The sequence below is a fragment of the Streptomyces sp. NPDC042201 genome (assembly GCF_055582185.1).
Map to the genome: position 1 here is coordinate 1 of NZ_JBVJDS010000019.1, position 110,688 is coordinate 110,688.

General features: G+C 70.6%; 106 protein-coding genes and 2 tRNA genes. 28 read left to right on the forward strand and 80 right to left on the reverse strand.

Translation table 11 applies throughout. The annotated features are described in order from the left end of the window. Nucleotides 1–91: 91 nt before the first annotated feature. From ACZ6MZ_RS32045 to ACZ6MZ_RS32075, 7 genes are all read right to left on the reverse strand, one after another. Complete coding sequence (locus ACZ6MZ_RS32045) at nt 92–436, reverse strand: hypothetical protein (RefSeq protein WP_384189286.1); 345 nt, start codon at nt 434–436, stop codon at nt 92–94. 137 nt (nt 437–573) lie between these two features. Further along, nucleotides 574–1,719, reverse strand: coding sequence for a methyltransferase domain-containing protein (locus ACZ6MZ_RS32050; RefSeq protein ID WP_469355990.1), 1,146 nt, complete (start codon nt 1,717–1,719; stop codon nt 574–576). Between the two features lie 54 nt (nt 1,720–1,773). Beyond that, on the reverse strand, nt 1,774–2,064 hold the full coding sequence (locus ACZ6MZ_RS32055) for a radical SAM protein (protein WP_469355992.1): 291 nt from the start codon (nt 2,062–2,064) through the stop codon (nt 1,774–1,776). Nucleotides 2,065–2,109: 45 nt separating this feature from the next. Then, nucleotides 2,110–2,472, reverse strand: coding sequence for an NUDIX domain-containing protein (locus ACZ6MZ_RS32060; RefSeq protein WP_469356101.1), 363 nt, complete (start codon nt 2,470–2,472; stop codon nt 2,110–2,112). Further along, the gene (locus ACZ6MZ_RS32065; RefSeq protein ID WP_469355994.1) at nt 2,370–2,834 is read right to left on the reverse strand and encodes a hypothetical protein; all 465 of its coding nucleotides are present in this window, start codon (nt 2,832–2,834) and stop codon (nt 2,370–2,372) included. Before ACZ6MZ_RS32065 ends, ACZ6MZ_RS32060 begins: the two co-directional genes overlap by 103 nt. Beyond that, complete coding sequence (locus tag ACZ6MZ_RS32070) at nt 2,831–3,055, reverse strand: hypothetical protein (protein WP_469355996.1); 225 nt, start codon at nt 3,053–3,055, stop codon at nt 2,831–2,833. Before ACZ6MZ_RS32070 ends, ACZ6MZ_RS32065 begins: the two co-directional genes overlap by 4 nt. Then, on the reverse strand, nt 3,052–3,312 hold the full coding sequence (locus ACZ6MZ_RS32075) for a hypothetical protein (RefSeq protein ID WP_383914531.1): 261 nt from the start codon (nt 3,310–3,312) through the stop codon (nt 3,052–3,054). The genes ACZ6MZ_RS32070 and ACZ6MZ_RS32075 overlap by 4 nt, the downstream gene beginning before the upstream one ends. 106 nt (nt 3,313–3,418) lie before the next feature. On the opposite strand from ACZ6MZ_RS32075, the gene ACZ6MZ_RS32080 reads away from it, so the two are divergent. The 3 genes from ACZ6MZ_RS32080 to ACZ6MZ_RS32090 are packed head-to-tail and all read left to right on the forward strand — an operon-like array spanning nt 3,419 to nt 4,647. Then, nucleotides 3,419–4,246, forward strand: a complete 828-nt coding sequence (locus ACZ6MZ_RS32080; RefSeq protein WP_469355998.1) for a helix-turn-helix domain-containing protein — start codon at nt 3,419–3,421, stop codon at nt 4,244–4,246. Further along, complete coding sequence (locus ACZ6MZ_RS32085) at nt 4,243–4,452, forward strand: DUF397 domain-containing protein (protein WP_469356000.1); 210 nt, start codon at nt 4,243–4,245, stop codon at nt 4,450–4,452. Before ACZ6MZ_RS32080 ends, ACZ6MZ_RS32085 begins: the two co-directional genes overlap by 4 nt. Nucleotides 4,453–4,500: 48 nt before the next feature. Next, nucleotides 4,501–4,647: a hypothetical protein gene (locus tag ACZ6MZ_RS32090; RefSeq protein WP_386877736.1), complete on the forward strand. Its 147-nt coding sequence runs from the start codon at nt 4,501–4,503 to the stop codon at nt 4,645–4,647. Between the two features lie 58 nt (nt 4,648–4,705). On the opposite strand, the gene ACZ6MZ_RS32095 is transcribed toward ACZ6MZ_RS32090, so the two are convergent. The 3 genes from ACZ6MZ_RS32095 to ACZ6MZ_RS32105 all read right to left on the reverse strand — a co-directional run bounded on the left by ACZ6MZ_RS32095 (nt 4,706) and on the right by ACZ6MZ_RS32105 (nt 6,279). Next, nucleotides 4,706–5,185, reverse strand: a complete 480-nt coding sequence (locus tag ACZ6MZ_RS32095) for a gamma-glutamylcyclotransferase family protein (RefSeq protein WP_469356002.1) — start codon at nt 5,183–5,185, stop codon at nt 4,706–4,708. Beyond that, nucleotides 5,182–5,511, reverse strand: coding sequence for a divalent-cation tolerance protein CutA (cutA, locus tag ACZ6MZ_RS32100; protein ID WP_384189299.1), 330 nt, complete (start codon nt 5,509–5,511; stop codon nt 5,182–5,184). Before cutA ends, ACZ6MZ_RS32095 begins: the two co-directional genes overlap by 4 nt. Before the next feature lie 114 nt (nt 5,512–5,625). Beyond that, nucleotides 5,626–6,279, reverse strand: coding sequence for an NADPH-dependent FMN reductase (locus ACZ6MZ_RS32105; RefSeq protein ID WP_469356004.1), 654 nt, complete (start codon nt 6,277–6,279; stop codon nt 5,626–5,628). A gap of 115 nt (nt 6,280–6,394) precedes the next feature. Here ACZ6MZ_RS32105 and ACZ6MZ_RS32110 point away from each other — a divergent pair, with 115 nt between their 5' ends. The 3 genes from ACZ6MZ_RS32110 to ACZ6MZ_RS32120 all read left to right on the forward strand — a co-directional run bounded on the left by ACZ6MZ_RS32110 (nt 6,395) and on the right by ACZ6MZ_RS32120 (nt 8,768). After that, complete coding sequence (locus ACZ6MZ_RS32110) at nt 6,395–7,183, forward strand: aminotransferase class IV (RefSeq protein WP_389791033.1); 789 nt, start codon at nt 6,395–6,397, stop codon at nt 7,181–7,183. A 253-nt stretch (nt 7,184–7,436) separates the two neighbouring features. Further along, the gene (locus tag ACZ6MZ_RS32115) at nt 7,437–7,988 is read left to right on the forward strand and encodes a hypothetical protein (RefSeq protein ID WP_469356007.1); all 552 of its coding nucleotides are present in this window, start codon (nt 7,437–7,439) and stop codon (nt 7,986–7,988) included. A gap of 162 nt (nt 7,989–8,150) precedes the next feature. Then, nucleotides 8,151–8,768 carry a class F sortase gene (locus ACZ6MZ_RS32120; protein ID WP_384189306.1) on the forward strand — a complete coding sequence of 206 codons (618 nt, stop codon included), beginning with the start codon at nt 8,151–8,153 and terminating at the stop codon, nt 8,766–8,768. A 52-nt stretch (nt 8,769–8,820) separates the two neighbouring features. Here the strand turns inward: ACZ6MZ_RS32120 and ACZ6MZ_RS32125 are convergent, their stop codons facing one another. After that, nucleotides 8,821–9,600: a sulfite exporter TauE/SafE family protein gene (locus ACZ6MZ_RS32125; protein ID WP_469356009.1), complete on the reverse strand. Its 780-nt coding sequence runs from the start codon at nt 9,598–9,600 to the stop codon at nt 8,821–8,823. Between the two features lie 201 nt (nt 9,601–9,801). Here ACZ6MZ_RS32125 and ACZ6MZ_RS32130 point away from each other — a divergent pair, with 201 nt between their 5' ends. Further along, a complete protein-coding gene (locus tag ACZ6MZ_RS32130) occupies nt 9,802–10,758 on the forward strand; it encodes an oxidoreductase (RefSeq protein WP_469356103.1) in 957 nt (318 codons plus the stop codon). Here the strand turns inward: ACZ6MZ_RS32130 and ACZ6MZ_RS32135 are convergent. Further along, the gene (locus ACZ6MZ_RS32135) at nt 10,718–11,131 is read right to left on the reverse strand and encodes a VOC family protein (protein WP_389673594.1); all 414 of its coding nucleotides are present in this window, start codon (nt 11,129–11,131) and stop codon (nt 10,718–10,720) included. The genes ACZ6MZ_RS32130 and ACZ6MZ_RS32135 overlap by 41 nt on opposite strands. Before the next feature lie 281 nt (nt 11,132–11,412). Between ACZ6MZ_RS32135 and ACZ6MZ_RS32140 the strand changes: the two genes are divergently transcribed. Beyond that, nucleotides 11,413–12,567, forward strand: coding sequence for an alkaline phosphatase PhoX (locus tag ACZ6MZ_RS32140; protein ID WP_469356012.1), 1,155 nt, complete (start codon nt 11,413–11,415; stop codon nt 12,565–12,567). A gap of 174 nt (nt 12,568–12,741) precedes the next feature. Here ACZ6MZ_RS32140 and ppdK read toward each other — a convergent pair whose 3' ends face one another. The 6 genes from ppdK to ACZ6MZ_RS32170 form a co-directional block, all read right to left on the reverse strand. Continuing rightward, nucleotides 12,742–15,480: a pyruvate, phosphate dikinase gene (gene ppdK, locus ACZ6MZ_RS32145; protein ID WP_469356014.1), complete on the reverse strand. Its 2,739-nt coding sequence runs from the start codon at nt 15,478–15,480 to the stop codon at nt 12,742–12,744. 341 nt (nt 15,481–15,821) lie between these two features. Then, complete coding sequence (locus tag ACZ6MZ_RS32150) at nt 15,822–16,532, reverse strand: HAD family hydrolase (protein WP_469356015.1); 711 nt, start codon at nt 16,530–16,532, stop codon at nt 15,822–15,824. Between the two features lie 2 nt (nt 16,533–16,534). Then, the gene (locus ACZ6MZ_RS32155) at nt 16,535–17,650 is read right to left on the reverse strand and encodes an ABC transporter ATP-binding protein (protein WP_469356017.1); all 1,116 of its coding nucleotides are present in this window, start codon (nt 17,648–17,650) and stop codon (nt 16,535–16,537) included. A gap of 7 nt (nt 17,651–17,657) precedes the next feature. Further along, a complete protein-coding gene (locus ACZ6MZ_RS32160; RefSeq protein ID WP_469356019.1) occupies nt 17,658–18,596 on the reverse strand; it encodes an ABC transporter permease in 939 nt (312 codons plus the stop codon). Further along, entirely contained in the window at nt 18,584–19,513 is a 930-nt protein-coding gene (locus ACZ6MZ_RS32165; RefSeq protein ID WP_469356021.1) for an ABC transporter permease, read from the reverse strand. Before ACZ6MZ_RS32165 ends, ACZ6MZ_RS32160 begins: the two co-directional genes overlap by 13 nt. Next, nucleotides 19,513–20,670: an ABC transporter substrate-binding protein gene (locus ACZ6MZ_RS32170; protein WP_384337639.1), complete on the reverse strand. Its 1,158-nt coding sequence runs from the start codon at nt 20,668–20,670 to the stop codon at nt 19,513–19,515. Before ACZ6MZ_RS32170 ends, ACZ6MZ_RS32165 begins: the two co-directional genes overlap by 1 nt. A 345-nt stretch (nt 20,671–21,015) precedes the next feature. Between ACZ6MZ_RS32170 and ACZ6MZ_RS32175 the strand changes: the two genes are divergently transcribed. Beyond that, nucleotides 21,016–21,789 (forward strand): GntR family transcriptional regulator, encoded by a 774-nt coding sequence (locus ACZ6MZ_RS32175; protein WP_389793148.1) that lies wholly within the window; start codon nt 21,016–21,018, stop codon nt 21,787–21,789. 37 nt (nt 21,790–21,826) lie between these two features. Here ACZ6MZ_RS32175 and dusB read toward each other — a convergent pair whose 3' ends face one another. Further along, nucleotides 21,827–23,065, reverse strand: coding sequence for a tRNA dihydrouridine synthase DusB (dusB, locus tag ACZ6MZ_RS32180; RefSeq protein ID WP_469356023.1), 1,239 nt, complete (start codon nt 23,063–23,065; stop codon nt 21,827–21,829). A 40-nt stretch (nt 23,066–23,105) separates the two neighbouring features. Next, the gene (locus tag ACZ6MZ_RS32185; RefSeq protein WP_469356105.1) at nt 23,106–24,014 is read right to left on the reverse strand and encodes a helix-turn-helix transcriptional regulator; all 909 of its coding nucleotides are present in this window, start codon (nt 24,012–24,014) and stop codon (nt 23,106–23,108) included. Nucleotides 24,015–24,265: 251 nt separating this feature from the next. Here ACZ6MZ_RS32185 and ACZ6MZ_RS32190 point away from each other — a divergent pair, with 251 nt between their 5' ends. Continuing rightward, the gene (locus ACZ6MZ_RS32190) at nt 24,266–25,663 is read left to right on the forward strand and encodes an MFS transporter (protein WP_389793153.1); all 1,398 of its coding nucleotides are present in this window, start codon (nt 24,266–24,268) and stop codon (nt 25,661–25,663) included. 74 nt (nt 25,664–25,737) lie between these two features. On the opposite strand, the gene ACZ6MZ_RS32195 is transcribed toward ACZ6MZ_RS32190, so the two are convergent. Next, nucleotides 25,738–25,977: a DUF6243 family protein gene (locus tag ACZ6MZ_RS32195; protein WP_384192976.1), complete on the reverse strand. Its 240-nt coding sequence runs from the start codon at nt 25,975–25,977 to the stop codon at nt 25,738–25,740. Between the two features lie 252 nt (nt 25,978–26,229). On the opposite strand from ACZ6MZ_RS32195, the gene ACZ6MZ_RS32200 reads away from it, so the two are divergent. Together ACZ6MZ_RS32200 and ACZ6MZ_RS32205 are read left to right on the forward strand one after the other, a co-directional pair. Then, nucleotides 26,230–27,243 carry an aldo/keto reductase gene (locus ACZ6MZ_RS32200; RefSeq protein ID WP_389793102.1) on the forward strand — a complete coding sequence of 338 codons (1,014 nt, stop codon included), beginning with the start codon at nt 26,230–26,232 and terminating at the stop codon, nt 27,241–27,243. Between the two features lie 111 nt (nt 27,244–27,354). Beyond that, nucleotides 27,355–27,939, forward strand: a complete 585-nt coding sequence (locus ACZ6MZ_RS32205; protein WP_384192970.1) for a TetR/AcrR family transcriptional regulator — start codon at nt 27,355–27,357, stop codon at nt 27,937–27,939. Between the two features lies 1 nt (nt 27,940). Here ACZ6MZ_RS32205 and ACZ6MZ_RS32210 read toward each other — a convergent pair whose 3' ends face one another. Together ACZ6MZ_RS32210 and ACZ6MZ_RS32215 are read right to left on the reverse strand one after the other, a co-directional pair. Further along, nucleotides 27,941–28,147, reverse strand: coding sequence for a hypothetical protein (locus ACZ6MZ_RS32210; RefSeq protein ID WP_384192968.1), 207 nt, complete (start codon nt 28,145–28,147; stop codon nt 27,941–27,943). A gap of 125 nt (nt 28,148–28,272) precedes the next feature. Continuing rightward, nucleotides 28,273–29,655 (reverse strand): glycine--tRNA ligase, encoded by a 1,383-nt coding sequence (locus ACZ6MZ_RS32215; protein ID WP_384192965.1) that lies wholly within the window; start codon nt 29,653–29,655, stop codon nt 28,273–28,275. 141 nt (nt 29,656–29,796) lie between these two features. On the opposite strand from ACZ6MZ_RS32215, the gene ACZ6MZ_RS32220 reads away from it, so the two are divergent. From ACZ6MZ_RS32220 to ACZ6MZ_RS32235, 4 genes are all read left to right on the forward strand, one after another. Then, nucleotides 29,797–30,795 carry a metal ABC transporter substrate-binding protein gene (locus tag ACZ6MZ_RS32220; RefSeq protein ID WP_469356027.1) on the forward strand — a complete coding sequence of 333 codons (999 nt, stop codon included), beginning with the start codon at nt 29,797–29,799 and terminating at the stop codon, nt 30,793–30,795. 74 nt (nt 30,796–30,869) lie between these two features. Further along, a complete protein-coding gene (locus ACZ6MZ_RS32225) occupies nt 30,870–31,754 on the forward strand; it encodes a metal ABC transporter ATP-binding protein (RefSeq protein WP_469356107.1) in 885 nt (294 codons plus the stop codon). Nucleotides 31,755–31,756: 2 nt separating this feature from the next. After that, entirely contained in the window at nt 31,757–32,635 is an 879-nt protein-coding gene (locus tag ACZ6MZ_RS32230) for a metal ABC transporter permease (protein ID WP_389793096.1), read from the forward strand. A gap of 77 nt (nt 32,636–32,712) precedes the next feature. Beyond that, nucleotides 32,713–33,153 carry a Fur family transcriptional regulator gene (locus tag ACZ6MZ_RS32235; protein ID WP_384192956.1) on the forward strand — a complete coding sequence of 147 codons (441 nt, stop codon included), beginning with the start codon at nt 32,713–32,715 and terminating at the stop codon, nt 33,151–33,153. 59 nt (nt 33,154–33,212) lie between these two features. Here ACZ6MZ_RS32235 and ACZ6MZ_RS32240 read toward each other — a convergent pair whose 3' ends face one another. The 4 genes from ACZ6MZ_RS32240 to leuA form a co-directional block, all read right to left on the reverse strand. Beyond that, nucleotides 33,213–34,064 (reverse strand): isoprenyl transferase, encoded by an 852-nt coding sequence (locus ACZ6MZ_RS32240; protein ID WP_384191423.1) that lies wholly within the window; start codon nt 34,062–34,064, stop codon nt 33,213–33,215. A gap of 14 nt (nt 34,065–34,078) precedes the next feature. Next, entirely contained in the window at nt 34,079–34,828 is a 750-nt protein-coding gene (gene recO / locus ACZ6MZ_RS32245) for a DNA repair protein RecO (protein ID WP_384191426.1), read from the reverse strand. A gap of 162 nt (nt 34,829–34,990) precedes the next feature. Further along, a complete protein-coding gene (locus ACZ6MZ_RS32250; RefSeq protein ID WP_384191429.1) occupies nt 34,991–35,686 on the reverse strand; it encodes a TerB family tellurite resistance protein in 696 nt (231 codons plus the stop codon). A gap of 154 nt (nt 35,687–35,840) precedes the next feature. Then, nucleotides 35,841–37,601 (reverse strand): 2-isopropylmalate synthase, encoded by a 1,761-nt coding sequence (leuA, locus tag ACZ6MZ_RS32255; protein WP_469356031.1) that lies wholly within the window; start codon nt 37,599–37,601, stop codon nt 35,841–35,843. Nucleotides 37,602–37,895: 294 nt separating this feature from the next. Between leuA and ACZ6MZ_RS32260 the strand changes: the two genes are divergently transcribed. Together ACZ6MZ_RS32260 and ACZ6MZ_RS32265 are read left to right on the forward strand one after the other, a co-directional pair. Beyond that, nucleotides 37,896–38,960 (forward strand): M4 family metallopeptidase, encoded by a 1,065-nt coding sequence (locus tag ACZ6MZ_RS32260; protein ID WP_469356033.1) that lies wholly within the window; start codon nt 37,896–37,898, stop codon nt 38,958–38,960. Between the two features lie 60 nt (nt 38,961–39,020). Beyond that, complete coding sequence (locus tag ACZ6MZ_RS32265) at nt 39,021–39,287, forward strand: protealysin inhibitor emfourin (RefSeq protein ID WP_384191435.1); 267 nt, start codon at nt 39,021–39,023, stop codon at nt 39,285–39,287. Between the two features lie 74 nt (nt 39,288–39,361). Here the strand turns inward: ACZ6MZ_RS32265 and era are convergent, their stop codons facing one another. The 13 genes from era to hrcA form a co-directional block, all read right to left on the reverse strand. Then, entirely contained in the window at nt 39,362–40,321 is a 960-nt protein-coding gene (gene era / locus ACZ6MZ_RS32270) for a GTPase Era (protein ID WP_389791381.1), read from the reverse strand. Between the two features lie 50 nt (nt 40,322–40,371). After that, the gene (locus tag ACZ6MZ_RS32275; RefSeq protein ID WP_469356035.1) at nt 40,372–40,725 is read right to left on the reverse strand and encodes a cytidine deaminase; all 354 of its coding nucleotides are present in this window, start codon (nt 40,723–40,725) and stop codon (nt 40,372–40,374) included. Nucleotides 40,726–40,793: 68 nt separating this feature from the next. Further along, nucleotides 40,794–41,153, reverse strand: coding sequence for an MmcQ/YjbR family DNA-binding protein (locus ACZ6MZ_RS32280; protein ID WP_389791376.1), 360 nt, complete (start codon nt 41,151–41,153; stop codon nt 40,794–40,796). Then, the gene (locus ACZ6MZ_RS32285; RefSeq protein ID WP_384191446.1) at nt 41,153–42,439 is read right to left on the reverse strand and encodes a hemolysin family protein; all 1,287 of its coding nucleotides are present in this window, start codon (nt 42,437–42,439) and stop codon (nt 41,153–41,155) included. Before ACZ6MZ_RS32285 ends, ACZ6MZ_RS32280 begins: the two co-directional genes overlap by 1 nt. Further along, complete coding sequence (ybeY, locus tag ACZ6MZ_RS32290; RefSeq protein WP_389791374.1) at nt 42,436–42,933, reverse strand: rRNA maturation RNase YbeY; 498 nt, start codon at nt 42,931–42,933, stop codon at nt 42,436–42,438. Before ybeY ends, ACZ6MZ_RS32285 begins: the two co-directional genes overlap by 4 nt. Before the next feature lie 25 nt (nt 42,934–42,958). After that, the gene (locus ACZ6MZ_RS32295) at nt 42,959–43,978 is read right to left on the reverse strand and encodes a PhoH family protein (RefSeq protein WP_389791372.1); all 1,020 of its coding nucleotides are present in this window, start codon (nt 43,976–43,978) and stop codon (nt 42,959–42,961) included. A gap of 153 nt (nt 43,979–44,131) precedes the next feature. After that, nucleotides 44,132–45,244, reverse strand: coding sequence for a carbohydrate kinase family protein (locus ACZ6MZ_RS32300; protein ID WP_384191455.1), 1,113 nt, complete (start codon nt 45,242–45,244; stop codon nt 44,132–44,134). Nucleotides 45,245–45,402: 158 nt separating this feature from the next. Then, nucleotides 45,403–46,311, reverse strand: a complete 909-nt coding sequence (locus ACZ6MZ_RS32305; RefSeq protein WP_469356038.1) for a ribonuclease Z — start codon at nt 46,309–46,311, stop codon at nt 45,403–45,405. Between the two features lie 5 nt (nt 46,312–46,316). Further along, nucleotides 46,317–46,676, reverse strand: a complete 360-nt coding sequence (locus ACZ6MZ_RS32310) for a histidine triad nucleotide-binding protein (protein WP_384191460.1) — start codon at nt 46,674–46,676, stop codon at nt 46,317–46,319. Between the two features lie 138 nt (nt 46,677–46,814). Further along, complete coding sequence (locus ACZ6MZ_RS32315) at nt 46,815–47,552, reverse strand: 16S rRNA (uracil(1498)-N(3))-methyltransferase (protein WP_469356040.1); 738 nt, start codon at nt 47,550–47,552, stop codon at nt 46,815–46,817. Further along, nucleotides 47,549–48,622, reverse strand: coding sequence for a nitronate monooxygenase (locus tag ACZ6MZ_RS32320; RefSeq protein WP_389791368.1), 1,074 nt, complete (start codon nt 48,620–48,622; stop codon nt 47,549–47,551). Before ACZ6MZ_RS32320 ends, ACZ6MZ_RS32315 begins: the two co-directional genes overlap by 4 nt. Before the next feature lie 259 nt (nt 48,623–48,881). Continuing rightward, nucleotides 48,882–50,018 carry a molecular chaperone DnaJ gene (gene dnaJ, locus ACZ6MZ_RS32325; RefSeq protein ID WP_389791367.1) on the reverse strand — a complete coding sequence of 379 codons (1,137 nt, stop codon included), beginning with the start codon at nt 50,016–50,018 and terminating at the stop codon, nt 48,882–48,884. Further along, nucleotides 50,019–51,035, reverse strand: coding sequence for a heat-inducible transcriptional repressor HrcA (gene hrcA, locus ACZ6MZ_RS32330; protein ID WP_384329494.1), 1,017 nt, complete (start codon nt 51,033–51,035; stop codon nt 50,019–50,021). Nucleotides 51,036–51,192: 157 nt separating this feature from the next. Here hrcA and ACZ6MZ_RS32335 point away from each other — a divergent pair, with 157 nt between their 5' ends. Then, nucleotides 51,193–51,915 carry an MBL fold metallo-hydrolase gene (locus tag ACZ6MZ_RS32335; protein WP_469356044.1) on the forward strand — a complete coding sequence of 241 codons (723 nt, stop codon included), beginning with the start codon at nt 51,193–51,195 and terminating at the stop codon, nt 51,913–51,915. 33 nt (nt 51,916–51,948) lie between these two features. Continuing rightward, the gene (locus ACZ6MZ_RS32340) at nt 51,949–52,773 is read left to right on the forward strand and encodes a DUF3097 domain-containing protein (protein WP_469356046.1); all 825 of its coding nucleotides are present in this window, start codon (nt 51,949–51,951) and stop codon (nt 52,771–52,773) included. A 62-nt stretch (nt 52,774–52,835) separates the two neighbouring features. Here the strand turns inward: ACZ6MZ_RS32340 and hemW are convergent, their stop codons facing one another. Together hemW and ACZ6MZ_RS32350 are read right to left on the reverse strand one after the other, a co-directional pair. Continuing rightward, entirely contained in the window at nt 52,836–54,068 is a 1,233-nt protein-coding gene (gene hemW, locus ACZ6MZ_RS32345) for a radical SAM family heme chaperone HemW (RefSeq protein WP_469356048.1), read from the reverse strand. A gap of 42 nt (nt 54,069–54,110) precedes the next feature. After that, nucleotides 54,111–56,090, reverse strand: a complete 1,980-nt coding sequence (locus tag ACZ6MZ_RS32350; protein ID WP_389791358.1) for a SpoIIE family protein phosphatase — start codon at nt 56,088–56,090, stop codon at nt 54,111–54,113. Nucleotides 56,091–56,327: 237 nt separating this feature from the next. Here ACZ6MZ_RS32350 and ACZ6MZ_RS32355 point away from each other — a divergent pair, with 237 nt between their 5' ends. Beyond that, nucleotides 56,328–56,912 (forward strand): response regulator, encoded by a 585-nt coding sequence (locus tag ACZ6MZ_RS32355; protein ID WP_389791356.1) that lies wholly within the window; start codon nt 56,328–56,330, stop codon nt 56,910–56,912. 56 nt (nt 56,913–56,968) lie between these two features. On the opposite strand, the gene ACZ6MZ_RS32360 is transcribed toward ACZ6MZ_RS32355, so the two are convergent. Continuing rightward, entirely contained in the window at nt 56,969–58,858 is a 1,890-nt protein-coding gene (locus ACZ6MZ_RS32360) for an AMP-dependent synthetase/ligase (RefSeq protein WP_469356051.1), read from the reverse strand. A gap of 226 nt (nt 58,859–59,084) precedes the next feature. Beyond that, nucleotides 59,085–60,956 (reverse strand): translation elongation factor 4, encoded by a 1,872-nt coding sequence (gene lepA, locus ACZ6MZ_RS32365; RefSeq protein ID WP_384191488.1) that lies wholly within the window; start codon nt 60,954–60,956, stop codon nt 59,085–59,087. A 204-nt stretch (nt 60,957–61,160) separates the two neighbouring features. Between lepA and rpsT the strand changes: the two genes are divergently transcribed. Next, nucleotides 61,161–61,427 (forward strand): 30S ribosomal protein S20, encoded by a 267-nt coding sequence (rpsT, locus tag ACZ6MZ_RS32370; RefSeq protein WP_384191491.1) that lies wholly within the window; start codon nt 61,161–61,163, stop codon nt 61,425–61,427. A 217-nt stretch (nt 61,428–61,644) separates the two neighbouring features. Here rpsT and holA read toward each other — a convergent pair whose 3' ends face one another. From holA to leuS, 7 genes are all read right to left on the reverse strand, one after another. After that, nucleotides 61,645–62,631, reverse strand: a complete 987-nt coding sequence (gene holA, locus ACZ6MZ_RS32375; protein ID WP_469356054.1) for a DNA polymerase III subunit delta — start codon at nt 62,629–62,631, stop codon at nt 61,645–61,647. 52 nt (nt 62,632–62,683) lie between these two features. Beyond that, nucleotides 62,684–62,929, reverse strand: coding sequence for a hypothetical protein (locus tag ACZ6MZ_RS32380; RefSeq protein ID WP_389791349.1), 246 nt, complete (start codon nt 62,927–62,929; stop codon nt 62,684–62,686). Between the two features lie 44 nt (nt 62,930–62,973). Then, nucleotides 62,974–65,451 (reverse strand): ComEC/Rec2 family competence protein, encoded by a 2,478-nt coding sequence (locus ACZ6MZ_RS32385; protein WP_469356056.1) that lies wholly within the window; start codon nt 65,449–65,451, stop codon nt 62,974–62,976. Further along, complete coding sequence (locus ACZ6MZ_RS32390; RefSeq protein ID WP_469356058.1) at nt 65,448–66,422, reverse strand: ComEA family DNA-binding protein; 975 nt, start codon at nt 66,420–66,422, stop codon at nt 65,448–65,450. Before ACZ6MZ_RS32390 ends, ACZ6MZ_RS32385 begins: the two co-directional genes overlap by 4 nt. Before the next feature lie 120 nt (nt 66,423–66,542). Next, entirely contained in the window at nt 66,543–67,388 is an 846-nt protein-coding gene (locus ACZ6MZ_RS32395; RefSeq protein ID WP_384191506.1) for a DegV family protein, read from the reverse strand. A 204-nt stretch (nt 67,389–67,592) separates the two neighbouring features. Continuing rightward, complete coding sequence (locus ACZ6MZ_RS32400; protein ID WP_469356061.1) at nt 67,593–68,354, reverse strand: hypothetical protein; 762 nt, start codon at nt 68,352–68,354, stop codon at nt 67,593–67,595. A 209-nt stretch (nt 68,355–68,563) separates the two neighbouring features. Beyond that, nucleotides 68,564–71,440, reverse strand: coding sequence for a leucine--tRNA ligase (leuS, locus tag ACZ6MZ_RS32405; protein ID WP_469356063.1), 2,877 nt, complete (start codon nt 71,438–71,440; stop codon nt 68,564–68,566). A 488-nt stretch (nt 71,441–71,928) separates the two neighbouring features. Between leuS and ACZ6MZ_RS32410 the strand changes: the two genes are divergently transcribed. Together ACZ6MZ_RS32410 and ACZ6MZ_RS32415 are read left to right on the forward strand one after the other, a co-directional pair. Then, nucleotides 71,929–73,491, forward strand: a complete 1,563-nt coding sequence (locus ACZ6MZ_RS32410) for a hypothetical protein (RefSeq protein WP_469356065.1) — start codon at nt 71,929–71,931, stop codon at nt 73,489–73,491. After that, a complete protein-coding gene (locus ACZ6MZ_RS32415; protein WP_469356067.1) occupies nt 73,488–75,068 on the forward strand; it encodes a ferredoxin in 1,581 nt (526 codons plus the stop codon). The genes ACZ6MZ_RS32410 and ACZ6MZ_RS32415 overlap by 4 nt, the downstream gene beginning before the upstream one ends. A gap of 70 nt (nt 75,069–75,138) precedes the next feature. Here the strand turns inward: ACZ6MZ_RS32415 and ACZ6MZ_RS32420 are convergent. Then, a tRNA-Ala gene (locus ACZ6MZ_RS32420) sits at nt 75,139–75,211 on the reverse strand. 120 nt (nt 75,212–75,331) lie between these two features. On the opposite strand from ACZ6MZ_RS32420, the gene ACZ6MZ_RS32425 reads away from it, so the two are divergent. Next, nucleotides 75,332–76,621: a glycosyltransferase 87 family protein gene (locus ACZ6MZ_RS32425; RefSeq protein WP_469356068.1), complete on the forward strand. Its 1,290-nt coding sequence runs from the start codon at nt 75,332–75,334 to the stop codon at nt 76,619–76,621. Here ACZ6MZ_RS32425 and ACZ6MZ_RS32430 read toward each other — a convergent pair. The 8 genes from ACZ6MZ_RS32430 to ACZ6MZ_RS32465 form a co-directional block, all read right to left on the reverse strand. Continuing rightward, nucleotides 76,600–76,833, reverse strand: a complete 234-nt coding sequence (locus ACZ6MZ_RS32430; RefSeq protein WP_384192386.1) for a hypothetical protein — start codon at nt 76,831–76,833, stop codon at nt 76,600–76,602. The two genes, ACZ6MZ_RS32425 and ACZ6MZ_RS32430, sit on opposite strands and share 22 nt — an antisense overlap. A gap of 323 nt (nt 76,834–77,156) precedes the next feature. Further along, nucleotides 77,157–77,229 (reverse strand) — tRNA-Ala (locus ACZ6MZ_RS32435). 94 nt (nt 77,230–77,323) lie between these two features. Continuing rightward, nucleotides 77,324–77,977: a histidine phosphatase family protein gene (locus ACZ6MZ_RS32440; RefSeq protein ID WP_384337602.1), complete on the reverse strand. Its 654-nt coding sequence runs from the start codon at nt 77,975–77,977 to the stop codon at nt 77,324–77,326. After that, entirely contained in the window at nt 77,974–78,405 is a 432-nt protein-coding gene (gene rsfS, locus ACZ6MZ_RS32445) for a ribosome silencing factor (RefSeq protein WP_384192395.1), read from the reverse strand. The genes ACZ6MZ_RS32440 and rsfS overlap by 4 nt, the downstream gene beginning before the upstream one ends. A 139-nt stretch (nt 78,406–78,544) precedes the next feature. Beyond that, complete coding sequence (locus ACZ6MZ_RS32450; protein ID WP_469356071.1) at nt 78,545–80,311, reverse strand: LCP family protein; 1,767 nt, start codon at nt 80,309–80,311, stop codon at nt 78,545–78,547. Between the two features lie 19 nt (nt 80,312–80,330). Continuing rightward, entirely contained in the window at nt 80,331–80,960 is a 630-nt protein-coding gene (gene nadD / locus ACZ6MZ_RS32455) for a nicotinate-nucleotide adenylyltransferase (protein ID WP_384192381.1), read from the reverse strand. A 38-nt stretch (nt 80,961–80,998) separates the two neighbouring features. Continuing rightward, the gene (locus tag ACZ6MZ_RS32460; RefSeq protein ID WP_384192379.1) at nt 80,999–81,157 is read right to left on the reverse strand and encodes a hypothetical protein; all 159 of its coding nucleotides are present in this window, start codon (nt 81,155–81,157) and stop codon (nt 80,999–81,001) included. 96 nt (nt 81,158–81,253) lie between these two features. Further along, nucleotides 81,254–81,406: a hypothetical protein gene (locus tag ACZ6MZ_RS32465; RefSeq protein WP_384192376.1), complete on the reverse strand. Its 153-nt coding sequence runs from the start codon at nt 81,404–81,406 to the stop codon at nt 81,254–81,256. Between the two features lie 151 nt (nt 81,407–81,557). Here ACZ6MZ_RS32465 and ACZ6MZ_RS32470 point away from each other — a divergent pair, with 151 nt between their 5' ends. After that, nucleotides 81,558–82,667, forward strand: a complete 1,110-nt coding sequence (locus ACZ6MZ_RS32470; RefSeq protein WP_469356074.1) for a M48 family metallopeptidase — start codon at nt 81,558–81,560, stop codon at nt 82,665–82,667. Nucleotides 82,668–82,727: 60 nt separating this feature from the next. Here ACZ6MZ_RS32470 and ACZ6MZ_RS32475 read toward each other — a convergent pair whose 3' ends face one another. The 5 genes from ACZ6MZ_RS32475 to proB all read right to left on the reverse strand — a co-directional run bounded on the left by ACZ6MZ_RS32475 (nt 82,728) and on the right by proB (nt 87,844). Then, nucleotides 82,728–83,828, reverse strand: a complete 1,101-nt coding sequence (locus ACZ6MZ_RS32475; RefSeq protein ID WP_469356076.1) for an SCO2583 family membrane protein — start codon at nt 83,826–83,828, stop codon at nt 82,728–82,730. 108 nt (nt 83,829–83,936) lie between these two features. Continuing rightward, nucleotides 83,937–84,524: an SCO2584 family spore wall biosynthesis protein gene (locus ACZ6MZ_RS32480; protein WP_384192367.1), complete on the reverse strand. Its 588-nt coding sequence runs from the start codon at nt 84,522–84,524 to the stop codon at nt 83,937–83,939. Nucleotides 84,525–84,635: 111 nt separating this feature from the next. Continuing rightward, nucleotides 84,636–85,919: a glutamate-5-semialdehyde dehydrogenase gene (locus ACZ6MZ_RS32485; protein ID WP_469356078.1), complete on the reverse strand. Its 1,284-nt coding sequence runs from the start codon at nt 85,917–85,919 to the stop codon at nt 84,636–84,638. Nucleotides 85,920–86,057: 138 nt separating this feature from the next. Beyond that, the gene (locus ACZ6MZ_RS32490; protein ID WP_384192363.1) at nt 86,058–86,576 is read right to left on the reverse strand and encodes a hypothetical protein; all 519 of its coding nucleotides are present in this window, start codon (nt 86,574–86,576) and stop codon (nt 86,058–86,060) included. A gap of 143 nt (nt 86,577–86,719) precedes the next feature. Then, nucleotides 86,720–87,844 (reverse strand): glutamate 5-kinase, encoded by a 1,125-nt coding sequence (gene proB / locus ACZ6MZ_RS32495; RefSeq protein ID WP_389792963.1) that lies wholly within the window; start codon nt 87,842–87,844, stop codon nt 86,720–86,722. 361 nt (nt 87,845–88,205) lie between these two features. Here proB and ACZ6MZ_RS32500 point away from each other — a divergent pair, with 361 nt between their 5' ends. Next, entirely contained in the window at nt 88,206–90,221 is a 2,016-nt protein-coding gene (locus ACZ6MZ_RS32500) for a glycosyltransferase family 2 protein (protein WP_389792953.1), read from the forward strand. Nucleotides 90,222–90,325: 104 nt separating this feature from the next. Further along, the gene (locus tag ACZ6MZ_RS32505; RefSeq protein ID WP_384192359.1) at nt 90,326–90,925 is read left to right on the forward strand and encodes a dTDP-4-dehydrorhamnose 3,5-epimerase family protein; all 600 of its coding nucleotides are present in this window, start codon (nt 90,326–90,328) and stop codon (nt 90,923–90,925) included. A gap of 86 nt (nt 90,926–91,011) precedes the next feature. On the opposite strand, the gene ACZ6MZ_RS32510 is transcribed toward ACZ6MZ_RS32505, so the two are convergent. The 15 genes from ACZ6MZ_RS32510 to ACZ6MZ_RS32580 form a co-directional block, all read right to left on the reverse strand. Further along, a complete protein-coding gene (locus tag ACZ6MZ_RS32510; RefSeq protein ID WP_469356082.1) occupies nt 91,012–91,806 on the reverse strand; it encodes an O-methyltransferase in 795 nt (264 codons plus the stop codon). Nucleotides 91,807–91,889: 83 nt separating this feature from the next. Beyond that, the gene (rfbD, locus tag ACZ6MZ_RS32515) at nt 91,890–92,789 is read right to left on the reverse strand and encodes a dTDP-4-dehydrorhamnose reductase (RefSeq protein WP_469356084.1); all 900 of its coding nucleotides are present in this window, start codon (nt 92,787–92,789) and stop codon (nt 91,890–91,892) included. Then, nucleotides 92,786–93,796 carry a dTDP-glucose 4,6-dehydratase gene (gene rfbB / locus ACZ6MZ_RS32520; RefSeq protein WP_389673652.1) on the reverse strand — a complete coding sequence of 337 codons (1,011 nt, stop codon included), beginning with the start codon at nt 93,794–93,796 and terminating at the stop codon, nt 92,786–92,788. The genes rfbD and rfbB overlap by 4 nt, the downstream gene beginning before the upstream one ends. Beyond that, complete coding sequence (locus ACZ6MZ_RS32525) at nt 93,793–94,860, reverse strand: glucose-1-phosphate thymidylyltransferase (protein WP_384192350.1); 1,068 nt, start codon at nt 94,858–94,860, stop codon at nt 93,793–93,795. Before ACZ6MZ_RS32525 ends, rfbB begins: the two co-directional genes overlap by 4 nt. Nucleotides 94,861–95,001: 141 nt before the next feature. Then, complete coding sequence (locus ACZ6MZ_RS32530) at nt 95,002–96,237, reverse strand: glycosyltransferase family 2 protein (RefSeq protein WP_469356087.1); 1,236 nt, start codon at nt 96,235–96,237, stop codon at nt 95,002–95,004. Between the two features lie 160 nt (nt 96,238–96,397). Further along, entirely contained in the window at nt 96,398–98,467 is a 2,070-nt protein-coding gene (locus ACZ6MZ_RS32535) for a hypothetical protein (RefSeq protein ID WP_469356089.1), read from the reverse strand. Between the two features lie 223 nt (nt 98,468–98,690). Further along, complete coding sequence (locus ACZ6MZ_RS32540) at nt 98,691–100,196, reverse strand: SDR family NAD(P)-dependent oxidoreductase (RefSeq protein WP_384192343.1); 1,506 nt, start codon at nt 100,194–100,196, stop codon at nt 98,691–98,693. Nucleotides 100,197–100,510: 314 nt separating this feature from the next. Continuing rightward, on the reverse strand, nt 100,511–101,947 hold the full coding sequence (gene obgE / locus ACZ6MZ_RS32545) for a GTPase ObgE (RefSeq protein ID WP_389792966.1): 1,437 nt from the start codon (nt 101,945–101,947) through the stop codon (nt 100,511–100,513). Nucleotides 101,948–102,068: 121 nt separating this feature from the next. After that, nucleotides 102,069–102,323, reverse strand: coding sequence for a 50S ribosomal protein L27 (gene rpmA / locus ACZ6MZ_RS32550; protein WP_384192338.1), 255 nt, complete (start codon nt 102,321–102,323; stop codon nt 102,069–102,071). 14 nt (nt 102,324–102,337) lie between these two features. Next, nucleotides 102,338–102,658 (reverse strand): 50S ribosomal protein L21, encoded by a 321-nt coding sequence (gene rplU / locus ACZ6MZ_RS32555; protein WP_384192335.1) that lies wholly within the window; start codon nt 102,656–102,658, stop codon nt 102,338–102,340. A gap of 300 nt (nt 102,659–102,958) precedes the next feature. Next, on the reverse strand, nt 102,959–106,912 hold the full coding sequence (locus tag ACZ6MZ_RS32560; RefSeq protein ID WP_469356093.1) for an Rne/Rng family ribonuclease: 3,954 nt from the start codon (nt 106,910–106,912) through the stop codon (nt 102,959–102,961). Between the two features lie 232 nt (nt 106,913–107,144). Then, the gene (locus ACZ6MZ_RS32565) at nt 107,145–107,927 is read right to left on the reverse strand and encodes a TIGR03936 family radical SAM-associated protein (protein WP_389792480.1); all 783 of its coding nucleotides are present in this window, start codon (nt 107,925–107,927) and stop codon (nt 107,145–107,147) included. A 118-nt stretch (nt 107,928–108,045) separates the two neighbouring features. Next, nucleotides 108,046–109,167, reverse strand: coding sequence for a hypothetical protein (locus ACZ6MZ_RS32570; RefSeq protein ID WP_469356096.1), 1,122 nt, complete (start codon nt 109,165–109,167; stop codon nt 108,046–108,048). Nucleotides 109,168–109,182: 15 nt separating this feature from the next. Then, nucleotides 109,183–109,716, reverse strand: coding sequence for a GNAT family N-acetyltransferase (locus ACZ6MZ_RS32575; RefSeq protein ID WP_386877538.1), 534 nt, complete (start codon nt 109,714–109,716; stop codon nt 109,183–109,185). 203 nt (nt 109,717–109,919) lie between these two features. Continuing rightward, nucleotides 109,920–110,258: a hypothetical protein gene (locus ACZ6MZ_RS32580; protein ID WP_469356099.1), complete on the reverse strand. Its 339-nt coding sequence runs from the start codon at nt 110,256–110,258 to the stop codon at nt 109,920–109,922. Nucleotides 110,259–110,688 lie beyond the last annotated feature (430 nt).

Below are 110,688 nucleotides of genomic sequence, written 5' to 3' on the forward strand. Positions count from 1 at the left end.
CGAATACATCCAGTATGCGGACGTCCCTCCGCCTTGCGATGCACCGCATCTGACGCCGTGCGCTGATCCACCACGGATTACGGGACAGCCCTTAGCCCCCGCCGAATTCCCATCGTTCCGGGTGGCGTTCCACGTCTGCCCAGAGTGCTTCGCGGACCGGATCAACAACAGCCCATGAGTGCGCAGACGGGTGCTCCGCGAACACCGTGCACGCCTCGTCAGGGTCGGCAGCAAGGGTCTCGCACCACCGCAGAACCGCGAACCGGTGCGCCGAGTCGGTCCATAGGAACCACATCGCTCCACCCCGCTCGTCCTCGTCCCAAACGTGGTCGGCGTGTTCCCCGCCATGCCCCTCGCCGAGTTCGCATACGGCGTGTGTGGCTACGGCCTCCATCAGCTCCGCGGGCGGGTTGCCGGACATGAGCAGTTCCAGCATGGTTTCGAAAGGTGGCAACGCTGCCACGGCGGTGCATTGGAGCATGGTTCTGGCTTCCTTGGGAGTCGTGACAGTAGGAAGCCCCGCCCGAACAGGCCGGCATCCGGACGTGGCTTCGTTCCCTCACCGCGCGGGGTCTATCGGTCGCCGATGGCAGCGCGCCACTTCCCGCGGGACAGATGGCACACCCCGTCGGGCGTGATGCGCACCTGTGCGCCGAGCAGCGGCAACGACCCTTCCGCGTTGAGCCGGTTACGGATGCGCTCCAGGGCGGTCCAGAGCCGTTGCGGTCCGGCCTGGTGGACGGTTGGTGGGGCAATGAACTCGGCGGACGCTCGGGCCCATGAACCGTCCGGGTGGACCAGGTAGGCGGTCCGGGTCCGGCCGTGAGTCTCGTATCCGAGTTCCACGCCCGGTGTCGTGATCTCCAGCATGGATCGGAGTTCCCACGCTTCGGCCACGTCCACCACGGGATAGCGGCCCGTACTGCGCTCGTCCCCTTCCGTGCTCCGGGCGAGGGCGAACAGCTCAGCGAGGGCAGGCGGGTAGTCGTCGCCGGACCGAGTGAGCATGAAGCCCGCCGTGTCCCTCTCTACTTGCCCGATCACGTCGCCATTCCCGTGCTTCCACCCGGTGATGATCAGACAGGTTCGCCCGAGCGTGGTTGCGACGCGTCCGCCGGGTTCCAGTGAGGCGAGGACCGGACGGAGCCCCGGACCGGCGGGAATCCCCACCGTGGACACGATGCGGTCATACGATCCGGGAACGTGCTCGGTCGCATCCGCGGTGACGAACTCGGGGTGATAGCCCATGGACGCGAGCCGTTCACCCGCCGCGCTGGTCACGTACGCGTCCACGTCCAAGCTCGTCACGTTCTTGGCTCCGAACCGACTGGACGCGTACGCGGTGAGCCCGCCGGCTCCGGTGCCCAGGTCCAGAAACGACAGCCCCGGCCCGAGCCGCCCATGCCGAAGCATGCGCACGACCAGGCTCGGCAGCGTGGCGGACGATGTAGGCAGACCGTGGGGCTGGTCACCCGGCTTCGCATGGTCGGCGTGCAACGCGCCAACCCTGGTGACCAACGACCGATCCGCGTACGCGGCTTCCATCCACTCCACCGGGTCGGCAGCACCGTCGCGCAGTACCCACGAGCCATGCCCGTCCGGCTCCCACCACCGGGGCACCAGATCATGCCGGGAGGTTCCCGCAACGGGAGCGCGCCAGCGTGAATCGGGGTCGGTCACTCGGGCGGCAAGCCCGCCCGCGTATGTCTTCCACTCCATGTGCGGCCCTTCTAGTAGGCGGGGTCGCATGCTTCGGTGCTCGCAGGATCGCAGTCACTCGAATCGTCCGGGGAGACCGAGCGACAGAGCGAGGTCGGTGAGCTGGATCCAATGCGGATACATCGTGGGCTCACCGCCGATGAGCTGGATTTGCGGGATGCCGAGGGCCGCCGCGTCCGTGACGACAGCGTGCCAGTCCGCGGGAGTCATCGTGCCGTGTGTCCCCTGAGGGCTGGACTCGGACAGGCAGTGCGTGCACTTGAGCTGACAGCCCGCAGTGACCTCCAGTTCAAGGGAGTTGAGCGGGACAGTCTTTCGTGTGGGCGGCTCAATGAGTGTTGTCATGATCGATGTCCTCTCGGGTGGGGTGGGGTGTCCGCGCGGACGGAGTCAGAGGTTTTCGAGGTACTCGACCCCGCCACCGCCGCGCTGTAGGGCATCCAGGGCGCTGCGGATTCGCCGCTCCGTGTGTGGTGTGGTGTGGCTAGGGAGGTCCGCGGCGGATACCCAAGACCAGTTGCTCAGCTCGGGCTCGACGCCGGGGGCCGGCGTGGGCAACGTGATTTCCACGTCAACGGGCCACATGCCACAGTCGTAAAGGAAGTTGTAGCCCTCAGCCGACCCGGCCTCTGCGGTCATCCAGTGGACGGTCAAGACCTGGTGAGGCGAGACCGACAGACCGGTCTCCTCCAGGACCTCCCGCGTACACGCTTCCCGAGCCGACTCGTTCGGGCGTGCGCATCCGCCGGGCAGGGGGCCGGGACGACCACGGGGCGAGCGGTGAGCCCGTACCAACCGGTCTCGTCGCAGGCAACGAACTGGAAGGTGAGACCCGCTGCGAGCTGCCGCGCCGCCTCGTCCTGGTGCTCGTTGCCGTCGGCCCAGGACCGAAGCTCGGCAGGTGCGTCCCGCTCGGCGTGCGTCACCGGTCGAAGCACAGGGGGCGGAACCCACTCAGCGTACGGGTCGGGGTCCAGCCCTCCCGCGAATCGGAGAGCTTGCCCGCGGAGCCACCGGAGCGCGAGCCGGCGGGACGGAGCGACGAACCCGCCGAGATAGACGGTCGTCAAAGCGTCACCCGCGTACACCTCGGCGATGTACTCAACATCGGTCATGCGGCACGCTCACCGTTGTCGGGGCGGACCAGGTTCCGAAGCTGGTCGGCGGCCGCGTCCATACCGTCCAAGAACGCGTGCGGCTCGACGAACGGCTGGTCATGCGCGGGCGGGTGCGGGGTGAGTGCCCACATGATCCGGGGGAAGCGCTGCCGTAAGTGGACTTCCACGGCCCCCGCGGCAAGGACGAGCCGGACGAGTAGGCGGACTGGTGCTCTCACAGCCACTCCCCCCGGCTCCGAGCGTTGCAACGCGCGTTTTCGGCTTGCAGCCGCTCTATGGGGTCAGCGAGGCGGACGTGCCGGGGCTCCGCTTCCCATTCAGTTCCGCCGTTCATCGGGCGGAGCGACCAGTACGGGCCGGCGACTCCGCGGAACTCTCCAACACGGTCTTCACGGCTGGTATCCACCATGAGCGTGCCGGGGTTCGGAACGTGGGCGGGTTCCTGCCCGTCTGTGGGAATGTTCTGCGCAGACACCGCCGCTCCTCTCCGTAGTGACTCCACTACCAGGGCGGCGCAGCGTGTCCTAGAGTTCAGAAGTCTTCAACTTGCACCATATGAACGGAGAGTTGGGTGAACGCCCTTGAACCGCAAAGAGTTGGACCCCGAAAGTTCGCCGGTCGCAGCCTTCGGCGAGCGTTTGCGCACGTTGCGGGACGAGCGCGGGTGGACGCAGGATGAACTAGCCGAACGCATGGGCTACTCGGGGACGCATATTTCAGCCGTCGAAACTGGCCGTCGGTCCCCAACTCCCCGTTTCGCGAACAGTGCTGACAAGGTGTTCGGGACGGGCGACCGGCTCGAACGTCAGGGCCGGGCCGTGCGCACAAACGCGCTGTTGGAGGGGTTCCCGGAGTACGTCGCACATGAGGCGCAAGCGGCAGAGATCCGACTGTATGAGGTAGGTGTTATCCCTGGACTTCTTCAGACACCGGAGTACGCAGCAGCGCTCACCGCAGGAACCGTCAAGCGGGGAGCGATCAGCTCTGAGCAAGGGGGCGAACGAATCACGCTCGTTGCGGAGCGCCAAGCATCGTTGATCCGGCAGCCGCTCCCACTGGTCTTTGTAGTGCTTGACGAAAGCTGCCTTAGACGACCAATCGGGGGCAGCGCGGTCATGGCGGATCAGTTTGCACGTCTGGTCGAGTTCGCCGAGCTACCGAACACGGTGATCCAGATCGCCCCGTTCGACATGGGGGTTCGCCGTCCTCTCAGCCTGCCCGTGACCGTTCTTACGATGCCGGATCGGTCGCTCATGTCGTACGCGGAGTCCGCCCAACGGGGGCACCTCGAACGAGAAAGCATGTTCGTGCTGCCCATGCTGACGGCCTACCATCAGCTACAGGCTGAAGCCGCTTCGCAGGCGGAGTCTGTGGCCATGATCGAACGGTTACGAAAGGGCACCCCGTGACGACCGAATCCCCCCGCTGGTTCAAGTCTTCGTACAGTGAGAACGGTGGTCAGTGCATCGAGGTTGCGGATAACTTCGTCGTCTCGCGCGGCGTGGTTCCCGTCCGTGACTCCAAGAACACGACCGGCCCGGTTCTCACCTGCCCCGCTGGTGCGTTCTCGTCCTTCGTGGCGGGCGTAAAAGCTGGAGAGTTCGGCACTGCCTGACCGCCAACCGACCCACCAAGTCGCAGAGTTGACCCGTCATGCAACGGCATGATGGGACTTCGCTGTGTCCGCACCAGGGAGATGTTCGCCGCCGGGAAGGGGACGCTCGACGCCGTGCTGCGCCCCGATCCCAGATTTCTGGGTCCGGTGGAGACGGGGGTGACCGAGGCACTGGCGACGCGCGGGACCGGCTGACGGCGGACGCGCCGGGGTCCATGGTGTGCGCGGTGCGGGTCGGGCGGCGGTCGGGCGGCTACGCACGCCCCGGGTCGGGGCCGACCGCGTCGCCTCGTACGGGTGCGGTCCAGGCGATCCAGTCGCCGCCGGCGATCAGGCGCCCCCGCGCGCGCAGTTCATGGGCCACGCGTGGCGCCGCGAAGTACACCCAGGCGCTGGCCGTGGTGCCGTCCGCCCGCAGGACATCGCGGGCGGCCCGTTCGTACACATTGCCGGGGTCGCCGGGCGCTCCGTACTCCTCCAGCTCGTCGAGTACGCGGAGCAGTTCGCCGTACGCCCCCGGCGCCGCCGTCACCAGCTCGCCGACGACCGTGCCGGGAGCCTCGATCGCGTACGGATAGCCGGGTCCGTCATACAGGAGCGCTCCCTCCAGCCGGGCCGCTTCCTCCCCGGCCGTGCGGCCGCGCAGGAACAGATCGTGGTTGTGCTCGCCCGGCCGCAACGTGCCGTAGACGAAGAACGGCAGCGCCCGCTCCCCCTCACGCCCGGTCCTCATGGTGCGACGGTCTCCTCCGTGAGCCACGCCAGATACGCCGTGCTGCCCCGCACCACGGGCGTGGCGATGATCTCCGGCGTGTCGTAGTCGTGGGCGGCCTTCAGATGGGCCTCCAGCGCTTCGTAGCAGGCAGCGGTGGTCTTGAAGAGGATCTGCCACTCCTCGGCGGTCTCGATCGCGCCCTGCCAACGGTAGACCGAGGTGACCGGGGCGGAGATCTGCGCGCAGGCGGCGAGGCGGGCCTCGATCACGCCCCGGGCGAGTTCCTCGGCCTTGTCGGCGCTGTCGGTCGTGGTCAGCACGGTCAGGCACGCGGCAAGGGGCACGGGCGGGCTCCTTCGGGGTCGTAGGGCCGGGACCTGCGTCCCGGACCTGGCGGTAGTACAGCACCGTACGCACGGCGGTCGCACCACCGCCCCGGGGAGCCGCGTGGCGGGGCGTCAGCCGGCGTACGGGCGGGCGGACTTGGCGTCCCGCAGGGCCAGCCCCCACCAGGCGAGCTGGTCGAGCATCGCCGTGGCGGCCGCGTCGCAGTCGGCCGGGTCCTTGTGCCGGCCGTCGTCGTCGAAACGCGCGCCCGCGTGGTGGAAGGAGACCGTGTCCCGGACGGTGACGGCGTGCAGCTCGGCGAAGACCTGGCGCAGCTGCTCGACGGCGCGCAGTCCTCCGGAGATCCCGCCGTAGGAGACGAAGCCGACGGGCTTCGCCTGCCATTCGCCGAAGTGCCAGTCGATCAGCGACTTGAGGGAGGCGGGGAACGAGTGGTTGTACTCGGGGGTGAGCACGACGAAGGCGTCGGCGCCGGCCAGCCGCGGGGTGACCTTGGCGAGTTCGGCGCGGACGGCGGGGCCGGGCTTGAAGGAGAGGCCGGTCGGCAGATCCGCCTCGGCCAGATCGATCAGTTCGGTGGTGAAGTCCTGGCGATCGGCGACGCGGGAGAGAAACCAGTCGGACACGACCGGGCCGAAGCGTCCTTCCCGGTTGCTGCCCAGGATGACGGCGAGTTTCAGGGGTTCGGGGAGGGACGCGGCGGCGGATTGAGCCGCAGGCGTGACGGCGGTCGTGCGGGGCGCGAGGTCTGTTGTGATGTCCATGGGGAGAGCGTCATACGTCAACCTTGGTTCAGGTCAAGCGGGCGTGGCCCGCATGTCGTCTCTCGCCTCGAACGCCGAGGAAGCCACCGGCTGAGCGCGTCATACGGTGAGGGGCATGACAACCACTGCTCCGCATCTGCTGATCGAGGTCGACGGCCGGCCCGCCACCGAGGCGGACCTGCGGCTCCGTGCGCTCGACACCTACGGGCACTTCACCGCGATGCAGGTCAGGGGCGGCCGGGTACGCGGCCTGGCCCTCCATCTCGCCCGGCTGGACGCGGCGACCGAGGAACTGTTCGGCGCCGGTCTGGACGGCGAGCGGGTACGGGCCCTGCTCCGGCACGCGCTCGGTGACGTACGGGACGCCTCGGTCCGGGTGTACGTCCACTGGCCGGAGGGGACGGCGGACGCGACCCTGATGGTGACGGTACGGCCGCCCGCCGCCCCGGACGACCGGGCGCAGAGCCTGATGTCCGTCCCGTACCAGCGTCCCGTCCCGCACATCAAGCATCTGGGCGGCTTCGCCCAGATCCACTACGGCCGGGTCGCCGAACGCGCGGGCTTCGACGACGCGCTGCTCACCGGTCCCGGCGGCGTGGTGGCGGAGAGTTCGATCGCCAATATCGGCTTCTGGGACGGTGGTTCGGTGGTCTGGCCGGACGCGCCGGTGCTGACGGGCATCGCGATGGCCCTGCTGGAGCCCCGCCTCCCGGCCGCCGGTCTCCCGTCGGTCCGCCGCGAGGTCACCCTGGCGGACCTCTCCCGGTACCGGACCGCCTTCGTCACCAACTCGCACGGCGTCGCCCCGGTCGCCCGGATCGACGACACGGTCTTCCCCGGCGACGCGGCGGTGCTGAAGACGGTGACCGAGGTGTACGACGGGGTGGAGTGGGACCGCCTCTGAGCCGGCGGCCGGACAGGGCCGAGGCCCTGTCCGCCGAACGGCTGCCATCCGCCGGCCACCTGTCACCCGTTCAGCGCGGGACGCGCAGCGATCGGGCTGATGCGGCGTCATCCCCCATGACCTGCGGCGACGCCCCCTGACAGGCGCGCGGCCCGGACCACGAACCGCGAATCTGACCGGTCATCAGCAGGCGTGCGCGGCGAAGGGCGCCTTATCTCTGAGGTAACGACTACCGCTGCCCAGGAGGATCACCATGCGCCCCACTGACCGCCTGCTCACCGCAACCGCGCTGGCGGCCGCATCGATAGCACTGACCGCCGCGAGCGCCACCACTGCGTTCGCCGGCGGTTTTGATCAGCGGGAACTGTCCGGGTCGACCGCGGGCGCCGCCACCTCCGTGTCCGTCAGCGCCCCTGACTGCGACCGGGACGGCGGCGGCAAGGAAGCCGCGAAGGCCGTCGGAGAGAAGTGTCAGACCGGCAAGGAGTCGGCCGGCGACCGCGACAAGGAAGCCAGTGGTGACCGCGCCAAAGAGGCCGGCGACCGCGACAAGGAAACCAGTGGTGACCGTGCCAAAGAGGCCGGTGACCGTGGCAAGGAGGTCGCTGGTGACCGCGGCAAGGAAGCCTCCGGTGACCGTGCCCGGGAGCGCGACGAGCCGACCGGTCATGTAAGGACAGGTGTCGGCGGCAGCGTCTCCCCCGACACCCACCAGATCGCGGCGGGTGTGGCCGTACTGGCCGCGGCCGCCGTAGGCGGGACATGGCTCCTGCACCGCCGGGCGAGCGGCGCGCAGGTCAGCTGACGGGGCCGGTCTCCACCGCCCCGTACCCGCCCCTCGTCCCCGCCCCCGTCACGCTCATCGCTGACGGGGGCGGGGATCCCGCATTCCTGGAGACCCCGCCCCGGGGATCCCGCATTCCTGGAATCTCGTCCGGAGGACTGGACTCATGACCGCGATGGACTCATGACCGCGAAGGGCAAGGGCTGGCTGATAGCCGTGGCCGTCTGCACCGGTGTCTGGCTCGTCCAGAACGGCTCCCGCCCGGTGACCCCGCCCATGCCGTCCGCCGCCGAGGCCTTCGCCGCCGGCCCCCGGCAGCACACGGAGGCGGCCGCGGCCCCCCTGTCGCCCTCCGCCCCCATACGGCTGCGCATCCCCGAGATCACGGTGGACGCGCCCCTCATACGGCTGGGACTGGCGGCCGACGGCAGCCTCGACGTACCGCCGCCCGAGGACAGCGATGTCGCCGGCTGGTACAAGGACGGCACCGCCCCGGGCGCCAAGGGCACCGCGATCGTCGCCGGTCATGTCGACAACGCACAGGGGCCCGCCGTCTTCTACGACCTGGGCTCGCTCAAAAAGGGCCACCGCGTCGAGGTGACCCGCCGGGACGGCCGCACCGCCGTCTTCACGGTCGACGCCGTCGAGGTGTACGAGAACACCGCCTTCCCCGACCGCAAGGTCTACGGGGCCGCCGACCGGGCGGAGCTGCGGGTGATCACCTGCGGCGGCGGCTTCTCCAAGAAGGGCGGCTACCAGGGCAACGTGGTGGCGTTCGCCCATCTCATCGGTGTGAGATAGCGCCCGCTCATCGTGAGACAGGTCCCGCTCATCGGTGCGAGACAGGGCCCGCTCAAGCCGTCCACTGGTCGAACGCCAACTTCGCGACCAGCGAGAACACGACCACCAGCAGCACCCCACGCACGAACTCGCTGCCCTTCCTGAGCGCCATCCGCGCGCCGAACATCCCGCCCGCCAGATTGAACACCGCCATCAGCGCGGCCAGCTGCCACATCACCGTGCCCTGGTAGGCGAACATCGCGAGCGCCCCGCCGTTGGTGCAGACGTTCACGATCTTCGCGGTGGCGGAGGCCGTCACCAGATCGAGGTGGAGTACGGCGGTGAGCGCCAGCACCAGAAACGTTCCTGTGCCGGGTCCGAACAGCCCGTCGTAAAAGCCGATCCCGCCGCCGACCAGGACTATCGCGGTGGCCATACGACGGCGGGTGACCGGGCCGCCCGCCTGCGCACCGCCGAAGGACGGCCGCAGCATGACAAAGGCCGCCACCCCCAGCAGCACGACCATGATCACGGGGCGCAGCACCTCGCTGCTGATCCCGGCCGCGAAGAAGGCGCCGCCCATCGAACCGGCGAGCGCCGCGAGTCCGATCCGTACGGCCGTCCTGACGTCGACGGGAGCGCTGCGCAGATACGTCACCGCGGCGCCCGAGGTCCCGACGATGGCCACCGCCTTGTTGGTGCCGAGGATCTGCGCGGTGGGGACATGCGGCAGCCCGAGCAGCAGCGCGGGCAGGAGCAGCAGCCCGCCACCGCCCACCACGGCGTCGATCCAGCCGGCCGCGGCGGCGGCGAGACAGAGCACAACAAGCATGGTCAGAGAGATATCGGGCATGCTCGCGACCTTATGGACGGGATGGGTGGCCCGTCCATCGATCCCGGCAGAGTTGAGCTACGTCAGAGGTTCGCGCCGGGCGCGGGGGCCGAGGTCGGACGTGTGGCGCCCGGCAGGTCGTAGGCTGAAACGGCGGAGCGACGGCTCTTCGCCTCCGGGACATGCACGATGCGTGAGACGTACGAGGAGCAGCGCATGCCGATGACCGACTGGAACGCAAGCGACATCCCCGACCAGCGTGGCCGCACCGCCGTGGTCACGGGGGCCAACAGCGGGATCGGGCTGGCGACCGCACGCGAACTGGCCCGGCGCGGCGCACGCGTCGTCCTCGGCTGCCGCAACGAGACCCGCGGCGCGGCGGCCGCCGCCCTCATCACCGCGGAAGTACCCGGCGCCGAGGTGGAGTTCCGGCAGCTGGATCTGGCGGACCTGTCCTCCGTACGGGAGTTCGCGGCCTCCTTCCCCTACGAGCGGCTCAATCTGCTCATCAACAACGCGGGCGTGATGGCCCTGCCGTACGGAACGACGGCCGACGGGTTCGAGACCCAGTTCGGCGTCAATCACCTCGGGCACTTCGCCCTCACCGGGCGGCTTCTCCCCCGGCTGCTGAACGCCACGCGGGCGCGGGTGGTGACCGTCTCCAGCACCATGCACGCGGCGGCCAATATCGACATCCGCGATCTCAACAGCGAGCGCCGGTACCGTCGCTGGGTTGCCTACGGCCGCTCCAAGTCGGCGAATCTGCTCTTCGTCCACGAGCTGGCGAGGAGGCTGGCCGCCGCCGGCTCCGATGTCGTCGCCAACGCGGCGCAGCCCGGCTACGCGTCCACCAATCTGCAGACCGCGGCCGTCCGGATGGAGGGCCGCAGGACCGCCGAGCGGATCGTCACCCTCGTCAACAGGATCATCGCCCAGTCGCCCGAGGCCGGGGCGCTGCCGACGCTGTACGCGGCGACGGCGCCCGGCGTACGGTCCGACACCTTCACCGGCCCCAGGTTCCAGGGCTGGCGGGGCGCCCCCGTCCCGTCCTGGCGTGCGCCCTGGACCCTGAACGACGCCGTCGGCGAGCGGCTGTGGACGGAGTCGGAGCGGCTCACCGGGGTGTGCTTCGAGGGGCTCAGCCCTGCGGCTCGACGGCCGCGGGGTCCATCCACATGACCTCCCAGATGTGCTGGTCCGGGTCCTGGAAGGAGCGGCCGTACATGAAGCCGTGATCGATCGGCTCATTGGCCGGGGAGCCGCCGGACGCGAGGGCGGTGTCGGCCAGCTCGTCGACCTTCTCTCTGCTCTCGACACCGAGGGCGAGGATGACTTCGGTGGTCTTCGAGGCGTCCGCCACGTCCTTCCGGGTGAACTCCTTGAAGCGCGACTCCTCCAGGAGCATCGCGTAGATGGTGTCACTGATGACGAGGCAGGCCGTGGACTCGTCGCTGAACTGCGCGTTGAACGTGTAGCCGAGCTTGCTGAAGAACGCCCTGGAGGTCTCCAGGTCCTTCACGGGGAGGTTCACGAAGATCAGGGTGGGGGACATGAGCCGTCTCTCTTCCGTCCGGGCCCGACCGGCCGCTGTGCCGGCAGCTGTGCGCTTTCGGGGTGCGTGCTTTCGGAGGGGTAGACCCTGAGTCCGCGGCGAACTCATCGCCGTACGGAGAGAATCTTCGCGGCGCCGTCAGCACATCGCCACATCGCCCCCGTTCTGCTCACCGTCCGTTCAGGCAACGGCCATACGGGGCTTCTAGGCTCCGTCGGCGCGCGACCCCGCATCGCCGGCCGGCGCGGCGGGGCGGTCACGACACCCCCATGGAGCGACCAGTGGAACGTCGCAGTTTCCTGCGTGGAGCGGTCATCGGCACCTCGGCCGCGGCCTTCGGCGGCACCCTGTGGCGCGGCGCCGCCTTCGCCGCGCCCGCCCAGCCGGGCGCGGGCCCCTACGGAGCACTCGGCGCGGCGGACGCCAACAACATCCGGCTGCCCGCCGGGTTCACCAGCCGTATCGTCGCCAGGTCCGGGCAGCGAGTCTCCGGTACGTCGTACACCTGGCACAACGCGCCCGACGGCGGCGCCTGTTACGCGGACGGCACCGGCTGGATCTATGTCTCCAACTCGGAGATCGACCCGTCGGGCGGCGCGAGCGCGGTCCGTTTCTCCTCGGCCGGCGCCATCACCGGCGCGTACCGCATCCTGTCCGGCACCCACCAGAACTGCGCGGGCGGCAAGACCCCGTGGAACACCTGGCTCTCCTGTGAGGAGGTCGACCGCGGCTATGTCTACGAGACCGACCCGTGGGGCGTGAACGCGGCGGGACGGCGGGACGCGATGGGCCGCTTCAAGCACGAGGCCGCGGCCGCCGACCCCGTACGGAAGACGATCTATCTGACCGAGGACACCACCGACGGCTGCTTCTACCGCTTCACGCCCGCCACCTGGGGTGATCTGTCCGCGGGGCGGCTGGAGGTGCTGGTCGCCGGTACGGGCACGAGCGGCCCGGTGAGCTGGGCGACCGTACCCGACCCCAGCGGCGCCACGGCCACCCGCAACCAGGTGCCGGGCGCCAAGCGCTTCAACGGCGGGGAGGGCTGCTACTACGCGGACAACACCTGCTGGTTCACCACCAAGGGCGACAACCGGGTCTGGCAGTACAACGCGGCCGCGTCCACCATCGAGCTGGCCTACGACGACTCGCTGGTGTCCGGTACGGCGCCGCTGACCGGTGTCGACAATGTCACCGGTACCGCCTCCGGCGATCTCTTCGTCGCGGAGGACGGCGGGAACCTGGAGATCTGTGTGATCACTCCGGACGATGTCGTCGCGCCGTTCCTGCGGGTCGGCGGCCAGTCCGGCTCGGAGATCACCGGACCGGCGTTCTCCCCCGACGGCAAGCGGCTGTACTTCTCCAGCCAGCGCGGTACGACCGGAAGCTCGTCGGGCGGTATCACCTACGAGGTGACGGGCCCGTTCCGGTCGTAACACCCGGCCACGGCGGCCCCGCATGACGAAGGGGCGGGCGCCTTCGCACGAGGCGCCCGCCCCTTCGCTGTATCCGCAGCCGCCCGCCGGATCGGTGAGGGTCGGGGTGTCCCGGCGGGCGGCTGCGGTGTCTGTGGGGAATCGTGACTGGCCCGATTCCCTAGGCCCTAGGCCCTAGCGGGAGTCGTTGTCGCTCGACCGGGCCGCCGCGCGGCCCGCCTCCAGCCGCGCCACCGGGATCCGGAACGGCGAGCAGGAGACGTAGTCCAGGCCCACGTCGTGGAAGAAGTGCACCGACTCCGGGTCGCCGCCGTGCTCACCGCAGATGCCCAGCTTGAGGCCGGGCCTGGTGGCGCGGCCCGCCTCGACCGCGCTCCGTACGAGCGCGCCGACACCGTCCCGGTCGATCGTCTCGAACGGCGAGACCCCGAAGATGCCCTTCTCCAGGTACGCCGTGAAGAAGCTCGCCTCCACGTCGTCGCGGGAGAAGCCCCAGACGGTCTGGGTCAGGTCGTTCGTACCGAACGAGAAGAACTCCGCGGCCTCCGCGATCTGTCCCGCGGTCAGCGCGGCGCGTGGCAGCTCGATCATCGTGCCCAGCGCGAGCTTGATCTCGACGCCCGTGGCCCGCTCGACCTCGGCGATGACCAGCTCGGCCTCGTCCCGGACGATCTCCAGCTCCTGGACCGTACCGACGAGCGGGATCATGATCTCGGCGCGCGGGTCGCCCTTGGCGTTCTTGCGCGCGGCGACGGCCTCCGCGATGGCCCGTACCTGCATGGTGAACAGACCGGGGATGACCAGGCCGAGCCGGACCCCGCGCAGGCCCAGCATCGGGTTCTGCTCGTGCAGCCGGTGGACGGCCTGGAGGAGGCGCAGATCGTTCTCGTTGTGGTCCTTGCGCGCCTCGGCGAGGGCGACCCGGACCGACAGTTCGGTGATGTCGGGAAGGAACTCGTGCAGGGGCGGGTCGAGGAGACGCACCGTCACGGGAAGGCCGTCCATCGCCTCGAAAAGCTCGATGAAGTCCTTCCGCTGGAGCGGCAGCAGGGCCGTCAGCGCCTCGGAGCGCTCGTCGTCCGTGTCGGCGAGGATCAGCTTCTCGACCATCCCGCGCCGCTCACCGAGGAACATGTGTTCGGTCCGGCACAGTCCGATGCCCTGGGCGCCGAAGCGGCGGGCGCGCAGGGCGTCCTCCGCGTTGTCGGCGTTGGCGCGCACGCGCAGCCTGCGGCGGCGGTCGGCGTACGCCATCATCCGGTGCACGGCCTCGACGAGCTCGTCGGCGTCGTCGGCGCCCGCGTGCATCCGCCCTTCGAAGTACTCGACGACCGGCGAGGGGACGACGGGGACCTCACCGAGGTAGACCTTGCCGGTGGAGCCGTCGACGGAGACGACGTCGCCCTCCTCGATGACGGTCCCGTTCACCGTCATCCGGCGGGCCTTGGTGTCGACCTCCAGCTCCTCGGCGCCGCAGACGCATGTCTTGCCCATGCCGCGGGCGACGACGGCGGCATGCGAGGTCTTGCCGCCGCGGGAGGTCAGGATGCCCTCGGCGGCGATCATGCCGTCCAGGTCGTCGGGGTTGGTCTCGCGGCGGATGAGGATGACCTTCTCGCCGGACCGGGACCATTTGATGGCGGTGTACGAGTCGAAGACCGCCTTGCCCACGGCCGCGCCCGGCGAGGCGGCAATGCCGCGCCCGAGCAGCTCGCGCTTCGCGTCCTCGTCGAAGCGCGGGAACATCAGCTGGGCGAGCTGGGCGCCGTTGACACGCTGGAGCGCCTCGGCCTCGTCGATCAGGCCCTGGTCGACCAGCTGGGTGGCGATCCGGAAGGCGGCCCCGGCGGTGCGCTTGCCGATGCGGGTCTGGAGCATCCACAGCTGGCCGCGCTCGATGGTGAACTCGATGTCGCAGAGATCCCGGTAGTGCGTCTCCAGGGTCTCCATGATCTGCATCAGCTGGTCGTACGACGCCTTGTCGATGGTCTCCAGGTCGGCGAGCGCCACGGTGTTGCGGATGCCCGCGACGACATCCTCGCCCTGCGCGTTCTGGAGGTAGTCGCCGTACACGCCCTGGTGGCCGCTGGCGGGGTCGCGGGTGAAGGCGACGCCGGTGCCCGAGTCGGGGCCGAGGTTGCCGAAGACCATCGAACAGATGGTGACCGCGGTGCCCAGGTCGCCGGGGATGCGCTCCTGGCGGCGGTAGAGCTTGGCGCGGTCGGTGTTCCACGAGGCGAAGACCGAGCGGATCGCGAGGTCCATCTGCTCGCGCGGGTCCTGCGGGAAGTCGCGGCCCGCCTCCCGGGAGACGATCTTCTTGAACTGCTTGACCAGCTTCTTGAGGTCCCCGGCCTCCAGATCCACGTCGGTGGCGGCCTTCTTGGCCCGCTTGGCCTCTTCGAGCGCCGCTTCGAACAGGTCGCCGTCGACGCCGAGCACGGTCTTGCCGAACATCTGGATCAGCCGGCGGTACGAGTCCCACGCGAAGCGCTCGTCGCCGGCCTGCGTGGCGAGCCCGGCGACGGAGGCGTCGGAGAGTCCGACGTTGAGCACGGTCTCCATCATGCCGGGCATGGAGAACTTGGCCCCGGAGCGTACGGAGACGAGCAGCGGATCGTCCGCCTGGCCGAGCTTCTTGCCCATCTTCTTCTCGAGGGCGTCGAGGTGCACACTCACCTCTTCGCGCAGGGCAGCCGGTTCCGTGCCGCTGTCGAGGTAGATGTTGCATGCCTCGGTGGTGATGGTGAAGCCCGGGGGGACGGGCAGCCCGAGATTGGTCATCTCGGCGAGATTGGCACCCTTACCGCCGAGGAGGTGCTTCAGATCCTTGTTGCCCTCGGTGAAGTCGTAGACGAACTTCTCGCCCTGGGGCTCGTGGGTGGCTACGAGGGGATCTTTGTTTTCCGACACGGGTCTCGACTCCTCGAGGACGCGGTGGCTGCCCTGACGGCGAGGAACATACCCAGATCGAAGGTGCACCGGTACGGCCACTTGCCTGTCATACGGCCTTAACCACTCGTCCGCCAGCAGATCGAAAGTGACCCGGGGGCAGTCGGCCGGCTCCGGGTCCTTCATTCCTCGAAGCGGGCATGACCCGCACATGACTTCATTCGCTCATACGAGCGTAGACATCGACGTCTGAGTTCACGACTTGAACACCGAAGGGGTGGCACCGGGTGCCACCCCTTCCGGAGATACAGTCGCTCACAAATCGCTCATCTGAGCGGAGTCTCTATCAACAGTGGCGAGAATCACGCCCCTGATGGCCCCCGGAGTCCAGAATCCGGACCGGTCCCGGGCGTGTCCTGGACCTGGGGCCCCGGGGCGCAGCCGCGCAGCAGCGTCAGGTCCACGTCTTCCAGGCTGTCGGCGAAGTACCGGCCGGCCGCCGGGTCCACCGGCAGCAGCGACGGAACCACCAGCACCGCGCACCCCGCCGCCTGGGCCGACGCGCTGCCGTCCGGCGAGTCCTCGATCGCGACGCACGCCCCGGGGCCGACCCCGAGGCGCTCGGCCGCCACCCGGTAGGGATCGGGGTGCGGTTTGGTCCGTACGGTGTCGTCGGCGGAGAGCGTGAAGGCGAACCGGACATCGGCCAGCGAGCCCGCGACCACCGAGTCGACCACGGCCCGTGGTGACGCGCTCACCAATGCGAAGGGCACCTCGGCGCGCTCCAGTTCGGCCAGCAGCCGCCGGGCGCCCGGCCGCAGCGGCGCCCCCGCCTCGACCCGCCGGAAGAACGATCCGGCCAGCTCGGTGGCGACCGTCTCGGCGCAGGCCGCGCCCGTGACCCGTACGAGATGGGCGGCGGTGTCGGCGACCGCGCGGCCGACGACCTCCGGCGCGTCCACGGCGGTGAGCCGGTGGCCGAGGCCCGCCGCGATCTCGTCCGCCGTCTCCCACCACAGCACCTCGGTGTCCACGAGGGTGCCGTCCATGTCGAAGAGCACGGCCGCGGGCATCCTCACGCGTCCGCCGGGGCCGCGGCCGGGACGACCAGGACGGGGCGCTGGGCCGGCGTGACGCTCGCCCGTACGCCCGGCGTCAGCTCCCCGGCGTCCCGCGACGGCACATCGGCCTTGACCGAGCCGCCGCCGGGCAGATCGAGCAGCACCCGGGTGACCGAGCCGAAGAAGGACGCGGAGACGACCGTGGCCGTGCCCTCGGGGTCGGCGGTGGCGGTGACGTTCTCCGGCCGGATCAGCACCTCCACCGCGCGGCCCGCCGGGATCTCGCCGTCGACGGGCAGCGTGCTGCCCGCGACCTCGACCCGGCCGCCGTCCGTGAGCCGGCCGGGAAGCCGGTTCATCGTGCCGACGAACTCGGCGACGAAGGGCGTGGCGGGCCGCTCGTACAGCTCGGCCGGCGGCGCGCACTGCTCCAGCCGGCCCGCGTTGAGCACGGCCACCCGGTCGGCCATGGAGAGTGCCTCCTCCTGGTCGTGGGTGACGAAGATCGTGGTGATGCCCAGCGACAGCTGGAGCCGCCGGATCTCCTCCCGCAGGGACAGCCTGACCTTGGCATCGAGTGCCGAGAGGGGTTCGTCGAGCAGCAGGACGCGCGGGCGCAGCGCCAGCGCGCGGGCCAGCGCGACGCGCTGCTGCTGGCCGCCGGACATCTGGTGCGGGAAGCGGTCGCCGTGCTCGGGCAGGCCGACCAGGTCGAGCAGCTCGGCGGCGCGGGCGTGCCGCTCGGCGGCGGACACCTTGCGCACCCGCAGTCCGAAGGCCACGTTGTCGCGGGCGTTGAGGTGCGGGAAGAGGCTGTACGACTGGAAGACCATGCCCGCGTCGCGCCGGTTGGCCGGCACCCGGGTGATGTCCTCACCGTCCACCAGCACCTCGCCCGCGTCCGGCTGTTCGAAGCCGGCGAGGACGCGCAGCGCCGTGGTCTTGCCGCAGCCCGAGGGGCCCAGCAGGGCGAGCAGTTCACCGGGCCTGGCCGTCAGGTCGAGGCCGTTGAGGGCGACGGTGGAGCCGAAGGCCCGGCGCAGACCGCGGAATTCGACCAGGGCGCCGGCGGCGGACGCCGGCTCCGGCCGCTCGGCGGTCGCTGTGGAGCTGGATGGCGTGGATGTCATGGCGGAGCTACTCCTTGCCGGAGACGGGAGTGGGGGCGGCGGCGGGGGCGGCCGAGGCGCTGGCCCCGGCCCGGGCCCCGGCGCGGGAGAGGACCATCAGCAGCGCCCAGGCGATCAGCAGGCTGAGCAGGGACACGGCGACGGACACCTGCGCCTCCGCGCCCGAGATGGAGACGATCCACACGGCGAACGGCCGGAAGCCGAGAAGCGCGGCGATGGTGTATTCGCCCAGCACCAGCGCGAGGGTGAGGAAGGACGCTCCCGCCAGCGACGAGCGCAGATTGGGCAGGACGACCCGCACGATCACGTACGGCATGCTCGCGCCGCAGTTGCGCGCGGCCTCCACGAGGGTGGGGACGTCGACGGCGCGCAGCCCGGCGTCCAGCGAGCGGTAGACGAACGGCAGCGCGAGGACGGTGTAGGCGAACACCAGCACGAGCGGGAACGATTCGTTCTGCACCGCGATGAACGTCTGGTAGAGCGGGGTCGTGGAGAGATGCTCGGGCCCCCAGCGCAGCACGGTCGTGATCCCGCTGACCAGGGCGATCGGCGGCACCACCAGCGGCAGCATGCAGACCACCTCGACGACCGGCCGCAGCCGCGGCGCGCCGAGCCGCACGGCGACCAGCGCCGGCACGGCCAGCAGCAGGGTGAGCGCGATGGTGGCGGCGGCGAGTCCCAGCGAGAGCAGCAGGCTCTCGGAGAACCCCTCGGCGGACAGGATTCCGCTGTACGCGTCGAAGGAGACGCCCTGTCCGGGGATGTGCACCGTGAAGACGAACGACGCCACCAGCGGTACGACGAAGTAGATCCCGGCCAGGCCCAGGACGGCGCCGCGCCAGACCCGGGGGCGGCGGCGCGGGCGCCCGGCCCCGCCGCGCCCCGACGACGGCGCGTCCTTTTGCGGCGCGGGCGCGGTGGAGGCGGTGGGGGTCAGTGCAGCCATCGGGTGCTCCGTCGCTGGAGGGGCAGATAGACCGCCATGACCAGTCCGGCGATCACGATCATGTCGAGGCTCAGCGCGAGCGCCACATTCTCCTGACCGACCTGTACGTTGCCGGACAGCGCGTCCGCGATCTTCAGGGTGACCAGCGGGACCGAGCCTCCGACCAGCGCGGCGGCGGTGGCGTACGCGGCGAAGGCGCTGCCGAAGAGCAGCACGAACCCGCCGAGCAGGGTGGGCGCGAGGACGGGCACTCCGACATGACGCCAGAACTGCCAGGAGGTGGCCCCGGCGTTCTGTGCGGCCTCCCGCCACTGCGGGCGCAGACCGTCCAGCGCCGGGACGCTGACCAGCACCATCAGCGGCACCAGGAAGTACAGATAGATCACGCAGAGCCCGGTGAAGGAGTACAGGTTCCAGCCGGCCGCGTCGAGATGGGCGAGCTGGGTGACCACACCGGAGATGCCGAGGGTGGCGACGAAGGCAAAGGCGAGCGGCACCCCGCCGAAGTTGGCGAGGACGCCGGAGGCGGTGAGGACGGATTCGCGCAGCGCGCCCCGCCGCGAGGTGACGACGGCCTGGGCGATCAGCATGCCGAGGACGGTGCCGATCAGGGCGGTCAGGGCGGACAGTTCGACGCTGCCCGCCAGGGAGGTGAGATACGGCCCCTGGAGCGAGGTCCGGAGGTTCACCGTGGTCGCGGTGGTGGCGCCGGTGGCCGAATCGGTGCTGGTGACCGCCCCGTACAGCACGGCGGCGACCGGCAGGCCGAAGCAGAGTCCGGCGAAGACGAGCAGCGGGAGGGCGCCGAGCCAGGCGCGCGGCGCCCGCCGCCGACGGCGTGTGCCGTCGGCGACGCCCGGTGCGGGCACGGCCGGTGGAACGGCCGGGCTCGGGGCCTGCGGGGTGGGGGCGGGCATCAGGAGACGGCCTTGTCCCAGTTCTCGGCGAGGGTGGCCTTGACCTTCTCCAGGTCCGCGGACTCGGGGAAGGTCGGGGTGCCCTCGACCGCGGGGAGCTTGGAGACGAACGTCTTGTCGACCGTACCGTCCGCCGTCATCGCGGGCAGCAGGACGGGCCTGGCGTATCCCTTGAGGAAGAGGTTCTGGCCCTCGGCGCCGTACAGGAACTCCATCCACAGCCGGGCGGCCGCCGGGTGGGGCGCGTCCTTGTTGATGGCCTGCGAGTAGTACTGGGCGTACACGCCGTCGGCCGGTACGGCGACCTTCCAGTCGACACCCTTGCCCTTGAACTGGTCGGCGAGGCTGGCGTTGAGGTAGTCCCAGTCGATCGAGATGGGCGTCTCGCCCTTCTGGACCGTGGCCGTGGTGGTCTCGACGGGGATGAAGTTGCCGTTCTTCTTCAGCTTGCCGAAGAAGTCGATGCCGGGCTGGATGTCGGTGAAGCTGCCCTTGTTGGCGAGGGCGGCCGCGTACACCCCGCCGAAGGCGGAGCCGGACTTGTTGGGGTTGCCGTTGAGCGCGACCTTGCCCTTGTACTCGGGCTTGAGGAGATCGGCGAAGGTCGTCGGGCAGACCTTGATGCGCGAGGCGTCGCAGCCGATGGAGATGTAGCCGCCGTAGTCGTTGTACCAGCGGGCCTGCTCGTCCTTCTGGGCGGCCGGGATCTTGTCGTAGGACGCGACCTTGTACGGGGCGAAGAGGCCCTCGGCGGCGCCGCTGCGGTCGAACGGAATGCCCAGGTCGACGACGTCGGGGGCGCGGTCCTGGCCCTTGCGGGACTTGATGGCGTTGATCTCGTCGGCGCTGGCCGCGTCCGGCGTCTCGACCTTGACCTTGACCTTGTACGTGGCCTCGAAGGCCTTGATGATCTCGCCGTAGTTCGCCCAGTCCGGCGGCAGGGCGATGGCGTTGAGCGTGCCCTCCTTCTCGGCGGCGGCGACGAGGTCCTTCAGGGAACCGAAGTCGGCCACGGAGGTGGCGGTCGCGGCCTTGACGCCGCCGGCGGAGTCGGCGGGCGCTTCGGACTTGGCACCACAGGCGGTGAGCGTGGTGAGCGCGGCGGTACTGAGCGCCAGCGCGGCTACCAGCCGGCCGTTGGCGTGGAATCGGGTCACGCGGTGTCTCCCAGGAGCGAAGAAGAGGCGAAAGAGGAGGTCACTTGTTCATACAAGCTGGCATCAGTTCGCCCGACGCGGGTGTCCGGGGAGTTAACGCCCAATGACCTTGTCCGCACGACCGAAGGAAGACAAAGCGTCCTCAAACCCCCTGATCAGCACGGCCCTTCGGAGCGTATCGGCGATCGGCAAGGCGTACAAGGGCAGGAAAAGGGGTCCGTCGAGCCGGTTCCGTGTGTGGTTAAAGTGAAGAGACGGACGGCGACCGGTGAGCGCATCTGTGCACAGGTCAGGAATTCCGTACGGATGGGCCGACGGATGGGCCGAGGAAACGAGGGGGCAGGCGTGGGCGGTTCGCGCTATCTGGAGATCGCGGAGGCGCTGCGGCGGTCGATCGCGCGCGACGAGTATCCGGTCGGCGCGCGGCTGCCCTCGGAGAGCGATCTGGCGGCCCGCTGGTCCGTCTCGCGCGGCACCGTGCGCCAGGCGGTGGGGCTGCTCGCCTCGGAGGGCCTGATCGGCTCCCGGCAGGGCGCCCGGCGCGTCGTACTGCGCCAGGAGCGCCGCCACAGCTTCCAGCAGCTCAACAGCTTCGCGCAGTGGGCGCAGGCCATGGGCTGCGAGGCCGCCGGCCGTATCCTCAGCCGTACGGCACGCCCCGCCACGGCCGAGGAGGCGTCCCGGCTGGGCGTCGCCCCCGGCAGCGAGGTGCTGTACGTCCTGCGGCTGCGATGGCTCGACGGGGAGCCGGTGATGGTCGAGCGCACCGCCTACACGGACTGGGTCGCGCCCGCCGTACAGGCCCTGCCGGAAGACTGCGTGTCGATCATGAACAGCATCGCGGAGAACGCCGGCATCGTCGCCCACTACGGCGAGCACCTCATCGACGCCGTCGCGGCGGGCAGCGAGGACGCCCGGCTGCTCCGGGTCCGCCGGGGCAGCCCGCTGCTCAGACAGCGCCATCTGACGTACACCGCCGCGGGCCGCCCGATCGAGTGGACGGACGACCGCTACCGCGCGGGCAGCGTCGCCTTCAGCGTCACCAACTCCGCCGCCGCGGCGCCGCTGGAGCGGCACGCGGGCCCGGACGTGGGGACGCAGAACGGCCGTCCGGCGTAGCCGCTCTCCGTGTAGACGCCCGGCCGGCCCGGGGGGCTCAGCCGCCCGAGGTGTCCAGTTCGGCGTCCGCGCCGATGCCCGCGCAGTCGTACGGGTCCTTCAGCCAGCCGTCCGGCAGGACCACCCGGTTGTTCCCCGACGTACGCCCGCGCGGCCCGTCCGCGCCGTCCGGCCACGGCTGGTCCAGATCGAGCCCGGCCAGCAGCTCGTCCAGTTCGGCGAGCGAGGAGGTGATCGCCAGCTGCTTGCGCAGCTGCGAGCCGACGGAGAAGCCCTTCAGATACCAGGCGACATGCTTACGGAAGTCGATCACGCCGCGGGTCTCGTCACCGATCCACTCCCCCAGCAGCTCCGCGTGGCGCCGCATGACGCCCGCGACCTCGCGCAGCGTCGGGGAGGCCGCGGCGCCGTGGCCTCCGGCCCCTCCGGCCGACGGGTCCGTACCCTCGAAGGCCGCGACCAGGTCCGCGAAGAGCCAGGGCCGCCCCAGGCAGCCGCGCCCCACGACCACGCCGTCACAGCCCGTCTCGCGCACCATCCGCAGCGCGTCGTCCGCCGACCAGATGTCGCCGTTGCCGAGGACCGGGATCTCCGGGACATGCTCCTTGAGCCGCGCGATGGCGTCCCAGTCCGCCGTACCGCCGTAGTGCTGTGCGGCGGTCCTGCCGTGCAGCGCGATGGCCGTCACGCCTTCCTCGACCGCGATCCGCCCGGCGTCGAGATAGGTGAGGTGGTCGTCGTCGATGCCCTTGCGCATCTTCATCGTGACGGGCAGGGCGCCGGCGTTGGAGACCGCCTCGTGCAGGATCGCGCGCAGCAGCGGCCGCTTGTACGGAAGGGCCGAACCCCCGCCCCTGCGGGTCACCTTGGGCACCGGGCAGCCGAAGTTCAGATCGATGTGGTCGGCGAGATCCTCGTCCACGATCATCCGCACCGCCTTGCCGACGGTGACCGGGTCCACTCCGTACAGCTGGATCGAGCGCGGGGTCTCGGTCGCGTCGAAACGGATCAGCTGCATGGTCTTCTCGTTGCGCTCGACCAGCGCCCGCGTGGTGATCATCTCGCTGACGAACAGCCCCTTGCCGCCGCTCACGGTAGCCGCTGCGGGGCGGCCCCCGAACGCGCGCACGCCTTCGGCGAATTCCCTGCACAGCGTCCGGAACGGCGCGTTGGTGATCCCGGCCATGGGGGCGAGCACCACCGGGGGGCGCACGAGGTGCGGGCCGATGGCGAGCGGTGCGGCGGCGGGCGTGAGCGTGGCGAGCGGAGCGGTCATCCGCCCATTGTCGCGCACCCGGGCCGGAGCCCGTGGCGGCTCATACGTCGGCGGAGACCAGGGCCGGTGCCGACGTCGATACCGATGTCGAAACCGACGCCTTCGCCGACGCCGACGCCTGGAGCTGTTCGAGGCGGAGCCTGGACTCGTCGTCCACGGGGACATAGCTGACCAGCCGGGGGCCCGAGGACGGGCCGAGCCAGAGGTTGGTGTGCTCCAGGTTGAGCTGCCCGACGCGGGCGTTGAGGAATCGCTTGGTCCGGTCGCCGGTACCGATCACTTCGTGGCGCTCCCAGATCTCGCGGAACTCGGGCGAGGCCGACCGCAGCCGTCCGAGCAGCGTCTTCCAGGCGGGCTCCGCGAGATGCTCCGCCATGGCGGCGCGGAACTTCGCCGCCATCATCCGGATCGTCTCCTCGCGGTTGCCGAGTGAGGAGCGCCACTCCTCGTTGGTGAAGGCGAGCCACATGCAGTTGCGGTCCTCGGGCGGCAGCGCGTCCAGGTCGCACATCAGCCTCCCGTAGGTGCGGTTGTACGCGAGGATGTCGTACCGGCTGTTCTGCACACAGGACGGGAAAGGCTCCAGCCGCTCCAGCATCTGCCGCACGGCGGGGGTGATGTGGGGGCAGGGCGTCCCGGGCGCGGGGTCGACGGCGCCCGCCAGGGCGAAGAGATGGGCGCGCTCACTGCGGTCGAGCAGCAGCGCGCGGGCGAGGGCGTCGAGCACCTGCGCGGACACCTGGATGGGGCGGGCCTGCTCCAGCCAGGTGTACCAGGTGACGCCCACGGCGGAGAGCTGGGCGACCTCCTCCCGGCGCAGCCCGGGGGTACGCCGGCGGCTGCCCCGCACCAGCCCGACCTGCTCGGGCATGATGCGCTCACGCCGGCTGCGCAGAAACCCCGCCAGCTCGTGCCGCCGGATGTCGGGTTCCTGCACGGTCGTGGTCATGGTCGCCGTCATGATTCCAGCGTGCCGCATGTCCCAGCCCATTGCCAGGTAGTCCTGGTACCAGGATAAACACACTCTGGTACCAGGCTTCGACCAGAGTAACGGTGGACGACGTGAGTACAGCATCCCGCCCTCAGTCCGGCGCTCCGACCCCGAGCGCAGCCACGAGCGCAGCCACGAGCGCAGCCACGAGCGCAGCCACGGGCGCGAGCGCGCAGCCGGCCGGCGCCGGCGCCTCCGGCGACGCTCCGGTGATCCAGGATCATGGCTCCGTACTCGGCGGTCTCGGCCTGTTCACCGTGCTCCTCGGTGCGGCGCTCCCCCTGATCGACTTCTTCATCGTCAATGTCGCCCTGCCGACCATCGACCACGATCTGGCCGCGGGCCCCGCCCTGCTGGAGCTGGTCGTCGCCGGCTACGGACTCTCGTACGCCGTGCTGCTCGTACTCGGCGGGCGGCTCGGGGACATGTTCGGCCGACGACGGCTCTTCCTGGCGGGCATGGCGCTCTTCGGGCTCACCTCGCTCGCCTGCGGTCTCGCGCCCGACGCCTGGACCCTCGTCGGGGCGCGGGTGGCGCAGGGCGCCGCGGCGGCGCTGATGCTGCCGCAGGTGCTGGCGACCATCCAGTCGGCGACGGCCGGGCAGCGCCGCGCGAAGGCGCTGAGCCTGTACGGCGCCACCGCCGGTCTCGCCATGGTGGCGGGGCAGATCCTGGGCGGTGTCCTGGTCGCGGCCGACATCGCGGGCAGCGGCTGGCGGGCGATCTTCCTGGTGAATGTGCCGGTCGCGCTGGCCGGGCTGGTCCTGGCGGTCCGTTCGGTGCCCGAGACCCGCTCCCAGCGGCCCGCGCCCGTCGACGTACCGGGAACTCTGCTGCTGGCCGTCGCGCTGGTGACGCTGCTGGCGCCGCTCACCGAGGGCCGGGCGGCCGGCTGGCCGGTGTGGACCTGGATCTCGCTCGCCGCCTTCCCGGTCGCGGCGTTCGCCTTCCACCGCGTCGAGCGGCGGGCCGACCGGCAGGGCAGGACTCCGCTGGTGCCGCCGAGCCTGCTCGCCCTGGTCTCGCTGCGGCGGGGGCTGGCGCTGGTGCTGCCGTTCTCGATCGGCTTCGGCGGCTTCATGTTCGTGATCGCCATCGCACTCCAGCAGGGCCTGGGTATGGACGCGATCGGGGCCGGACTCGCGCTGGTGCCGATGGCGGTGGCGTTCTTCGCCGCGTCGCTGGCCGGACCACGGCTGGTGCGGCGGTACGGCAGCCTGGTGGTGACGGCCGGCGCGGTGCTCCAGGCGGTCGGTGTCGCCCTGCTGGCGCTCGCCGTATGGGGCGGCTGGCCCTCGGTCGGCACGCTGGATCTGCTGCCGGGGGTCGCGCTGGCCGGCCTCGGCCAGGGCCTCCAGCTGCCCGTCATCTTCCGGATCGTGCTCTCCGAGATACCGGCCGAGCGGGCCGGGGTCGGCAGCGGGGTGATGGTCACGACCCAGCAGTCCGCGCTGGCGCTGGGGGTGGCGACGCTGGGCTCGCTCTTCCTGACCCTGGCCGCCACCGCGGGGATGCGGGACGCGCTGGTGGTCACGCTGCTGGTGCAGCTGGGCGTGGTCGTCCTGACGGCGCTGCTCAGTCTGCGATTGCCGCGCTCGGTCACCTGACGGGGGCTTTCATGGGCGTGGGCCCGGATCACCGAGGTGATCCGGGCCCACGTCGTCTGCGGTGCGGAGGTACGTCAGGCCTGGTCGGCGGCCTCGTCGGTCGCCTGGGCCGCGCCGGTGGTCCCGGTCGCGTCGTCGCCCGGCTCACCCTGGTCGGCGGCGCGCTCGCGCATCTTGCGCAGCAGTTCCTGCTTCTGGTCGGCGGCGACCTTGCGGTCGGCGTTACGGGCGGGGCCGTTGCCCTGCTGGTCAGCGCGGGACAGCTTCTTGCGCTGTCCGCCCACGCCGAGAAGGTTGTTGCGGCTCTTTGCCACGGGGTTCTCCCGAAGTGATGAGAAGTGATCTGCGGATTCGTCGGTGGGGGGCGGGCCGTGACCGCCGCGCTCTCACTCGTAGATCTGGAAGAACATGCCAGAGACGCTACCACCGGGCGGGACCGGGTCGTACCGGATTTTTGGCCGACGTCAGCCACGCACCGTCTGACATAAATTGAAATCTGTCATCCGTCATGCCATAGTTGTCGGTGTCACTCCCGATCGCCCGCGATCCGCATGGAGGAACCCGTCATGACCACCCTCCCCACCCGCCCTCTCGGCGCCACCGGCCCCCGGGTCTCCGCCCTCGGCCTCGGCTGCATGGGCATGTCCGCGCTGTACGGGGGCAGCGACCGCACCGAGTCCATCGCCACCCTCCACGCCGCTCTCGACGCGGGCGTCACGCTGCTCGACACCGGCGACTTCTACGGGATGGGGCACAACGAGCTGCTGATCAACGAGGCGCTGCGCACGGCTCCCACCGCCGCCCGCGCGCGGGCTCTCACCAGCGTCAAGTTCGGCGCCCTGCGCGACCCCGACAACGGCTGGGGCGGCTACGACGGCCGTCCGGCCGCCGTGAAGAACTTCGCCGCCTACTCCCTGCGGCGCCTCGGCACGGACCACATCGACATCTACCGCATCGCCCGGGTCGACCCCGCCGTCCCGATCGAGGAGACGGTCGGCGCCATCGCCGAGCTGGTCGAGGCCGGTCACGTACGCCATATCGGGCTCTCCGAGGCCGGCGCCGAGACCGTCCGCCGGGCGGCCTCCGTCGCCCCGGTCGCCGACCTCCAGATCGAGTACTCCCTGATCTCGCGCGGGATCGAGGACGAGATCCTGCCGACCGTCCGTGAGCTGGGCATCGGCGTCACGGCGTACGGGGTGCTCTCGCGCGGTCTGATCAGCGGCCACTTCACCCGGGGCACCGAGCTGTCCGCCGGTGACTTCCGCGCCGGCAGCCCCCGCTTCCAGGGTGAGAACCTCCACCACAACCTGGGCCTGGTCGACTCCCTGCGCAAGATCGCCGAACAGAAGGGCGTCACGGTCGCGCAGATCGCCATCGCCTGGGTGCTGTCGCGCGGCGAGGACATCGTGCCGCTGGTCGGCGCCCGCCGCCGCGACCGGCTGGCCGAGGCCCTCGGCGCCCTCGACGTCACGCTCGACGCCGACGACCTCGCCGCCATCGAGCGCGCCGTCCCGGCCGGCGCCGCGGCCGGAGACCGCTACCCGGCCGCCCAGATGTCCCAACTGGACAGCGAGCGCTGACGCGTCACCGTCTCCGCAGGCGCCGACGGCTCGCCCATCGGATGGTCGGACCTGACAGGTAATGTCATCTGTCACGTCCCGCCGCACGAGCCATGAAAGGTCGGACATCCCATGGCCGCCGAGACCCTGACCGCCGAGCGCATCCTCGAAGCCACCGAGGAGGTGCTGCGCCGCTACGGCCCGGCCAAGGCCACGGTCGTCGATGTGGCGCGGGTGCTCGGCGTCAGCCATGGCAGCGTCTACCGCCACTTCCGTACGAAGGCGGCGCTGCGCGAGGCCGTCACCTCACGCTGGCTGCGGCGTACGGAGGCCGCGCTGGAGCAGATCACCGACGCGTCGCCCGAGCCGGGCCCGGAGAAGCTGCGCGACTGGCTGCTGGCGCTGTTCGACTCCAAGCGCCACAAGGCCGGGGAGGACCCCGAGCTGTTCGCCACGTTCTCCGTGCTCATCGGGGAGAGCAGCGGAGTGGTCGACGCGCATCTGACCGAACTGACCAGTCAGCTCACCCGGATCGTCGAAGAGGGCGTGCGCGCGGGCGAGTTCACGGCGGCGGACCCGGCGAGCACCGCCGGGGCGGTCTTCGCCGCCACGGCCCGCTTCCATGACCCGGCGTACGCCCCCGAGTGGCGGAAGCCCACGATCGACAGCGAGTTCACCGCCGTGTCCGATCTGCTGCTGCGCGGGCTGCGGGCCTGAGTCAGCCCGCGGCCGGGTCCACCGTCGCCTGGTGGGCCTCGGTGAGATGTTCCTCGGCCTTGAGCCACGGCAGGAACTGCGCTCCCTTGCGCCAGCCGCAGGTGTCACAGATCAACGACCGCTGTACACCCGCCTTCTGGACGCGCACGACATGCTCACGCCCGTGCTGATCCCATCTGCTCACCTTGCTGGTGGTCGTGGACGGCATCCGTGCCTCCTGTTGACGTGTACACCCAGTGTGCAACGAAGCCCCCGGTTCCGTGGCGGAACCAGGGGCTTCGAGCTACGACCGTGACCGGATGTCGATCCGTCAGGCCGTCAAGCCGTCCTTCGTCAGCAACCGAGCAGGCGGCCGCCCAGGTAGCTCTGGATCTGGTCCAGCGAGACGCGCTCCTGCTTCATCGTGTCGCGCTCACGCACGGTCACCGCGTTGTCGTCGAGGGTGTCGAAGTCGACGGTGACGCAGAACGGCGTGCCGATCTCGTCCTGGCGGCGGTAGCGGCGGCCGATGGCGCCCGCGTCGTCGAACTCGATGTTCCAGTTGCGCCGCAGGTCCTCGGCGAGGCCCTTGGCCTTCGGCGAGAGCTGCGGGTTGCGGGAGAGCGGCAGCACGGCGACCTTGACCGGCGCGAGGCGCGGGTCGAGCCGCAGCACGGTGCGCTTCTCCAGCACGCCCTTGGCGTTGGGCGCCTCGTCCTCGTTGTACGCGTCGAGGAGGAAGGCGAGCATCGCGCGGCCGACACCGGCGGCGGGCTCGATGACGTACGGGGTCCAGCGCTCGCCGGCCTCCTGGTCGAAGTACGACAGGTCGTGGCCGGACGCCTTGGAGTGCGCGGTGAGGTCGTAGTCGGTGCGGTTGGCGACACCCTCCAGCTCGCCCCACTCGCTGCCGCCGAACGAGAAGCGGTACTCGATGTCGGCGGTGCGCTTGGAGTAGTGGGAGAGCTTCTCCTTGGGGTGCTCGAACCAGCGCATGTTCTCCTCACGGAGACCCAGGTCGCGGTACCAGTTCCAGCGCTGCTCCATCCAGTACTCCTGCCACTCCTCGTCCTCACCCGGCTTGACGAAGAACTCCATCTCCATCTGCTCGAACTCGCGGGTGCGGAAGATGAAGTTGCCCGGAGTGATCTCGTTCCGGAAGGACTTGCCCATCTGCGCGATGCCGAACGGCGGCTTCTTGCGGGACGTCTGCTGCACCTGGGCGAAGTTGGTGAAAATGCCCTGGGCCGTCTCGGGACGCAGATACGCGATGGAGCCGGAGTCCTGCGTCGGGCCGAGGTGGGTGGCGAGCAGCCCGGAGAACTGCTTGGGCTCGGTAAAGGTGCCCTTGTTGCCGCAGTTCGGGCAGTTGAGGTCGGCGAGGCCGTTCACGGGCGGCTTGCCGTGCTTCTCCTCGTACGCCTCCTCCAGGTGGTCCGCGCGGTAGCGCTTGTGGCAGGAGGTGCACTCGGTGAGCGGGTCGCTGAAGGTCGCGACGTGGCCGGACGCCTCCCAGACCTCGGTGGCCAGGATCACCGACGAGTCGAGCCCGACAACGTCCTCGCGCGAGGTGACCATGTAGCGCCACCACTGGCGCTTGAGGTTCTCCTTCAGCTCGACTCCGAGCGGCCCGTAGTCCCAGGCGGCCTTCTGGCCGCCGTAGATCTCGCTGCACGGGTAGACGAAGCCACGGCGCTTGCTCAGGTTGACGATGCTGTCGATCTTGTCGGCGGCCACGGTGCTCTCTTCATTGCGACGACGAACGGCTAATGCTTCAGATTAGCGGCGGCCGCACCCCTCGGATCAAATCGGTGCGGGGTAAGAGACTTCCCCAGCCCTTGTTGACAATCGTTTCCACTTTTGTTGAAAATGACTGTCATGAACGTAAGACGCCTCATACCCGCCGCCGCCACCGCCGGAGCGGTCACGCTCGGCCTGGCCGCCCTGTCCGCCTGCTCCGCCTCCGACGCCGCGGACGGGAAGAGCGGCGACAAGCTCGCGGTGACCGCGTCGTTCTACCCGATGCAGTTCCTGGCCCAGCAGATCGGTGGTGACCATGTCTCCGTCACCACCCTCACCAAGCCGGGCGTCGAGCCGCACGACCTGGAGCTCAAGCCCCGGCAGGCCGCCCAGCTCGGCGACGCGGACGTCATCGTCTACCTCAAGGGCGTCCAGCCCGCCGTCGACGAGGCCATCGCCCAGTCCGGCGTGCCGCACATCGTCGACGCGGCCTCCCTCACCACACTGGAGAAGCACGGCACCGAGGCCGGCCACGCCCATGAGGGCGAGGAGCACGCTGCCGACGAGCAGGGTGCCGACGAGCACGGCCACGGCGGCGAAGAAGGCACCGCGAACGGCGGCGACCCGCACATCTGGCTCGACCCGGTGAAGTACGCCGAGGTCGCCAAGGGGGTCGGCGCCTCCCTGGAGAAGGCCGACCCGGACCACGCCGCCGCGTACCGGAAGAACACCGACGCCCTGGTCGAGAAGCTCGGCGGCCTGGACACCGCGTTCAAGCAGGGCCTCGCCGACACCACGACGAAGACCTTCATCACCACCCACGCCGCCTTCGGCTACCTCGCCGAGCGCTACGGGCTGGAGCAGGAGGCCATCGCCGGCATGGACCCCGAGGCGGAGCCGACCCCCGCCCGGGTCAAGGAGCTGGAGACCATCGCGCGGCGCGACAAGGTCAGCACCGTATTCTTCGAGACGCTCGCCAGCGACAAGACCGCCAAGACCCTCGCCGGGGACTCCGGACTGAAGACCGACGTCCTGGACCCGCTGGAGGGAATCACCGACCGGTCCAAGGGCGCTGACTACATCCAGGTCATGGAGTCCAACCTCGCGGCGCTGCGGAAGGCGCTCGGCGCGAAGTGAGCCACCGGAAGTGAGCCACCCGAAGTGACCCACGTGAAATGAACCAGCTGACAGCAGCATCGGAGGCGCCGGACATGGCGACGAGGGAGAGCGGACAGCCCGCTGACGCGGACATAGCCCCGCGGACCGCGGAAGCGGAGGCGCAGGCGGTGCCGGTGGCGGAGGCGGAGAGCGGGGGCCCGGACGGCCCCGCACCGGTCATCTCCGTCCGTGGAGCCACCGCCACGCTCGGCTCGCGCCCCGTGCTGCGCGGCGTCGATCTCACCGTGCGCCGCGGCGAGGTCGTCGCCCTGCTCGGCGCCAACGGCTCCGGCAAGTCCACCGCCGTCCGCTCCGTGATCGGTCAGGTACCGCTGACCAGCGGCGAGATCTCGCTCTTCGCGACCCCGCTGCGCCGCTTCCGCGACTGGGCGCGCGTCGGTTACGTACCGCAGCGCACCACGGCCGCGAGCGGCGTGCCCGCGACCGTCCGCGAGGTCGTCTCCTCCGGCCGGCTCTCCCGTACGAGGCTGGGGTGGCCCACCAAGGCCGACCGGGCAGCCGTCCAGCGGGCCATCGAGCTCGTCGGGCTCGCCGACCGCGCCAAGGACTCCGTGGACGCGCTCTCCGGCGGCCAGCACCAGCGTGTGCTGATCGCCAGGGCGCTCGCCGCCGCCCCCGAGCTGCTGATCATGGACGAGCCCATGGCGGGCGTCGACCTGGCCAGCCAGGACATCCTCGCGGCGACCCTGCGCGAACAGGTCGCGGCCGGGACGACCGTCCTGCTCGTCCTCCATGAACTGGGCCCGCTGGAGCCGCTGATCGACCGCGCGGTGGTGCTGCGCGACGGCTGCGTGGTGCACGACGGCCCGCCGCCCGGGGCCGCAGGACCGGGTGCCCACGACCCCGAGCGTCTGACCCGTCCGAGCTGTCACCCGCATGCGGCCGGCGAGCCGCTCCGTACAGGACTGCTGACCTGACCATGGAAATCCTTGAGACCGCCTTCATGCAGCGCGCGCTGCTCGCTGCCGTGCTCGTCGGCGTCACCGCCCCCGCCATCGGCATCTATCTCGTACAGCGCCGCCAGGCGCTGATGGGCGACGGCATCGGCCATGTCGCGATGACCGGGGTCGGCCTGGGCTTTCTGCTCTCCACCAGCCCGGTCTGGATGGCGACGCTGGTCGCGGTGGTCGGCGCCGTCACGATGGAGCTGATCAGGGCGTACGGCCGCACCCGCGGCGACATCGCGCTGGCCATGCTCTTCTACGGCGGAATGGCGGGCGGTGTCCTGCTGATCAACCTCGCGCCGAACGGCTCCAACGCCAACCTCAGTTCCTATCTCTTCGGTTCCCTGTCGACGGTCTCGGCGCAGGACGTGACCGCGATCTCGCTGCTCGCCGGCTTTGTGGTGCTGGTCACGGTGGGGCTGCGGCGGCAGCTGTTCGCGGTCAGCCAGGACGAGGAGTTCGCCCGGGTCACCGGACTGCCGGTGCGCACCCTGAATCTGCTGGTCGCGGTCACGGCCGCGGTGACGGTCACCGTCGCCATGCGGGTGGTGGGGCTGCTGCTGGTCAGCGCGCTGATGGTGGTGCCGGTGGCGGCGGCCCAGCAGATCACCCGGTCCTTCGCCGTCACGTTCGTACTGGCCGTCGTGATCGGTACGGCGGTGACCCTGGCCGGCACGGTCACCTCGTACTACCAGGACGTCCCGCCCGGCGCGACGATCGTGCTGATCGCTATCGCTGTCTTCGTGGTCCTGACCGTGCTCGCCACTCCCCTGGCGAGACGCCGGGCCCGCGCCGTACCGGACATGCCGGACGTACCGGGGGCGCGGCAGCCCGTGAACGACCTCACGGCCTGACCGCGAACTGGCAGAATGGCCCGAGGGAAGCGGGTAATGCCCGACGGATGGATACGGGCAGAGGCAAGGAGGCACCTGTGACGACTGCGCCCAGCGGTGGATCAAGCGCGGCCCCCGTGCGCGGCCGGTCGACCCGCCAGCGGGCCGCGGTGGCGGCGGCGCTGGACGAGGTGGACGAGTTCCGCAGCGCGCAGGAGCTTCACGACATGCTCAAGCACCGCGGTGACTCGGTCGGACTGACCACCGTCTACCGCACACTCCAGTCCCTCGCCGACGCGGGCGAGGTCGATGTGCTGCGGACGAACGACGGGGAGTCGGTCTACCGGCGCTGCTCGACCGGCGATCACCATCACCATCTGGTGTGCCGGGTCTGCGGAAAGGCCGTCGAGGTCGAAGGACCCGCGGTCGAACAGTGGGCGGAGACGATCGCCGCGCAGCACGGCTATGTGAGCGTGGCGCACACGGTGGAGATCTTCGGCACCTGCGCGGCATGCGCGGCGGTGGCCGCCAAGAACTAAGGCGTGTCCGAGCGATACAGGGGTGGGCCCGCGCCGGGTGGCGCGGGCCCACCCCTGTATCAGGACTGCTCTTCCCCGGTCTCGTTCCCGCTTCCGTCCTCGTCGGTCGCCTGGTTGGGCAGGGCCCCGCCGAAGCGCCGGTCCCGGGACGCGTATTCCAGACAGGCCCGCCACAGATCCCGGCGGTCGAAGTCCGGCCACAGCACGTCCTGGAAGACCATCTCCGCGTAACTGCTCTGCCAGATCAGATAGTTGGACGTGCGCTGCTCGCCGCTGGGACGCAGGAAGAGGTCCACGTCCGGCATGTCCGGGTAGTACAGATACTTGGCGAAGGTCTTCTCGTTGACCTTGGCCGGGTCGAGCTTGCCGGAGGCCACATCGGCCGCGAGCGCCTGCGCCGCGTCCGCGATCTCCGCGCGGCCGCCGTAATTGACGCAGAAGTAGAGCGTCATGGCGTCGTTGTCCCGGGTCTGCTCCTGCGCGACCTGGAGCTCCTCGACGACCGACTTCCACATCTTCGGCATCCGGCCGACCCAGCGGATCCGGATGCCCAGTTCGTTCATCTCGTCGCGGCGGCGCCGGATGACATCGCGGTTGAAGTTCATCAGGAAGCGCACCTCGTCGGGCGTGCGCTTCCAGTTCTCGGTGGAGAAGGCGTACAGGGAGAGGTTCTTGACGCCCATCTCCAGACAGCCCTTGAGCACATCGAGGACGACGCCCTCGCCGACCTTGTGTCCCTCGGTGCGCGGCAGACCGCGCTCCTTCGCCCAGCGGCCGTTCCCGTCCATCACGCACGCCACGTGCTTGGGCACCAGCTCGGCGGGGATCTTCGGCGGGCGCGCACCGGAGGGGTGTGGTTCCGGCGTCTTGTACTCGCGGCGGGAACGTCCCAGGATTCCGCGTCGTGCCATGCGGCTCTCGTCTCCTAGTTCTTCTCTACGTATCTGAGCGAGCGCAGGCCGCGCTCCAGATGCCAGTGCAGATAGGCGGACACCAGCCCGCTGCCCTCCCTGACGTGCCGCGCCTCGCAGGCGTCAGCCGTCTCCCAGTCGCCGGTCAGCAGTGCGCTGAGCAGTCCGACGGCCTCCGCAGAGGGTACGACGCTGCCGGGCACCCGGCAGTCGGCGCAGATGACTCCGCCCGCCGCGACGGAGAAGAAGCGGTTCGGGCCGTGCAGCCCGCATTTCGCGCAGTCGTCGAAGCTCGGCGCGTAGCCGTTGACGGCGAGGGAGCGCAGCAGAAAGGCGTCCAGGATCAGATGGGGGGCGTGCTCCCCGCGGGCGAGCGTGCGCAGCCCGCCGACCAGGAGCAGATACTGCTGGACGGCCGGCTCGCCCTCGTGGTCGGTGAAGCGCTCGGCGGTCTCCAGCATGGCGGTGCCCGCGGTGTAGCGGGCGTAGTCGGCGACGATGCCGCCACCGTACGGAGCGATGGTCTCGCTCTGGGTGCACAGCGGCAGCCCGCGGCCGATGAGTTCGCTGCCGCGCGCGAAGAACTGCACATCGACATGCGAGAACGGCTCCAGCCGCGCCCCGAATTTGGACTTCGTCCGGCGCACTCCCCGGGCGACGGCGCGGACGCGGCCGTGGCCGCGGGTCAGAAGCGTGATGATGCGGTCGGCCTCACCGAGCTTCTGGGTGCGCAGCACAACGCCGTCGTCCCGGAACAGACTCATGGCGCCATTCTCCCGCATCCACGCGGGCCCTCCCCCCGCGCGGCGGCGAGGGAGCCGTCCAGGAGCGTGCGTGCGCGTCCGGGGACGGCTCGGGGCATACGGCCCGGCACGGCTCGGGGCATGCGGCCCCGGACGGCTCGGGGCGTATGCCCACGGCCGGGTTCAGGACGGCGTGCCGGAGGCGGCGAGCAGCAGGCGCTCCGTGTCGTCCGCGCACAGCTTGAGCGCGCCGCCGACGATGCTCAGCACCTCGCGCTCCGCCGAGCTGTACGGTCCGTCGGCCAGCGCGATCCTGGCGCCCTGCAGCAGGATCGACTCCCGGCCCGCCGGGGCCAGGTGCGGGGAGAGCGGCTCCAGCGCCTCGTGCAGCTCGATGGCGAGCGCGGCGCCGCACGGGCCCGGGTCGACGACGAACCGGCCGGTGTCGGCGGCGAGGGCCTCGACCAGCTCCGTCAGCCGGTCCTCCGTGCAGTCCTCGAATCCGGCCGTGCGGACGAGGGAGACCGCGGTCTCCCTGACCGTACGGGAGGAGATGCCACCGGCCACGAGGACGGCGAGCGCGACGGTGTGGATGGCGTCGCGCAGCATCGCGGAGAAGCGGACCGTGGTGGGGTGGTCGAGGACGTCCGTGCCGAAGTGGGAGTGGCAGGCCGCGCATTCGACGACGGGCCCGGCGAGTCCGCGCGAGAGCAGCGGGACACCGAGCACGGTGAAGCGACGACGGCCGGTACGACGGCGGTAGTTGCGGTCGCCCCCGCAGTCGGCGCAGAAGAATTCCCCGTCACCGACCGTGTTCCATGAGGTACGAATGCCGCAGACGCGCAGTTTTCGGCCGCTTGATCTTTGAACTGGCAGCACGTCGCGCACCTCCGTAACGCTCCGGCAACATTGCCGCGTTGACGTGATGTTAGCCACATTGCCCGGTCGGCGTCAGCACCCCGGCGTGAGATCGCCATGACATGGCTGAACCCCGCCCACCGTGGCCGGTGGACGGGGTTCCTAAAAGCTCAGGTCAGCGGGTTGCGCGGTTCACTGCGGAGATGACCGCCTTGAGCGAGGCCCGGGTGGTGTTCGCGTCGATTCCGATGCCCCACAGCACCTTTCCGTCGATCGCGCACTCGATGTACGAGGCGGCCTGCGCGCTCGCGCCCTCGCTCATGGTGTGTTCCTGGTAGTCCAGCAGCCGGGCGTCCACCCCGACCGAGGCCAGGGCCTCGAAGAAGGCCGAAATCGGACCGTTGCCGATGCCGGTCAGCACCGTCTCCACGCCGTCCACGACGGCCTGCACGGTCAGTGTGTCCTGGCCGTCCCTGTCGGTCGTGGTCTGGCCGGAGCGCAGCTGGACCCGGCCCCAGGCGTTCTCCGGGTTGGGCAGGTACTCGTCCTGGAAGACCGCCCAGATCTGGCCGGGCGTGACCTCGCCGCCCTCGGCGTCGGTCTTGGCCTGGATGATCCTGGAGAACTCGATCTGCATCCGGCGCGGCAGGTCCAGCTTGTGGTCGTTCTTCAGGACGTACGCGATACCGCCCTTGCCGGACTGCGAGTTGACCCGGATGACCGCCTCGTACGAACGGCCCACGTCCTTGGGGTCGATCGGCAGATACGGCACGGCCCACTCGATCTCGTCGACCGTCTTGCCCTGGGCGGCGGCGTCGGCCTCCCGCGCGTCGAAGCCCTTCTTGATGGCGTCCTGGTGAGAGCCGGAGAAGGAGGTATAGACCAGGTCGCCCGCATAGGGGTGGCGCGGATGGATCTCCATCTGGTTGCAGTACTCGCTGGTGCGACGGATCTCGTCGATCTGCGAGAAGTCGATCTGCGGGTCGACGCCCTGCGAGAAGAGGTTCATGCCCAGCGTCACCAGGTCGACATTGCCGGTGCGCTCGCCCTGCCCGAACAGACAGCCCTCGATACGGTCGGCGCCGGCCATGATCGCCAGCTCGGCGGCGGCGACGGCGGTGCCGCGGTCGTTGTGCGGGTGCACCGACAGACAGACGTGCTCGCGGCGGGACAGGTTCCGCGACATCCACTCGAAGCGGTCCGCGTGCGTGGACGGCGTCGAACGCTCCACGGTGGCGGGCAGATTGAGGATGATCTCGCGGCCCGCCTCGGGCTGCCAGACGTCCATGACGCCCTCGCAGACCTCCAGGGCGAAGTCCAGCTCGGTGTCGGTGAAGATCTCCGGGCTGTACTGGTAGCCGAAGGTCGTCTCCGGGCCGAGGATCTTCTCCGCGTACTCCATCACCAGCCGCGTACCGTCCACCGCGATCTGCTTGACCTGCTCCTTCGTACCCCGGAAGACGACCCGGCGGAAGGTGGGGGCGGTGGCGTTGTAGAGATGGACGGTCGCGCGGTGGGCGCCGCGCAGCGACTCGACCGTCCGCTCGATCAGCTCCTCACGCGACTGCGTCAGGACGGAGATCGTCACGTCCTCGGGAATCGCGCCCTCTTCGATGATCGAGCGTACGAACGCGAAGTCGGTCTCGCCGGAGGACGGGAAGCCGACCTCGATCTCCTTGTAGCCCAGCCGGACCAGCAGATCGAACATCTCGCGCTTGCGGGCCGGCGACATGGGATCGATCAGCGCCTGGTTGCCGTCGCGCAGATCGGTGGAGAGCCAGCGCGGGGCCACGGTGATCCGGTTGTCGGGCCAGCTGCGGTCCGAGATGTCCACGGCCTCGTACCGGCCGTACTTGTGGATCGGCATCCGGGAGGGCTTCTGGGTGTGGGTCGCGTTGGTGATGGGCGTGGGGCGACCGACAGAAGTGTCAGACATTGCGCAGGGCTCCTCGTGTGTCCACTGGGACGGCCGACGGGGCGTGATCACCGCAACGCCAGACTCCGCGGGGAGGGGGTCGGCCTACGACTACAGGCCCTCGCCGCGGCAGCTAAGGAGAAGCAGCCCGAAACGCATGATGTCTCGAAGCCTAACGGAGCCGCGCCGTCCGCGCGGGTCCGTATCAGCATGCGGGATCGAAAAAGTAACGGCCGAAGGCTGACGGATCACTCCATTTCAGCAACTTCCGTCGCAATGGGTGACAGCGCCGTGACGGAGTGCCACATTGCTCGCATGACTGCCACGACCCCCGTTTTCTGCACCATCGTCCCTCCCCACGTCCTCGACAAGCTCGCCCAGGCCGACGACCCCGCGCTCTCCGGGCCCGCCCGCCGCACGCTGGTCGCGGACTCCGCCCGGCGCACCCGCCGCCGGCTGACCGCGGTCGGCGTGGTCCCCCCGGCCACCGCCCCGGCCGGGGACGGCGCGACCGGCGGCCCGCACCGCACCATCCACGACTGCGAGCACGGCACCGCGCTGCCGGGCAGGGAGGTACGCGGCGAGGGCGACGAACCCGGTTCCGACGCCACCGTCAACCGCGCGTACGGCGGGCTCGGCGCCACGTTCGAGCTCCTGCTGACGGCGTACGGACGCGACTCGCTCGACGGCGCGGGGCTGCCGCTGACCGCCAGCGTCCACTACGACGAGCGGTACGCGAACGCCTTCTGGGACGGCGAGCAGATGGTCTTCGGCGACGGTGACGGCGAGATCTTCCTCGACTTCACCCTCCCGGTCGATGTGATCGGCCATGAGCTGGCGCACGGCCTCACCCAGTACACCGCCAACCTCAGCTACTACGGCCAGCCGGGCGCCCTGAACGAGTCCGTGTCGGACGTCTTCGGCTCGCTGGTCAAGCAGTACACCCTGGACCAGACCGCCGACCAGGCCGACTGGCTGATCGGCCAGGGCCTGCTCGCGCCACGCGTCACCGGTGTCGCCCTGCGCTCCATGAAGGCGCCGGGCACGGCGTACGACGACGATGTCCTCGGCAAGGACCCGCAGCCGGCCACCATGGACGACTTCGTGCACACGGGACGCGACAACGGCGGGGTGCACATCAACTCCGGCATCCCCAACCACGCGTTCTATCTGCTGGCCGACCGGCTCGGCGGGAAGTCCTGGGAGCGGGCGGGACAGATCTGGTTCGACGTGCTGACCGGCGGTGAGCTGGCGGTCGACGCGAGCTTCGCGGACTTCGCCCGGCTGACCCTCGCGGCGGCGCGGTCCCGCTTCGGCGACGGCGCGGAGCACGAGGCCGTGGCCAAGGCGTGGTCCCAGGTCGGGGTTCCCACGGCATGAGGCGCGGCGGCACGGAACGCGCCCTTACCCCGCCGGCCCACACGTACTAGAACAGGACCCATGCGTATCCAAGTACGGCGCACCGGCGGTTTCGCGGGCATCGAGCGCAGGGCCGAGGTCGACACCTCGGCGCTGCCCGACGCCGACGCATGGCGGGAGCTGGCCGAGCAGGCCGTGGCCGACGGCCGGGGGACGCCGTCCCCCGGCGTGCCGGACGGCTTCAGCTATGTGATCTCCATCGACGGCCGTACGGTCCACTGCGCCGACCCACGGCTGTCCGAGGCGCAGCGCGCGCTGATCTCGCGCGTGCTCAAGGAAGGTGCCTGAGCGGGGGGCATGAGCGGGTGCCTGAGCGGGCTTCCCGTCACGCCGGCCGGACGCGGTGACGGGGGCCCGTTTGCTCAGAAGCCGAGCTTGCGCAGCTGCTTCGGGTCGCGCTGCCAGTCCTTGGCGACCTTGACGTGGAGATCGAGGAAGACCGGCGTGCCCAGGAGTGCCTCGATGTGCTTGCGGGACTTCGTCCCGACCTCCTTGAGCCGCTTGCCCTTGGGGCCGATGATGATGCCCTTCTGGCTGGGCCGCTCGATGTACACATTGGCGTGGATGTCCAGCAGCGGCTTGTCCGCCGGGCGGTCCTCGCGCGGCAGCATCTCCTCGACGACGACCGCGATCGAGTGCGGCAGCTCGTCCCGTACGCCTTCGAGCGCGGCCTCGCGGATCAGCTCGGCCACCATGACCTGCTCCGGCTCGTCGGTGAGGTCGCCCTCCGGGTAGAGCGGCGGGCTCTCCGGGAGCAGCGGCACCAGCAGATCGGCCAGCAGTCCGACCTGCTCTCCGCCGACGGCCGAGACCGGCACGATCTCCGCCCACTCCAGGCCGAGTTCCTTGCCGAGCTGGTCGATCGCGATGAGCTGCTCGGCGAGCGTCTTGGAGTCGACGAGGTCCGTCTTGGTGACGACGGCGACCTTCGGCGTCTTCTTGATGGCGGCCAGTTCCTTGACGATGAACCGGTCGCCGGGGCCGAGCTTCTGGTCGGCGGGCAGGCAGAAGCCGATCACGTCGACCTCGGCCCAGGTGGTCCGCACGATATCGTTGAGGCGCTCACCGAGCAGCGTGCGCGGCTTGTGGAGCCCGGGGGTGTCCACCAGGATCAGCTGCGCCTCGGGCCGGTGCACGATGCCGCGGACGGTGTGACGCGTGGTCTGCGGCCGGTTCGAGGTGATGGCCACCTTCTGACCGACCAGAGCGTTCGTGAGGGTGGACTTGCCCGCGTTGGGGCGACCGACGAAGCAGGCGAAGCCGGCCCGGTGGGGGGCTTCGGCTGTCTCGGGAGAAGAGGTACGAGCGCTCATGGCGCCCATTCTCCCCGATCGTTTGGCCGCCGCCGACCAGATTCCCGCTACGGCCGTCGTCAACCGGCCGTCACGGTCGCGCGCAGCACGCCGTCCGGGCCCGCGACCAGGACGGGGGTCGCGGGGCCGCCCAGATCGCACACAGCGGCACGGTCCTCGTCCGCGGCGCTCTCCGCGGCGGTGACGACGGCGGCGGCCTCCAGCGAGGTGGCCCCACTGGCCACGGCCATCGCGACGGCGGTCCGCAGCGCGCTCAGCTTGAGAGACTCCAGCTCCACGGTCCCCGCGACATAGGTCCGCCCGGTCTCGTCCCGCACCGCGGCCCCCTCGGCCACCCCATTACGCGCCCGCGCGCTCCGAGCCAGAGTGATGATCTTGCGGTCCTCGGCGCCGAGGTCGGTGCTCTGTGTCATACGCCGAGCATAGGCACCACGCGAGGACCTCCCAGAGCAGGGTCACAGCCAACGCGGTACGCGGCGGGTCAGGGGCGGTCGAGGCGGAGGCGGGTGGGTTTGGGGAGGGTGGCTACTACGAGGTCGTACGAGTCCTCGATCAGTTCGCGCACCATCCGGGGCGGGAGTTCGGGGACCGTGACCGTGTTCCAGTGGCGCTTGTTGAGGTGCCAGCCGGGGGTGATCGCCGGGTGGGTCTCGCGGAGGCGGATCGCCTCTTCCGGGTCGCATTTGAGGGAGACCTTCAGCGGGCGCTCCTCCAGCGCGCAGAACGCGAAGATCTTCTCCGCCACCCGGAAGACCGTGAGACCGGGGCTGCGGGGGAACGGGACGTCCTCGGACGTCCCGTTCTGGCCGAGGCAGCAGGCCCGCAGCTCCTGCGGGGTCATCAGGCGGGCTCGTCCTCGCGGAGCGGCTCCGCGAGGACCGTGACGATCTTGTTGCGGCGGCCGGCCGGGGACTCGGCCGTCAGCCGCAGGGTGCGTCCGTCCGGCAGCTCGACCCTGGCGCTGGCGCCCGCGATCGGAACCCGGCCCAGCGCCTTCGCCAGCAGGCCGCCGACCGTCTCCACGTCCTCGTCGTCGTACTCGTCGAGCCCGAACAGGTCCCCGAGGTCACCGATGTCCAGCCGGGCCGTGACCCGGTAGGAGCCGTCGCCGATCTCCTCGACCGGCGGCAGCTCGCGGTCGTACTCGTCGGTGATCTCGCCGACGATCTCCTCCAGGATGTCCTCGATCGTGACGATGCCGGCCGTGCCGCCGTACTCGTCGATGACGACCGCGACATGGCTGCGCTCCTGCTGCATCTCGCGCAGCAGATCACCGGCGTTCTTCGTGTCGGGGACGAACGCGGCGGGGCGCATCGCCGTGGAGACCAGATCGGATTCGGAGTCCCGATTGATGTGCGTCTTCCTGACCAGGTCCTTCAGGTAGACGATGCCCACTATGTCGTCCTCGTTCTCCCCGGTCACCGGGATACGGGAGAAGCCGGAGCGCAGGGCCAGCGTCAGCGCCTGCCGGATCGTCTTGTGCCGCTCGATGCACACCAGGTCCGTGCGCGGCACCATGACTTCCCGTACGAGCGTGTCGCCCAGCTCGAAGACGGAGTGCACCATCCGGCGCTCGTCGTCCTCGATGAGGGACTCCTGCTCGGCGAGGTCGACCATCGCCCGCAGCTCCGCCTCGCTGGCGAACGGTCCCTTGCGGAAGCCCTTGCCCGGGGTGAGGGCATTGCCCAGGAGGATCAGCAGCTGCGGAATCGGGCCCATGACCCTGGCGAGCGGCAGCAGGACGTACGCCGAGGCCGTCGCCGTGTTCAGCGGATGCTGGCGGCCGATGGTGCGGGGCGAGACGCCCACCGCGACATAGGAGACGAGGACCATGACCCCGATCGCGGTGACCAGCGCCGCCCAGGTCTCCTGGAACTCCTTCAGACAGACATAGGTGACCAGCACCCCGGCGGCCATCTCGCAGGCGACCCGGACCAGCAGCGCCACATTCAGATAGCGCGTCGGATCGGAGGCGATCTGCGCCAGCTTGGCCGCGCCCCGGCGCCCCGACCTGACGGCCTCGGCCGCCCGGAAGCTGGAGACCCGGGCGAGGCCCGCCTCGGCGGACGCCGCCAGCCAGGCGACGACGACCAGCGCGACCGCGCCGACGATCAGCTGCGCGGTCACGAGACGGTCGGCGCGGGAGACGGGCCGGTGAACCCCTTCTCGCCCCTCCACCCGTCGACGATCGCCGCTTGGAGACCGAACATCTCGGCCTTCTCGTCCGGCACCTCGTGGTCGTACCCGAGCAGATGCAGCACCCCGTGGACGGTCAGGAGTTGGAGCTCCTCGTCCATGGAGTGCTGCGTCGGGGCTTCCTCGCCCTGCTTCCGCGCGACCTCCGGGCAGAGCACGATGTCACCGAGGAGCCCCTGCGGGGGCTCCTCGTCGTCCTTGACCGGCGGACGCAGCTCGTCCATCGGGAAGGACATGACATCCGTCGGACCCGGCAGGTCCATCCACTGGAGGTGCAGCTGCTCCATGGCGGCTTCGTCCACGACGATCACCGAGAGCTCGGAGAGCGGGTGGATGCGCATCCGGGCGAGCGCGTAGCGGGCGACGTCGAGGATCGCCTGCTCGTCGACCTCGATGCCTGACTCGTTGTTGACGTCGATCGACATGGTGCGCTGTTGCTCTTTCGCTCAGTCACAGCCCATTGCGGCTGTCGTATTGCTCGTACGCGTCGACGATACGGCCGACGAGCCTGTGCCGTACGACATCCTGCGAGGTGAGACGGGAGAAGTGCACATCGTCGACGCCTTCCAGGATGTCCTGGACCTGGCGCAGACCACTCGTCGTGCCGTTCGGAAGGTCGACCTGGGTGACATCTCCCGTAATGACGATCTTCGATTCGAAGCCGAGCCTCGTCAGGAACATCTTCATCTGCTCGGGGCTGGTGTTCTGCGCCTCGTCGAGAATGATGAACGCGTCGTTGAGCGTCCGGCCGCGCATGTACGCCAGGGGCGCGACCTCGATCGTGCCCGCCGCCATCAGCCGGGGGATCGAGTCGGGGTCGAGCATGTCGTGCAGCGCGTCGTAGAGCGGGCGCAGATACGGGTCGATCTTCTCGTAGAGCGTGCCGGGCAGGAAGCCGAGCCGCTCGCCCGCCTCGACGGCGGGCCGGGTCAGGATGATCCGGTTGACCTGCTTGGACTGCAGGGCCTGGACCGCCTTGGCCATGGCGAGATAGGTCTTGCCGGTACCGGCGGGGCCGATGCCGAAGACGACCGTGTGCTTGTCGATCGCGTCGACGTACCGCTTCTGGTTGAGGGTCTTGGGGCGGATGGTCCGGCCACGGCTGGACAGGATGTTCTGGGTGAGCACGTCGGCGGGCGTCTCGGGACCGTCCGCGCCGCCGTTCTCGCTCGCCCTGAGCATGGCGATGGAACGTTCCACTGCGTCCTCCGTCATCGGCTGACCGGTGCGGAGCACCAGCATCATTTCGTCGAACAGGCGCTGGACGAGCGCGACATCCGCCACGCTGCCGGCCGCACTGATCTCATTTCCCCGGACATGGATGTCCGCGTCGGGGAACGCCTTCTCGATCACACGCAGCAGGGAATCCCTGGAGCCCAGGACCGTCACCATGGGGTGTTTGGCGGGGACGGTGAAGTGGGCACGTGCCTGCCCCGGTGCGGGGGTCTGGGCTGTAGGTGTCTGAGTCATGGGCCGGCTCTGTGGCCTGCGCATACCTCCCGTTGCAGGGTTCTCGCTGCTCGACAACCTCTGGGCTACCAGCGTACGACTCCGCACTGACAAGGCCCTAGGGCTTTTCCTTGCGCCGTCGGCGCGGTCAGCCGGCCCGGTCGGTCGGCCCGGTCAGCCGGAGCGGCCGAAACCGATCGTCGGTACGGCCCTGCGCAGCGGCCACGGCCTGCTCGGCGCGGGCAGCAGTTCCGCCAGGAAAGCGTAGCGCCGCAGCGCCGCCGGGTCCTGCTCGGGGGAGGCCTGTACGTACTGCCACCAGGTCGCGACCTCCGCCCAGCCCGGCGCGGAGAGCGAGCCGCCGAACTCCTGGACGGAGAGCGCGGCGGTCAGCCCGGCGAAGGCCAGCCGGTCCGCGAGCGGCCAGCCGGCGAGCGTACCGGTGACGAATCCGGCGACGAAGACATCGCCCGCGCCGGTCGGATCCAGGGCCTCGACCTCGATCGCGGGGACCTCGGCGGTCTCGCCGGTGGCGCCGTCCACGGCGTACGCCCCCTCCGCGCCGAGCGTGACGACGGCGACCGGCACCCGCTCGGCGAGCACCCGCGCGGCGGCCCGGGGGCAAGTGGTGCGGGTGTAGCGCATCGCCTCCTCCGCATTGGGCAGGAAGGCCTCGCAGTACTCCAGGTCGGCCAGGCCCCCGAGGTCCCAGCGGCCGGTCTCGTCCCAGCCGACATCGGCGAAGATCCGCGCCCCGGCGCCGGCGGCGCGGGCGATCCACTCCTCGCGGCGGCCCGGCGCGAGCGCGGCGACGGCGGCACGCGCGCGGGGCGGGCACTCGGGGAGGGCCCCTTCGGGCGGCGGGGCCTCGTGGCCGTGCGAGACCATGGTCCGCTCGTCCTCGTACGCCATGGAGACGGTGACGGGCGAGTGCCAGCCGGGGACCGTACGGGACCGGGAGAGGTCGATGCCCTCGCCCTGCTCCAGCGCGTCCCAGCAGTACTCGCCGTAGTGGTCGTCGCCGAAGGCCGCGGCGAGCGAGGTGCGCAGGCCGAGGCGGGCCAGGGCGCTGGCCATGTTGGCGATCCCGCCGGGGCTGGACCCCATCCCCCGGGCCCAGGACTCCGTGCCGCGCACGGGGGCGCTGGCCAGGCCGGTGAAGATGATGTCGAGGAAGACCGTGCCGGTGAGATAGACATCGCACGGCGGGTCGTCCGGGGCGCGCAGCGCGCTCAGCGGGTCGACATGGGCGGTGTGTTCCTGCGGGTCTCCGTTGGATGTGATCACGGTGGGCTCCCGATCGCGTGCGGATCCGGACAGTGTGCCCGATCCGCCGGGCCCGAGCCGCACGCACAGGGTGTCCGCGCCCGGTCCGTGACCGTGGCGGCCGCCGGGGCAGCCGCCACTGACCCGCAGCGGCGGGGTCAGCCGGACCGTGCGGCAGGTCAGCCGGACCGTTTCGGCAGCGGTACCCGCACCAGATCGGCGGCGACGGTCAGCTCGCCGTCGAAGCCCGCGGCGCGGGCCTGCCGCTCGAACTCGTCCGGATCGCCGTAGCGCTGCGAGAAGTGCGTCAGCACCAGATGCCGTACGCCCGCCTCCCGCGCCACCCGGCCCGCCTGGCCTGCGGTGAGATGACCGTGGTCGGTCGCCAGCCGCTCGTCCTCGTCGAGGAACGTCGACTCGATGACCAGCATGTCGCACCCCTCGGCCAGCGCGTACGCCCCGTCGCAGAGCCGGGTGTCCATGACGAAGGCGAACCGCTGGCCCCGGCGCGTCTCGCTGACCTCGTCGAGGCTGACGCCGTTCAGCGTGCCCTCGCGGCGCAGCCGGCCGACGTCCGGTCCCGCGATGCCGTGCGCGGCCAGCCGCTCCGGGAGCATCCGGAGCCCGTCGGGCTCGGTGAGACGGTAGCCGTACGACTCGACGGGGTGGGAGAGCTTGTACGCGTCCAGGGTGTACGCGGCTGTCCGCGCGAGGACGCCGTCGCCGCCGACCGGCGCCTCGGTCAGCTCGGCGGACTCGCGGTAGGCCGTCGCGTACCGCAGCCGGTCGAAGAAGTGCTGTCCGCTCGCCGGGTAGTGCGCGGTGACCGGGTGCGGCACCTGGTCCAGGTTGATGCGCTGGATCACCCCGGCCAGGCCGAGCGCGTGGTCGCCGTGGAAGTGCGTGACGCAGATGCGGTTGATGTCGTGCGCGGCGACCCCGGCGCGCAGCATCTGGCGCTGGGTGCCCTCGCCCGGGTCGAAGAGCAGGCCTTCGCCGTCCCAGCGCAGCAGATAGCCGTTGTGGTTGCGATGGCGGGTGGGCACCTGGCTGGCGGTGCCCAGCACCACCAGTTCTCGTACGGACAAGACGCCTACCCGGGGGGCCAGTTGAGACCGCGGCCGCCCAGGACATGGGCGTGCGCGTGGAAGACGGTCTGTCCGGCGCCGGCGCCGGTGTTGAACACGATCCGGTAGCCGGTGCTGTCGGCCTTGTCGTCGGCGGCGACCGCGGCCGCCTCGCGCAGCACATCGGCGGCGATCCCCGGCTCGGCGGCGGCGAGGGTCGCGGCGTCCGGGTAGTGCACCCGGGGGATGACCAGGACATGGGTCGGGGCCTGCGGGTTGATGTCCCGGAACGCGACCGTGGTCTCCGACTCCCGCACGACGGTGGCCGGTACGTCCCCCGCGACGATCTTGCAGAACAGGCAGTCGGCCTGTGGTTCTCCCGCCATGGTCCGGGCCTCCTCGGATCCGCCGGGTGCACCGGCGGTCGCTGCTGACGATCAGTGACGATCCGTACGGACGCATGCTATCGGCCCGACGGCCGCCGCCTGTCGGCTGAGGTGTCCAGGCCCTGTCCGGGAGAGGTACTAGGACCAGCGGCCGGTGCGGCCGAGCAGGAGGGCCGTGGCCGCCGTTCCCGCGGTGGAGGTGCGCAGGACGCTGCGGCCCAGGCGGTACGGCTTCGCGCCGGCTTCCGCGAAGGTCGCCAACTCCTCCGGGGACACGCCCCCTTCGGGGCCCACGACCAGCACGATCCGGCCCTCGGCGGGCAGCGGCGCCGTGGCCAGCGGTTCGCTGCCCTCCTCGTGCAGTACGGCGGCGAAGTCGGCGTCCGCCAGCAGCGCGGCGACCTGCCGGGCCGACAGCGCGTCCGTGACCTCGGGGAAGCGGAGCCTGCGCGACTGCTTGCCCGCCTCGCGGGCCGTGGCCCGCCATTTGGCCAGGGACTTGGCGCCCCGCTCGCCCTTCCACTGCGTGACACAGCGCGCGGCCTGCCAGGGCACGATCGCGTCGACGCCGGTCTCGGTCATCGTCTCGACGGCCAGCTCCCCGCGGTCCCCCTTGGGCAGGGCCTGGACGACGGTGATCCGGGGCGCGGGCTCCGCCTCCGTCCGTACCTCCGTGACGGCGACGTCAAGCCGGTCCTTGCCCTCGACCGCCGCGACCGTCCCGTAGGCGCCCGTGCCCGCGCCGTCCGTCAGCACGATCTCCTCGCCGACGCGCAGCCTCCGTACGGAGACGGCGTGCCGCCCTTCGGAGCCGTCGAGCGTGACCGTACCGGTGCGCAGTACACCGCCCTCGACGACGAAGACAGGAGCGGTCACGAGTCGCTCTCCGGCGTCAGCGACGCCCGGGTCGCTTCGAGCTCGGCGGCCAGGACCTCGACCAGCTGTCCCGCGGGCAGCTCCCGGGCCATCCGGTGGCCCTGTCCCGCCCAGAGCGCCATGCCCTGGGCGTCGCCCACCCGCGCCGCGGCCTTGCGCAGCCCGGAGGTGAGGTGGTGGACCTCGGGGTAGGCGGGCGGCGCGTACGGGCCGTGCTCACGCATGAAGCGGTTGACGAGGCCACGGGCGGGGCGGCCCGAGAAGGCCCGGGTCAGCTCGGTCCTGACGAACAGCGGGTTGGTCATGGCCTGCTTGTGCAGCACGTTCGCCCCGGACTCCGGGCACACCAGGAACGCCGTGCCGAGCTGCGCCGCGTCCGCGCCCGCCGCGAGCACCGCCGCGATCTGGCCGCCGCGCATCAGCCCGCCGGCGGCGATGATCGGCAGCTGCACGGCCTCCCTGACCTGCGCCACGAGCGAGAGCAGTCCGATGCCCGCGCCATCGGTGGCCGGATCGTCGCGGTGCGTGCCCTGGTGGCCGCCGGCCTCGATGCCCTGGACACAGACGGCGTCGGCGCCGGACCACTGCGCGGTCTGGGCCTCCTCGGGGGTGGTCACCGTGACCACGGTGTAGGTGCCCGCGCGGGCGAACGCGTCGAGGGTCGTACGGGTCGGGCAGCCGAAGGTGAACGAGACGAGCGGCACCGGGTCGTCGAGCAGTATGGCCAGCTTGGCCTCGTAGCCGTCGTCCCGGCCGGCCTCGGGGTCGCCGAGCGGGGTCTCGTACCAGGTCGCCTCACCGGCGAGCTGGTTGCGGTAGACCTCGATGACCGCGTGGTCGGCGTGGTGTATCTGCGGCATGAAGAGATTGATGCCGAAGGGCTGGTTGGTGAGCCCGCGCAGCTGTTTGACCTCTTCGTACATGCCGTCCGCTGTTTTGTACCCGGCGGCGAGGAACCCGAGACCACCCGCCTCGGAAACGGCCGCCGCCAGCTGCGGGCAGGACGCGCCGCCCGCCATGGGGGCCTGCACGATCGGATACCGGCAGAGATCGGTCAGTGCGGAGGACATGCAGGCATCGTGCCACGTCCCCCGCACAGCGCCGAATCCGAGCCACGCTCGGCGGGGGTCACGGGAACGCGGGGCGGGCGGGGTCGCGGGCCGGGGGCCCGGGAGCTGACTCCCGGACCCCCGGCCCCCACACGCCTACCGCCCGTTGAACGCGTCCTTCAACCGCGAGAACAGCCCCTGCTGCCCCGGCTGACCGCGCCTACCCGGGGGCCAACCCCCGGACCCCCGGCCGACCCCCGGACCCCCGGCCGACTCGCGCCTACCGTCCGTTGAACGCATCCTTCAGCCGCGAGAACAGCCCCTGCTGCCCCGGCTGGAACTGACCCGTGGGCCGTTCCTCGCCGCGCAGCTTCGCCAGCTCCCGCAGCAACCGCTCCTGCTCCGGGTCCAGCTTCGACGGGGTCATCACCTCGACATGCACGATCAGGTCGCCCCGGCCACCGCCGCGCAGATGCGTGATGCCGCGTCCGTGCAGCGGGATCGACTGGCCCGACTGCGTGCCGGGACGGACGTCGATGTCCTCCACGCCGTCCAGCGTCTCCAGCGGGCACTGCGTGCCCAGCGACGCCGCCGTCATGGGGATGGTGACCGTGCAGTGCAGATCGTCGCCGCGCCGCTGGAACACCGCGTGCGGCAGCTCGTGGATCTCCACGTAGAGATCGCCGGCGGGACCACCGCCCGGACCGACCTCGCCCTCGCCCGCGAGCTGGATGCGGGTGCCGTTGTCGACACCGGCGGGAATCTTGACCGTGAGCGTACGGCGGGACCGGATGCGCCCGTCGCCCGCGCACTCGGGGCACGGCGTCGGCACGACCGTACCGAAGCCCTGGCACTGCGGGCACGGCCGCGAAGTCATGACCTGGCCCAGGAAGGACCGGGTGACCTGCGAGACCTCGCCGCGGCCGCGGCACATGTCGCAGGTCTGCGCCGAGGTGCCCGGCGCCGCCCCCTCGCCGGAACAGGTCGTACAGACCACGGCCGTGTCGACCTGGATGTCCTTGGTCGTGCCGAAGGCCGCCTCGTTGAGGTCGATCTCCAGCCGGATCATGGCGTCCTGGCCGCGTCGCGTCCGCGAGCGCGGACCGCGCTGGGACGCCGTCCCGAAGAAGGCGTCCATGATGTCGGAGAAGTTGCCGAAGCCACCGGCTCCGAAGCCGCCCGCGCCCCCGCCGCCGCTCGCCGAGAGCGGGTCTCCGCCGAGGTCGTAGACCTGCTTCTTCTGCGGGTCCGACAACACCTCGTACGCGGCGTTGATCTCCTTGAAGCGCTCTTGCGTCTTGGGATCGGGATTGACATCCGGGTGCAGCTCGCGTGCGAGCCGCCGGAATGCCTTCTTGATCTCGTCCTGCGATGCGTCGCGGCGCACGCCGAGTACGGCGTAGTAGTCCGTGGCCACTTACGACTCCGCCAGGATCTGTCCGACGTAACGTGCCACTGCGCGTACCGCTCCCATCGTTCCGGGGTAGTCCATGCGGGTCGGTCCGACCACGCCGAGTTTGGCTACTGCCTCGTCGCCCGAACCGTAGCCGACCGCGACGACGGACGTGGAGTTGAGGCCCTCATGGGCGTTCTCGTGCCCGATACGTACGGTCATGCCCGGGTGTTCCGCCTCACCCAGCAGCTTGAGAAGCACCACATGCTCCTCCAGCGCCTCCAGCACCGGCCGGATGGTGAGCGGGAAATCGTGCCCGAAGCGGGTGAGATTGGCGGTGCCGCCGATCATCAGCCGCTCCTCGGTCTCCTCGACCAGCGTTTCGAGCAGGGTCGCGAGCACCGTGGACACGGTCCCGCGGTCCCCCTCCTCGAACGACTCGGGAAGGTCCTGCACCAGCTGCGGGACATCCGAGAAGCGGCGTCCGACGATCCGGCTGTTGAGCCGGGCCCGCAGATCCGCGAGCGAGGTCTCACCGAAGGGCGTGCCGCAGTCGATCATGCGCTGCTCGACCCGTCCGGTGTCCGTGATCAGCACGAGCATCAGCCGGGCGGGAGCGAGCGACAGCAGCTCCACGTGGCGCACCGTCGAGCGGGTCAGCGAGGGGTACTGGACGACGGCGACCTGCCTGGTCAGCTGCGCCAGCAGCCGTACCGTACGGCCCACGACGTCATCGAGGTCGACGGCCTTGTCCAGGAAACTCTGGATGGCGCGGCGCTCCGGCGAGGTCATGGGCTTGACCCCGGCCAGCCGGTCGACGAAGAGCCGGTAGCCCTTGTCGGTCGGGATACGCCCCGCGCTGGTGTGCGGCTGGGCGATGAAGCCCTCGTCCTCCAGCACCGCCATGTCGTTGCGGACGGTGGCCGGGGACACGCCGAGCTTGTGCCGCTCGGTCAGCGCCTTGGAGCCGACCGGCTCCTCGGTGCCGACATAGTCCTGGACGATGGCGCGCAGCACCTCGAGTCTGCGTTCGCTGAGCATGGCGCACACCTCCAGCTGTCGTCCGTCGGATCCGGCTTGGCACTCGCTCCGTGGGAGTGCCAGCAATCCCCCCGGCCAGTGTACGGCTGTGGGGTAGGCCCCTAGCAAGGGTGGCCGACCACGTGATCACGCTGGTTCTTGCGGATAGCGTCCTCGTATGGACGTCCGTTGGGAAGAGTGCGGGTGGGAGCGGCTGGCCCCGGGGGTGGGGCGGCGACGGCTGCCGGGGTGGGACGCGACGGTCGGGCTGGTGGCCGGCGCCACCGCGGCCCTGCTGTACGACACGGGGTCGACGGTCCGCGAGGGCGCGGCCATCCGGGCGCAGGTGGCCGCCCTTCTCGGCGCGGACAGGCGCGTGACGCACATCGCACTGAGCCACGCGCACTTCGACCATGTGCTGGGGACCGCGGCGTTCCCGGAGGCCGAGGTGTACGGCGCGGTGGGTCTGGCGGACCTGCTGGCCGGCGGGGCGGGCCTGCACGAGAGCGCCGTGCACCACGGCGTGAGCGAGGCGGAGGCCACCGAGGCGGTGGATCTGCTGGTACGGCCGGGGCACGCCGTCTCCGGCTCGCTCACCCTCGACCTGGGCGGCCGTCAGGTCACGCTGGCGAACGCCGGCCCCGGCCACTCCGCCCACGACCTGGCCCTCCTCGTCCCGGCCTCTCCTCCCGTCCTGTTCTGCGGCGACCTGGTGGAGGAGTCGGGCGAGCCCCAGGCCGGCCCCGACGCGATCCCCGCCCGCTGGCCGGCGGCCCTGGACCGGCTGCTCACGCTGGGCGGCGCGGACGCGGTGTACGTACCCGGGCACGGGGCGGTGGTGGACGCGGCGTTCGTACGGGCGCAGCGCGACGCGTTGGCGGCCCGATTCGGCGTGTCCTAGCCGTGTCGGCCCCGTCCGTTTATCGTCGTGCGAATGCGCCGCTACAGCCCTGATCTGACGCCACCGTGGAAGAAGTCCTCGCCCGCGCCGGAGGTCCCCGCCGAGCCGGACCTGGTGGTCGAGGAGGTGTCGACGGGCTTCTGCGGCGCGGTCATCCGCTGCGAGAAGACGGCCGAGGGTCCGACGGTCACCCTGGAGGACCGCTTCGGCAAGCACCGGGTGTTCCCGCTGGTGCCGCGCGGGTTTCTGCTGGAGGGCCGCGTGGTGACCCTGGTCCGCCCGTCGGCGGCGGGCCCGGCCAGGCCGTCCCGTACGGCCTCGGGATCGGTCGCCGTGCCCGGAGCCCGCGCGCGGGTCGCCAGGGCCGGCCGTATCTATGTCGAGGGCCGGCACGACGCGGAACTGGTCGAGAAGGTGTGGGGCGACGATCTGCGCGTCGAGGGCGTGGTCGTGGAGTATCTGGGCGGCATCGACGATCTGCCCGCCGTCGTCGCCGAGTTCGACCCCGCGCCGGACGCCCGCCTCGGCGTGCTGGTCGACCATCTGGTGCCCGGCTCGAAGGAGTCCCGGATCGCGGCGGAGGTGACGGGCGCGGACGTCCTGGTGGTGGGCCATCCGTACATCGACGTCTGGGAGGCGGTGAAGCCCGCGTCGGTGGGGATCCCGGCGTGGCCGTCGGTGCCGAGGGGCGAGGACTGGAAGACGGGGGTGTGCCGCGCGCTGGGCTGGCCGGAGAACACGGGGGCGGCGTGGCAGCACATCCTGTCGCGGGTCCGCACGTACAAGGACCTGGAGCCGCCGCTGCTGGGCTCGGTGGAGCACCTGATCGACTTCGTCACGGACCCGCGGCCTCTTTAGGAGGTCACGGACCCGCGGCCTCTTGTCACGGACCCGCGGCCTCTTTAGGAGGTGGGCGCCCGTCAGTCCACCAGGTCCCTCACCACCGCGTCCGCCAGCAGGCGGCCCCGGAGCGTCAGGACCGCCCGGCCGCTCGCGAACGGGCCCGGGTCCAGCAGGCCGTCCCCCACCGCGCGGTGCGCCGCCGCGAGGCCCGCCGGGGCCAGCAGCGACAGCTCGCAGCCATCGGACAGGCGCAGCTCCAGCAGGATGCGTTCCACCCGGCGGTCCTCCGCCGAGAGGATTTCCCGGCCCGCGCCCGGAGAGCGTCCCTCCGCCAGCGCCGCCGCGTACGCGCCGGGGTGTTTGACGTTCCACCAGCGGACGCCGCCGATGTGGCTGTGGGCGCCGGGGCCCGCGCCCCACCAGTCGGCGCCGCGCCAGTACAGCTCGTTGTGCAGACAGCGGGCCGCCTCCGAGGTGGCCCAGTTGGAGACCTCGTACCAGGAGAAGCCCGCGTCGGCGAGCACGGAGTCCGCGATCAGATACCGGTCGGCGTGCTCGTCGTCGTCGGTCATGGGGACCTCGCCGCGCCGGATGCGCCGGGCGAGCTGCGTGCCCTCCTCCACGATCAGCGCGTACGCCGACACATGGTCGGGCCCCGCCCCCACCGCCGCCGCGAGGGACGCGCGCCAGTCGTCGTCGCTCTCCCCCGGCGTGCCGTAGATCAGGTCGAGGTTCACATGGTCGAAGCCGGCCGCGCGGGCCTCCGCGACGCACGCCTCGGGCCTGCCGGGGGTGTGCGTACGGTCGAGGATCTTCAGCACATGCTGCTTCGCGCTCTGCATGCCGAAGGAGATCCGGTTGAAGCCGCCCTCGCGCAGGGCGGCCAGATACGCCGGGTCCACCGATTCCGGATTCGCCTCCGTGGTGATCTCGGCGTCGTCCGCGAGGCCGAACTCGTCGCGGATCGCGCCCAGCATCCGGACGAGATCCCCGGCGGCCAGCAGCGTCGGTGTGCCGCCGCCGACGAATACGGTACGGACCGGCCTGGGGTCGTCGCCGAGCACCTTCCTGGCCAGCCGGACCTCGTCCGCCAGCGTCTCCGCGTAGTTGTCGCGGGAGGCCAGCACGCCTCCCGAGCCGCGCAGCTCGGTCGCCGTGTACGTATTGAAGTCGCAGTAGCCGCAGCGGGTCGCGCAGTACGGCACGTGCAGGTAGAAGCCGAGGGGCCGGTCCGCCGCGCCGTCGAGGGCGTGCCGGGGCAGCGTCCCGGTCTCGGGCATGGGGTCACCGTCGGGCAGTGCGGAAGGCATGCCCCCATTGTCCCGTACGCCGCGGGTAACCCGTCCCGGCCGTCATTCGGCCTGGAACACCAGCAGGGCGAGATCGTCCCCGGGCGGGGTGTCGGAGAACTCGTGCACGGCCCGGCGTATCCGCTGGGCCACGCCCTGCGCCGTCAGCCCCGCGCACGCCGCCAGGGTCCGCGCGAGCCCGTCGCCGTCGTCGAGGAGCTGCCGGCCCGAGCGCCGTTCCGTGACGCCGTCGGTGACGCAGAGGAGGGTGTCGCCGGGCTCCAGGTCGAAGGTGCTGCTCTCGTACGCGACGTTCTCCACGACCCCGAGCAGCAGCTGCGGCTCGGCGGCGGCTTGTACCGTCCCGTCGGGTCTCAGCAGCAGCGGCAGCGGGTGGCCGGCGCTGGCGAGGGTGCACCGTACCCCGCCGGAGGGGCCCGGCAGCGGCCTCAGCTCCCCGTACAGCAGCGACAGGAAGCGGGCCTGACCGCCCTCGGGCAGTACCTGGGCGGCATCGGGCAGCCCGGCACCGGCGACGGCCGCCGCGGCCATCAGGGACGCCGATTCGGCCGCCTCGGTCGCGTCGTCGAGGAGCAGCCGGTTGAGCCGGTCGAGGACCGCCCCGACGCGGTAGTTCTCGCGGGCGAGCAGCCGCAGCCAGGGGCGGGCGAGGCCGGTGACGACGGCGGCCTCGGGGCCGCTGCCCTGGACGTCGCCGAGCATGAAGCACCAGCGGTCGCCGGGCGGGCACGGGAAGATGTCGTAGAAGTCGCCGCCCGCGAGACCCTCGTCGCTCGGCTCGTACACCACGGCGCTGGCGACGCCCGGGATCCGCGCGACCTGGCTGGGCAGCAGTCCGCGCTGGAGGACCTGGCTGATGGTGACCTGCCGGGTGTAGCGGCGGGCGGCGCCGATCGCGAGGGCGATGCGGCGCGCGAAGTCCTCGATGAGGGCGGTCACTTCGTCGGGGATCTCGCTCTGGCCCGGCCGGCCGATCAGCAGCGTGCCGAGGGTGCGGCCGTTCGCGAGCAGCCGGCAGGCGAGAGCCATGCCCCCGCCCGTATGCGCACCCGCACCCGGCCAGGGCACCCGTACCGGTCCGCCACGCGGCGGGTCGGGCAGCCGCGGGGGCTCCTTCTCCAGCAGCGCCCGCAGTTCGGCGCTCCTGGACTCGTCCGCGTGCCACACCCGCGCGAGCCGGGGCGCTCCGCCCGCCGGTCCGCCCTCGCTGTCCAGCCAGACCGCGCACCACTGGGCGAGCCGCGGCACCAGCAGCTGACCCGCCAGCGCGGCGACCAGGTCCTCGTCGAGCTGTCCCGCGAGCAGTTCGGAGGCCTCGGCGAGGAAGGAGAGCGCGCCCCGGCCGGCCCACTCCGGGTCGTCGCGCACGGTGCGCCGGGTCGCGGGGGCGAGGATCTCGGCGGCGCGCAGTCCGCGGCGCAGGACCGGTTCCGCGCCCTGCGCCGGGCCCGCCTCCCGTCCTTCGAGCGAGAGGCGGGCCCAGACGGTCTTGAGCCCGGAGCGGTAGGTGATGCCCCAGCGTTCGGCGAGGGCGGCGACGAGCTGGAGGCCGCGGCCGTACTCGGGCGTGCCGGGCGGAGCCTGGGTCCGTGCCTCGCTCTGTAACGCGCGGCCGGGGTGGTGGTCGGACACCTCGATGACCAGGGCGGCGGGTTCGTCGGCCGCCTCGGTGGGGTCTTCGGAGGGCTCCTCCAGCCGGCAGAGCAGCTCCACGGTGGTACCGGCGTGCACGACGGCGTTGGTGACGAGTTCGTTGACGATCACCACGGCGTCGTCCGCGAGCAGATCGGTGCTGTGGCTCCCGGACGAACAGCCCTCGTCCCCGCGGCAGAAGGTGCAGGTGGCGAGCAGCCCGAGGCTGGTCCAGTCGGCCAGCGCCGCGCGGGTGAAGCGGCGCGCGGCGGCCGGGGCGAGCGGGTTGCCGGGCAGGCTGGTACGTGACGTGGACCGCGCGTCCTTCCGTAACGGCACCTGGGGCACCGGACGGTGAAGGCTCTCGCGCGGGATCGGAATGGGCCTCACTGGGGCTCCTGATCCGGTTCTGGCGTTGTGCCGCTTACGATCCCGACAGCGTGACAGACAGAACGCGCCCGTACGCGCCGAGTTATCGAAGTGGACGGAGATTGACCCGGGGCCGCGGTCGCGGCGCGGGGCTGGGGCGACATGAGGCCAAACCACCCGAACGACGTGCGAAATCGCTCCGAGCAGAGCATTCTTGCCTCCCTGGCCGAAACGTGAGGGCCGGAACAAGGAGACCGCATGAGCGGGAAGACAGCCACGACGGATCGCGCGAGCATCCTTCTCGTTGATGACATGGAGGACAATCTCGAAGCGCTCGAAGCCGTGCTGGCATCCCTCGACGAGCCGCTCGTACGCGCCCGTTCGGGCGAGGAGGCGATGACGGCGCTGCTGCGGCAGCCGTTCGCGGTGGTCCTGCTGGATGTCCGGATGCCGGGCATGGACGGCTTCGAGACCGCCTCCCGGATCAAGCGGCTGGACGGGGCCAAGGACACCCCGATCATCTTCCTGAACGGCCCTGAGTCCGACAGCGGTTACGCCTTCCGTGGGTACGCGACGGGAGCGGCGGACTTTCTGACCAAGCCCTTCGACCCCTGGATGCTGCGCGCCAAGGTCAGTGTCTTCCTGGATCTGCACCGCAAGAACCGCCAGCTGGAACGGATGCTGGCGCAGGATCAGGAACAGCTGGGGCAGATCACGGACCGGCTGTCCTCGATCGAGGAGGAGCTGCGGCGGAACGGCCCGAACGATCTCACCGTACTGGGGCATCAGCTCGCCCGGATAGAGGACGCCCTCGGCGAACTGCGGCGCGGGCGGGGCCGCTAGCCGACCGCGGGCGGGGCCCGGCGGGCCCCGCCACGCGCCGTACGGGCAGATACGGCTCAGGACTCCCGGGAGCCCTCGTACATCTCCTCGATCAGGTCCTTGTACTCGCGCTCGACGACCGGCCTCTTGAGCTTGAGGCTGGGCGTCAGCTCGCCGTGCTCGATATCCAGGTCGCGGGGCAGCAGCCGGAACTTCTTGATGGTCTGCCAGCGCTGGAGCCCGTCGTTGAGCCGCTTCACATAGCCGTCGATGAGCTGCTGGGCCTGGGCGGAGGCGACCACGTCGGCGTACGGCTTGCCGCCCATGCCGTTCTCCTCGGCCCAGCCGAGGATCGTCGGCTCGTCGAGCGCGATCAGGGCCGTACAGAAGTTACGGTCCGCTCCGTGCACCAGGATGTTGGAGACGAACGGGCACACCGCCTTGAACTGGCCCTCGACCTCAGCCGGTGCGATGTACTTGCCGCCCGACGTCTTGATCAGGTCCTTCTTGCGGTCGGTGATCCGCAGATAGCCGTCGACGGACAGCTCACCGATGTCACCGGTGTGGAACCAGCCGTCGGACTCCAGGACTTCCGCGGTCTTCTCGGGCTGACCGTGATATCCGGCCATGATCCCGGGGCCGCGCAGCAGGATCTCGCCGTCGTCGGCGATGCGCACCTCGGTGCCGGGCAGCGGCTTGCCGACCGTACCGGTGCGGTACGCGTCGCCCGGATTGACGAAGCTCGCGGCGCTGGACTCGGTCAGGCCGTAGCCCTCCAGGATGTGGATCCCGGCGCCGGAGAAGAAGTAGCCGATGTCGGGGGCGAGCGCGGCGGACCCGGAGATCGCGGCGCGCAGCCGGCCGCCGAACGCCTCGCGCAGCTTGGTGTAGACGAGCGCGTCGGCGACCTTGTGCTTGGCGCCGAGGGCCAAGGGCACGGACGCCGTGCCCGTACGGCGGAAGTTGTCCTGGGAGACCTTGGCGTACTCACGGGCGACGCCGGCCGCCCACTGGAAGATCTTGTACTTGGCGCCGCCGCCGGCCCGCGCCTTGGCCGCGACCCCGTTGTACACCTTCTCGAAGATCCGCGGCACGGCCGCCATGTACGTCGGCTGGACCACCGGAAGGTTCTCGATGATCTTGTCGACGCGCCCGTCCACGGCGGTGACATGCCCGACCTCGATCTGGCCGGAGGTCAGCACCTTGCCGAAGACATGGGCGAGCGGCAGCCACAGGTACTGCACGTCGTCGGTCGTGATCAGTCCGGTCGAGGCGATGGCCTTGGCCATGTACGACCAGTTGTCGTGCGGCAGCCGTACGCCCTTGGGGCGGCCAGTGGTGCCCGAGGTGTAGATCAGGGTGGCGAGCTGCGTGGACGTGATGGCCCCGACCCGCTCCGTGACCGCCTCCGGGTGCTTGGTCAGATACTCCGTCCCGCGCGCCTCCAGATCGGCGAGCGAGAGCACCCAGCCCTCCGGGTCGCCCTCGGCGGGCTGCGCGTCGGCGGCGTCGATCACGACGACATGGGCGAGGTGCGGCAGCTCGGCCCGGCGCTCGCGTGCCTTGGCGAGCTGGGCGGCGTCCTCCGCGATCAGTACCCGGCTGTCCGAGTCGGCGAGGATGTACGCGGACTCCTCGGTGTTGGTCGAGGGGTAGACCGTGGTGGTCGCGGCGCCCGCGCACATCACCCCGAGGTCGGCGAGGATCCACTCGACGCGGGTGGCGGCGGCGAGCGCGACGCGCTCCTCGGGCCGTACGCCCAGCTCGATCAGGCCGGCGGCGATGGCGAACACCCGCTCGGCGGCCTGGCCCCAGCTCAGCGAGCGCCACTCGTCGGGGCCCTGCCCCGACGTGTGCGGCACGGGATAGCGATAGGCCTCCGCGTCCGGCGTGGCCGCCACGCGCTCAATGAAGAGGGTCGCCACGGAGGGCGGCCGGTTCTCGATCAAGGTCTGTGTGTCGCTCACGACATCCTCCGGGCCCGCGGCAGCGCTGCGTGACTGACTGATTGTGTGACTGGCGAGTAACTAACTGGCGAGTAACTATCGATCAGTGATCAGACTAGAGGCCCCCCGGCCGGTGCGTAAGAGGCAGTGGGATGTCGCTTCATAACGAACCCGCCCCATCAACCACGGACGGACCCCCGCGCCACAGCGTGAGGGTCCGTCCGTGGTTGCCGCCGGCCGGCCGCGCCTACTTCTTCGACTTGCCGCCGCCGGATTCGTCGCTGGACAGCACCGCGATGAAGGCCTCCTGCGGGACCTCCACACTGCCGACCATCTTCATCCGCTTCTTGCCTTCCTTCTGCTTCTCCAGCAGCTTGCGCTTCCGGGAGATGTCACCGCCGTAGCACTTGGCGAGGACGTCCTTACGGATGGCGCGGATCGTCTCGCGGGCGATGACCCGGGAGCCGATGGCGGCCTGGATGGGCACCTCGAAGGCCTGGCGCGGGATCAGCTCACGCAGCTTGGCGACGAGCCGCACGCCGTACGCGTACGCCTGGTCCCGGTGGGTGATCGCCGAGAAGGCGTCGACCTTGTCGCCGTGCAGCAGGATGTCGACCTTGACGAGATGGGCGCTCTGCTCGCCGGTGGGCTCGTAGTCGAGCGAGGCGTAGCCCCGGGTCTTGGACTTCAGCTGGTCGAAGAAGTCGAAGACGATCTCCGCGAGCGGCAGCGTGTAGCGGATCTCGACCCGGTCCTCGGAGAGGTAGTCCATGCCGAGCAGCGTGCCGCGGCGGGTCTGGCACAGCTCCATGATCGAGCCGATGAACTCGCTCGGGGCGAGAATCGTGGCCCGTACGACCGGCTCGTGCACCGAGTCGATCTTGCCCTCGGGGAACTCGCTCGGGTTGGTGACCGTGTGCTCGCGGCCGTCCTCCATCTCCACCCGGTAGACCACGTTGGGCGCGGTGGCGATCAGGTCGAGGCCGAACTCGCGCTCCAGGCGCTCCCGGATCACGTCGAGGTGCAGCAGCCCGAGGAAGCCCACGCGGAAGCCGAAGCCGAGGGCCGCGGAGGTCTCCGGCTCGTAGACCAGGGCCGCGTCGTTGAGCTGGAGCTTGTCGAGGGCGTCGCGCAGCTCGGGGTAGTCCGAGCCGTCCAGCGGATAGAGGCCGGAGAACACCATCGGCTTGGGGTCCTTGTAGCCGCCGAGCGCCTCGGTCGCCCCCTTGTTGAGCGTGGTGATCGTGTCACCGACCTTGGACTGGCGGACGTCCTTCACGCCGGTGATCAGATAGCCGACCTCACCGACGCCGAGGCCGTCGGCCGAGGTCATCTCCGGGGACGAGACGCCGATTTCCAGCAGCTCGTGGGTGGCCCCGGTGGACATCATCCGGATCCGCTCACGCTTGTTGAGCTGGCCGTCGATGACGCGGACGTACGTGACGACACCGCGGTACGAGTCATAGACGGAGTCGAAGATCATCGCGCGGGCGGGCGCGTCCTTGACGCCGACCGGCGGCGGCACGTCCTTGACCACCCGGTCGAGCAGGACGTCCACGCCGACGCCGGTCTTCGCCGAGACCTTGAGGACGTCCTCCGGCTGACAGCCGATGAGGTTCGCCAGCTCCTCGGAGAACTTCTCCGGCTGGGCGGCCGGCAGGTCGATCTTGTTGAGGACCGGCACGATGGTGAGGTCGTTCTCCATCGCGAGATAGAGGTTGGCGAGGGTCTGCGCCTCGATGCCCTGGGCGGCGTCCACCAGGAGGACCGTGCCCTCGCAGGCCGCCAGCGAACGGGACACCTCATAGGTGAAGTCCACGTGGCCCGGTGTGTCGATCATGTTGAGGACATGGGTCGTGCCCTGGCCCTCACCCGTGGTGGGGGCCCAGGGCAGCCGGACCGCCTGGGACTTGATCGTGATGCCGCGCTCGCGCTCGATATCCATCCGGTCGAGGTACTGAGCACGCATCTGCCGAACATCGACCACTCCGGTCAGCTGGAGCATCCGGTCGGCGAGCGTCGACTTGCCGTGGTCGATGTGCGCGATGATGCAGAAGTTGCGGAGCAGCGCCGGGTCCGTACGACTGGGCTCGGGCACGTGGATAGGGGTCGCGGGCACGCAGGGTCCTGATTCTTGAGACGCGCGGCGTCTCGTCTCGGGTCGACTCGGATCGATACGTAGCCTCCATCGTCCCACGGGCGCGGGACTGCGCCCGGTTTGGGACGGTCGGAGGGTCGCTGCTACCCTGAGCAGCTGTGTCTCGTGCCGTCTCGGCGCGGGACGGCTCGGTCAAAGATTCATCGAACCTGAAAAGGCTCTTTCGTGGCGAACATCAAGTCCCAGATCAAGCGGAACAAGACGAACGAGAAGGCACGCCTGCGCAACAAGGCTGTCAAGTCGTCGCTCAAGACCGCGATCCGCAAGGCCCGTGAGGCCGCTGCCGCGGGCGACGTCGAGAAGGCCTCCGTGGCCGCTCGTGAGGCGTCCCGCAAGCTCGACAAGGCTGCCTCGAAGGGTGTCATCCACAAGAACGCCGCCGCCAACAAGAAGTCGGCGCTGGCTGCCAAGGTTGCCTCCCTCCAGGGCTGAGCCGCTCTTGATTTGATCGCCGGACAGGACTCAGCGGGCCCTCTCTACCGCTCCTGAACGGCATCCTCCGAACTCGCACGCGACTGCGTTCGCCACGCGGGTGCGAGTTCATCTGATTCACGTCGAGGCCCCGGTCCCGTCCTCCCCAGGACGGGACCGGGGCCTTCGTCATGGGGGGATAAGTGATGGGGGGGTATAAGTGCCCGCCGGAGAGGGCCTAACGGCCGGAGCGGGCCGCGCGGGCGATCGTGACGACCGCCTTCTCCAGGGCGTACTCCGGATCGTCACCGCCGCCCTTGACGCCCGCGTCGGCCTCGGCGACCGCCCGCAGCGCCGTCGCCACCCCGTCCGGGGTCCAGCCGCGCATCTGCTGGCGTACCCGGTCGATCTTCCACGGCGGCATCCCCAGCTCGCGGGCGAGATCGGCGGGCCGGCCGCCCCGGGCGGAGGAGAGCTTGCCGATGGCCCGGACGCCCTGGGCCAGGGCGCTGGTGATCAGCACGGGAGCCACCCCGGTCGACAGCGACCAGCGCAGCGCTTCGAGGGCGTCGGCCGCCCGGCCCTCCACGGCCCGGTCGGCGACGGTGAAGCTGGAGGCCTCGGCGCGGCCCGTGTAGTACCGGCCGACGACCGCCTCGTCGATCGTGCCCTCGACATCCGCGGCGAGCTGGGAGACGGCGCTCGCCAGCTCCCGCAGTTCGCTGCCGATCGAGTCGACCAGGGCCTGGCAGGCCTCGGGCGTGGCCGAGCGGCCCAGCACGCGGAATTCGGAGCGTACGAAGGTCAGCCGCTCGGCGGGCTTGGTCGTCTTGGGGCAGGCGACCTCACGGGCCCCCGCCTTGCGGGCGGCGTCCAGCAGCGCCTTGCCCTTGGCCGCTCCGGCGTGCAGGAGGACGAGCGTGATCTCCTCGGCGGGCGCGTCGAGATACGCCTTGACGTCCTTGATCGTGTCGGCGGAGAGATCGTGCGCGTTCCGTACGACGACGACCTTGCGCTCGGCGAAGAGCGACGGGCTGGTCAGCTCGGCGAGGGTGCCGGGCTGGAGCTGGTCGGAGGTGAGGTCGCGTACGTCCGTGTCGGCGTCGGCGGCGCGGGCGGCCGCCACCACCTGCTGCACGGCGCGGTCGAGCAGCAGGTCCTCCTGGCCCACGGCGAGCGTCAGAGGGGCGAGCGGATCGTCGGGGGAAGTCTTCCTGGTGGCCATCGCGGTCCAGCATCGCACGGGCCACCGACAGCCGGAGCTACGGCCGCGACGCTCAGGACGCTTCCCGCCAGCCGTCCCAGTCGGCCACGAACGCGTCCAGCGCCGCGCCGTCCATCCGCGCCTCCGGGTCCTCCACGACCACCAGCCACTGGGCGTCCTCGGCGTCGTCCTCACCGGCCAGCGCGTCCCGTACGAGCCGTGGCTCGTCGGCCACCCCGAACCGCTCACCGAGCGCCTGCGCCACCTCCTCGGCGGCGTCGCGGTCGGGCAGCACCAGCACATGTCTCACATCGCTCACGGCCGCATTCTCCCAGTCCCCTTCCCGCCGCCCCGTCCGGGCACTCAGTCCGCCCGCCGGAGCGCCACCGCTCGCAGCCCGGCGCCCGTGCCCGTCACCGCGATCGACCCGTCCGTGTCCGTACGCAGCACCCTCGCTCCCCCGGCGCGCAGTGCGTCGACGGTCCGGGGCGCGGGGTGGCCGTACGGGTTGTCCCGCCCCGCGGAGATCAGGGCGAGCCGGGGGCGGACGCCTCGGAGCAGCCCCGGATGCTGGAAGGGCGAGCCGTGGTGCGCGACCTTGAGCACGTCGACCGGGGGCAGCGCCGGATGGTCGCGCAACAGGCCCTGCTGGGCGGGTGGTTCGAGGTCCCCGAGCAGCAGCAGCGTGGGTCCGTGGGCGATGCGTACGAACAGGGTGACGCTGGAGTCGTTCGGCCCCCCGGCGGCCGCTCCCGGCCCCGCCCGTGGCCACAGCACCCGCCAGGTGAGCGGCCCGGTCCGCCGCTGCTCCCCCGGCCGGGCGCGGACGACGGGCACCCGGGCGGCGGCCGCCGTTCTCCGTACGAACGCGCCTTGGGCCGGCGGATCCTCGGCGGCCGTCGTCTCGATCGCGCCGACCGCCCTGCCCCGCAGCACACCGGGCAGCCCGGTGACATGGTCGGCGTGGAAGTGGGTGAGCAGCAGCAGCGGAATACGGGTGACGCCGAGATCGCGCAGACAGCGGTCGGCGAGTTCGGGGTCGGGTCCTGCGTCCACGACCACGCCCGCACCGTCGCCCGCCGCGAGCACCATGGTGTCGCCCTGGCCGACGTCGCACAGTGCGAACGCCCAACCCGGCGGCGGCCAGCCGGTGACAATCCGGGTGAGCAGCGGGGGCCGCAGGACCGCGAGCAGAAGAAGCACGGCACACGCCGAGGCCATCCAGGGATGGTGCGCGATCCGCCGTGCGGCGAGCAGGACGAGGACCGTCAGGGCGGCGAACAGCAGGCCGCCCGACCAGCCGCCGGGCCAGGCTGCCTCCGCGCCGGGCAGCGCCGCGCCGGCCCGGGCGACGGACGCGATCCAGCCCGCCGGCCATCCCGCGCATCTGGCCAGCGCCTCGGCCACGGGCATCGCCAGGGGCGCCGTGGCGAGCGCGGCGAAGCCGAGGACCGTGGCCGGGGCCACCGCCAGTTCGGCGAAGAGATTGCACGGGATCGCGACGAGGCTGACCCTGGCCGCGAACACGGCCACCACGGGAGCGCAGACGGCCTGCGCCGCTCCCGCCGCGGCCAGCGCCTCCGCGAGCCGTGGCGGCACCCCGCGCCGCACCAGGGCCGCACTCCACCGCGGCCCGATGGTGAGCAGGGCGCCGGTGGCCAGTACGGAGAGGAGAAAGCCGTAACTGCGGGCCAGCCAGGGGTCGTAGAGGACCAGGAGCAGTACGGCGGCGGCCAGCGCCGGAATCAGCGTCCTGCGCCGGCCCGTGCCGATGGCGAGAAGGGTGATCAGCCCGCAGGCGGCGGCCCGCAGCACACTGGGCTCCGGTCGGCAGACGATCACGAAGGCCAGCGTGAGCGCCCCGCCGAGCAGCGCGGTCGACCGCAGCGAGATCCCCAGGCGCGGGGCGAGTCCGCGCCGCTCGGCTCTCGTGGCGAGCCCGGGCGGCCCGATCAGCAGGGCGAGCACGACGCTCAGATTGCTTCCCGACACCGCGAGCAGATGCGTGAGGTCGGTCGCGGTGAACGCGTCGCGCAGCTCGGGCGCAATCCGCGAGATGTCGCCGACCACCAGTCCTGGCAGCAGGGCGCGGGCATCGGGATCGAGCCCGTCGGTCGCCTCGCGCAGCCCGGCACGGAGGCGTCCTGCCGTGCGCTGCACGACGGTCGGCGCCCCGATGACCTGCGGCGGCCCGGTCCCCTCCACCCGCAACGCCGCCGCGTAGCGGTCGTCCTCGTGCAGCGGGGGCGAGAGCCTCGCGGTAACCCGCAGCCGGGTGGAGGGCAGCAACTGTCGCCACCGGCCGGTGTGCTCGCCGGGCGTGGCGATCACCAGCACGGGCGTCCGGCCCGTGGTGACCTCACCGTCGGGCGCTGTCATGCGGGTGATGTCCGCGTCGAGGAGGAATCTCCCGCCGGACACCCGGTCGCCGATGACCTTCGCGCGCGTCGGCCGGGGATCGGAGGTGACTGTCACCTCCGCGGTGACCCGCGCGTACCGCTCCGCGAGTCCGGGCACGGGCCCCCGGCGTGTGTCGGCCCCGTGCAGCCCGGCGGACGCCGCCCCGGCGGCGGCGCACAGCAGCACCCCGGCGACCGCCACCCCGTGAAGCCGGCGCCTTCTCCCGGCGCGCGCGGTCCGTGCCAGGAGCAGCGCGGCCGTCAGCAGACAGGCCGTCGCCCCGACGGCGGTCCAGCGTCCCGGCGTGCCCAGCGCCAGGGCCGCCGCGGCCCAGGCCGCCAGGGCCGGCGGGACCAGGCGGAGGTCGGCCGGCGCCTCCTGGCGGGGGTCGGCGGCTCCCAGGCGGTGGGCGGCTTCCGAGTGGACCGCGGCGCGCGTCATGGGCCGACGAGAGGTTGGAGGTCCGCGAACCGGCGCTCGCCGATGCCGTTCACCTCGCGGAGTTCCTCGACGGACCGGAAGCCTCCGTGCTGGGTGCGGTAGTCGATGATGTGCCGGGCGAGCACGGGACCGACCCCGGGCAGCGTGTCGAACTGGTCGGCCGTGCCGGAGTTGAGACTCACCGGTCCCGTGGCCGGAGCGCCGCCACCGCCGACACCACCGCCGGTGCCCGGCCCCGGTGGTGACGGCCCGCCGACCACCACCTGTTCGCCGTCCATCAGCACCCGCGCCCGGTTGAGCCCGGTGAGGTCCGCGCCGGGCGTGACGCCCCCGGCCGCACGCAGCGCGTCGGCGACCCGCGATCCGGCCGGCAGCCGCAGCACACCCGGCTGCCGCACCTTGCCACCCACATCGACGACGACGCGGGGCGTCTGCGCCGACGGCGGCGACAGCGACGGCTTCGGAACGACGGGCTCCGCACGGACCTTCTCCGGTGCGCTGACGGATTGCGGCCGCGCGGCCCAGAAGTGCTGAGCGGCGAGAACCGCGGCGACCACCAGGACCACGGCGAGCGCAGCGAGCGTCCTGGGCTCCAGACCGCATCTCAGCTGCACCCACATCGGCAGCCGCTCCCGCACCACGGAAGCCACCCGCTCACGCCTCGGACCGGGCCCACCCGGCTCGGCTCGCCCGCCATCTCCGACGCCTCCGACGCCTCCGACGAGCACCTCCCCCGCATCCGTCGGCGCCGTCACCGCCGGCGCGGCGGCGAAGAGAGCGTCCGCGCGACTACGCGGAGCCGTCAGGGCCGTACTGCCCACGCCCCCGGCAGCGGAGAGAGCCCTACCCGGGCGACTTCGTACCCCGCCGTGAAGGGTCCGGCCGCGGCGGGTCCGGCCATGGCGGGCGCGGCCGTCGGAGTCGGGAGCGCGGCCCGGGCCGCTGGTTGCGGAGCGTGTTCGGAGAGCCATGACACAAGACGGTAGGCACATCCGCCGGACCCCGCCGAGCAGGCCGAATTTCCGTGGACAACGAGCCGGTTGTGGACAACTCCGCCACCCGTACGAGGGAGTTCAGCAGCTGTCGGACCGTCAGCGCGGTGAGATCACGGCCCCCAGCAGCCCCGGCCCCGTGTGCGCCCCGATCACCGCGCCCACCTCGCTGACATGCAGATCCGCGAGGCCGGGCACCCGCTCGCGCAGCCGCTCGGCGAGCGCCGCGGCCCGCTCCGGCGCGGCCAGATGGTGCACGGCGATATCCACCTGACTCGTGCCCGCACGGTCGGCGACGATCTCCTCCAGCCGGGCAATCGCCTTCGACGCCGTACGCACCTTCTCCATCAGTTCGATACGCCCGCCGTCCAGTTGCAGCAGCGGTTTCACCGCGAGCGCCGAGCCGAACAGCGCCTGGGCCGCGCCGATACGGCCGCCCCGGCGCAGGTAGTCCAGCGTGTCGACGTAGAAGTACGCGGAGGTGCCCGCGGCCCGCTTCTCGGCGGCGGCCACCGCCTCGTCCAGCGTGCCGTCCGCCTCCGCGGCCTCGGCGGCCGCCAGCGCGCAGAACCCGAGCGCCATCGCCACCATTCCGGTGTCCACCACCCGTACCGGCACCGGCGCGTCCTTCGCCGCGAGCACGGCGGCGTCGTACGTCCCGGAGAACTCGGCCGACAGATGCAGTGAGATGATCCCGGTCGCACCGGCTTCCGCCGCCGCGCGGTACGCGGCGGCGAAGACCTCGGGGCTGGGCCGCGAGGTGGTCACGGAGCGTCGCTTCTGGAGTGCCACGGCCAGCGAACGCGCCGAGATCTCGGTGCCCTCTTCCAGCGCGCGGTCACCGAGCACAACGGTCAGCGGCACCGCGGTGATGCCGTGCCGCTCCATCGCCTGCGGCGGCAGGTAGGCCGTGGAATCGGTGATGATCGCGACATGGCGGGACATGACCGGGAGGTTACCCGTCGGCGCCGCCGGTCGGCAGCCCGGCCCCGCCTCAATGATCGATTCCGTCCCGGCGCGCCGCCCATCCCGGTCCGTTCCGCCCATTCCCTGCTCCGTTCACCCCGTTCCCCCGCACCCCGTTCGCCCGCACCCCGCTCCGCACACGCGCGGCGCGAGCCGAGCGGTGGGTCGGAGCGGTCGGAGCGGTCAGTTCGTGGTCTCGGGCCTGGCCTGCCTGGTCGGCTTCTGCCAGGGGTAGGTGGTCCGCCGGGGGTCGGGCGGCTCGATCGCCTGCGGTCCCTCGGCGGGCGGCGGCTCGGGCCAGGTCTGGTCGGTGACCGTACGCTCCGGCGTGCCGGCCGGCTCGTGCCCGGCCACCGACTCCGCCTCGGGCTCCGGCCACGCCGTGTCCTGCCCGGGCTCCGCTGTCGACCAGTGCCGCAGCGCTCCCGACTCCACATCGATCTGCGCACTCAGCGAGGACAGATCGTCCTCCGCGAACTTCCGCGCCCGGTCCCGCGCCGCCCAGCGCAGCGAATCCGCCGAATGCGTGATCCGCTCCGTACGCTCCCGCAGCTCCTGGAGGCGGTCGGCGATCCTCGCCCGGTCCGGGTCACGCTCCAGCTGCCGCAGCTCGTCGTCCAGCTCACGGCCGTGCGCGCTCAGCCGCTGGAAGAGGGCGATCGACTCCGACAGCGAGGCGTCCTCGGCCGCGCCCGCCTGCAGCGCGTCCTGGGTGGCCCGCATCGAGGTGCGCAGCTTCAGCCGCAGCTGGGCCAGCTGTCCCGGTACGCCCAGCTGCCCGATGCTCCTGGCCCGCAGCGTCGTGTCCTCCACGGTGCGGCGTGCCTGCGAGATCGTACGGTCGACGCCGCGTCTGGCCGCGCCGACCGCCTTGACGCTCACATAGATCCCCAGCGCCACGAAGGTGACGAAGAGCAGCGCCAGGATGATGATCGCGACCTCCATGGGCGCCCCTTCGTAGTGGTCATGTCCAGCTCGTGCTTCAGGCCATGGCTCGGACAGTGGTGCGTCGTACGGTTGTGCTTCCTCCACCGTAAACGGAACGGGCAGGCGAAGGGTTCCGCAAGAACCCTCAACCTGCCCGCAGGGGAAAACGCTATGTCCGCCGGACCGTGTGACGCGGCCCGCAGAACCGCCCGTCCGCCGTTACGCCGTTACGCCGGAACGATGTTCACCAGCTTCGGCGCCCGCACGATCACCTTCCGGATCCCGGCGCCGCCCAGCGCGGCGACCACGGCCGGGTCACCCAGCGCCAGCGCCTCCAGCTCCTCGTCCGAGATGGACGGCGAGACCTCCAGCCGCGCCTTGACCTTGCCCTTGAGCTGCACCACGCAGGTCACGGTCTCGTCGACGACATACGCCGGGTCGGCGACCGGGAAGTCCTGGTGCACGACCGATTCCGCGTGGCCCAGCCTGCGCCACAGCTCCTCGGCGATGTGCGGGGCCAGCGGCGCGATCAGCAGCACCAGCCGCTCGGCGACCGAACGCGAGAGCGGTCCGCCCACCTTGGTCAGGTGGTTGTTCAGCTCGGTGACCTTGGCGATGGCCGTGTTGAAGCGCATGGCCGCCATGTCCTGCGTGACCCCGTCGATCGCCTTGTGCAGCGCACGCAGCGTGTCCTCGTCGGGCTCGGTGTCCACGACGGTGACCTCGCCGGTCGCCTCGTCGACGACATTGCGCCACAGCCGCTGCAGCAGCCGGTACTGGCCCACCACCGCGCGCGTGTCCCACGGCCGCGAGACATCCAGCGGTCCCATCGCCATCTCGTACAGCCGCAGCGTGTCCGCGCCGTACTCGGTACAGATCTCGTCCGGCGTGACCGCGTTCTTCAGGGACTTGCCCATCTTGCCCAGGACACGGCTGACCTTCTCGCCCTGGTACCAGTACCCGCCGTCGCGCTCCTCGACCTCGACGGCCGGGACCGCGATCCCACGGCTGTCGCGGTAGACGAAGGCCTGGATCATGCCCTGGTTGTACAGCTTGTGGAACGGCTCGACCGAGGAGATGTGCCCCAGGTCGAACAGCACCTTGGACCAGAAGCGCGCGTACAGCAGATGCAGGACGGCGTGCTCGGCGCCGCCCACATACAGGTCGACACCGCCGTGCGGCTGACCCTCGCGCGGGCCCATCCAGTACTGCTCGATGGCCGGGTCGACCAGCTTCTCGCTGTTGTGCGGGTCCAGATAGCGCAGCTCGTACCAGCACGAACCGGCCCAGTTCGGCATGGTGTTGGTCTCCCGGCGGTAGCGCTTGACGCCCTCGCCCAGGCCCAGGTCCAGTTCCACGTCGACCCAGTCCTCGTTCCGCGACAGCGGCGTCTCGGGCCGGGTGTCCGCGTCATTCGGGTCGAACGTACGTGGCGAGTAGTCGTCAACCTCCGGCAGCTCCAGCGGCAGCATCGACTCGGGCAGCGCGTGCGCGATGCCGTCCTCGTCGTAGACGATCGGGAAGGGCTCGCCCCAGTAGCGCTGCCGGCTGAACAGCCAGTCGCGCAGCCGGAAGTTGACCGTGCCCTCGCCGATGCCGCGCTCGGCCAGCCAGTCGGTGATCTTCGCCTTGGCCTCGACAACCCCCAGGCCGTCCAGCGAGATGTCCTCGCCCGTCGAGTTGACGATGCGCGCGTCGTACGAGGCGAACGCGTCGTCCCACTCCGCCGGGTCCGTGGAGCGGCCGTCCGAGGGCTCGACGACACAGCGCATCGGCAGCTCGAAGGCGCGCGCGAACGCGAAGTCACGGCTGTCGTGCGCCGGGACGGCCATGATCGCGCCGGTGCCGTACCCCATCAGCACATAGTCGGCGATGAAGACGGGCACCCGCTCGCCGCTGACCGGGTTGGTCGCGTACGCGCCGGTGAAGACACCGGTCTTGTCCTTGGCCTCGGCCTGCCGCTCCACGTCGGACTTCGACACGGCCTGCTTGCGGTACGCGCCGACGGCCTCGGCGGGGGTCGCGTGACCACCCGTCCATACGTCGTGCGTGCCCTCGGGCCAGGCGGTCGGGACGATCTTCTCGACCAGGTCGTGTTCCGGCGCCAGCACCATGTACGTGGCGCCGAACAGGGTGTCCTGACGGGTGGTGAACACGGTGATGGCGTCCGTGTCCCCGACCGGGAAGTCGACGCGCGCGCCCTCGCTGCGGCCGATCCAGTTGCGCTGCTGCAGCTTGATGGCCTCGGGCCAGTCCAGCGCGTCCAGATCATTCAGCAGCCGGTCGGCGTAGGCGGTGATGCGCATGTTCCACTGGCGCAGCTTCGCCTTGAACACCGGGAAGTTGCCGCGCTCGGAGCGGCCGTCCGCGGTGACTTCCTCATTGGCCAGGACGGTGCCCAGACCGGGACACCAGTTGACGGGGGCGTCGGAGGCGTACGCCAGCCGGTGGTCACCCAGGACGCCGGCGCGCTCTTCCGCGCTCAGCTCACTCCAGGGGCGCCCGTCCGGCGTCGCGCGCTCCCCGCTCTCGAAGAGCGCCACCAGCTCGTCGATGGGACGGGCCTTGTCCGCGTCCTTGTCGTACCAGGAGTTGAAGATCTGTACGAAGATCCACTGGGTCCACTTGTAGTAGTCCGGGTCGATCGTCGCAAAGGAGCGGCGCTTGTCGTGGCCCAGGCCCAGCCGACGCAGCTGGACCTTCATGTTCTCCATATTGGCCTCGGTGGAGATCCGAGGATGCGTGCCGGTCTGCACCGCGTACTGCTCGGCGGGCAGGCCGAAGGCGTCGAAGCCCAGCGTGTGCAGGACGTTGTGCCCGGTCATGCGCTGGTGGCGGGCGAACACGTCGGTGGCGATATAGCCCAGCGGGTGCCCGACATGCAGACCCGCGCCGGACGGATACGGGAACATGTCCATGATGAACTTCTTGGGCTTGGCGGCCAGGACCGGGTCACCGGCCAGATCGCCCGTGGGGTTCGGCGCCTCGTACGTGCCCTCGGCGTCCCAGAAGTCCTGCCAGCGTGCCTCGATGTCGGCGGCCATGGCAGCCGTGTAGCGGTGCGGCGCGGCCGGCTCGGCGGCAGCGGAATTCGTCTCGCTCATGATCCTCAAAGGCTCCATCGATCGTCTCTGCCAGCGGATTCGGCTCTGCCATTCAGTGAATGACGTGAATGACCGTGCCTGTCGGTGAACGAAAAAGGCCCCTCACACAGGAGGGGACGCCGCGCTGATTCCGACCGGATCTTTCATCCGTCGGGACTGATCAGCACGGCCCGCTAAGCAGAAGGCGTACGGCACGCATGGCGTCAGGGTACCGCAGGGCCCGGACGGCCCGCACGGGGCAGGGCGCGGGGGCGGGCGCGGGGCTTGGCAAGGGCAACGGCATGAGCCGGCGGGGGCGGACGAAGGCTCGGGCGTACGCCTTACTCCGCGTATCGACCCTATCCGGGGCAACCCCAGAGTCGGTTGCCTCACCTTCCCCCGGTTAAACCTGCAAACCGCGCACTGCCTGGTATGGCTCGACTTAGCATGCCGCAACGGGACCGCTTTCCCGAGCCATTCGGAGTTGCCCCCCTATGAACCCTCATCGCATGTTCAGCTCATCGTCCAACCAGAACCCGGGGATGAGTCGGCAGATTCAGGGCGGAGTCACCATCGCCGCGCTGGTACTGGTACCCGTGCTCGCCGTCGCAGGCGGCGACGCCTTCCGCGCCGCACTCGACTTCACCACCGGTGTGCTGTCGCTGCTGTCCCTGACCGCGGCCGTCGCCTGGGGCCTGATAGCCACCGACCGGCTGCTGCTCTCCCCGCGCCACCGCCTCCTCGCCCAGGGCGTCCACCGGGCGACGGCGGTCGCCTCGCTCGGCTTTCTGCTGCTGCACGTCACCGTCAAGGTCACGCTCGGGCATGTGGCGCTGCTCGGCGCCCTGGTGCCGTTCGGCCTCGGTGTCACAGGCACGGACGGCCTCATCGGCTTCGGTTCGCTCGCCGGGCTCCTGATGGTCGTCGCCGCCACGACCGGTGCGCTGCGCAGCGCCTTCGCCACCCCGGGACGCATCGCGGGCCGCTGGCGCGCGATGCACATGCTGGCCTATCCGGCCTGGTGCTTCGCCCTGGTGCACGGGCTCTACGCGGGCCGCCCCCCGGCGGTCTGGGTGACCACGCTGTACTGCCTGTCCCTCGCCGGGGTCGCCGCGGCCGTGTCGCTGCGGCTCCTGCCCCGCCTGCTCCAGCGCCGGATCGCCGACCGGATCGGGGCGCTGACCGGCGCCGTCCGTGAGACCCCGGAGCCCGAGCAGGCCCGCCGCGATCCTTCGGCGCAGCCGCTCCCCGGCGCTACGGGTGCCGCGCCGCAGCCCGCGTACGAGCAGCGGCTCCAGCGGGAGCCGGCGATGTCGGCCCAGCCGCTGGGAGCGCCGCGTGCGCGACCGCGGCTCGCCGCCCCCGCCCCGCCGCTGTACGAGGCGGCGCGGCCCCCTCATGACCGTCCGGCCGACCGCGTCACCGACTCCTTCGCCGGTCTCGGCGCCGATCCGCTGTCAGGTCTCGGCGCCGATCCGCTGGCAGGGCCCGGTACGGGGATCTCCGCCGGCTATCGCGCGGTCACGCTGGGCGGCGACCCGACCGCGCGGATGCCGGTGCCGCCCCCGTCCCCGGGTTCGCCGACCGGGGAGATACCGCTCGCCGAGCGCATCCCCATGACCGAGGAACTCCCGGTCGTCCCTGACGAGCCGGCGGGCAGGCCGGGTTCCTGGCCCGCGCCGTCCCCGCCGGTGCCCACGCGGGCGTTCGCCCCGCCCGCGTCGGTCCCGTACGACACCGGTGCCACACCCGTGTACGACAGCGGCGCGGTCCCTCCGTACGACACCGGTGCCACACCCGCGTATGGCCCCGGAGCCGCCCCGTACGACACCGGCGCCCTGCCGGCGTACCAGGCCGGCTCCGTCCCCACGTACGACACGGGCTCCGCCCCCGCCTACGACACCGGCCCCCTTCCCCCGTACGACACGGGCTCCCTCCCCGCCTACGACCCCGGCGCCGCCCCCGCCCCCGACGGCCGGGCGCCGGCCTCGCCGCCTCCGTCCTCGCCCGGCCCCCTCTATCCGCCCTCGGCCGGGGAACCCTGGCACGCACCCGCAGGAGACCGACCGTGAACGCCCCTCTCCCCGATGTCCCCGAAGTCCGCGTCGTCGGCCTCCCCCAGCTGACGCAGGGCTTCGACCTGGTCGAGCGCCTCGACCTCGCCATGCATCTCAAGGTGCACGGACCGCTGGAGCCGATGACCGGCGAACGGCTGGCGCAGCTCGCCGAGAACATATCCCTGCGCGGCCGCGGCGGCGCCGGCTTTCCCTTCGGCAAGAAACTGCGGGCCGTCGCCACGGCCTCGATCCGCCGTGGAGTACGGCCCGTCATCGTGATCAACGGCAGTGAGGGCGAGCCCGCCTGCCGCAAGGACACCGTGCTGCTCAACCGCGCGCCGCATCTCATCCTCGACGGCGCGCTGCTGGCCGCCGAGGCGCTCGGCGCCCGCACCCTGATCGTCGCCGTCACCCGTAATTCCACGGAGATCTCGATCCGTGCGGCGCTCGCCGAGCGCGGTCTGACCGACCGGCGCGGCCAGCAGCTGCGGGCGCGGGTGGTCCGTACCCCCGAGCGCATGGTGTCGGGCGAGGCGTCCGCCGTGATCCGCGCCGCGGGCGGCGGCCCGGCGCTGCCCCCCGGCCGCCGTGAGCGGGCCGCGGAGTCCGGTGTCGGCGGCGCCCCGACGCTGCTGTCCAACGCCGAGACCTACGCCCAGCTGGCCATCGGCGCCCGGATCGGCGCCCGCCGCTACGGCCACACCGGCCTCGACAGCGAGCCCGGCACGGTCCTGCTCACCGTCTCGGGCGCGGTCGCCCGTCCCATGGTCGTCGAGGTGCCGACGGGGGTGCCGCTGCGGTACGTCCTGCAGATGGCCGACGCCCCGCCGCTCCCCCAGGGCGTGCTGACCGGCGGCTATCACGGCAACTGGATCGACTCGGTGGCCGCCCATGAGGCCGTCATCTCGCGCGACTCCCTGGCGGCCGTGGGCGGTTCGCTGGGCGCGGGCGCGATCCTGCCGATCGGTCCCGAGACCTGTCCGCTGGGTGAGGCGCTCCGGGTCGCCAACTGGCTCGCCGCCGAGACGGCGGGCCAGTGCGGCCCCTGCAAGCTCGGTCTGCCGGCCGCCGCGGGCGGTCTGTCGGATGTCATCAACGGCGGCGGCCCGGCCGCCCTGGAGGCGCTGCGCGCGGTGACCCAGGCGGTCAAGGGCCGGGGCGCCTGCAAGCACCCGGACGGCTCCGCGCGCTTCTTCGCCTCCACCTTGTCGGCGTTCACGGACGATCTCGCCGCGCACGTGCTGGACGGGGGCTGCGGGCGTGAGACGACCGGTGTGCTGCCGCTGCCGGGCCCCGGGTACCAGGACGCGGAGGAGTCCATCCCGAGCGGCGAGAAGCTGGCCGTGGACTGGACGCTCTGCCAGGGGCACGGCCTCTGCGCGGACATCGTGCCCGAGCTGATCCGGCTGGGCCCCGACGGCTATCCGGCGCTCGCGGACGCGTCCGTTCCGATGCATCTGCGGGGGCGCGCCCAGCGCGCCGTGCGCCGCTGTCCCGCGCTCGCGCTCCGTATCGAGCAGCCGGCGCCCGAGCGGCCCGCCCCGGCGCTCCCGTCCGTCGGCCGCAAGGCCCTGGGCCCCGGCCGCGGTTGAGCGGTCACCCCACACGACGAGAAGCGGGCCACCCGATCCGGGTGGCCCGCTTCTCGTCGTTCAGAACCTGTGGAGCTAAGGAGAATTGAACTCCTGACCTCCTGCATGCCATGCAGGCGCTCTACCAACTGAGCTATAGCCCCGTGCGATGCGCCGCTCTCCGGGATCACCCCTCGGCGGCATCGCCAACATTACACGGTCCATCCGGCCGACTACCAACTCGATTCCGGTCTGTACGGATACGCCCGGTACTGTCGCCCTTCGTGACCCTCTCCGTACTCGCACCGACCACCCTCAGGAGCGCGTCCGACCGGCGCTCCTTCCTGCTGGCCGCCTCGGTCTGTCTGCTGTCCTTCGCCGCGTTCTGGACGGCGCAGCGCGTCGCGGGGGTCTCGATGATCGACCTGATGGTGTACCGCGCGGAGGGCCGTACGGTGCTCGACGGCCGCGATCTCTACGCGATGCGGGCGACCGCCGCCCGACTCCCCACGACCTACCCGCCGTTCGCCGCCCTCCTGTTCACCCCGCTCACCCTGCCCGGCGTTCCCGGGCTGCGTACGCTCGCCACCGTCGGCAATCTGCTGCTCCTGGTCGTGTTCGTACGGCTCTCCCTGCGGCTGGCCCTCCATGGAACGGGCCGGCTTCCTACGGAGGCCGCGCTCCGGGTCACCACCCTGTGGGTGGCCGCGCTCGCCGTCTGGTGCGAGCCGGTCTGGACGACGCTGCGCTACGGGCAGATCAATCTGCTGCTCGCGGCGGCGGTGCTGTGGGACCTCTCGCGCCGGGACGGGCACCGCTGGGCGGGGGCGGGGATCGGCTTCGCGGCCGCGGTCAAGCTGACCCCCGCGCTCTTCGCCGTCCTGCTGCTGATCACCGGGCTGGTACGGGCCCGGGGCGCCGGCTGGAACCCGTGGCTGCGGCAGGCCTCGACGGCGGCCGCGGTCTTCACCGGCGCGACGTTCGCGGCCGCCGCCGTCCTGCCGCACGATTCGTACCGCTTCTGGACCGGGGCTCTTTTCGAGACGGGCCGGGTGGGCCACGCGGAGGACACCGCCAATCAGTCGCTGCGTGGGGTGCTGGCCCGGCTCCTGCACACCAGCGATCCGGGGCTCTGGTGGGCCGTCGCGGCGGCCGGGGTGGCGGTGGCGGGCCTCGCGGTGGCGGTCGTGGCGGCGCTGCGCGGGGAGCGCGCCGGGGCGCTGGTGGCCTGCGCGGCGACGGCGCTGCTGATCAGCCCGGTCTCCTGGTCGCACCACTGGGTGTGGTGTGTGCCGACGGTGCTGTTCCTCGCGGTGCGCGCCGGGGCCCGGTGGGCGGTCGTGGCGGGCCTGGTCTTCTGTTCGTTCGCCCTGTGGTGGGTGCCGCACGGACCCGGCCGGCTCGAACTGGCCCAGAGCGGGGCCCAGATGACGCTGTCCGCCCTCTATCCGCTGGCGGCCGCGGCCCTGATCGGGTACGTGGCCGGACAGCTCGGGCGGGCCGGGGCGGGTCTGTCGGGGCGGGCCGGGCCGGTCGGGTCAGGCTGGTCGGGTCAGGCCGTCGCGAACGAGTAGAACCGCTTGAGCGTGCAGTGTTCCTCAAGGAGACGGCCGTAGATCGGCTCCCCCTCCAGCTCCCGGTACGTCTCGATGGGGTCGCCTTTTATGATCAGGGCCAGCGCGCACTCCTCGCACCAGTACTGGTACTCGAGGTTGAGCGGATCCATGTCCCGGACGATCGGCGTACCACCGCCACACCAGTCGCATTTACGCCTGTGTGCACCCATCACTCAGCTCCAGCTGTGGCCGCAGGCCGTGCACACGTAGGAAATCCCGCCGTTGTCACCGAGTACTTGGGCCACCTGGGACGATCCGCACGAAGGACAGCTGAGGCAGCTGCGCACCTCCGCCGCGGCAAGCAGGTCATCGGACTCCTCGATGCTGCTGGCGGACAATGACGCTCTCCCCTCCCGGCCCGGTCCTTCGTCCCCCTCCGGTCGTCCGATTCTGCCACGCCATGGCAAGGGGGTCAGCCTGAAAGAGCGTCTCAGTACGGCCTCATACCGCACGCCAAAGATCCCGCCCCCTGGTGGGGACGGGATCCGGATTGTGGAGCTAAGGAGAATTGAACTCCTGACCTCCTGCATGCCATGCAGGCGCTCTACCAACTGAGCTATAGCCCCTCGCGTTCTCTGCGCTTCGCGCTGCGAACAAGAAGAACTTTAGCCTGCGACCTGCCGGAAAGTGAAATCCGGGTCGGTCGCCGTCCGGGGCCGCTCAGTCGTCGTCGCCGAGGACCGGTTCCGGGAGGGTTCCGGCGTTGTGTTCCAGCAGTCGCCAGCCGCGGGCGCCCTCGCCGAGGACGGACCAGCAGCAGTTCGTGAGACCGCCGAGCCCCTCCCAGTGGTGCGCCTCCAGGCCCAGCAGCCGGCCGATCGTGGTGCGGATCGTGCCGCCGTGGCTGACCACGACGAGCGTGCCGTTGTCGGGGAGCTTGTCCGCGTGGTGGAGCACCACGGGCGCGGCCCGGTCGGCGACCTCGGTCTCCAGCTCGCCGCCGCCGCGCCGCACGGGCTCACCGCGCTTCCAGGCCGCGTACTGCTCGCCGAACCGGTCGACGATCTCCTCGTGGGTCAGCCCCTGCCAGTCGCCCGCGAAGGTCTCGCGGAGAGCGGCGTCGTACGAGAGGTCGAGCCCGGTGATCGCAGCCAGCTCACCGGCCGTGGCCACGGCCCGCTGAAGGTCGGAGGCGATGATCGCGTCCGGCTTCAGGGAGGCCAGCAGCCGGGCGGCCCGATGCGCCTGGGCGACACCTGTGTCAGTCAGCTCGATGTCCGTGGAGCCCTGGAAGCGGCGCTCCAGATTCCAGGCCGTCTGCCCGTGCCGCCACAGGACGATGCGGCGGCCCCTGCCGCCTTTGCTGCCGTTCAGCTGAGCTCACCGTCCGCGTCACCGGCGATCCCGGCGTGCTCCTGGGCCTTGCCCCGGGTCTTGACGGCGTCCTCGGGCAGCGACAGCTCGGGGCAGTCCTTCCACAGCCGCTCCAGGGCGTAGAAGACGCGCTCCTCGCTGTGCTGCACGTGCACGACGATGTCGACGTAGTCGAGGAGGATCCAGCGGGCGTCACGGTCGCCCTCACGACGCACCGGCTTGGCGCCGAGCTCCTTCTGGAGCCGCTCCTCGATCTCGTCGACGATCGACTTGACCTGGCGGTCGTTGGGCGCGGAGGCGAGCAGGAAGGCATCGGTGATCGACAGCACATCGCTGACGTCGTACGCGATGATGTCGTGCGCGAGCCGGTCCGCGGCCGCCTGGGCGGCGGCGTTGACGAGCTCGATGGAACGATCAGTAGCGGTCACTGGCAGGCTTTCGTCGGCGGTCATGGAGACCCCCAGGATCTCACGGACCGCCGACACCCAGCGCGACGATAAAAACGGCGACAGAAGCGGCGGTAAAAACGGGGCCGGCCGGGGCGCGGGACGCCCCGGCCGGCTCCGTCTAATTCACCTTGTAGTCCTGGCCGAGGACGATGGAGACATCGGCGTTGGCCGCGGCCTTGCCCTTCTGCACGGCGCTCACCGGCAGACCGAGGGTCTTGGCGACCTCTTCCGCCTCCGCCTTCTTCGCCGCGTCACCGTAGGTGACCTGCGACGACGTCACCGCGCCCGCCGTGCCCGCGTCCACGAAGCCATAGCCGCCGTTCACCAGGGAGATCCGGGCGGACTCCGCCGCGTCCTGGTCCCCGCTGGCGTTCTTCACGCCGACCCGTACGGCCGAGCCCTGCTCCGGCGCGCTCACCGAGCCGCCCAGGATGTCCTTGATCACACTTTCGGTGGCCTGCTCGCTGAGGGTGCCGTTCGCCTGGACGGGCAGGACCTCCGTCTTGTAGTCGCCCTTCTTGGCGTGCTCGGCGAGCTTCGCGAGGGAGGCGCCGAGGTCCTTCTCGGGCAGCGAGGGGTCGAGGATCTGCGCCAGGGTCTCGACGGTGATCGTCGCGGCCCCCGGGTCGTCGGAGATCTTCCGCAGGACACCCTGGAGGACCTGGCCGAACCGCTGGAGCTGCTTGGCCTCCGGCTCACCGGGCCCTCGGTACGTGGCGTACGCGACGGCCATCCGGCCGCTGAGCGTCTGATTCTCGCCCTTCCTGACGACCGGCTGCTCGCCCTTCTTCGCGGCGGGCACCTCGGTGTCGGTGGTCAGGTCGATCGTGCCGACCAGCTCCACGAGATTGTCCAGGTACGGGGTGTCGAGCCGCCAGGTGCCGGAGATGTCGGTGCCGAGCAGGGTGCCGATGGACTCGCGGGTGCCGTCGGAGCCGTCCTCGTCGACGGATTTGCCGAGGGTGGTGGAGATGCCCTCGTCGTCGGCGACGGAGAGGGAGCTGGGCAGCAGGACGGTGGTGCCCTGGCCGGTCGTGGAGTTGTTGACCAGCAGCGCCGTGGAGGTGCCCTTCTGCTTGGTGTTGTGCAGATGGACCACGATCACATCGCGCTTCTGCGGTCCCGTGGCGGTGCTCCGCGCCTCCTCCGCGGCGGAGGTCCCGGGCAGCTTGCCCGCGTACCAGAGGTAGCCGACGCCTCCGGCGAGAGCCAGGGCGAGGACGACGACCAGGGCCACGATTCGGGTGCGGCCGCGGCGCTTGGCCTCCTCGCGCCGCTCGGAGCGGCTCTCGGTGAACTTGAGCCAGTCGATGACGTCTTCGGAGTCCTCGTCGGGCTCCTCGATGAAGGAGAACTGCTCGGTCCGGTAGTCGCGGTCCTCGGCGGCGGGGCGGCGCTGCTCGGGTACGGCGGCCTGCGGGGGCGCCGGCTCCTCGACCGCGTCGGGCGCGGGCTGCTGTTGCTGTTGCTGTTGCTGTTGCTGTTGCTGCGGGATGTTCCACTGCTGCGTGGTGTCGACCACCACGGGCTGCTGCTGTCCCGTGTCGTACGCGGGCTGCTGTCCGGTGTCGTAGCCGTAGCCGTCGTATCCGTACCCCTGCTGCTGCGACTGCTGCGGCCGCTGCTGCCCGTAGGGGTCGTACTGCTGCTGGGGCTGCTGCGGTTGTTGCGCTTGCGGAGGCTCGGCGTACGGGTCGTATCCGTACCCCTGTTGCTGCCCCTGCTGCCCCTGTTGCTGCTGCTGTTGCGGCTGCCCGTAGGCGTCGTACTGCTGCTGTGGCTGGACCTGCTGGTACACCGGCTGCCCGTACTCGTCGTACCCGACGATCCGGGGCTGCGCGTAATACGGGTCGTACGGGTCGTACGGCTGCTGCTGGTCGTTCACCGGTGCCCCTCTCCGTGGCTCATGCGCCGCGGTACAACTGCCGCTTGTCGATGTAGCGCACCACACCGTCCGGCACGAGGTACCAGACCGGATCGCCCTTCGCGACCCTCTCCCGGCAGTCGGTCGACGAGATCGCCAGCGCCGGAACCTCCACCAGGGAGACGCCGCCCTTGGGCAGCCCGTCGTCCGTCAGATCATGGCCCGGCCGGGTCACACCGATGAAGTGGGCGAGCGAGAACAGCTCTTCGTGATCCCGCCAGCTCAGAATCTGCGAGAGCGCGTCGGCCCCGGTGATGAAGAAGAGGTCCGCGTCGGCGTGGACGGCCCGCAGATCCCGCAGCGTGTCGATCGTGTACGTCGGCCCGCCGCGGTCGAGGTCGCTGCGGCTGACGGAGAATTGCGGGTTCGACGCCGTGGCGATGACCGTCATCAGATAGCGGTCCTCCGCCGGGGAGACCGCCCGCTGGCTCTTCTGCCACGGCTGCCCGGTCGGCACGAAGACCACCTCGTCGAGGTGGAACAGGGCGGCCACTTCACTGGCCGCCACCAGGTGTCCATGATGGATCGGGTCGAATGTCCCGCCCATCACGCCGAGTCGGCGGTTGCCGCGACCTGATCCGGGGTCGGTAGGCGCTTGCTGCTCTCCCATGCGTCCAGAGCCTACTGGCATGGGGTTACGGCCCGGCCTCAGCGGTCGCGGTTGAAGCGGGTGGTGATCCACAGCAGCAGGAGCAGCGCGAACAGCGCGCCGCCGCCGGTGAGGTACGGGCTGAGGCTTTCGTGGTTGCCGCCTTCGCCGCCCTCGGCGAGCGTGACCAGGGTGGCGGCGGTGCCGGTGAGGCTCATCTTCAGCAGGCCCTATCGATCGGGAGTCGTAGCGGGAGTCGTAGCGGGGACTTCGCCCACATCGTATGCGGGCCCTCCGGGCACGCTCACGCCGACTCAGTCGTTGTGATCGTTGTCGCGGTATCCGCGCAGCAGGAACCAGGCGAGCAGGGCGACTCCGACGATCGAGGCGAGCAGCACGATCCGCAGCGTATTGCCCGGTCCCTGCTGATCCGATACCGCGGCGAGCAGTGTGGCGGTTTCCTGCATGGCGGGTGTGCTCCTCGGTTCTTTCCGGCTGAGGCCCGGGGTTCTCCCCCGGGGAACGCAGCCACAGGCCCCCGGCACACGGTAGCTCCAGCGCCTAATGTGGGGTTCGTCAGGGGGACGGGCCTTGGACTCGTACGAACAGGGGACATCCATGACCGAAGACAGCCACGAGGCAGCCAGCCACGAGAATGTGCCCAGTAGGCAGCGCAAGCGCTTCCCGGGCATTTCCTCGCGGGCCTACGAACACCCCGCGGACCGCTCGGCGCTGGTCGCCCTGCGCAAGCTCAGCGGTTTCGACACGGTGTTCAAGGCCCTGAGCGCGCTGCTTCCCGAGCGGAGCCTGAGGCTGCTCTTCCTCTCCGACTCCGTGCGGGTCAGCGACGCCCAGTTCGCGCATCTGCACGCCATGCTGCGGGACGCCTGCTACCTCCTGGACCTAGAGAAGGTCCCCACGATGTATGTGGCGCAGGATCCCCGGCCCAACGCGATGTGCATCGGCCTCGACGAGCCGCTCATCGTGGTGACCACCGGTCTGGTGGAGCTGCTCGACGAGGAGGAGATGCGGGCGGTCGTGGGCCATGAGGTGGGCCACGCGCTCTCCGGCCACTCCGTCTACCGCACGATCCTGCTCTTCCTCACGAACCTCGCGCTCAAGGTCGCCTGGATCCCGCTGGGCAATGTCGCGATCATGGCGATCGTGACGGCGCTGCGGGAGTGGTTCCGTAAGTCGGAGCTGTCGGCGGACCGGGCGGGGCTGCTGGTCGGGCAGGATCTGCGGGCCTCGATGCGCGGGCTGATGAAGATCGCCGGTGGCAACCATCTGCACGAGATGAACGTGGACGCGTTCCTGGAGCAGGCCGCGGAGTACGAGTCGGGCGGCGATCTGCGCGACTCCGTGCTCAAGATCCTGAATGTGCTGCCGCGTACGCACCCCTTCACGACCGTGCGCGCCGCCGAGCTGAAGAAGTGGGCGGAGAGCCGCGACTACCAGCGGATCATGGACGGCCACTACCCCCGTCGCGACGAGGACAAGGACGCCTCGGTCTCGGATTCCTTCCGTGACTCCGCCGCGCACTACGCGGACTCGGTCCGCAGCAGCAAGGACCCGCTGATGAAGCTGGTCGGCGACATCGCGGGCGGCGCGGGCGACCTGGGCGGCAAGCTGCGCGACCGGTTCGCGGGCGGCGGCGGTGGCGGTACGTCCAACGGAAACGGGAACAGCAACCGCCCCGCGGGCGAGACCGGCCAGGACCCGGCCTGACCCGGTCAAGGACCCGGCACCGGCCACCAGCCACCGGCCACAGGAGCCCGGCCGCCCCGCTCAGGCGGCCGGGCTCGGCTCCGCGGAACGGGCCAGGGAGCCGCAGAGCGCGGCGTCGGAACGGCCCGTCAGATACGGGTCGGTGCCGGCCGGGTCACCGGGGTCCGCCCGCTCGCCAGCCAGCAGCGGACGCAGCGTCCTCGGCGCCTCGGCAGAGCAGGCCTGCGGCCCTGCCTGGACCTCACTGACCAGCAGTTCCGCGCGGTGTCTCTGCAGATCGTCGCGGTCGAACTGGAAGCGCAGCTCACGCCGGACGGTGAACAGCGAGGCGTCCCGCACCGGCTGTGCGGCGGATCCGGCCGGCCGCAGCGCGTAGACGAAGACATGGTCCGAGACCACTTCGAGCGTCCCGGGCTTCGACTCCTGGTAGCGCAGCGTGCCGTGTACGCGCACCTGGTCGTCGGCCGGCGCCACCTTCGCCGCGTCGAAGCGCACCAGCCAGCCCGCCGGCGCGTGCCGGCCGTCGTCGGCCGGGGCGGTGAAGCTGCGGTCGAACTGCACCAGCTGGTCCGGGTCGAGCAGCACCCGTACGGCTCGCACGGTACGGCCCGCGAGGACGTCCGGATCGAGCGAGGACGCCACGAGATAGTCCTTGACGGTGGCCAGCGCGGACATCACCTGACCCTCCGAGAAGCCCCCGGTGTCGCGGGCGGCGGGCAGCGTGATCCCGGACGCCCCCACCCGGAACTGCGCGGCGGGGCTGTGCGCGAAGAGGTCGTCCGGGGCTCCGCCCGGCACCCGCCCCTGCGGGGACAGCGGGACCACCGCCATCCGCAGCTGCTCCACGGCGCGGCCGGTCTGCGGCCGGTACGGACTGCGGACGCCCAGGAAGATCGCCGTACCGAACGCCAGCACCATCACCAGAACGAGCAGCAGAAGCTGCCTGGAGCCCCTCCGGATACGTCTCTTCGGCGGCTGCGGGGGAACCCGCCGGACGGCGTGGTGGTCATGGTCACGCATCCGTTCCCGCGCGGAGAACTCCTGGAGACGGGCAGCGCGGATGAACGATTCGTCGAAGACGACGGACCGGTACTCCTCGTCGTCACCACCGCCGGGGAGCCCCTCCGGTTCCCCTTCGGGTGGATCTCCGCGCCCTGCCATACCTTCAGAGTAGGTCGGGGGAGCCGAACATAAACGCTGAGCTGTCGGCCGAGTTCCGCTCGGGCCACGCTCAGCCGTTCAGGGTGTGCCCGGGAATCCGGGGAGGGTTCACGGCGTGCGCGGCACCGCGGACACCGCCGGCGCGGTGTAGTCCACGGAGGACGAGGGCCGGATCGAGCCAGGGATGTCGATGCCGCTCGTGGCGGGCTGCGGCACCTGGTCCTCGTTGCCGCTGGAGGCCCCGCGGTAGACGGCCGTGAAGGCGAGAGCGACCATCCCGATCCCCATCAGCAGGGCCAGCAGCCAGGCGACCGGGCGGTGCCAGCGGGCGGTGCCGCGATAGGGGCGCAGGGCGCCGCCGTGGCGTCCGTACGGTCCTCTGTCCTCATCGGGGTCGTCGGGGTCGTAGTCACCGTCGTAGGCGCCGTCCCGGCCGTATCCCCCGTGCCCGTAGAGCTCGTCGTACAGCTCGTCCTCGGGCGGTCCCCCGCCGGCCCGCGCCCGGGCCGCCTCGGCCTCGGCACGCGCCTGGGCGGCGGCCAGCAGCCGTTCCACGGCGGAGGGTTCATGGAGGGTGGCGGACCGGACGAAGTCCTCGTCGAACACCACGGAGGCGAAGTCCTCGTCCGCGCCTCCGCGGTCGTCGTCGGGCTCCCAGCCGTCCGGGAACGGCCTGCCCCCCACGTCGTCCGGCACCTCTTCAGAGTAAGCCTGGGAGGTGGTTTTGGGCAGGCGGAGTCCGGACTCTCCCAAATTCGCCGTTCCGGAGTTCACCGCTCCTGGACGGGGTCCGCGCCACCCCGTCGCCTACCGTGTGTGACCGTCGCCGGTCACGATGTACTTCGTGGAGGTCAGCTCCGGCAGCCCCATCGGCCCGCGCGCGTGCAGCTTCTGGGTGGAGATCCCGATCTCGGCGCCGAAGCCGAACTGGCCACCGTCCGTGAAGCGGGTGGACGCGTTGACAGCGACCGTCGTGGAATCGACCAATTGGGTGAATCGGCGGGCCGCGGCCTGCGAGGTGGTGACGATCGCCTCCGTGTGGCCGGAGGACCAGAGCCGGATATGGGCGACGGCCGCGTCCAGCGAATCCACGACCGCGGCGGCGATGTCGTACGAGAGGTACTCGGTCTCCCAGTCGTCGGCGGTGGCCGCCACGACCGTCGCCTTCGTCCCTTCGCCGTACGCGAGCACCCGCTCGTCCGCGTGCACCGTGACTCCGGCGTCGGCGAGGGCGTCCAGCGCGCGCGGCACGAACGCGGCCGCGATGTCCTGGTGGACGAGGAGCGTCTCCGCCGCGTTGCAGACGCTGGGCCGCTGCGCCTTGGAGTTGATCAGGATGTTCACGGCCATGTCGAGATCGGTCTCGGCGTCCACGTACACATGGCAGTTGCCGGTGCCGGTCTCGATCACGGGGACGGTGGACTCCTCGACGACCGTACGGATCAGGGAGGCGCCGCCGCGCGGGATCAGTACGTCGACCAGGCCGCGCGCCCGCATCAGCTCCCGTACGGCGTCCCGGCCCTCGCCGGGCACGAGCTGTACGGCGTCGGCGGGCAGCCCGGCCCCGCCGATGGCGTCGCGCAGCACGCGCACGAGCGCGGTGTTGGAGGAGATCGCCGAGGAGGACCCCCGCAGCAGGACGGCGTTGCCCGACTTCAGACAGAGGGCGGCGGCGTCCACGGTGACATTGGGGCGGGCCTCGTAGATGATCCCGACCACACCGAGCGGCACCCGTACCTGGCGCAGATCGATCCCGTTGGGCAGCGTCGAACCGCGTACGACCTCGCCCACCGGGTCGGGCAGCGCCGCCACGTCCCGTACATCCGCGGCGATGGCCCGCACCCGCTCCGGCGTCAGCGTCAGCCGGTCGATGACCGACTCGCTGGTGCCGGCCTCCCGGGCGCGTGCGACGTCCTCCGCGTTGGCCGTGACGATCTCGTGCGTACGGACCTCCAGCGCGTCCGCGACCGCCAGCAGTGCGTCGTCCTTGGCCCCGCGTGGCAGCGGCGCGATATCGGCGGCCGCGGCGCGGGACCGGTAGGCGGCCCTGGCGACCGGGGAGAGGTTGTCGTACGGCGAGAGCGAGGTCATGCCCGCAGGGTAATGCGCCTCCTGCGGGCATTCCGCACGTATTCCGTACTGCGAGACACTTCGGCGGAGACGGCCCTCGGATCAGAACAGACGGCCGTCGCATCAGGACGGACGGCCGTCATATCGGAACAGATGAGCTCAGAACGGATGAACGCCCACGCCTGCCGCCGGCGGCGGGCCGTAGCCCTCGGCGATGCGCTGGTGGTACGTCTCGCGGTCGATGACCTCAAGACCCACGATCTCCCACGGCGGCAGCTTCGCGCTCGACCGGTGTTCGCCCCAGAGCCGCAGCGCCACCGCGGCGGCGTCGTGCAGGTCCCGGGCCTCCTCCCAGTAGCGGATCTCCGCGTGGTCGCGGGCGTACCGGCTGGTCAGCAGGAAGGGGTGGTCATGGGCCAGCTGTTCCAAGCCACGCCGGACCTCCGTCAGCGGAGCGTCTGCGCCCGAGACACTGAGCGTGATATGCCACAGCTTGGACGCCGGGCGCCGCCCCCCGCCGCGCGCGTCCGTCCTCGATCCGGCCTCCCGCTGTCGCTCTTCGTCGAAGTCTTCCCCCGCTTCGACGCTGGTCAGGGCACGTTCTTCGCCCACTGCCCTGCGGGCGTGGGCGCTGCCCCCGGTAGCTCGGGTCACCGCACCCGGGCGCGCTCGTCTCACCAGCGGCCTCCTGTTGATGCTCGTCGTGCTGTACCCCGTGTGTACCCGTGGGACAAAGTTGACCAGTCCCGGGCAGGATGTGGGGCGGTTTTGGTGAAGGTCCCTGTTCAAAGGCCGGGGTTTCAGCCGTTTCAGGGGTTCGGTCAAGGATGCAGGATGACGAGATCGTCTCTGTGTACGACCTCGCGTTCATAGGCGGGGCCCAGCTCGCGCGCCAGCTCCCGGGTGGAGCGGCCGAGCAGCTGGGGGATCTCCTTGGCGTCGAAGTTGACCAGGCCACGGGCGACGGCGCGGCCCGCCGTGTCCCGCAGCTCAACCGGGTCGCCGGCGCTGAACTCGCCCTCGACGGCGGCGATTCCGGCCGGCAGCAGCGAGGTGCGGCGCTCGACCACGGCCCGTACGGCGCCGTCGTCCAGGGTGAGCGCGCCCTGCGGGGTGGAGGCGTGGGCCAGCCAGAGCAGCCGGCCGGCGGAGCGGCGTCCCGTGCTGTGGAAGTACGTGCCGGTGTCACGGCCGGCGAGGGCGTCGGCGGCGCGGCTGGCGGAGGTCAGCACCACGGGCACGCCGGCCGCGGCGGCGATCCTGGCGGCCTCGACCTTGGTAACCATGCCGCCGGTGCCGAGTCCCGCCTTGCCGGCGCTGCCGAGGGAGACACCCACCAGTTCGGCGGGGCCGCGCACCTCGGCGATCCGGGAGGTGCCCGGCTTGCTCGGGTCGCCGTCGTACAGCCCGTCGACGTCGGAGAGCAGGACGAGCAGATCGGCCCGTACGAGATGGGCGACGAGGGCGGCCAGCCGGTCGTTGTCGCCGAAGCGGATCTCGTCGGTGGCGACGGTGTCGTTCTCGTTGACGACGGGCACGGCGCCCATGCCGAGCAGCTGGTCGAGGGTGCGGTAGGCGTTGCGGTAGTGGGCCCGGCGGCTGGTGTCGTCCGTGGTGAGGAGCACCTGTCCGACGCGTACCCCGTAGCGGGCGAAGGAGGCGGTGTAGCGGGCGACCAGCAGCCCCTGTCCGACGCTGGCCGCGGCCTGCTGGCGGGCCAGGTCCTTGGGGCGGCCGGGCAGACCGAGCGGCGCGAGCCCGGCGGCGATGGCGCCGCTGGACACCAGCACGATCTCCTTCTCCGCCCCGTTCTCGCCGGCCCCGGCACCGCGGACCGTGGCGAGGGCGTCGACCAGGGCGTCCACCCGGTCGGCGTCGAGCCCTCCCGAGGCGGTGGTGAGCGAGGAGGAGCCGACCTTGACGACGATCCTGCGAGCGCCCGCCACTACGTCCTGCCGTGCCGCTGCCACGTGCTCTGCCTCTGCTCTCACTGTCGGGCTGCCTCCCGGCCGGTCAGCGTACGCGAGCGGTGACCTGGGACGGCGGGCCTTTTCAGTGGGTGGGACGGCGGCCGACACGCCCACCTCGCTGGTCAAATATGAGCCATCCGCACAACCGGACGGAGGTAACGACAGTCTGTCAGGTGTAACACGGGTGAGACAACGGTCGGGAAACATCGCTGCCGCGCGCAGAGATAGGCTGGCCATCGGCGGTGCCTCGCACTTCGCAGACGGCGGCGACTCCTTCCCCGCGTACAGAACCCTGGGCAACCACACACGAGATGAGCTTTCAGCAATGTCAGTAAAAGTGAGCGTCGTCATTCCGGTGTACAACCCGGGTAAGTACATCGACCCCTGCATCGATTCGCTGCTGGCCCAGACGCTGCCGGCCGAGGAATTCGAGGTGCTCTTCGTCGACGACGGCTCGACGGACGACAGCCCCGAACGTCTGGACAAGCTGTCGGCCGAGCATCCCCACTTCCGGGTGATCCACATCCCCAACTCGGGCTGGCCCGGCAAGCCCAGGAACATCGGGGTGTCCGAGGCGAAGGGGGAGTACGTCCAGTTCGTGGACCACGACGACCACATGGCGTCCGACGCTCTGCGACGGATGTACGAGATGGGGAACCGCAACGGCTCCGACATTGTCATCGGCAAGGTCGCGTCCAATTTCCGCGGTGTCCCGCACGGCGTTTTCCGGGTGAACCGCGAGAAGTGCGACCTGAGCAATGCTCCGTTGTACGACAGCCTCACCCCGCACAAGATGTTCCGCACCCAGTTCCTGCGCGAGAACAACATCGCGTACCCCGAGGGAAAGCGCCGCCTCGAGGACCAGCTGTACATGATGCAGGCATATTTCCCCGCCAAGGTCGTCTCGATTCTGGGGAATTACACCTGCTACTACTATTCGAAGCGGGACGACGGACAGAACGCGGGTTCGGCGAAGCTCGTGCCGGCCGGCTACTACGGCAACCTCCGCGAGGTCCTGCAGGTCGTCGTCGACAACACTGAACCGGGTGAATTCCGGGACCGGCTGCTGCGGCGCTTCTACCGGGTCGAGATGCTCGGCCGGCTGAGCGAACCGAGCGTCCTGGGCTACCCGCGCGAGCACCTCGACGAGATGTGCGAGGCGATCCGCCCGCTCGCCGACGAGTTCATGCATGACGGTGTGCACGACGGACTCGGCTCGCTGACCCGGCTGCGCTCCACCCTGTTGCGCGCCGACGACCGCGAGGGGCTGCTGAAGACCGCCCGCTTCGCCAAGTCGGTGAAGGGCGTGGCCCGGCTGGAGGACTTCGACTGGCAGCAGGACGGCAAGGTCGCGGTCTCCGTGACCGGCCGGCTGGTCCACGGCGACGACCGGGAGCCGCTGCGCCTCATCCGCCGCGACGAGCGGTACTTCCTGCACCCGGACATCACCGAGGGGCTGCTGCCGGACGGTGAACTGCTCGATGTCACCGACGATTTGGGCGGCTTCAAGGGCGAGATCTCGCTGCGCAACCGGGAGACCGCGGTCGAGTGGCCGTGCCCCGCCACGTACACCACCGAGATCGAGGCGCTGGGGGACGACACGTACGAGGTCGTGCTGCACGGCACCGGCCAGGTGACCAGCGAAGCGGTCAAGGGCCGCGGCAAGGTCTCCCGCGGCTTCTGGGACGTCTGGGTGCCGCTGCGCGGCCTCGGGCTCGTACGGAAGGCGCGGCTCGGCGCCGACCGCGCGCCGCAGGTGGACGCCACGTGCCTGCCGGCGCTGCTCGGTTCGCCCGCCCGTCCGGTCATCCCGTACTTCACCGACCCGCACGGCAACCTCACCTTCGATGTCGCGGGCCGCGCCAAGAAACTGGCCGTCTACCTCGCCGACCGTCCCGTGCTCCGGATGCCGGGCAGCCGCCAGGAGCTGCGCCTCGACGTGTTCACCGGCACCAAGTCCACCTCCTGGGCCGTCGAGTTGGAGCTGACCTCCGCGGACGGGGTCACGAGGACGGTGCCCGGCACGCTGCGCCCCGACCACGGCCGGGCCCATGTCCGGATCCCCGCCCGGGTGCCGGGCCTGCCCGTCGGTACGGCGCGGCTGTCGGTACGGCTGGACGGCGAGGGGAACCCCGGACTGCCGCTCTGCGAGGTGCCCGTGACCGCCGGCGGCCGGATCCGGCTGGACCAGAGCGGTCTGCCCGTGGTCGACCCCCTGCTGGTCCGGGTGGTGACGGTCAAGCGCCGCAGAGCGGCGGTGAAGCGGCTGCTCAGCCTGGCCGGCGGCCCGATCCTGCGCCGTCTCCCCCCGTCGGCGCGCAAGAAGGTGCGCCGTCTCGCCGCCCTCATCTGACCGGCCGCTCCACCGGCCGCTCCACCGGCTCCTCCACCGGCTCCTCCACCGGCCGCTCCGACCGGCCCTCGTTTTCCCGGACAACAGAACAAGGACGTGATCACATGCGGCAGCTCTCCGTCGAAGGCGCCTGGGTGCATGAACCGAAGGTCTTCCCGGACAGCCGTGGCAGCTTCCACGAGTGGTTCAAGACCCCCGACGTCACCGAGGCGGCCGGCCACCCGCTGCACCTCGCCCAGGCCAACTGCTCCATCTCCAGCCGCGGCACACTGCGGGGCATCCACTTCGCCGATGTACCTCCCAGCCAGGCCAAGTACGTGAAGTGTGTACGCGGCGCGGTGCTCGACGTCATCGTGGACATCCGGGTCGGCTCGCCGACCTACCGGCAGTGGGAAGCCGTGCGGCTCGACGACGTGGACCACCACTCCGTCTATCTGGCGGAAGGGCTCGGCCATGCCTTCATGGCGCTGACCGACGACGCGACGGTGATCTATCTCTGTTCCACGGGATACGCGCCCGGGCGCGAGCACGGCCTCAACCCGCTGGACCCGGCGATCGGTATCGAGTGGCCCGAGGGCATCACCCCGCTGCTGTCCGACAAGGACGCGGTCGCCCCGACCCTCGCGGAGGCCGAGGCCCAGGGCCTGCTTCCGTCGTACGAGGACTGCCGGGCGTACTACGCGCAGCTGGCCGCCCTCGGCTGACCCCCACCGGGACGGGCTTGAGCGGCATACGGAAGGGGCCTGAGCGATCCAGGATCGCCCAGGCCCCTTCCTTCAATACGTGCGCGTCAGCTCAGGACCGATTCGATCTGCTTGCGCAGCGGCGCGAAGGCCGACCGGGAGCGGCGCAGATTGCGGGCGCGGATCAGACCGGGCCAGAAGCCGGCGCCGAGCAGCGCCTCGGGCTGTACGGCGTTCTTACGGACCAGCACCTCGTCGGGCACGTCCTGCGGGTCCGGAACGACGTACTCCTCGATGATCTTGTCGTACGCGTTCTTCAGCACGACGTTGTCGGGGTTGGCGCCGAAGATGGCCACCACCCCGGTCGGCGCGGTGTCGACGTCGACCACCAGCAGGTCGGGGCGGAAGCGCCGCAGCACCTGCGCCACCTTGTAGACGTCACCGGCCCAGAACTTCGTGTGCCGGTCGCGCGCCGCCTCGTCGATGTCCCGCGGCAGCATGTCGTCCAGGACGATCACACTGGACCAGCGGGAGTGCTTCTCGACGTTCATGAAGTCGCGCAGCGCGTACTCGAACAGGTGCATGCCGTCGATGAACGACAGCTCCAGCTTCGGGTCGCCGCCGAAGAGGTTGACCGGATCCCGGCGGGCCAGTGCGCGGAACGGGTTACGGCCATTGCGCAGATGGATCAGGGGATCTTTGCGGGCGAAGAAGTCGTCGCTGGTGGCCTTGACCAGGTGGACATCACAGCTGATGTCCGTGACCACCCGGAAGGCCGGGTCGACAGCTACCGACGGAACCCGGGACAGTGCCAGGCTGCGCCCGTCATTGACCCCGATCTCCAGATAGGTGCGGGGTTTGTAAACACGGTGCAGTTGGCGCAGGAAGCCGTGGCGATCCACGTAAGGGGCCCTTCACTGAGAATCAACAACCAGGGGATTGATTCTCAGTGAACCTAGTAGGTCTCTGGCCTGTACGTAAACATCTACTGGTTGGTAACACCCATTTGGCGGTCTGCCTCGACGAGCGCCGGAAGGGCTTCCGCGAGCGCGGAACGCCAGTCGCGGATCGGGTCGATTCCTGTGGGTTTCCACCGGTCGTGTCCCAGCACGCTGTACGCGGGCCTCGGCGCGGGCCGTACGAAAGCCTGACTGGTCGTCGGACGGACCCGCTCGGGGTCCGCGCCGAGCAGCCGGAAGATCTCCCGGGTGAACGCGAACCACGTCGTCTCGCCGCCGCTGGTGCCGTGATAGACCCCGGCCGGAGCCGTCCCCGCGAGCGCCGCCCTGCCGAGCAGGACCAGCCGGCCGGCGAGGTCAGCGGCCCATGTGGGCTGGCCGCACTGGTCGTCCACCACGTCCAGGGTGTCCTTGACACCCTCCAGCCGGATCATCGTGCGGACGAAGTTGCCGCCGCCCACGCCGTACAGCCACGCCGTACGGACCACGTAGCCGGTCTCCGGGAGCGTGTCCAGCACCGCGCGCTCCCCCGCCAGCTTGGTGCGGCCGTAGGCGCTGCGCGGCCCCGTGGGGGCCTCCTCGCCGTACGGCGTCTCCGCGTCCCCGGCGAAGACGTAGTCCGTGGAGAGCTGGATGAGGACCGCGCCCGACGCCTTGCACGCCTCGGCGAGGACCCGGGGCCCCGCGCCGTTGACCGCGAGCGCCTCGGCCTCCTTGGCCTCGGCGTCGTCCACGGCCGTCCAGGCGGCGCAGTTGACCACCACGGCCGGTGCGTACGCCTCCAGGGCGGCGCGCACCGCGCCGGGGTCCGTGATGTCCAGCGCGGTACGGTCCAGGCCGGCCGCGCGCTCCCCGGCCGCGGCGAGCGCGGCCAGCAGATCCTGGCCGAGCATGCCGCCGGACCCGGTGACGAGCCAGCCGCTCACAGGGCCGCACGCCCCTTCAGCGGCTCCCACCACGCGCGGTTGTCGCGGTACCACTCGACGGTCTCCGCGAGGCCGGTGGCGAAGTCCTTGCGGGGCTCGTACCCCAGCTCCGTGCGGATCTTGGCGCAGTCGACGGAGTAGCGACGGTCGTGGCCCTTGCGGTCGGTGACGTACTCGACGCTGGTGTCCCAGTCCGCTCCGCAGGCTTCCAGCAGCAGCCCGGTCAGCTCCTTGTTGGAGAGCTCCGTACCGCCGCCGATGTTGTAGACCTGGCCGGCGCGGCCCTTCGTACGGACCAGCTCGATGCCCTGGACGTGGTCGTCGATGTGCAGCCAGTCGCGGACGTTCCCGCCATCCCCGTACAGCGGGACCTTCTTGCCGTCCAGCAGGTTCGTGATGAACAGCGGGATGACCTTCTCGGGGAAGTGGTGGTGCCCGTAGTTGTTGGAACAGCGGGTCACCCGCACATCGAGGTCATGGGTGCGGTGGTACGAGAGGGCGATCAGGTCGCTGGACGCCTTCGCCGAGGAGTACGGCGAGTTGGGCTCCAGCGGGTGGGTCTCCGCCCAGGAGCCCTCGTCGATCGAGCCGTAGACCTCGTCGGTGGAGATGTGCACGAAGGTCTTGACGCCCGCGCGGTGCGCGGCGTCGATCAGCGTGTGGGTACCCACGACGTTCGTGCGGACGAACTCCGCGCCGCCGTCGATGGAGCGGTCCACATGCGACTCGGCGGCGAAGTGCAGCACCTGGTCGTGCTCGGCCATCAGTTTGGCGGCCAGCTCGGGATCGCAGATGTCGCCCTGGACGAAGGCGAATCCTGGATGGCCGCGGACCTCGTCGAGGTTGGCGGGATTGCCCGCGTAGGTGAGCTTGTCGAGCACCGTGATCTCGACGTCACCGGGGCCCTGGGGGCCCAGCGCCGTACGGACGTAGTGCGAGCCGATGAAGCCGGCACCACCGGTGACCAGGATCCTGGTGGGGCGGCTGGGGGCGGCGGAATTCGTCATGAGGAAATCTGCACCTTGCTGTGGTCGCCGAGGACGAGCCGGTGGGCGGAGGGGTTACGGGGCGCGGGGGTGACCTCGACATGGCGGCCGATCAGGGACGCCTCCACCCGGCGCACGCCGGTGAGGGAGGCGCCCCGCAGGACGATGGAGTACTCGATTTCGCTGTCCTCGATCCTGCAGCCCTCGGAGACCGAGGTGAAAGGACCGATGTAGGCGTCGCTGACCACCGTGCCCGCACCGATGATCGCGGGACCGACGATGCGGCTGCCGGTGACCTGCGCGCCCTTCTCGATCCTGACCCGCCCGATGATCTCCGTGGCAGCGTCGACAGTGCCTTCACGGCACGGCTCCAGGGTCTCCAGCACCGAGCGGTTGACCTCCAGCATGTCGCTGACGTTGCCGGTGTCCTTCCAGTACCCGGAGATGGTCGTGGAGCGGACGTCGCGCTTCTGGTCGATCAGCCACTGGATGGCATGGGTGATCTCCAACTCGCCGCGCCAGGAGGGCTCGATGGAGCGCACGGCCTCGTGGACGGCCGGGGTGAAGAGATAGACACCAACGAGCGCGAGGTCGCTCTTCGGCTCCTTCGGCTTCTCCTCCAGGGCCACCACCCGGCCGTTGCTGTCGAGTTCGGCCACACCGAAGGAGGTCGGGTTGGGGACCTTCGTCAGCAGGATCTGCGCGTCGGGCCGGTCCGCGCGGAAGGCGTCCACCAGACCGGAGATGCCACCGACGATGAAGTTGTCACCGAGGTACATCACGAAATCGTCGTCACCCAGGAAGTCACGGGCGATGAGCACGGCGTGCGCCAGGCCGAGGGGGGCGTCCTGGCGCAGATAGGTGACCTTTATGCCGAACTGGGAGCCGTCGCCGACGGCCTCGCGGATCTCCTCTGCGGTGTCCCCCACGATCACACCGACCTCGGTGATACCCGCCTCGGCGATGGCTTCCAGGCCGTAGAAGAGCACCGGCTTGTTCGCCACGGGGACCAGCTGTTTCGCGCTGGTATGGGTGATGGGCCTTAGACGGGTGCCCGCCCCGCCGGACAGTACGAGAGCCTTCACGATCCCTATCCCATGCTCTGATTGCGATGCTGCCCGGGCGTCGCCCGACGGCACGATTTTACCTACGATTCCCGCTGCGGCCCGCTGATGGTCACCTTGAGTGGGCGGATCGGCGCGCTCGGGGGGCGCGGAAAAGTACGCTCACGAGCCCCCTTTCAGTACGAGGGCGCGGCATCGCACGTGAGTGCGTAAGCGCCGCGCCACCCGGCGGGCCAGCGACTTGCGCCGGCGCGCGGCCTTCGGAGCCTCGATGCGCTCCAGGCCCGGCTTGCCCACCCAGTCCGGCACGGTGACCTCGTACGACGCGTCCCGCAGGCCGGTCCCCGCCTCCCCGAAGTGCGGATAGGCCAGGTACGGCGTGCGGGCGCGGCCCCGGCGGACCACCTCCGGCCTCGTCCCGGCCTTGATGAAGGCGAGCAGCTCCTTCAGCAGGTCGAGCCGGTCCAAGGCGACACACTCCAGCCGCAGCCGCTCGGAGACCTTTATGCGCTTGGCCACCGCCGGGGTCCAGTACCGCGCCATCAGGGGCGCCGCCAGCTCCATCTTGTGGCGCTGGACCTTCTCCGGCTGCTTCAGCAGCCCCTGCCCGAACTGCTGGATCAGCCCGACCGTGAAGGGTCTGACCATCAGCCGGTCACGCTTCGGGCCGGCCGGCACCAGGTCCGTGATGAGCCGCATGAGGGCCCCCGCGGAGTCGAACCGCAGCTGGTAACTGCCGCTTTTGGTCACATGCTTGCCGTCGTCGCGGCCGACCAGGTAGTAGCAGGTGTAGTCGGAGATCACCGAAACACCCTTACCGCGGATGTACGCCTCCATCGTGAAGAGCGCGTCCTCGCCGGTCTTCAGCCCCTCGTCGAACCGCAGGCCCAGCCGGACGAGCAGCTCGCGCCGGAAGAGCTTCTGCGCGCTCAGCGTGAAAATCACCTGCGAGCTGTAAATGTCGACGCGCTCGGCCGTTCGGGTCCACATCGACCCCGGAGCGCCCCGGTTCACCCCCTCCACCTTGCCGAGCACCACGTCCGTACCGGCACGGTCGGCCATGGCCACCATGCGTTCCAGCGCTTCCTCGGCGAAATAGTCATCGGCATCCAGGAAGAACACGTAACGCCCCCGGGCAAGCCCGAGACCCACATTGCGCGGCCCGCTGGGGCCACCCGAGTTGGCCTGTCGTACCACCCTGGTCGGGATGGCCGTCGAGGCGGCGAACTTCTCCAGATATTCCCCCGTGCCGTCGGTCGAGCCGTCGTCGATGGCGACGATCTCGATTCGGTGGGCCATGGTCTGGGCCTCCACCGATTCCAGGCAGCGGATCAGGTAGGGCATCGCTTCATATGCCCCGACAATCACACTCACATCAGGAACAGGCATATCGTTCATCGAAATTCAAGACAGGTGGCACCGGAAATTGGTTGTCTTGTCACCTTCCTCTGCGTATGTGATGCCGGTCACAGTGGACTTTCGGGGCGATACGGAAAGGCCCGGCAGGGCGCCAGAAGGCGGCCCTGCCGGGCCTTGGAAAAAACGGTACAGCTGGTGCTCAGCCGCGCACGGGCGAGTCCAGGTCGTTGTTCTCGGGCTCCGTCCGCGCGTCCTTGGCCGTCTCCAGGCCCTCTTCGGCCCGGGGCTCGACCGGTGCCGAGTCGTCCGGCGCCGCCGACTCCTCGGGCTCCGCGAGGCGCTTCTCGACGCTCACGTTGCGCGCCTCGGACTTCACCGACAGCGCGCGCGTCGCCGCGTTGAACTGGTCGATCGACGAGGGCTCGTCAGGTCCCAGCAGATACCGCTTGAGCTCATGACGGGCATCCGCCAGCCGGTCGGCGGACGGATCGGCGACCGCCGCGAGCAGCTGGTCCAGCTCCTTCGCGCTGTTGGAGAGGATCACGGCCGCCCGTACGGCGGTGTTCTGCCGCTTGAACTCCTCCGCGCCCAGCGCCGCCGAGTCGGTGACCGCGTACGGCTTGCCGCTCGCGATGAAGTCCGACACCACGCTGGAGATGTCCGAGACCATGGCGTCCGACTCGTTGAAGCAGTCGTACAGCCGCGGCTCGGCGCCCCCGATGACCCGGTGCTCCCACCAGCCGAAGGAACGCCAGTACGCGCTGTTCCACTCGGTCCTGAGCCGCATCAGCTCCGCCTGCCGCTCCGGGTCCGCCGTGGAGTCGCGCGACTCCTCGGCCTCGTCCCGGCTCGCGTCGGCCACCCCGGAGAGCTCGGTCAGCCGGGCCCCGATACGGGTCAGCTCGGCCCGCGCCGCGGTCTGCTCCGTGCGGAGCGCGGCCGCCTCCGTCGCCCAGCGGGCGTCGGTGGCACGCGCGGCGGCGGCCTTCTCCACCAGCGCGATGATGCGGTCGTGCACGGCCTTCGCCTTGGCGCTGCGCGTCCCGGTGAAGGGGTGCGGCTTGTAGAGGACCCGTACCGGCTCCTCGGCCTTCAGCAGCCGCTTGATGATGTTCTCGCCGGCCAGCAGCAGCGAGGTGTTGCCGGGGCTGTCGTCCCAGCCCTCCCAGGTGGGCGCGTACAGCACCGTGGGGATGGGGTTCTTCGGTGCGCCGCTCGCCGGCTCGATCGGGGCCAGCTGCGGACGGCCCACCTCGACGATGTCCTCGTCGCGCACACCGACGTCGGCCAGCGCGTAGCGGTCGCGGCCGGCCCGGCCCGCGGTCCACACCTCGTCGTACGCCTTGCTGTACGGGTTGACGCTGGCGATCTTGTCGCTGTCGCCGTGCCCGATGAAGACGTGCTTCATGGTGGGGACGCGCAGCATGTGGATGTTCTTGCCGACGTTGGCCGCGTAGAGCGCGACCCGGACGGTCGACAGGTCCAGGTTCATCAGATGCACCCCGCCGGGGATGCACAGCACCGGTACGCCCGTCGGGCCCAGCTGCTGCGCGATGACCCGCTCGCGCAGGACGATCAGCGGCCGTCCTTCGAGCTGGTCCATCGTGTCCAGCCACATGTTGACCTGGTACGCGGACTCCTTGGAGCCGGAGAAGTACAGCATCACGGTCGGCCGGTAGTCGGCCAGCCAGCCGTCGACCGCCTTGAGCACCTTCTCGGCGGACGGCACGAGCCGGCTGGGCCGCAGGTACGGCAGCAGCGCGACGATGTAGCCGAAGGCGAGGAACAGGCTGGCGGCGAGGCCCGCGAAGCCGAAGATGTTGTCGCGGGTCTCCACCGTGATAATCACGCCCACCACGGCGAAGATGTCCAGGTGGAGCATCTTCTCGGCGGAGCGGTCGAGCAGCCAGCGCGGCGGGGCGTCCGGGATCCGGATGGCGCCGAGGTCGATATTGCGGGTGACCACCGGCAGCCTGCGGCGCAGCCGGAGCAGGGTGACGATCGCGCCGTGCGGCGCCTGGAGTCCGTAGAACACCAGCACCGCGACCACGGTCACGTAGAAGATCCGGTCCTCACCGAGGCCCGAGCGCGCGACCATCAGCACCAGCAGCATCTGCCGGATCAGGAAGCGGATCGACAGACCGGCCCGCACTTTGGCGAGCCGGTTCACCAGATAGCTGCCCCGCTGGTGCAGGAAGGTGTCCGCGAGATAGGTCACGGCCGCGGCCGCCGCGAACAACCAGAGATTGGGAATTATCGCGGCGAGCATGACGCACGGGAAACCCAGACCCAGTAGAAGTGCGGCTGCCAGCTCTGATCCGCTGCCCACCCGGGCGACGCGAATGGCTGTCGAAATCACGAAAAACTTGCTCCAGACCGTGCCTGCTGTTGCCTTGCAAGGAAAGTGTGAAGACGCAGCTTCACGAGCTCGGGCCTCCATGGTTCGCACGTCGGCGACCACAGAGGCCCGGATCTAAGATTGTCAAGAATTATTACACATCTCCCTGACGGTCCAGGACGGCGGCCAGCGCCTGCTCGAAATCGGACGCCTCGGAGGCGCCGCGGGTCGGGTCCTGCTGCCGTACGTCGATGACATGGCCGGTCAGCTCGGAGAGCAGCACATCGAGGGAGGTCTTGGCGACCGCCTCGGAGGAGAGCAGCGACCCCTCGGGCTCCTGGCCGAACGCCTTGGTGCGCATCGGGGTCGCGGTGCGCTCGGGGTTCACGCAGTTCACCCGGATCCCCTCGCCGGCCCACTCGTCCGAGAGCGCCTGGGTGAGGTTCACCATGGCCGCCTTCGTGGACGAGTAGAGGCTGTACTCCGCGCGCCCGCGGGTGTAGCTGCTGGAGGTGTAGAGCAGCAGCTGTCCCTTGGTCTCCACCAGGTACTTGTACGAGGCGCGGGCGATCTGCACCGGCGCGAGGTAGTTGACGTTCAGCGCTTCCTGGATGGTCGTGTTGTCCGTCTCGGCCAGCTTGCCGATGCGCAGCACGCCCGCGGTGTTGATGACGTAGTCGATCCGGCCGGTCTCGCCGTACGCGCGCGACAGCGCGTCGTCGACATGCTCGGGGTTCTCGACATGCGTACCGGTGGTGGAGCGGCCCAGCGCGTACACCGTGGCGCCGAAGGACTCGGCGAGCTTCGCGATGTCCGCGCCGATGCCGTAGGAGCCGCCGAAGACGACCAGGGTCTTCCCGGTCAGCAGCTCACGGTAGGAGTCCTCGGAGGACTGCTGCGGGGCGGCGGCGGAGGCCAGCTGGAAGAGCTTGTCGGCGATGAAGACATCGACCGGCTGGGTGACCTTCATGTTGTACTCGTCGCCCGCGACGACATAGATCGGCACGTCGGGCAGGTACTTCAGCACGACCGAACAGTCGTCGGTGGCCTGGAAGTTGGGGTCGCCCGCGGCCACCTCGTACGCCCTGCGGATGGTGGAGAGCTTGAACGCCTGCGGGGTCTGGCCGCGCCGCAGCCGGGACCGGTCGGGGACGTCGGTGATGAACTCGCCGTCCTCGCCGTGCGTACGGGTCACGATGATCGTGTCCGCGGACGGGATGGCCACGTCGACGGCCTGGTAGCGGTCCAGCGCGGCCACGCAGTCCTCGATGACGCGCCGCGACAGCAGCGGGCGGACGGCGTCGTGGAACAGGACGTTGCGGTCCTCGCCCTCGGCCAGGCCCTCGCCGAGGGCGGCGATGGCACGCTCGGTGGTCTCGTTCCGTGTCGAGCCGCCCTCGATGACCTTGCTGACCTTGGTCAGCCCGGCCTTCGCGACGATCTTCTCCACGTCGGGCACATAGCCCGGCGCCATGAGCACGATCACATCGTCGATCGAATCGGCCTGCTCGAAGATCCACAGTGTGTGCTCGATGACCGCCTTCCCCGCGATCTTCAGCAGCTGCTTCGGGATCGACAGGCCCACTCGCTGACCGGTACCGCCCGCCAGGACGACGGCGGTGGTACGGGGCTTCACGGGCGACGCGGGAGTTGCAGACACAGAACTGACCTACCTTGCGGGCTCAGAGGATGAAGCGATGGTCCCACCCGCGGCAATCCTCTTGCAAGGTGGACCACAACTGTGCGACACCGGCCCGCAACCCCTGATTCACCTGCGAAGACCAGTGCGCCAATGGTTCGGGGCGGGAGTCGTACGTGAAGGACACCACACAAGATTCACGTCGGAGCAGCGGGGGTCACAGATGAGAGCGTACGCACCGCTCCCACCCGGTCACCGGTTGTGACGCCGGCCCGGGTGACCACGGCTTTCCGCCATGGTCTCCCGGGCCGGGAGGGGCATCAGAAGGCATCGAACTAGAAGGCGTCGAACTCCTCGTACTCGCGGTCCGAGTCGTCCCGCTCGGCGTCCCGGTCCCTGCGCCGCTGCGCCGCCGGACGCGGTGCCTCGAGACGGTGGTCCTCGCCGCGGCGGCCGAGCATCTCCGCGCCCGCCATCATCGTGGGCTCCCAGTCGAAGACGACCGCGTCGTCCTCGGCGCCGATGGCCACTCCGTCGCCCGCCCGGGCGCCGGCCTTCATCAGCTGGTCCTCGACACCGAGCCGGCTCAGCCGGTCCGCGAGATAGCCGACGGCCTCGTCGTTGCTGAAGTCGGTCTGCCGCACCCAGCGCTCCGGCTTCTCGCCGCGCACGCGGTAGATCCCGTCCTCCTCCAGCGTGACGGTGAAGCCCGCGTCGTCGACGGCCTTCGGACGGATGACGATCCGGGTCGCCTCCTCCTGCGGCTTCTCCGCACGGGCCTTGGCGATGACCTCGGCGAGCGCGAAGGACAGCTCCTTGAGCCCCGTATGGGCCACGGCCGACGCCTCGAAGACGCGGTAGCCGCGCTGTTCGAGCTCGGGACGGATCATCTCGGCGAGGTCCTTGCCGTCCGGGATGTCGATCTTGTTGAGGACGACGATCCGCGGCCGGTTGTCGAGACCGCCGTACTGCGTGAGCTCTTCCTCGATGACATCGAGGTCGGTGACCGGGTCACGGTCGGACTCCAGCGTGGCCGTGTCCAGGACGTGTACGAGGACGGAGCAGCGCTCGACATGGCGCAGGAACTCCAGGCCGAGGCCGCGGCCCTGGCTGGCGCCCGGGATCAGCCCGGGGACGTCCGCGATGGTGTAGACGGTGGAGCCGGCGGTGACCACGCCCAGGTTGGGGACGAGCGTGGTGAAGGGGTAGTCCGCGATCTTGGGCTTGGCCGCGGAGAGCACGGAGATCAGCGAGGACTTGCCGGCGCTCGGGTAGCCCACGAGCGCCACGTCGGCGACCGTCTTGAGCTCCAGGACGATGTCCCCGCCGCGGCCCGGCACACCGAGCAGCGCGAAGCCGGGCGCCTTGCGGCGGGCCGAGGCCAGCGCGGCGTTGCCGAGACCACCGCGGCCGCCGTCGGCAGCGACATAGGTGGTGCCCTGCCCGACCAGGTCGGCGAGGACATTGCCCTGCTTGTCGAGGACGACCGTGCCGTCGGGGACCGGCAGGACCAGGTCCTGGCCGTCCTTGCCCGAGCGGTTGCCGCCCTCGCCGGGCTTGCCGTTGGTGGCCTTGCGGTGCGGCGAGTGGTGATAGTCGAGCAGCGTCGTCACCGACTGCTCGACGACCAGGATGACGTCGCCGCCCCGGCCGCCGTTGCCGCCGTCGGGGCCACCGAGCGGCTTGAACTTCTCACGGTGTACGGAGGCGCAGCCGTGGCCTCCGTTACCCGCGGCGACATGCAGCTCGACGCGGTCCACGAAGGTGGTCATGGGGGTTGCCTCCAGTACATACGGAAATGTCTAACCTGCAACACGCGAAAGGCGGACCCGCTTCCCGTCACCGGGAAGTGAGGTCCGCCCTCGCGAAGAAAACCGCTCTACGGGTGCCTGATCAGGCAACCGGAACGATGTTCACGACGTTACGGCCACGGCTGGTGCCGAACTCCACCGCACCGGCGTTCAGCGCGAACAGCGTGTCGTCACCGCCACGGCCGACGCCCGAGCCCGGGTGGAAGTGCGTGCCGCGCTGGCGGACCAGGATCTCACCGGCGTTGACGACCTGACCGCCGAAGCGCTTCACGCCGAGCCGCTGAGCATTGGAATCGCGCCCGTTCCGAGTGGACGATGCGCCCTTCTTATGTGCCATGTCTCCTCAGTCCCTTACTTCGCAGCCGCGGGAATACCGGTGACCTTGATCGCCGTGTACTGCTGACGGTGACCCTGGCGACGGCGGTAGCCGGTCTTGTTCTTGTAGCGAAGGATGTCGATCTTCACACCCTTGTGGTGGTCCACGACCTCGGCCGTGACCTTGATGCCGTCAAGCACCCACGGGTCGCTGGTGACGGTGTCGCCGTCGACCACGAGCAGGGTCGAGAGCTCGACCGTGTCGCCAACCTTGGCGGTGGGAATCTTGTCAACCTCAACGATGTCGTCGACAGCAACCTTGTGCTGGCGACCACCGCTGCGCACGATGGCGTACACGCGGATCTCACTCTCGCTCGGAACGGAACCCCTGATGCCAGCCGCTCGCACGGGCCGGGGCCCATGGCGATCCTGACAGGACGAGCGGCCTCCCCCGGAAATCCGGGAGGTGGGTGCTCAGGGGTGGGCGCGCATTGGAACACGCCGAAGGTTTAGAGTACGGGGCCCCTGTACAGGGGGTCAAACCAGGTCCCCCGCACCGTGACTGGGCCCGCGCGCCCCAGGGCGCGGCGGAGACGGAACGGCCGTCGGCCGGACCCGGGAATCCAGGGTCCGGCCGACGGCCGTCCGCGAACCTGCTCAGTCCTCCGTGGAAGCCGTGACGCCGGACGGCGCCTGCTGCTCGGCCGCCGCGGTCTTCTTCGACGCCGACTTGGCCGTCTTCTTGACCGTCGTCTTCTTCGCCGCGGTCTTCTTGGCCGTCGTCGTCTTCTTGGCGGCCGTCTTCTTCGCGGTGGTGGCCTTCTTGGCGGTCTTGCGGACCGTCTTCTTGGCCGGGGCGGCGCCTTCGGACCCGGCACCGTCCGACGCGTCCTCCACGGGCGCCTCGGCCGGCTCCTCGGCCTTCGTGTCCTTCACGGACTCCACCACGACGACCGCCGCGTCGTCGGCGCCCGAGGGCGATCCGGCGGGTGCGGTGACCTTGCGGGTCGCCCGGCGGCGCGCACGCGGCGGGGCCGCGACGGGTGCCTCCTCGGCGGCCGGCGCCTCGGCCGCGACCGGCTCGGGCACGGCCTCGGGCTCGGCGGGCACGGGCAGGACGACCTCGGCGGCCACTGCCGCGTCGGCTGCCTTCGGCGAACCGGCCGGAGCCGTCGCCTTGCGCGTGGCCCGACGGCGCGTACGGCCCGTGGGGGCCGCCTCCTCCGCGGGTGCCTCCGGCTCGGCGGCCGGAGCCTCGACCGGTGCCTCGGCGACGGGCGCCTCGGTCCTGGCCTCCGGCTCGGCGGCCTTCGGCGAACCGGCCGGAGCCGACGCCTTGCGCGACGCCCGGCGGCGCGACCGGCCGCGGACGGCCGCCTCGGCCTCCGCCGCACTGCTGAACAGCTCTTCGTCCGGAGCGAATTCGGGCTCGGGCAGCGCGGTCGGAACCGCCGCCTCCGCCGCGAGCTCGGCCTCGGTCTCCGCCGCGACACCGGCGTGCTCGTGGTCGTGGTCGTGGTCCTGGGCGAGGTCGTGCTCGTGACCCTGGTCGCCACCGGCCGCGCCGCCGCGGCCGCGCTTCTTGGCGCGCTTGCCGTTGCCGCCGCCACCGGCCGCCGTGGGCTGCTCCATGTGGACGATGACACCGCGGCCGTTGCAGTGGACGCAGGTCTCGGAGAACGACTCCAGCAGGCCCTGGCCGACCCGCTTACGGGTCATCTGGACCAGGCCCAGCGAGGTGACCTCGGCGACCTGGTGCTTCGTACGGTCGCGGCCCAGGCACTCCAGCAGCCGCCGCAGCACCAGGTCCCGATTCGATTCGAGCACCATGTCGATGAAGTCGATGACGACGATGCCGCCCAGGTCGCGCAGCCGCAGCTGACGCACGATCTCCTCGGCCGCCTCCAGGTTGTTCCTGGTGACGGTCTCTTCGAGGTTGCCGCCCTGGCCGGTGAACTTCCCGGTGTTGACGTCGACCACGATCATGGCCTCGGTCTTGTCGATCACCAGCGAACCGCCGCTCGGCAGCCAGACCTTGCGGTCCAGCGCCTTCATCAGCTGCTCGTCGATGCGGTACGTCGCGAAGACGTCGACCTCGCTCGTCCAGCGCGACAGCCGGTCGGACAGATCCGGCGCGACATGCGCGACATAGCCGTGGATGGTCTGCCACGCCTCGTCACCGCTGACGATGACCTTCGTGAAGTCCTCGTTGAAGATGTCGCGGACGACCCGGACGGTCATGTCGGGCTCACCGTAGAGAAGGGTCGGCGCGTTGCCGCTCTTCGCCTTCTTCTCGATGTCCTCCCACTGCGCCTGGAGCCGCTCGACATCGCGGCGCAGCTCGTCCTCGCTGGCGCCCTCGGCGGCCGTACGGACGATGACGCCCGCGTCCTCGGGGACGATCTTCTTGAGGATGGTCTTCAGCCGGGCCCGCTCGGTGTCGGGCAGCTTGCGGCTGATGCCGGTCATCGAGCCCTCGGGCACGTAGACCAGATAGCGGCCGGGCAGCGACACCTGACTGGTCAGCCGCGCGCCCTTGTGGCCGATCGGGTCCTTCGTCACCTGGACGAGTACCGACTGGCCGGACTTGAGGGCGGTCTCGATCCGGCGCGGGCCGTTGGCCATGCCCAGCGCCTCGAAGTTGACCTCACCGGCGTACAGGACGGCGTTGCGCCCCTTGCCGATGTCGACGAAGGCGGCCTCCATGGAGGGCAGTACGTTCTGCACCTTGCCCAGGTAGACGTTGCCGACGTAGCTGGTGGCCTGCTCCTTGTTGACGTAGTGCTCGACGAGCACGTTGTCCTCAAGGACACCGATCTGGGTGCGCTCGCCGTTCTGGCGGACGACCATCACCCGCTCGACGGCCTCGCGGCGGGCGAGGAACTCCGCCTCGGTGATGATCGGCACCCGGCGGCGGCCCTGCTCGCGGCCCTCGCGGCGGCGCTGCTTCTTGGCCTCCAGACGGGTCGAGCCCTTGATGGACTGCACCTCGTCGGAGCTGGTGCTGTGCTCGCGCTCTTCCTTCTTGCGCGGCTCGCGGACCTTGACGACCGTACGCTCCGGGTCGTCCGTACCGCTCTCGGCCTCGGAACCGCCGTCACCGCTGCGACGGCGCCGGCGACGACGACGCCGGCTGCTGGAGGAACCGCCGCCCGAGGAGCCCTCGGTGTCGTCGTGCTCCTCGTCGTCCCCGTCGCCGTCGCTGTCGCTGTCCTCGGACTGCTCGGCGGAGTCGTCGTGGTGCTCGTCCGTGGTGTCGTCCGCGTCCGCGGACTCGCCACGGCGGCGGCGACGGCCACCCCGGCGGCGGCGCCGCGACGGACGGTCCTCGTACTCGTCGGAGTCGTCACCGTCGCCGGACTGCTCGGCCTCGGTGTCGGTGTCCGTGTCGGTCTCGTCCGGGGACTCCTGCGGCGCCTCTTCGGCGGCCGGCGCGGTCTCCACGGGTTCGGCGGACTCACCGCGGCGGCGACGCCGGCGGCGGCCCGAGGGCTCGGGCGCGGCGACGGGCTCGGCCACTGCCGCGGCCTCCGTCACGTCCTCCTCCTCGTCGTCCTCCACGGTCCCGGCGGCGTGTGCCGCGGCGGCGGCCGTCTCCGGGGTCTGGAACATCGGCTCGGTGAAGACGGGCGCCTGGAAAACGGCCACGGCGGGCCGCGTCGCACGGCGGCGCGAGCGCTCCGGGGCCTCGGCCTCCTTCACGGCGGCCTTGTCGCCGGCCTTCGCCTTCGCCCTGGTCTCCTTGACGGGCTCGGGGGTGGTCTCGGGCGCGGCGGCCCTGCGGCGCGTACGGCCACGGGTGGCGGCCTTCTCGGCGGCCTGGACCTGCTCGTCCTCGGCGGCGATCTGCGCGACGACATCCTGCGGCAGGCTCTCGCCCGCCACGTTCTCGGCGGCCTGCGGCGCACCCTCGGGCGCGGTGGCCTTACGGGTCGCACGACGGCGCGTACGGGGAGCGGGCGCGGCCTCCTCGGCCGGGCTCTCCTCAACCGGGGTCGCCACGACGGCCTCGACGGCCTGCACCGGCTCGGGGGCGACCTCGGTAGTGACCTCGGCAGCGGCGGTCTTACGGGTGGCACGGCGGCGCGTGCGCGGCGCGGGGGCCTCTTCCGCGATCGGTGCTTCAGCGGTCGGTGCTGCGGCGGCCGGAGCTTCAGCGGCGGTCTCGGCGCTCTCCTCGGCCGGCGCACCCACAGGCGCGGTGGCCTTACGGGTCGCACGACGGCGCGTACGAGGGGCGGGCGCGGCCTCCTCGGCCGGGCTCTCCTCGGCCGGGGCCTCGACCACGGCCTCGACGGCCTCGGCCGGCTGGGTGGTCACCTCGGGTGCGGCGGTCTTGCGCGTCGCACGACGGCGGGTACGCGGCGCGGGGGCCTCTTCGGCCGCCGCCCCGCTGGTCGCGGCTGCGTCGGCAGCCTCACCGGCCGGTATGGCCGGGGCGACGGTCTCCGCGACCGTGACGCCGTTCGTGGCCTCGGCGCCCGCGGTGGGCGGGCCCGCCGGGCGGGACGCGGCGCGGCGCCTGCGGCGCGGCGGCAGCGTGTCGCTGGGCGAGTTGTTGTCTTCGTTGGTGGTGTTCCCGGGTGTACCGGGTTCGGTGGACTCAAGCATGCGGGCGGTTCTCCCGTCGCGCTCCCGGGCGCCGCGCCTGATTCCGGTCCGGCCGCGGCCCGCGCGGTGCGCGGTTGCCGCCGTCCGGGGCGCGGGCGCCGCACGGGAGCTGTTATGTCTGGCTCGCCGGTTCCCTACGCGATGTACGTACGGCCTGGCGAAAGTCTTCTGGTCAGCGCGCTGCCCGACCCAGGTGGCTCCCGAGTACCAGGGCTGCGCTACAACGACCGCCCTACGCGGAACCTGCACCTTCCGGCGCCTTCGCGGCGGCGGGTCCGGCGGCCTTGGATGGGGCGGCCATGACTGCCTCGCGGTCGGGCGCGAGCGGGTCGGTCACCGTGCCGGACTCCTCGTCGAAGAGCCCCTGCGCCAGCCTGGTCACCGCTGCGGGGACCGGCGGCGCCAGGTCGGCCACAGCTCGGAGACCGGACAGGACGTCGTCGGGTCGAACGGCAGGTGTCACGTGCCGAACAACCAGCCGCAGTATCGCACAGGGCCCGTCCCCGGGCCTATCAGGCTGTGGATGAGCCGCCCGCAGGTCGGCCACGGCACCCCGGGCGTCGAAGGTCCGCAGACCGTTCTTCGTACGGCGTTCGACCTCGACCGACTCGGCGGCGAGGAAGAGGGACACGGCCTGTGCGGCCTGCGCGGGGTCGACGCCCTCCAGCCGCAGCTCCCACACGGAAGCGGTCAGCCGGTCGGCGAGTCCGGACGTACGGGCCTCGACGGCGTCGATGATGTCGAGGCCGGCCGGCAGCGACTCGTCGAGCAGCTCACGCAGCTTGTCGGGGTCGCATGCCCGCACCAGGGCGATCTCCAGGAACTCGGCCTCGCTGCCCGTACCGGTGGGTGCGGCATTGGCGTACGACACCTTCGGGTGCGGGGTGAACCCCGCCGAGTACGCCATAGGCACCTCGGCACGGCGCAGCGCCCGCTCGAAGGCGCGCTGGAAGTCACGGTGGCTGGTGAACCGGAGGCGGCCGCGCTTGGTGTAGCGCAGTCGGATGCGCTGCACCGCCGGTGCGGGCGGCGGGCCTTCGGGCTGTCGCTTGCCCAGTGGTTCTTCTCCTCGGTGCGGGCGGTACGCGGTGACGCGCCGCCCTCGGACGTGGGGATGACCCCCGGATCCCGGCTCAGCCCCGCTTGTGCAAGGAGATCTCAGGTGCGGGCTCCGCGCCGGGGACGATCGTTGTACTACCCAGAGTACGCGCCCGGTCCACCAACGGTTCCCCAGGCTCTGGAGCCCGGGGTGCACCCACCAGCGCGCGCCAGGCGTCACGACGGGCCTGCCGGACGGTCGCCCGCGCGGAGCGGAGCGCGTCGCCCGCCGCCCGGCCCGCCACGCCTGCGATGTTCCTGGCCGGGGCCCAGACGCTGTCACGCAGCCAGTGACCGACCGGCGTACAGACGCTCCGGTACGTCCAGCGCAACGGGCGGCCCAGCAGATTCCAGGTGAGCCAGGCGAGGGCGCGGCCGACAGCGCGCGAGATGTGTCCGGCAACGCGCCAGGCGACACCGAACGCGGCGCCGATCTCGCGTCCGAGCGGGACGAGGATCACGCGGCACACCCAGCCGACCGGGATGACCAGCAGGACGCGTATCAGCCACACCGCCGGCACCATCAGCCCGTAGTACACCACCGGCACGACCACATACCGCCACAGCGCCACCCACGGCCACACCAGCAGCGTCCTCACCAGCCACTCCAGGAGCCACCCCAGAGCGTGCCCCAGCGGCGTGAGCAACGTCTCGTACAACCGGCCCAGCAACCGGCCGAGGAGGCGGCCCAGCGGGGTGAGCACGCTCCGGTACAGCCACACCACCGGCGCAACCAGTCCGTACCGCACCAGCGGCGTGAGCACACTCCGGTACAACCACACCACCGGCACCACGAGCCCGTACCGCACCAGCGGCGTGAGCACCGCGCCGTACAGCCACACCACCGGCACCACAAGCCCGTACCGCACCAGCGGCGTGAGCACCGCGCCGTACAGCCAGACCAGCGGGATCACGAGCAGGACCCGGCCGAGCCACGCCAGCGACCGGCCCAGCGGACGCAGCACCACCCGGTCGAGCGCTCTGCCACTCACGACGAGGACGTCCCACACCAGGCGCAGGGGCACGACGACCACCAGCACGACGATCCGCACCGGAATCCGCACGGCCGTCGTCAGACAGCCCTCGCCCGGCTCGTAGTGCGGCGGCGCCTGCTGACTCCCGTAAGCCCGGGGCGGCGTGTCCTTGTCCAGCTCCATGAAGGACAGGACGCCTCAGACGGCCGTTCGGATCCAGAAACGCAGCTTTCCTCCGCGCTCGTCCTCCAGCACCCCGCCGGCCGCCTCGATGACCTTGCGCGAGGGGACATTGGTGGTGTCGCACGTGACCAGGACGGACCCGATCCCGAGCCCACGAGCGACGGGCAGCGCCTCGGCGAGCATGGCGGTCGCATGACCCCGTCCGCGGGCGGTGGGGCGTACGGCATAGCCGATGTGGCCGCCCAGTTCGTACAGGAAGGGGTTGAGCCGGTGCCGGATGGCCAGACGCCCGAGAAAGGTGTCGCCCTCGACATACCAGAGCGTGGTGCTGGGCACCCAGCCCTCGATGCGCGGAGTCTCCTCCAGCGGCTCGGCGTTCAGCCGGTCCACGTAGGTCGCGAAGACCTCGGGCCGGTGCCAGGTGGCGGCGAACTCCTCCATCTCGTGCAGGAGCAGCGACCGTTCACCGGCGCCTTCCTCTACGAACTCCTTCATCGCGTCGAGGAAGGAGGCATGGACCCGGACGTCGGGAGCGATGAACCGCGGCATCCCGCCATTGTGCCCCCACACACCCAAGCCCGGCCCCGGATCACCCCGCGGCCGGGCCTGACGTCAGGTCACTCCCTGCCGGCTCCGGATCTGCGTGTCCAGCTGAGAGCAGATAGACACGGCCCCAAAACCAGAGCGCCGACACACGGAGCGGACGGATGGGCTCGCCCCCCACCTGTGCGGGTGGGGACCTTCTGTGCGCGTCAGAACTGGTCAGCGAAGTCGTCCTGGCGGACAACAAGGCGCTTGCGCACGTCCTTGGGGATCATCAGCTTCAGGTGAACCTTGGGGGCCCGAACCTTGGGGATCTTCGTGCGCGTGACCTCGCACTTGACTCCCACGCGAACGAGCTCCGCGGCCATCGCCTCCATGCCGCCGGCCTCCCAGCAGTGGCGAAACGTCTTCCCATTGCGCACGCTGACCCACCGGTCTTCGGTCGCCTCGGGGTCGATCTGCTGGAGCTCGGCGATCAGCTTGTCCAGCGTCTCCTGGGCCTGCTCCCGTGTGAATCGGACCTTTGCGTAACGGCCTTCCGGCTCCAACTCCTTTCATGTAGTGGGCGATCGACTCCTCCAGGCGCTTCGCCTCCTTGCGAGCCTTCGCGCCCTTGGCGTACTCCCGAACCTGCACCTCCTCGTCGCCCAGCACCTTCAGCACGTCCGCCACCAGCCGCTCGTAGACCTGCATCGGATGAGGCGCGCCGAGGCCGCCGCTCTCGTGTATGGCCGTGATGGCAAGCCAATCAAGATCGCCGAGCCAATCTTCACGGACGACGAGTTCGACACGCGAGGAACTTCGTGGCGCCGGTCAGCCGGCGAGTGGACTGCTTCTTGGCCCGCTTGTCGAGAGCCGCCTGAAGCGCACCGCCACTCTCCTTAGACCGTGTCCTATGTGGTTAGGCGGATGAGTCGTTTGTAGCAGCAGAGTGTGGCGGCGAGGCCGAGGAAGGCCAGGTAGTTGCGGGGTTGGCGT

What these genes read in the sequence shown, in the direction of transcription:
- ACZ6MZ_RS32410 (WP_469356065.1), top strand. Translation starts at nt 71,929, where the DNA reads ATGTTCAGCTCATCGTCCAACCAGAACCCGGGGATGAGTCGGCAGATT.
- recO (WP_384191426.1), bottom strand. Translation starts at nt 34,828, where the DNA reads ATGAGTCTGTTCCGGGACGACGGCGTTGTGCTGCGCACCCAGAAGCTC.
- leuA (WP_469356031.1), bottom strand. Translation starts at nt 37,601, where the DNA reads ATGTCTGACACTTCTGTCGGTCGCCCCACGCCCATCACCAACGCGACC.
- ACZ6MZ_RS32335 (WP_469356044.1), top strand. Translation starts at nt 51,193, where the DNA reads ATGGACGTCCGTTGGGAAGAGTGCGGGTGGGAGCGGCTGGCCCCGGGG.
- hemW (WP_469356048.1), bottom strand. Translation starts at nt 54,068, where the DNA reads ATGCCTTCCGCACTGCCCGACGGTGACCCCATGCCCGAGACCGGGACG.
- nadD (WP_384192381.1), bottom strand. Translation starts at nt 80,960, where the DNA reads ATGGGAGAGCAGCAAGCGCCTACCGACCCCGGATCAGGTCGCGGCAAC.
- ACZ6MZ_RS32460 (WP_384192379.1), bottom strand. Translation starts at nt 81,157, where the DNA reads ATGAGCCTCACCGGCACCGCCGCCACCCTGGTCACGCTCGCCGAGGGC.
- ACZ6MZ_RS32055 (WP_469355992.1), bottom strand. Translation starts at nt 2,064, where the DNA reads ATGACAACACTCATTGAGCCGCCCACACGAAAGACTGTCCCGCTCAAC.
- ACZ6MZ_RS32395 (WP_384191506.1), bottom strand. Translation starts at nt 67,388, where the DNA reads ATGTCCCGCCATGTCGCGATCATCACCGATTCCACGGCCTACCTGCCG.
- era (WP_389791381.1), bottom strand. Translation starts at nt 40,321, where the DNA reads ATGGGCGCCATGAGCGCTCGTACCTCTTCTCCCGAGACAGCCGAAGCC.
- ACZ6MZ_RS32575 (WP_386877538.1), bottom strand. Translation starts at nt 109,716, where the DNA reads ATGCCGCGGTTCATCGCTCCCGACGTCCGGGTCCATGCCTCCTTCCTC.
- ACZ6MZ_RS32105 (WP_469356004.1), bottom strand. Translation starts at nt 6,279, where the DNA reads ATGGACATCACAACAGACCTCGCGCCCCGCACGACCGCCGTCACGCCT.
- ACZ6MZ_RS32125 (WP_469356009.1), bottom strand. Translation starts at nt 9,600, where the DNA reads ATGCCCGATATCTCTCTGACCATGCTTGTTGTGCTCTGTCTCGCCGCC.
- ACZ6MZ_RS32050 (WP_469355990.1), bottom strand. Translation starts at nt 1,719, where the DNA reads ATGGAGTGGAAGACATACGCGGGCGGGCTTGCCGCCCGAGTGACCGAC.
- ACZ6MZ_RS32485 (WP_469356078.1), bottom strand. Translation starts at nt 85,919, where the DNA reads ATGACCTCGCTCTCGCCGTACGACAACCTCTCCCCGGTCGCCAGGGCC.
- ACZ6MZ_RS32110 (WP_389791033.1), top strand. Translation starts at nt 6,395, where the DNA reads ATGACAACCACTGCTCCGCATCTGCTGATCGAGGTCGACGGCCGGCCC.
- ACZ6MZ_RS32165 (WP_469356021.1), bottom strand. Translation starts at nt 19,513, where the DNA reads ATGCCCGCCCCCACCCCGCAGGCCCCGAGCCCGGCCGTTCCACCGGCC.
- obgE (WP_389792966.1), bottom strand. Translation starts at nt 101,947, where the DNA reads ATGACCACCTTCGTGGACCGCGTCGAGCTGCATGTCGCCGCGGGTAAC.
- ACZ6MZ_RS32160 (WP_469356019.1), bottom strand. Translation starts at nt 18,596, where the DNA reads ATGGCTGCACTGACCCCCACCGCCTCCACCGCGCCCGCGCCGCAAAAG.
- ACZ6MZ_RS32205 (WP_384192970.1), top strand. Translation starts at nt 27,355, where the DNA reads ATGGCCGCCGAGACCCTGACCGCCGAGCGCATCCTCGAAGCCACCGAG.
- holA (WP_469356054.1), bottom strand. Translation starts at nt 62,631, where the DNA reads ATGGCCACCAGGAAGACTTCCCCCGACGATCCGCTCGCCCCTCTGACG.
- ACZ6MZ_RS32185 (WP_469356105.1), bottom strand. Translation starts at nt 24,014, where the DNA reads ATGACCACGACCGTGCAGGAACCCGACATCCGGCGGCACGAGCTGGCG.
- ACZ6MZ_RS32465 (WP_384192376.1), bottom strand. Translation starts at nt 81,406, where the DNA reads ATGCAGGAAACCGCCACACTGCTCGCCGCGGTATCGGATCAGCAGGGA.
- ACZ6MZ_RS32475 (WP_469356076.1), bottom strand. Translation starts at nt 83,828, where the DNA reads ATGGCAGGGCGCGGAGATCCACCCGAAGGGGAACCGGAGGGGCTCCCC.
- ACZ6MZ_RS32115 (WP_469356007.1), top strand. Translation starts at nt 7,437, where the DNA reads ATGCGCCCCACTGACCGCCTGCTCACCGCAACCGCGCTGGCGGCCGCA.
- dusB (WP_469356023.1), bottom strand. Translation starts at nt 23,065, where the DNA reads ATGACCGCTCCGCTCGCCACGCTCACGCCCGCCGCCGCACCGCTCGCC.
- ACZ6MZ_RS32295 (WP_389791372.1), bottom strand. Translation starts at nt 43,978, where the DNA reads ATGACTCAGACACCTACAGCCCAGACCCCCGCACCGGGGCAGGCACGT.
- ACZ6MZ_RS32280 (WP_389791376.1), bottom strand. Translation starts at nt 41,153, where the DNA reads ATGACCCCGCAGGAGCTGCGGGCCTGCTGCCTCGGCCAGAACGGGACG.
- ACZ6MZ_RS32225 (WP_469356107.1), top strand. Translation starts at nt 30,870, where the DNA reads ATGGCGACGAGGGAGAGCGGACAGCCCGCTGACGCGGACATAGCCCCG.
- ACZ6MZ_RS32355 (WP_389791356.1), top strand. Translation starts at nt 56,328, where the DNA reads ATGAGCGGGAAGACAGCCACGACGGATCGCGCGAGCATCCTTCTCGTT.
- rpmA (WP_384192338.1), bottom strand. Translation starts at nt 102,323, where the DNA reads ATGGCACATAAGAAGGGCGCATCGTCCACTCGGAACGGGCGCGATTCC.
- ACZ6MZ_RS32130 (WP_469356103.1), top strand. Translation starts at nt 9,802, where the DNA reads ATGACCGACTGGAACGCAAGCGACATCCCCGACCAGCGTGGCCGCACC.
- ACZ6MZ_RS32470 (WP_469356074.1), top strand. Translation starts at nt 81,558, where the DNA reads ATGACCGAAGACAGCCACGAGGCAGCCAGCCACGAGAATGTGCCCAGT.
- ACZ6MZ_RS32430 (WP_384192386.1), bottom strand. Translation starts at nt 76,833, where the DNA reads ATGGGTGCACACAGGCGTAAATGCGACTGGTGTGGCGGTGGTACGCCG.
- leuS (WP_469356063.1), bottom strand. Translation starts at nt 71,440, where the DNA reads ATGAGCGAGACGAATTCCGCTGCCGCCGAGCCGGCCGCGCCGCACCGC.
- ACZ6MZ_RS32200 (WP_389793102.1), top strand. Translation starts at nt 26,230, where the DNA reads ATGACCACCCTCCCCACCCGCCCTCTCGGCGCCACCGGCCCCCGGGTC.
- ACZ6MZ_RS32220 (WP_469356027.1), top strand. Translation starts at nt 29,797, where the DNA reads ATGAACGTAAGACGCCTCATACCCGCCGCCGCCACCGCCGGAGCGGTC.
- ACZ6MZ_RS32210 (WP_384192968.1), bottom strand. Translation starts at nt 28,147, where the DNA reads ATGCCGTCCACGACCACCAGCAAGGTGAGCAGATGGGATCAGCACGGG.
- ACZ6MZ_RS32570 (WP_469356096.1), bottom strand. Translation starts at nt 109,167, where the DNA reads ATGGAGCTGGACAAGGACACGCCGCCCCGGGCTTACGGGAGTCAGCAG.
- ACZ6MZ_RS32065 (WP_469355994.1), bottom strand. Translation starts at nt 2,834, where the DNA reads ATGACCGATGTTGAGTACATCGCCGAGGTGTACGCGGGTGACGCTTTG.
- ACZ6MZ_RS32275 (WP_469356035.1), bottom strand. Translation starts at nt 40,725, where the DNA reads ATGACACAGAGCACCGACCTCGGCGCCGAGGACCGCAAGATCATCACT.
- ACZ6MZ_RS32560 (WP_469356093.1), bottom strand. Translation starts at nt 106,912, where the DNA reads ATGCTTGAGTCCACCGAACCCGGTACACCCGGGAACACCACCAACGAA.
- ACZ6MZ_RS32230 (WP_389793096.1), top strand. Translation starts at nt 31,757, where the DNA reads ATGGAAATCCTTGAGACCGCCTTCATGCAGCGCGCGCTGCTCGCTGCC.
- ACZ6MZ_RS32535 (WP_469356089.1), bottom strand. Translation starts at nt 98,467, where the DNA reads ATGCTCGCCGCGATAATTCCCAATCTCTGGTTGTTCGCGGCGGCCGCG.
- ACZ6MZ_RS32095 (WP_469356002.1), bottom strand. Translation starts at nt 5,185, where the DNA reads ATGAGGACCGGGCGTGAGGGGGAGCGGGCGCTGCCGTTCTTCGTCTAC.
- ACZ6MZ_RS32390 (WP_469356058.1), bottom strand. Translation starts at nt 66,422, where the DNA reads ATGGCTCTCCGAACACGCTCCGCAACCAGCGGCCCGGGCCGCGCTCCC.
- ACZ6MZ_RS32260 (WP_469356033.1), top strand. Translation starts at nt 37,896, where the DNA reads ATGACTGCCACGACCCCCGTTTTCTGCACCATCGTCCCTCCCCACGTC.
- ACZ6MZ_RS32150 (WP_469356015.1), bottom strand. Translation starts at nt 16,532, where the DNA reads ATGCCCGCGGCCGTGCTCTTCGACATGGACGGCACCCTCGTGGACACC.
- hrcA (WP_384329494.1), bottom strand. Translation starts at nt 51,035, where the DNA reads ATGCTCAGCGAACGCAGACTCGAGGTGCTGCGCGCCATCGTCCAGGAC.
- ACZ6MZ_RS32505 (WP_384192359.1), top strand. Translation starts at nt 90,326, where the DNA reads ATGCGGCAGCTCTCCGTCGAAGGCGCCTGGGTGCATGAACCGAAGGTC.
- ACZ6MZ_RS32120 (WP_384189306.1), top strand. Translation starts at nt 8,151, where the DNA reads ATGACCGCGAAGGGCAAGGGCTGGCTGATAGCCGTGGCCGTCTGCACC.
- ACZ6MZ_RS32320 (WP_389791368.1), bottom strand. Translation starts at nt 48,622, where the DNA reads ATGTCCTCCGCACTGACCGATCTCTGCCGGTATCCGATCGTGCAGGCC.
- ACZ6MZ_RS32340 (WP_469356046.1), top strand. Translation starts at nt 51,949, where the DNA reads ATGCGCCGCTACAGCCCTGATCTGACGCCACCGTGGAAGAAGTCCTCG.
- ACZ6MZ_RS32240 (WP_384191423.1), bottom strand. Translation starts at nt 34,064, where the DNA reads ATGGCACGACGCGGAATCCTGGGACGTTCCCGCCGCGAGTACAAGACG.
- ACZ6MZ_RS32400 (WP_469356061.1), bottom strand. Translation starts at nt 68,354, where the DNA reads ATGGAGGTCGCGATCATCATCCTGGCGCTGCTCTTCGTCACCTTCGTG.
- rfbB (WP_389673652.1), bottom strand. Translation starts at nt 93,796, where the DNA reads ATGACGAATTCCGCCGCCCCCAGCCGCCCCACCAGGATCCTGGTCACC.
- ACZ6MZ_RS32135 (WP_389673594.1), bottom strand. Translation starts at nt 11,131, where the DNA reads ATGTCCCCCACCCTGATCTTCGTGAACCTCCCCGTGAAGGACCTGGAG.
- ACZ6MZ_RS32265 (WP_384191435.1), top strand. Translation starts at nt 39,021, where the DNA reads ATGCGTATCCAAGTACGGCGCACCGGCGGTTTCGCGGGCATCGAGCGC.
- ACZ6MZ_RS32155 (WP_469356017.1), bottom strand. Translation starts at nt 17,650, where the DNA reads ATGACATCCACGCCATCCAGCTCCACAGCGACCGCCGAGCGGCCGGAG.
- ACZ6MZ_RS32530 (WP_469356087.1), bottom strand. Translation starts at nt 96,237, where the DNA reads ATGAACGATATGCCTGTTCCTGATGTGAGTGTGATTGTCGGGGCATAT.
- ACZ6MZ_RS32045 (WP_384189286.1), bottom strand. Translation starts at nt 436, where the DNA reads ATGCTGGAACTGCTCATGTCCGGCAACCCGCCCGCGGAGCTGATGGAG.
- ACZ6MZ_RS32310 (WP_384191460.1), bottom strand. Translation starts at nt 46,676, where the DNA reads ATGGCGGGAGAACCACAGGCCGACTGCCTGTTCTGCAAGATCGTCGCG.
- ybeY (WP_389791374.1), bottom strand. Translation starts at nt 42,933, where the DNA reads ATGTCGATCGACGTCAACAACGAGTCAGGCATCGAGGTCGACGAGCAG.
- ACZ6MZ_RS32385 (WP_469356056.1), bottom strand. Translation starts at nt 65,451, where the DNA reads ATGACGCGCGCCGCGGTCCACTCGGAAGCCGCCCACCGCCTGGGAGCC.
- ACZ6MZ_RS32090 (WP_386877736.1), top strand. Translation starts at nt 4,501, where the DNA reads ATGATGGGACTTCGCTGTGTCCGCACCAGGGAGATGTTCGCCGCCGGG.